The sequence below is a fragment of the Hyunsoonleella aestuarii genome (assembly GCF_006148925.1).
Taxonomy (GTDB): Bacteria; Bacteroidota; Bacteroidia; order Flavobacteriales; family Flavobacteriaceae; genus Algibacter_D; species Algibacter_D aestuarii.
Map to the genome: position 1 here is coordinate 57,672 of NZ_VAWB01000003.1, position 115,343 is coordinate 173,014.

Below are 115,343 nucleotides of genomic sequence, written 5' to 3' on the forward strand. Positions count from 1 at the left end.
CGTTTACTGAATTTAATTATGATTTCAACGGTAATGGATATCTTACTGATAGCAAGGGTAATGAAGAACATGAACGTATGTTATTTGGTGAAATTGTAAAACCTGGTGGAGTTAAACAATTTGCCGCTCTCCCTGGAACTTTGAAAATTGCTGTATATTATGGGAATGTAGCTAATTTAACCTTTATCTCAGATTTTGTATTAGATACTCATCCACTTGGTGAAATTACAGTCAATAATCTAATTACTTTATTATTTGTTAAAACAAAGGGGGAATGGAAAATGGTGCACGAACATCATTCTCCTTTAAAGATTTTACCATCCACTGGGATTAAACCGAGCAACATTCTTTCGGACTTTGACCCGAGTTCAGCTTCAAATGCACAACTAGAGGTCTATGCAACTTTTGGAGCCATTGGAGCAACTATAATGGCAAATTCTGGAACAGGAGCCGAAAACATGGATGAACTTATCTCTTTCCATGCCTATGGTCCAAAGTTTACCGAATTTAACTACGATGCCGAAGGTAATGGATTTCTTACTGATAGTGAGGGTAATGAAGAACATGAACGTGCACTTTTTGGTAATTACACGGTTGAGAAGTTTGCCTATATAGAAAATACTTTAAATATTGCTTTATATCATAGGAATGTAGCTAATGTAACTTTTATATCAGATTTTGAAGTGAAGGGAATTGGTACAATTAATAATCTTATTACTTTGCTATTTGTTAAAACAAAAGGTGAATGGAAAATGGTTCATGAACATCATTCACCATTAACAAAATAGAACACCAATTATTTCCTTAATAATAAATTTAAACGCGAGCTATTAGCTTGCGTTTTATCTATTTTATTTTTTTAAAAAAATAACTTACATTAAAATTAAAGCACCAAACACTTGGTTAAGGTATCTTCGTATATGGCCTCATACTGAGGTACAATAGTATGTAAATCGAATTTTAGAGATTCGTTCCTTGCATTGTCTTTAAATACTTTCAAGCGAGCATCATCCTTTAAAATGTGTAATGCATTTTTAGTCATATCTTCAATGTCACCTACATTACTCAAATAGCCCGAAACACCTTGTTTATTCACTTCTGGAATTCCTCCTGTATTACTTGATATCACTGGAACACCCGATGCCATGGCTTCAAGTGCTGCTAAACCAAAACTTTCGGTTTGTGAAGGCAATAAAAACAAATCACTAAAACATAATATTTTATCTATTTCATTACTTCTTCCAAAGAAAATGACCTTATCTAATATGCCTAATTTCTGGCATTGCAGTTCTATATTTTCTTTTTCTGGACCTTCCCCTATAAACATAAGTTTAGCAGGTATCTCCTTTTGAATATTATGGAATACGCTAATAACATCTTGCACCCGTTTAACAGGTCGCAAATTACTAATATGAGTAATTATTTTTTCATTATCATTTGCCATCATCCCTCGCTGACAATCTGTAAAACTATGATTGTACTTATCTAAATCAATAAAATTAGGCACAACATGAATGTCGTTTTTAATATCAAATAAACGCAAGGTATCGTCCTTTAAGCTTTTAGACACCGCAGTAACAGCATCCGATTTATTTATACTAAACGTAACGGCAGGTTTATAAAAAGGATGGCTGCCAACAAGAGTTATATCTGTTCCATGTAATGTCGTTACAATTGGCACATAAATTCCTTCTTCTTGTAACATCTTTTTAGCCATATAAGCGGCATAGGCATGTGGAATGGCGTAATGTACATGAAGAATTTCAATCTTGTGAAGCTTTACCATATCTACCAACTTACTCGATAGTGCCAATTCATAAGGCTGATAATGGAACAACGGGTATTCTGGCACATTCACTTCATGATAGTGTACGTTGTGACTCACTAACTCCAATCTAACAGGTTGATTATAAGTAATAAAATGAATCTCGTGACCACGTTTAGATAATTCCAAACCAAGTTCTGTCGCCACAACACCACTTCCGCCAAATGTAGGATAACAAACTATTCCTATTTTCATATTTTAAATTTAAGTACTTTAATCTTCAATCGCTTCGTAAATTAGGCGTTGTATTTCGGTTCTAATATTTTCCTTTAATAACAAATTCTTTCCAGCCTTAGGGTAAGTTCTATTTGCAAGGAATACATAAACAATTTTTTCTTCGGGGTCTGCCCAAGCATAGGTTCCTGTAAAACCTGAATGACCAAAACTTGTCATAGAAATACATCCACATGTTGGACCCTCGTCTCCTAACTGAGGTTTATCAAATCCAATTCCTCTTCTATTATCCTTTTCACAATAATAGCATGTGTTAAACTTGTTCATTGTTTCTGTTCTAAAATAGCGCTTACCGCCATAAAAACCTTTCTGCAAAAACATTTGCATAATTTTAGCCACGTCATTAGAATTACTGAATACACCTGCGTGACCGCCTACTCCATTTTGCATTGCAGCTCCCATATCATGAACAAATCCATGCACCTTCTGAAATCTATAATAGTCATCAATCTCAGTAGGGATAATTTTTTTACTACTAATTTTATAATACGGATTATACATGGTATTATTAGCTCCTAGAGACTCATAAAAGTGGTTTTGCACCAATTCATCTAGTGTTCTGTCGTAATGATGTTCAATAAATTTCTTTAAAATGTAATATGGAAAATCACTATACCTATATCGAAGTCTATTCAATAGTTCCGATTCCTTTATAATTTCTTGAATAGAATCTTGATAGTCAGACCTTAAAAATAAATCTTTAGTAACTTCAATGTTGAATTTACTACTTCTTTCTTTACTATAATACTTATCACTTGGACGCTTTGTTACCGAATCTAAAGTCTTATAATAAAAAGGCTCCCAAGGTCTTAATCTAGCATAATGAGACAGCATTTGCTTAATAGTTATATTCGCTTTATTCGATCCTTCATACTCTGGTAAAATTTCAGGCAGCTTGTTATCGAGAGACACAAGACCTTGCTCTTCCAACTCCATTAATAGTGGTAAGGTTGCTATTATCTTGGTTAATGAAGCAACGTCGTATAAATCGTCACTGGTAACCCTTTCTTTTCCTTCATAGGTATGCTTACCAAAATTTTTGTTATATATGACTTTGCCTTTTCTTGCAACCAATAACTGAATTCCCGGAGTCATTTTACCTTGTACAGCAACATTGGCAATCGAATCTATTTTTTTTAATTTTTTAGAATTTATACCTACTTGTTCTGGTAGTCCATAACTCAAACGATTAATAGCTGTATTTTCAATACCATCCCCAACATTAAAAAAAGGTCCAGTTGAAACAGGTAAAAACCCTTTGGAAGGTATCGCTCCAAAAATAAGTTGAGCCGACTTCTGCTGAGCAATTTCACTATTTTGATAGCTAACTACAATGCTTTCAATGTCTGCTAAATTCTTTAAATCGAGTAGTGCGTATGGTTTAACAAATATATCTAGTACAACTTTGTGAGTTTTGGAAATTTCATAAATCCATTCCAGTTCTTCATCTTTAAACTTATAACCTTTCCATGGATTGTCATTCGAGCGGTGCAATCCTATAACCAAAGTATTATACGGTTGTAGTTTCTTTGTTAATTCATCAAAGTTATCAGATGTAATCTCATGAATTTTAGTGTATTTTTTTAACTCCTTGAAAAACGCAGAACCGCTATCATCTCCTAATTCAACATAGGCGATATGCTTGGTTTCTAATTGACGAAAAGGGATTAGCTCATCCTTGTTCTTTACAACCGTAATAGAATTTTCAATAAGATCTTCATAAAGCAAATCATCTTCTAATCTATTTAAATCTTCATGTAAATTGTATAAACCTATAGGTTCATAGTTATTTAAACCGACTTTATACTTTGCTTGAAGTATTTTTTTAACCGAATGTTCTAATCGTATTGCAGAGACTTCTCCTTTATTTATAGCCTCTAAAATCTTTGAAACTCCAATACCAACATCTTCCGACATAAGCATAACGTCGTTTCCAGCTTTAAACGCCGCTAAATCAATATCTCCTGTTTCACTGAAATCAGCAGCCCCTTTCATAGTTAAAGCATCGGTAAAAATAAGCCCTTTAAAGCCTAATTTTTCTTTTAAAATACCAGTAACAATATGTTTCGATAAAGAAGAAGGATAGCCATCCCTAGGTTCTAAACTAGGCACATTAAGATGCGCTACCATAACACTTGAAAGCCCTTCTTTAATTAATTTCTTATACGGATACAATTCAATAGAATCGATTCGCTTTTCACTGAAATTAATGGTTGGCAGCGTATGATGGGAATCTTGCTCTGTATCTCCATGCCCAGGAAAATGCTTCGCATTAGCCATTACACCAGCATCTTGCATCCCTTTCATAAATGCAGACGCCTTTTCGGTTACATTATCACGATCTTCTCCAAAAGAGCGATTACCTATTATGGGATTATTGGGATTTGTATTGATATCGACAACAGGTGCAAAATTAAAATGAACCCCTAAACGCTTGCAATGCTCACCAATATGTTGTCCCGCCTTTTCAACAAGCTTATTGTCTTTAATAGCTCCAAGTGTCATATTCCAAGGAAAAGCATAGGTAGAATCTAATCGCATACTTAAACCCCATTCTGCATCCATACCAATAAGCAAAGGTGTTTTGGACAGGTGTTGCATCTCATTATTAAGTTCTGCTTGCCTTAATGGACCTCCATTAGAATAAATGATACCACCAATGTGATGGTCCCTTATTAATTTAATTAAGGCGTTTTTTGATTTGGAGTCTTGGTTAGACATCACTTGAACCATGTATAGCTGTCCTATACGTTCCTTTAATGTCATAGCATTATAAACGCTATCAACCCATTTTTGTTGAGCTTCCCTATCATTTGTTAATAATGGATTTGTATTACTTTGACTAAAAACAGTAATACCTGCTACAAAGACAAAGCTTAATAAAAAGAATTGGCGCATAAAATAAGAGTCATTATCGATTAGTGTAACCTTATAACACTAATAATCATGCCAAAATAAGACAATTAGCATGAAGATAAAAAGACTTTAAGATAGATTTATAAAGAAGCTTATAAACAATATTAAAACAATTAAATACTACTCTATTAGGTCAATATGTCTATCGTGGTAACCCAATAAATATAATACACCATCTAGTCCTATACTTGATATAGAGCTTTGCGCATTATCCTTAACAGTAGGTTTTGCATGAAACGCTATTCCTAACCCAGCCAAGTTCAACATGGGTAAATCATTAGCACCATCACCAACTGCAATGGTTTGGCTTATATCTATACCTTCTTTCTGAGCTATCTCTTTTAAATATTCTGCCTTTTTCTGGCCATCAACTATTTCACCCAAATAACCGCCAGTTAACAAACCATCTTTAATCTCCAATTGATTGGCATGTACATAGTCTATACCTAATTCCTTTTGAAGGTAATGACCAAAATATGTAAAGCCTCCGGAAAGAATAGCTGTTTTAAAGCCATAGCTTTTTAGGGTATCAATGAGTCGTCTTGCACCTTTAGTAATTGGCAAATTAATGGCGACATTATGAAGCACCTCTTCTCTTAATCCTTTTAAAAGCCGCATTCTCCTCTTAAAACTTTCATTAAAATCTATTTCACCCTGCATTGCCGATTCGGTTATCGCTTTAACCTCATCACCTACTCCTGCTAGTTCCGCCAATTCATCTATAACCTCGGTTTGAATAAGTGTAGAGTCCATATCGAAACAAACCAAACGTCTATTTCTTCTAAAAATATTATCTTCTTGAAAGGCAATATCAACGTCTAAATCATGACTAATCTGCATGAATTTTTCGGTAAATTCAGATTTGTTTTCAATCTTTCCTCTTATAGATAATTGAATTGATGCTCTTGGATATTCTTCTTCTTTAACTAAAGACAAACGCCCAGTTAATCTTTTTATAGAATCGATATTTAAATTCTTTTCTGAAATAATCTTGGTAACTTCAGAAATTTGTTCTGCGGCAAGTTTTTCGCCTAAAATAGTAACAATGTAACGATCTTTACCTTGAAGTCCCACCCAATGCTCGTAATCATCTAGAGAAATCGGCGTAAACTTAGCTTTAATACCAAGTTCATAAGCCTTAAATAATAAATCCTTTAAAACGGCGGCTGACTTTTTCCCTTTGGCAATTTCGAATAGAATACCTAAAGACAATGTGTCGTGAATATTTGCTTGACCTATATCCAATACTTTTGCGCCATATTCTGCTAAAACACCAGTTAAACTAGAAGTTAATCCTGGTTTATCTTGTCCTGAAATATTTAATAAGAAAATATCATTAGCCATAATTGCTTATTTACTTTTGGAAGCCGTAAAAATCATTATTCTTGATGAGATATGAAAGTTTTTAAGAAGATATTCTAAAATCAAAATATGTGCTATTTAATAAACCTACTATGCCAACTTTCGCTTGCAGGAACCTCCCAGTTTTCTTTAAATTCAGCAACATTAGCCACCAAATTATTAAACACAATAGTATTTTTTGAAATAGCTTTATCCTTTGCCATCTTTCTGAAATCCATTAATGTCTTATAAGCTACAAATTCTCCTTGTTTGTAAGACACATTCATTTTATCCATTAAATCGACGTTATAATCTTTTTCTAATTGCTGAATAAAATGAACAGAAGAATCAATTGAACAACCTGTAGCTTTATTTAAGTTTTGATTTAAGCCAATTACTATAAAACGCTTATATTTAATTTTATAGCCAGATAATAAATCACTACCATGTGCTGTCCAGTTTTCAATAAATGTATCAAGTTTTAATTTAATTTCTTCGAGTTCTTGATCCGTAAAAGAACGATTGGCTTGATATATCCAAACACGTGATTCATCCGTTAAAGTATTAAAATCTACTAGCATATTTTTTAGATATTCGCGAATATATGGGAATTAATAGAATTATAAATCTTGAGCATTAGCAATAAGTTCTGCCACATCCATAACAGCAACATCATTTTCTTTTTCTTTCGCTTTAACACCATCTGTCATCATGGTATTACAAAAAGGACAACCTGCCGCGATTATTTCTGGTTTAATATCTAAAGCTTGCTCTGTACGCTCCACATTAACATCTTTATCTCCCTTTTCTGGTTCTTTAAACATTTGAGCCCCTCCTGCACCACAACATAATCCATTTCGTCTGCAGTTTTTCATTTCTACTAGTTCTGCTTCAAGTTTTTTAATAAGCTCTCTCGGTGCTTCATAAACATTATTTGCTCTACCTAAGTAGCAAGGATCGTGAAATGTAATACGCTTACCTTTAAATTGCCCCCCTTGAACAGTTAAACGTCCATCATCTAATAAGCTTTTAAGAAATTGAGTATGATGCATTACTTCATAATTTCCACCCAAACCTGGATATTCATTTTTAATTGTATTAAAACAATGTGGACAAGCTGTAACTATTTTTTTTACTTCGTAAGCATTAAGCACTTCAATATTTGTAACTGCCTGCATTTGAAACAAAAATTCATTTCCTGAACGTTTCGCAGGGTCTCCAGTACAGCTTTCTTCTGTTCCTAAAACTGCAAATTCAACATTTGCCTTATTCAATAATTTAACGAAAGCTTTTGTGATTTTTTTCGCTCTATCATCAAAACTACCTGCGCAACCTACCCAAAATAAAACTTCGGGTTGTTTACCTTGAGCCATGAATTCTGCCATAGTAGGCACTTTAAGTACTTCGCTCATAATTTTGAGTTTATTCGTTTTTCCAATTTAATCGGTCCATTTGGTTGTAAGGCCATGGTGCACCATTGTTTTCTATGTTGGTCATCATATTGTTTAGTTCTGATGGCGCAGCCGATTGCTCCATTACCAAATAACGACGCATTTCTAATATAATTGATAGAGGATCTATGCTCACCGGACAAGTTTCGACACAAGCATTACAAGAAGTACATGCCCATAACTCTTCTTTTGTAATATAATCATCCAACAACTGTTTACCATCTTCTTTAAATTCGCCATTATTTGCATCAATATTCTTACCCACTTCTTCCATACGATCCCTAGTATCCATCATAATCTTTCTAGGTGATAATTTTTTACCAGTTTGATTAGCAGGACATTCACTTGTGCATCGGCCACATTCTGTACAGGTATAGGCATTTAGGAGTTGTAACCAATTTAGATCTTGCACATCACTGGCACCAAATTTAGCTGGCACTTCATCCTCAGCGTCTTCTGCTGGTACTGCAAAGGGATCTGCATCTGGATCCATCATCATCTTAACTTCATTAGTAACAGAATCCAAATTATTAAAAGCTCCCTTAGGTTTTAAACTACCATAATACGTATTTGGAAACGCTAAAAGTATATGTAAATGCTTTGAGAAGTATAAGTAATTTAAAAATATTAAAATACCAACTATGTGCAACCACCATGCACTTCTCTCAATAATATGAAGTGTTCCTTCTGAAGCACTTCCAAATAATGGCACTATATTTTGACTTACAATATTACCAGAATTTAGAGCCTGAAAATGAACATCAGTTGCATTCATAACCAGAAAAAGGGTCATGAGTACCATTTCAAAATATAGAATGATATTTCCATCATTTTTAGGCCAGTTCGTCATTTCACTTTTCCAAAACCTAGCTAGCTTTATAACATTTCGCCTTATCCAAAAAATAATTACCGAAACAAATACTAAACAAGCAAGCACTTCAAATGCTCCAATTAAAAACCCATAAACCCCAAGCGGAAGAAGTTTTAAACCAATTCTATGTGTTCCAAATAAACCATCTAATATGATCTCTAGAACTTCAATATTAATTATTATGAAGCCGATATAAACTACTACATGCAAAACACCAGCTATTGGCCGGCGCACCATTTTGCTTTGCCCAAGAGCAATCATTACCATATTTCGCCAACGTTCCGATTTATTATCGTTTACATCAACAGCTTGACCTAGGTTAATATTTCGGATAAGTCTTTTTACATTTCGTGTAAAATAACCAACTCCTAAAAGAAGTATTAAAGCAAAAAGTATGTTAGATAAATATTCCATAAAACTACTTAGATTATTCTTCGTTGTAAGGAATCTCTTTTTTAGAAAGTATTCTGAAATAGCGCTTTGGATGAAGTTTTATGTCGCGTAACAACTCTTCCATTTCTTTGGAAACATCTTTTAGATTATTATAAAGTGCCTCATCACTAAGGAGTTTGCCCATTGAACCTTTCCCTTCCTCGAGGCCTGAAAGTATTTTGTCGAAATTTTGAAGTGTAGACTCTAGGTTATTAATTGTTTTCTCCAGGTTACTGTTAGAAATTGAATTGGTGATTTTTGATAAATCTGAAGTCATCTCTTTCGCATTAATCAAAACACTATCAATATTAGACTGGTTATTTGTTATAACTTGATTTAAAGATGTTGACGTGTTTTTAAAAGAGTCTATTGTTTCATTCAAACCAGCTATACTCGATTTTAAATTATTCTTGGTGTTTTCATCAAAAACATCATTAAGATTAACTAAAAGTGAATCGGCACTAACCATCATGGTTTCAATTTTTTCTTGTAATGGTGTTAATCGCTGATTTACCAATTCGCTAAGTCCTGCCTTTACAGAACCCCCTAAAGTAGAATCGCTTAGAGCATTTTCTGCATTATCAAATGCCGGAACAATAGCAATGGCTTTACCTCCAATTAATCCAGCTTCATACAATTCTGCTTTACTGTTTTTAGAAAACTGAAAATCATTATCCACTAATAACTTTACTATAAGTTTGCCCGAACCATCTTCTTTGAAATAAATATCACTAACCTTTCCTACAACATTACCACTAATTGTAACAGGAGATGAAAGGGCTAAACCTTCTACGTTATCGTACTCCGTATAAAACGTACGAGAAGCGTCTAATAAATTTTGTCCTTTTAAATAATTGAATCCGAAAATGAAAAGTAATATCCCTGCAATTACGAGGATAGAGGTTTTGACTTCTTTTGATAACTTCAAAATAAATTTCTTTAGATAAACAAATTTAAGATAAATTTAAAAAGAATGAATTTAATTAGCAGTTGTTTTTAATGCTTCAGCTAAAGCTATCTTATTCCCATTCTTAAAAGCTACAATAAAACTACTTGAATACCCCTTATTTTTGGCGTTTTTCTCTAAAATTTTAGTTTCCTCGTAACTTGACGATTCACCATAAAAATACTTATAAAGACTACCCTCTTTTAATCTAGAAATATTATTCAACCCCTTAAAATTATAAGGTTTTAAATCTAAAGCTTTTGAACTTGCTGCTATTTGAATTTTATAAATAATATCAGGCCGCTCTGATTTAATGTTTAAAGAATTTGATTCATCAATATTAACAAAAACATCATCGCTAAGATTACCTGTTACAGACGATTTATATTCAAGAATCGCATCCTTAATGGCTATTGACATCTGTCTTTGTCCTTTACTAGAATTTAAATAGGCACCTTCTTTCTTATTTGTTAAAAATCCTAATTCAATTAAAACACTAGGCATTACAGTTTGGTGTAAAACAATAAATCCAGCTTGTTTTACATTTCTGTTTTTACGCTTTAACTTATTTGCAAAATTATTTTGAATTAAACTTGCAAGCTCTATGCTTTGATCTAAATACTCCTCTTGAGCTAATGTTAATCCCAAAACAGATTTTGGTGAATTAGGATCAAATCCATCATAGTTTTTTTCATAATCGCTTTCAAGAAAAATAACAGAGTTCTCTTTTTTAGCAACTTCAAAATTAGTTTCATTTCTATGAGTTCCTAATACAAAAGTTCCGGCGCCATAAGCTTGTGTATGATGTGAATCGCAATGAATTGAAACAAATAAATCGGCTTTCATTTTATTAGCAATTTTCCCTCTAACAAATAAATCAACAAAAACATCTGTTTTACGTGTGTAAACAACTTCAATATCTGGATTCTTTTCCAGTTCTTTTCCAACTTCCAAAGCTATTTTTAAAGCAATATCCTTTTCTCTATAACCATTCCCTAAGTTCCCAGGGTCTTTACCTCCATGACCCGCATCTAAAACTATTATAAATTTTTCGTTTTGATCCTTAGCATTAGGAACATCAAAAGATAAAAACGTTAATACTATTATAATAAATACGAAACGTAATAAGTTAATCGTTTTCATGTGTTAGATACTATTTTTTTTAATCACTTACCTTTAATTACAAATGAATAAAATTTATCAACCATAATTAACGTCGAAAAACTTGGTTTATTATTCAATCAAGTTGAGCACAGGCTTAATTTTAAAATTTTAATTAATAATAAATTAATCCCAGAAAAATATATGTAATTTTGGCTTTTCAAAAACCGAGCCATACTTTTACAAAAATACATTAAAAGCGTTGCACACAAACAAGTTTAAAATACTTTTTGCCTTAAGTTTTACCGTGTTTATTAACATGTTTGGCTTCTCTCAAGACATACCAAATAAGCCAAATGTTATAAGACCAAATATAAATGAAAAAGATAGTTTGGTTGTTTCGAGAGATAGCATTATTAATATTCAAGAATTCACTGAACAAATTCAAGATTCTACGGTTTCTGATTCTATTAAGCCTAAAAAGAGTTTACTTGAGTTTATTGTAAAATACAAAGCTAAAGATTATACCTCTTTTAATAAGAAAGAGCAAAAACTATATTTATTCAATGAAGCCGAAATTGATTATGGTGATATGAATATAAAAGCTGGAAATATAACTATTGATTATAGTAAAAATGAAGTTTATGCCAAGGGTATTAAAGATAGTACTGGCTATACGCAATCGCCAATATTTAATCAAGCTGGAAATGTTGTTGAACCAGACTCTATTTTATTCAATACCGAAACCGAAAAAGCACTTATCTATAATTCTGTTTCAGAACAAGGCGAAGGAACGGTTATTGCTAGTATCACTAAAAGAGAAAATGATTCTGTTTACTTTATCAAAAATGCAAAATATACGACTGCTGAAGACTTAGAAGACCCTGAATACTATATTAAACTTAGAAAGGCTAAGGTGGTTCCAGGAAAGAAAATAGTTACCGGTCTTGCAAATCTTTTTATTTATGATGTACCAACACCAATAGGATTACCATTTGGATTCTTTCCTCAGACTGAAAAGAAAACGTCGGGAATAATTATTCCTAGTTTTGGAGAACAAAATGACCGTGGTTATTTTTTGCAAAATGGTGGTTATTATTTTGCTATAAGCGATTACTTTGATTTAGCAGTTTTTGGCGATTACTATACCAATGGAAGTTATGGATTGCGCGCAGAAAACACCTATGCGGTGCGCTATAAGTTTAGAGGTAACCTTGGGTTTAGGTATGAAAACCTGATTACAAGTGAACGCGGGTTTCCAGATTATGCCAAAAATACTATTTATAACTTACGTTGGTCACATAGTCAAGATAATAAGGCAAATCCAAACTCTCGATTTTCGGCTTCTGTTAATTTAGGTAGTAGTACATATTACCGATCTTCTTTAAACCAAATAAATACTGGTAATTTTTTAAATAATACGCTGGCGTCATCAGTATCATATTCTAAAACATTTCAAGGCGAGCCTCAAGTTAATTTTAGTGTTACGGCAACGCATTCACAGAATACGCAAACCGAACAAATTAATATGACTTTGCCAACCTTTCAAGGTAGTGTTGGTAGAATATTTCCTTTTGGATCTAAAACAGGAAGTAATAAAGGTATTATACAAAATATAAATCTTCAATATAATTTGAGGGGGGAAAATAGAATTCAAACTTCAGATTCATTGTTTTTCAAAAAGGAAATGTTTGATGACGCCAAAGCTGGTTTTCAGCATACTATACCTATTAGCACAAATTTCAAAGTTTTCAAACATTTTAGTTTGACTGCTAATACTAATTATAATGAAGTGTGGACTTTTAAAACCATTGACAAAACTTACGATCAAGAAAGACAAGAAATTGTTACAGATACTATTAACGGTTTTGATTCTTTTAGAACCTACAACTTCAGTACTAGCCTAGGTACAACCATTTATGGTATGTATACTTTTGAAAAGGAAGGTCAAGATAAAAGAATAAAGGCCATCAGGCACGTTATGCGTCCTTCTATAAGTTATAATATCAATCCTGCTTTTGACAGATATTATGATACTGTTGAAGTTGTTAACGCAGACGGACAAACCGAAGGCGAAGTTGAATTTACAAGGTTTGAACAAAGTATATTTGGAAGACCTAGTAATACCTTTTCTAGTTCCATGGGTATTTCGGTTTCAAATAATCTAGAGGCTAAAGTAAGAGATAGGGATAGTACAGCCACAGAGCCTAAAAAAATTATTTTGCTTAATAACTTAAATTTTTCAACATCCTATAATTTTGCAGGTGATTCACTCCAATGGAGTCCTGTTAGAATGACTGGTGGCACTCAATTCTTTGATAATAAAATGAGTGTCAACTTTGGTGCTACACTCGACCCCTATGCACTTGACAATAATAACCAACGAATAGATAAATTCAACATAGACAATGGTGGAAGTCTATTTAGGCTAACAAGTGCTAACTTGACTATGAGTTATTCTTTATCAAGTAAAGGAAGCAAAGACAAAAGTGATAATCAAAGAAACAACAGACCTGAAGACGTGCTCCCCAAAAATTTAGATTTTGCCAATCAACAAATTGGACGTGACGGACAGGATGATGATGAAGAAGAAAAACCAAGTGAATTATATAATTATAAAGTACCTTGGAGTTTACGCTTGGCCTATGCTGTTAATTACAATAATACGAGAAGGCAGAACGAAATTTCATCACATTCTCTTATGTTTTCTGGTGATGTCGAACTTTCCCCAAAATGGTCTGTTGGTGCCTCATCTGGTTATGATTTAAAGGATAATGGTTTTACCTTTACACAACTAAGATTTGAACGCGACTTATTGAGTTGGCGAATGAGTTTTAGTTGGGTTCCTTTTAGCGCTAGAAGTTCTTGGAATTTCTTTATTGGAATAAAATCAAGTATCCTGCAAGATTTAAAATACGAACAAAGAAGGCAGCCAGACCAGCAGCTTTAATATTAATTAATATGAAAAAAATAATAAACACTTGTAACGCACCCGCACCAATTGGTCCTTATAACCAAGCAGTTTTAGTTAATAACACATTGTATACTTCTGGTCAAATTGCCATAAATCCAGTTACTGGAAATCTGGTTATTGATAATATTAAAAATGAAACTACACAAGTCATGGAAAACCTAAAAGCCGTTTTAGAAGCAGCTGATTTAGATTTTTCTAATGTAATAAAATCTTCAATTTTTATAAGTAATATGGATAATTTCTCTTCAATTAATGAAGTATATGGCAACTACTTTAATGATACTTATGCTCCCGCACGAGAAACCGTTCAAGTTGCTCGATTACCAAAAGATGTAAACGTTGAAATCAGTGTTATAGCCATCTCTTAATTACGCAATTTAGACTCATCAATTAAAGCCATAATTTTTCTTTTTTTACCCAATCAAAAAAGTTAGTTTTATAGGACTATTATTTAAATACTTTAATATGCGCATTGAATATGATATAAAATTAGGGTTTAAAGATGTTATGATACGCCCAAAACGATCTACCTTAAAAAGTAGATCGCAAGTAAATTTGGTACGTGAGTTTAAATTTTTACATAGCCCAATAACATGGAAAGGCATTCCTATTATGGCAGCTAATATGGATACTGTTGGCACGTTTGAAATGGCAAAAGCACTTTCTAAAAATGGATTGTTTACAGCTATTCACAAGCATTATTCTATAGAAGAATGGAATTTATTTTTAGCTAGTCAATCAGATGATATATTAGATTATATAGCTGTTAGTACGGGTATTGGAAAAGAGGATTCTAAAAAGTTAGGAATTATATTTGAATCAAATCCTGCATTAAAATTTATATGCATAGATGTCGCCAACGGCTATTCTGAATACTTTGCAGAGTTTGTTAAGCGTACTCGTGATCAATATCCAAATAAGGTCATTATTGCTGGCAATGTAGTAACGGGTGAAATGGTAGAAGAACTTTTACTATCGGGAGCCGATATTGTCAAAGTTGGTATTGGTCCTGGTTCGGTTTGCACTACAAGGGTTAAAACAGGTGTTGGCTATCCACAACTTTCGGCAATAATTGAATGTTCTGATGCCGCTCATGGATTAGGCGGACAAATCGTTAGTGATGGAGGTTGTTCTTCACCAGGAGATATCGCTAAAGCTTTTGGAGCAGGAGCCGATTTTGTGATGCTTGGAGGTATGCTTTCTGGACATGATGAAAGTGGCGGTGAAATTATCGAACATAACGGATTACCCTATAGAAAGTTTTATGGTATGAGTTCTGCGACCGCTATGGAAAAACATGTTGGTGGTGTTGCAGATTACCGCGCTAGTGAAGGAAAAACTGTTGAAGTGCCTTATAAGGGTGAAGTAGAATCAACTATTCAGGATATTTTAGGTGGATTGCGAAGTACATGCACCTATGTTGGTGCTGCGAGACTTAAAGAGCTTACAAAACGAACTACATTTATCCGTGTTGCAGAACAAGAAAATAAGATCTATTCTGAATAATGCATATAAGAAAAGGGATATGACTTTGTAGAATTGTCATACCCCTTTTTCAACCAACCAAACTAACTAACTAAACTAACTAATAATTTTCTTTTTCTTTTTCAATTGATTGTATATCATTTATGGTATTAAAACAGCATCCAAAACATGGATTACGCCATTGGTAGCTTGTACGTTTAAAAGACTAGGATCTAAACTTGCTGTTCCCATGCTTGATGTTGTTATTCCTAATCCAGATAAGTCGAATGAACCTCCAAGTGTATTTACTGACCCATCAGATAAATCACTTGAATATATGCGCCCTTCTGCAACATGGTATAATAAAATACTTGTTAACAGTGCAATATCTTCCTCCGTATCGAAGTCATCTAAAGAGTCATAATCTTCAGATTCATCTAAGAAATTTAAAAAGGCTTGATTTGTAGGCGCAAATACTGTTAGTTGCTCATAAGGCCCATCACCTGATAGTACACCAGCTAAACCTGCTTTAGTTGCCGCCGCAATCAATACTGAAAACTCAGGAGCAAAACTAGAAGCTGTACCTACTAAATTCATAGTTGGTGGCATTAATACCTTATTAATGCCATGTATTACACCGTTGGTAGCTTGAACATTAGCAGCAATCACGTCTGCATCATTAATCATAACACCTGAAGCTAAATCTACCTGAACCGCAGCTCCATTTAAAGTTGGAACAAAACCATCACTTAACTGGTTACTAAAAACATAACCATTTACAACATGATATAATAATATCTGCTTTAGTAAATCAACAGGAATATCATCTAGACTATTAAAATCTTCAGATGCCTCTAATAAATCTATAAACGCCTGGTTTGTTGGAGCAAACACTGTAAATGGTCCTCCAGTAGTTAATGTACCTCCAAGGCCTGCTTTTGCAACAGCATCGTATAAGATTGAAAAATTGTCATTAGTATCTGCGATTCCAGCAATACTCATAGTTGGTGGAAATAAAACATTATCTATAACATGTACTACACCATTTCTAGCTTTTAAATCGGCCATAGTAACATTAGCATTATTAACTAATACGCCATTATCTATATTTATTATTACTTCTGCTCCATTTGCAGTTCCTACAGGGCCGTTTTCTAATTGAAAACTATACACTGGCATCCCAACAACATGGTACAATAAGATTTCAGCTAAATTATCAACCGTTGTTATATTTTTTGTAGTTAAACCTAACTCAGCAAAGGCTTTGTCAGTAGGTGCAAAAACAGTTAAACGGTTTCTTGATACCGTACTTGCTAATTTTGTTCTAGCTAAAGCTTTGCTTAAAACTTCGAATGTTGGCTCGTAGTCTGAAGACTTGCTATTCGAACTTTTAGATGTTGCTCCGCCTTGATTGAAAGATTCTAATAGCTCTACTATAGAAGGTCCTTCCGCTTCGATTTCTACAACTTCTGTATCTTCATTACTACAAGAATAGGTAAATAAAACAAGAGCAAAAACAAGAATAGGTAAGTTAAAATGATTTGGGCGTCTGGTTTTAAATAACTGTGTCTTCATTACATTTTGTTTAACTTTTATTAATATTTGTCAAACATAATTAATTTTGTTTAATTTTTTCGTATTTTAATTAAACAAAAAGACGAAGTGTGTAAAAAAACCGTTCAATGGTAATTTTGAACCATTTATAAATAATTGATTTGAAGTATTCGACATTATTCTTCCAAACACTTCCTCTTAATTTCTCGCTAGTTTTGAAAAGGGCCATGTTATAGCAAGTCACATTTTTATCCGTTTTTCTAAAGCCAAAAGATGTAATAGGTTATTGTTTCTATCTTTTAATGGATATATATCTAAGTGGCAATTATAGGCGTCTCCATTCTTTTTGTAATTAATTATTGAAGTCTTAAATGGTCTGCCTTTCGCAAGGTTAGCTCTTATTGATTCTAACGAAGCTTGTGTGGTATTCTTACCTTGTAAAAAACTAGGATGTTTACCTTCAGCATAATTGGCTGGATACCCTATCATTTTAGTAAAACCTTTATTAACCCATTCAATCTGTTGCTGTTTATTCGTTAATATGATTGCTTCAAAATCGTTATTGGTAATTAATTCTTCAATGTTAAAAACCCATCCAAATTCTTTCTTATAGGTATTTAAAACCTCAATTTCTTGCTGCTTATTGAAATGTTTTGCTTGGTTTACCAAAAACATTCCATAAATATCCCAACATTTTAAGGGTGCTTGTTTGATTGTCATAGCTTCATTTTTTAAAGTGCAGTACGAATGAAGCCAATTTGGTGTAAATAATATACACTAATATATTGCAATAATATATCTTGACCTGGCTTCAAATCGCGAAAGCACATGGTTAATATTTAAAGGCAAGTATCTGGCTTGTAATTTGCATTACTTACAGTTGCGCGACAGCTCGTGACTTTAACACGATTCCTTAATATTTAGCGAAGAGCTAAACCTTTATAATAGATTAAAAGATATTGCTTTAAAATCTTAACAGCAAATTCTATAAGTCTCTGGAGTACCTTTTTTCCATATCTTCCCTGGTTTCGGGCTCTTTATTGGTGCCTAATTGGTCATTAAGCATTTTTCCAATTGTTGGAAAGTTATCTTTATTAATTTGTGCAGATATATCCCATAGTTTAGAGCGCATAAAGGCCTTGGCACAATGCAGAAATGATTCTTCTACCGTAACATGAATGCATGCTATGGGTGGGTTTTGTTCTTCTGAAAACAACTTTAAATATGTAGGATCTGAAGAAAGATAAGCACTACCATTAATGCGCAAAGTTTCGTTAATTCCAGGAATTAAAAACAGCAATCCAATGCGACCTGTTTCGATAATATTAGAAATACTATCAACTCTGTTATTACCTTTTGCATCCGGAATTATTAGTGTATTATCATCTAAAATCTTAACAAAACCCGTACTTCCTCCTCTGGGAGAAGCGTCTTGCTTACCTGCTTCACTAGAACTAGACATGACTAAAAATGGAGACGTTTCAATAAAGTTTATTGCATGTTTTTCAAGTTTTGTTAAAACTTTGTCTTTAGCTCTTCCCTTAGGGTACCCGTATAATTTGCGAAGTTGTTCTTGACTGATAATTTTCATTTTCTAAAATTACTAGAAAATTATTGAATTAATTTTCTGATTATTTCCTTTACTGGAAGTATGGCCTTAGTATGCTCAATACTTGGTCCCGCAACCCAAACCGTTTTATAGGTCGCTTTAGTTGCTGCATTTTTGGTGGCATTCATACCTATTGAAAAGCGAATCATTTTTACCCATTTTTTGAGCTTCTTATTTTTGTTTAAAATAGATTCTAACCAAGTTTGTTTAGTTCCGATTTTTTGAACGTATGGTGTGTTAATAACAGTACATGGCGTACCAGAGATTCGTTCTGTCATTACAATGTCTTTTGCACCATAATCTACGCAGGCTTGTTTATATTCTTCGGTTACATTAGCTTCAAGAGAGGCAATAAAGGGACTCCCTACCGAAACTCCTTCTGCTCCAAAACTAAGCATTTCATCAATATCGGCTTTACAACCTACACCGCCTGCCGAAATAACAGGTATACTACATTTAGAACTTAACTCTTTTAATAAATCTTCTGGAGATAGACTCCCTCTATGTCCACCAGCTTCATTATTAACTGCGATAATAGCGTCTGCACCTAGGGCTTCAACTTTTTGAGCAAATTTAAGATCGACCACATCACAAAAGACTTTAATACCCACTTTATGTGCTTGTTTTATAGTTTCTTCGGGGCTTCCTAATGAAGTAATAATAAAATCACAGCCTTCCTCACAGATAACTTCTAATTGGCCTTTATATTTTACGTTGGATTTATTCACAATTAAATTAAATCCAAAAGATCCGCCTTCTGGTTTTGCTGCATTTAATTCACGTAATGCCACGCGAAGTTCATCTAAAGTTCTATAGTTTAAAGCTGGGATACAACCGGCGATACCCCCATACATGGCCTCTTTAACCATTGAAACATTTGAAACCAAAAACATTGGAGCTTGTATAATTGGGTGTTTTATTTTAAGAAGTTCTGTTAGTTTTGTTATCATCGTTAAAAATTGGTTTCAACAAATATAACAAATATAACAAACTATTATGCGTGCATAATAACTAACAAATAAAATTACAAACACTTTATAAATTAAATGTATGAATAACCAATCCTGAAAAGTCTATATAAGATCATTTCTGTATGCCATTTAATTCCATATGCATTAACTAATAGTAACTTTCATAAAAACTAAAAATGATGATGTAACCCTCTAGAACTGATAGATATCATTGTGAGCATGTTATAAAAATCATATTTTATTCTTATTAATCTTAAAACCTTAATATCATGAAAAAATCAATTTTAAGTCTAATTATTTTTTGTTTGACATTTGGGGTGTATTCTCAAATTGAGAATCAACTCCCTGAAGTCGTAATAACAGCGGTGAATTATAAATATCTAAATGCTGTTGAAAATGAAGAAATCGACCTATCTGTACAAATGCTGCAAGAACAAGTAGCTATGTACGATTTAAAAAATTCAGAACTCTATGGTGATGAATATGAAACTTATACCGTATCCTTTTTTATTCCTGATGGAAAAATATTAGCTGCATATGACAAGAATGGTAAGATTATAAGAACGATTGAAAAATTTAAAAATATAAAATTACCTAAAAGTGTTAGAGAGGCTGTTTATAAAAGATTTCCTAATTGGTCTTTAGAAAAAGATGTTTATCTAGTAAATTATCATAGTAAGAATGAAAAAGTTTCTAAGGAATATAAAGTAAAACTTAAAAACGGTGAGAAAACTATGAGAGTAAAATTAACAGAGGATGGTAATTTTATGTAATTTTTAAAAATTTTAAATAATAATCTTAAAAAGTGCAATTATTGATTTGATTGCACTTTCTTTAATTATATATTAAAGACTATCTCTCATTAATAAAGCGATAATAGCCACATTTTAAATACGCACCTTCTGGAAATGAAATAGGATGATCTGAATCATGCTGTGTTGTTAAGACAAGCTGGAAACGTCTATTTGAAGAAGCTAAACTTTGATAATTAATCTCTAAAAAATCATCAGCTAAGACTCTAGATGAACAAGAAGCTAAAACCAATAATCCGTTTTTGGCGGTCAATCTGCATCCCAATTCGGCCAGTTGAGTATACTTCTTTTTAGCTAATTCTATTTCTGAAGCTTGTTTTGCAAAACTTGGTGGATCTATAACAACAATATCGAAGGTCACCTTTCTTTTGATTAATTTGTTGAGCACTTCAAAAGCGTCACCTGCTATGGTTTTATGGATTCCTTTATAAATATTTAACTTTCCATTTTGAATAGCTATTTCTAGAGCTTGTTTACTTATGTCTAAACTTGTCACTTCTTTAGCACCGTTTGCTAAAGCATGAACTGAGAATCCACCAGCATAAGAAAAAATATCTAGTACTGTTTTGCCTTTACTCAACTCGCCAACTTGCTTTCTATTGGCTCGATGATCTAAAAAATATCCTGTTTTATGACCTTTTATAACATTCGCTGAAAAATTAATACCATGTTCAACAAATTCTACAACTTCTTTTTCAAGAGTTCCATAAACGACCTCGCCATTTTTAAGTTGGTGTGCTTTTGAATTTTCTAAACCTCTACTTAATCTAATAACTACCGCTTCTGCTTTAGAGGTTTGTTGCAAACTAGGAATAATTATTTCTATATAAGGTAACCATATTTCTGAATAAATCTTAACGACTAAAACAGATGCATATACATCGGCTATTAATCCGGGAAACCCATCGTTTTCTCCAAAAATTAGACGATAACTATTAGTATTGGTTTTTAATAAGTAATTTCTTTTTTCAAAAGCTTCTTTTATTTTTCTTTGAAAGAATACTGCATTAATTTCAACTTTTTCATTGCCTGAGTGCAGCATCTTAATGCGAATTGGTGAATTTCCATCATATAATCCCAGCCCAACAACGCGATTTTTATTCTTACTGAAAACAATGGCTAAGTCTCCTGTCTTGGCATCATCGTTAATCTTTGCGATGTTATTTGAAAACACCCAGGGATGTCCTTTCACAACAAATTGCTCACCTTTAGCATTTAGTTTTACTGCTAAGCGTTTGGGTTGGTAATTTGATTTTATTTTTGATGAAAAGGTCATACATTATATTTAGTGCAAAAGTAACTGTTTGAAACAAAAAAGCGCATCCAAATTAATGAATGCGCTTTAATTGAAGATCTTGATCCAAATTAAGCAATGGCATCTTGTTTTTTAACAGCTAAAGCATAAATTACTAAACCAAAACCAATTTTGTTAATGGCATCAGCAATATTATAAACTACGTCTACACTTCCTGAACCTAATATGCTAGAGTACCAACCATCTGTACCCAACATATAGCCTAATGGATAAATTGCCCAACCCACTAATACAAACCAGCATAATATTTTGTGAGCTTTTAAAATTTCTCCACCAGCAGCTACTGCTAATTTTTTAGCTCCACCTATCCAGATTTCATATACAATGACAAAATAAGCTAATCCTGATATTCCTCCCCAAAGCGCTGCACTTGCAGGATATACCGCCTCACCGAAGTATCCAGTAACTAACATAACTACAGACAAGCCAATCATTTTCCACATTAAAGAAGGTTTGGCTCCAGCAACCTTTAAAATTAAATAAAACTCTACACACATTAATGGTACAGTTAGAATCCAATCAACATATCTAAAAAATGTTGGTGACTCCATATTAGCAGCCCAATAATCTCTCATATAGAAATAATGAACTGCTGCAATAAACGTAATTAGTCCAGAAACTAATACCGAAGTTCTCCATTTTTTATCAAATTGACTAAGTGATAAAAAGAAAAAGGCTGATGCCGCCATCATTGCCATACAGCCAACAAAGAAGGTGAAACCAATATAGTCTGTTGGATCCATTTTAGACGTAATGTCCGATAATAACACTAAATTTTTCATAATAATTATTTTGATGATTATTTTTTGTTTAAACAAATATAATAAAAGTTAAACAAAATAAATGTATTTTTGCTAAATATTTAACTTTAAATAGATTATATTCATAATTTTATATGACTAAAATTTATAATTTATCAATTGTGTTAAGTTTTTTAGGATTATGGATATCTTCTATGGTCTCAGGAAAACTCGAAATTATTTTTGGGTTTATTTTAATTTTTTCGTTTGGTATTTTACATGGTTCGAATGATATCTTACTTATTAATTCGATTACTACCAAAAAAGAAAAATATTCTTTTTTTAAAGTTTTGGTTACTTATTTGCTCACTGTTCTATCTGCTGTTATTATATTCTATTTTTTTCCATTAGTTGGTTTAATTTTATTTATTATGTTGAGCGCTTATCATTTTGGAGAACAACATTGGGAAGGTAAATTGTCAAATATTTCGAAAATAGTAAAAGACATATATTATCTTATTTACGGGTTGTTATTACTGCACCTATTATTTATATTAAATACTGACGATGTTATTGAAGTTGTTTTTTCTATATCAGGCTATACTATATCTAAGGACCTTATTATTTATTCTTTTGCATTTAATTGCTTCGTTTTTATTTCTTTAACCACATTCTTTTTTTTAAAATTTTCCTCTTTCCAAAAAACTATAATTATAGAATTATTTCTATTATTAATCTTTGCAATAATTTTTAAAGTGTCAACTTTAATATGGGGATTCACAATCTATTTTGTCTTCTGGCATAGTATTCCATCACTTTTTGAACAAGTAACTTTTATTTATGGAGCTTTCAATAAGAAAAATGTAAGCAGTTACTGTTTAAAGGCAATTCCTTATTGGCTCTTATCTTTAATAGGAATATTAATTGTATATTTTATTTTCAAAGAAGAAAAGATATTTTATGCTATTTTCTTTTCTTTCATAGCTGCAGTTACTTTTCCTCATGCATTAATAATAAACAAAATGTTTATAAATAAAAAAACACAACCAAAATAATGGTTGTGTTTTTTTTAATTTTAATTAATAAGTAAAGAATAGAACTTACTTCACTTCCTCAAAATCAACATCTTCAACGTCACTACCTTCAGCCTGTCCGTTTTGACTAGCATCTGGTCCAGGTTGTGCATCACCACCTGCTTGTTGGGCTTCAGCTTGTGCTTTGTACATTTCTTCAGAAGCAACTTTCCAAGCTTCGTTTATTTTGTCTAAAGCTGGAGTAATAACTGCTAAGTCTTTAGACTCATAAGCTTTCTTCAACTCTTCTAAAGCTTCCTCGATTGGTTTCTTTTTATCATCAGATAATTTATCACCAAACTCTTCTAATTGTTTTTCCGTTTGGAAAATCATAGAATCTGCTTCATTCAATTTTTGAGCTTGTTCAGCTGCAGCTTTATCTGCTTCAGCATTTGCTTCAGCATCAGCTTTCATTTTCTCGATTTCTTCTTCAGTTAAACCAGAAGATGCTTCAATTCTAATATCTTGTTTTTTACCTGTTGCTTTATCTTCTGCAGATACTTTAATAATACCATTAGCATCAATATCAAACGTAACCTCAATTTGCGGTGTACCACGTCTTGCTGGTGGAATACCATCCAAATGGAAACGTCCAATAGTTTTGTTATCTGCCGCCATAGCGCGTTCACCTTGCAATACGTGAATCTCAACAGATGGTTGATTATCAGCAGCTGTAGAAAATACTTGCGATTTCTTAGTAGGAATGGTAGTATTCGCCTCAATAAGCTTTGTAAATACGTTACCCATAGTTTCAATACCAAGAGATAACGGTGTTACATCAAGTAATAATACATCTTTAACATCACCAGTTAATACACCTCCCTGGATTCCTGCCCCTAAAGAAACAACTTCGTCTGGGTTAACACCTTTACTTGGTGCCTTTCCAAAGAATTTCTCAACAGCAGTCTGTACTGCAGGGATACGCGTAGAACCACCTACTAAAATAACTTCATCAATATCACTTTTACTTAAACCAGCAGCTTTTAAAGCAGAATTACATGGCTCAATAGTACGTTTTACTAAATCGTCGATTAATTGTTCGAATTTAGAACGTGTTAAAGTGCGCACTAAGTGTTTTGGTCCACTTGCAGTAGCCGTTATATATGGTAAGTTAATCTCTGTTTGTGCAGAAGATGATAACTCAATTTTAGCTTTTTCAGCAGCTTCTTTTAAACGTTGAAGTGACATAGGATCTTGTCTTAAATCCATAGACTCTTCAGCCTTAAACTCATCAGCTAACCAGTTAATGATTTTTTCATCAACATCGTCACCACCTAAGTGTGTATCTCCATCTGTAGATAATACTTCAAATACACCGTCGCCCAATTCAAGAATAGATACATCATGTGTACCACCACCAAAGTCAAAAACAACTATCTTTTGGTCCGTACCTTTTTTATCCATACCGTAAGCTAAAGCAGCAGCGGTAGGCTCATTAATAATTCTTTCTACTTTTAAACCTGCAATTTCTCCAGCTTCTTTAGTAGCTTGACGTTGAGAATCGTTAAAGTAAGCTGGAACAGTAATTACTGCACGACTTACATCAGCTCCTAAATAATCTTCAGCTGTTTTCTTCATTTTTTGAAGAATCATAGCAGATAATTCTTGAGGCGTGTATAATCTACCCTCTATATCAACTCTAGGCGTGTCATTATCACCTTTAACTACTTTATATGGTACACGTTCTGCTTCGTTTTTAGACTCAGAATATTTATTACCCATAAAACGTTTAATAGAATAAACCGTTTTAGTTGGGTTTGTTACCGCTTGTCTTTTTGCAGGGTCACCAACTTTAATCTCTCCTCCCTCTACAAATGCAATTACCGATGGCGTAGTACGCTTACCTTCTGCGTTTGGGATTACAACAGGTTCGTTACCTTCCATCACAGAAACGCAAGAGTTGGTTGTTCCTAAATCGATTCCAATAATTTTACTCATAATATTTTATTTATTGTGTTGAATGTTCATTTTATAATTCGATTTGTATAGGTCAATCATTATGCCAATGCATAAAGTATGACACAGTGTCACATTTTAATAACAACATGTACCATAACAAACTATTATGAAAGCTATTTTCTTTCCAATGGCAACTTTGTATGCATAAAAAAACAATCTATATTTGCTCAACTATAACGTTTGCGTAATTATGGAATGTATCTCCGTTTTCGATATGCTTAAAATTGGGGTTGGTCCTTCAAGCTCACATACGCTCGGCCCTTGGCGGGCTGCAGAACGTTGGATAAAGGAATTAAAACAATCTGGTAAATTTGATAAGGTTGAATCTATTACAGTAGATTTATATGGTTCATTATCCCTTACTGGTAAAGGGCATGCCACAGACTATGCGGTTATGCTTGGATTAAGCGGTTGCGATCCTGAGTCTATTCCAACTAACGACATTAAAACTGTTGTGTCTTCAATAAAAACAAAAAAAGAATTAAATTTTAACAACGAGAAAAACCTCCCATTTGATTCAACAACTCAAATTATTTTCAATAGAAAGTTTCTACCATTTCATTCAAATGGCATGCGATTTTCTGCAACCATTAATGGTAGAAAATCTAAATCTTTCTATTATTCCATTGGTGGCGGTTTCGTAGTAAAGGAAGAATTAAAAAACTCCAAAAGAAATTTCGAAATTAAATGCTCTTTTCCCTATCCGATTGAAAAGGGAACCGAATTACTCCAATTCTGTAAAATACTAAACAAACCCATTTCTGATGTGGTTTTAGAAAATGAAAAATCCATTCGTTCTGAAAATGATATCGATTTTGAATTAAAACGGATTTGGGACACTATGTTGGAGTGTATGTACACAGGCTGCCATACTGAAGGTAATTTACCAGGAGGTTTGAATGTTCGACGTCGTGCGTTTGATTTGCATAAGTCTTTGCAAGGTGATAATTCTTATAATAATCGTTTAGAATGGATCTATGCCATTAGAAATACTGAAGTTAAATTTAGACAGATTATAAAATGGGTTAGCTGCTTTGCACTTGCAGTAAATGAAGTAAATGCGTCTTTAGGACGTGTCGTAACGGCACCTACTAATGGAAGTGCTGGTGTTATTCCTTCTGTTTTAATGTATTACTTAGTTATTGAAAACCATGATGGCAATTTTGAAGATATTAAACGATTTTTATTAGTTGCTGGCGAAATTGGAAGTATCTTTAAAAAAGGAGCTACTATAAGCGCAGCTATGGGAGGTTGTCAAGCCGAAATAGGCGTGTCTGCTGCCATGGCCGCAGGTGCGTTATGTGAATTATTGGGCGGATCACCTGAACAGGTTTTGGTGGCTGCTGAAATTGCAATGGAACACCATTTAGGACTTACGTGTGACCCTATTGGAGGCTTAGTTCAAATACCTTGTATTGAACGTAATGCCATGGGGGCTATTAAAGCTATTAATGCTGCAGAACTAGCTTTAGACACCAATCCAGAACATGTTAAAGTACCATTGGATAAGGTGGTTTCAACAATGTGGGAAACGGCGCAGGATATGAGTACTAAATACAAAGAAACCAGTGAAGGTGGTTTAGCCGTAGGTGTTCATCTAACAGATTGTTAACTACTCCGCATTGCATGAAGATTTTCTTCGGGTATCAATTAAATAAATGATTTTCCATTGGTCTCCATCTTTAAACAACTGAAAGGAATTAACGCCACAGTGGCTAAAATTATCATTAAACCAAAATTCGTATGGTGTCCAAGCATTTGCCATATTGCCATCAATCTGGATACTATAATCTAACAAACGTTCATCCCATTTTTGATTATCCGGTCTGTTAGCAATAGCTTCAATTAATTTAGTAGGTTCGTCGGTGATTAAAACATCTTTTCCTTCTTTACTTTTATAGGCAGTTTGCATGAGGATTTTATCCATCATTACAGTTTTCATTAATGCTGTATCTCCTTTATGAAAACCTTCAAAAAAAGTATCAACAGCAGCTTTTACTTTAATTTGTTCATCCATTTGTGCTTCAATTGTAGTTGTTATTAATAAAACCAAAAATGCTATTACGCGAGTCATAATAAATTATATTTTGAACTAATTTATACTATATCATTCAATAGAACTGTGGCTTAAAGAAAAGTTTAACACTATACTTTTTAATTTATTACTTTTACAACCTATCACATATAAACTTATTTAAATGTCTGTTTCTAAAAAAGAATATAAACGAGTTACTGTAAAAAGTTTGGTGGACATGAAAGCCAATGGCGAAAAAATATCTATGCTAACAGCATACGATTATACCATGGCAAAAATTGTAGATGGTGCTGGTACAGATGTTATTTTAGTTGGTGATTCTGCCAGTAATGTTATGGCTGGTCATGAAACAACCTTACCCATAACATTGGACCAAATGATTTATCATGCATCTTCAGTAGTTCGTGCAGTCTATAGGGCTTTAATTGTTGTAGACTTGCCTTTTGGAAGTTACCAAAGTGACCCTAAAGAAGCTTTGCGCTCTGCAATTAGAATTATGAAAGAAAGTGGTGCACATTCGGTTAAACTAGAAGGCGGAAGGGAAATTAAGGAATCTATAAAACGAATTTTAAATGCTGGTATCCCCGTGATGGGACACTTGGGTCTAACACCTCAATCAATTTACAAATTTGGAACTTATACCGTTCGTGCGAAAGAAGAGCAAGAAGCTAAAGACTTAATTGAAGATGCTAAAATGTTGGAGCGTATAGGATGCTTTGCAATAGTTCTTGAAAAAATCCCTGCTAAACTTGCAAAACAGGTTGCTGAAAGTGTAAGTATTCCAATTATAGGTATTGGCGCTGGTAACGGAGTAGATGGTCAAGTTCTGGTTCTTCATGATATGTTAGGAATGACACACGAATTTAACCCACGATTCTTAAGACGTTATTTAAGTCTATATGAAGAAATGACTAATGCTATATCACAATATGTTGATGACGTAAAGTCGCAAGATTTCCCTAATGAAAGTGAACAGTACTAGGTGATAATTGATCCAACTCAATTTTATTTTTTAAAAATTGGCCAATAAAATACTTTCGAATAAGCAGAACCTTCAAGTTTTATACGAAGATAATCACATCATAATAGTAAACAAACGTGCAGGTGATATTGTTCAAGGTGATAAAACTGGAGATAAGCCTTTAAGTGATATTGTAAAAGAATATATTAAAGATAAATACAACAAACCTGGTAATGTTTATCTTGGAACAGTACATAGATTAGACAGACCAACATCCGGAATTGTAATTTTTGCTAAAACGAGTAAAGTACTGCCAAGATTGAATAAATTATTCTTATCCAAAGAAATAAAAAAAACGTATTGGGCAGTGGTTAAAAACCAACCACACAAAAATGAGGACACTTTAGTGCACTGGCTTAAAAAGAACCCAAAAAACAATAAGTCATATACCCATTTAAAAGAAGTAAAAGAAAGTAAAAAGGCTATTTTACATTACAAACTTCTCAAAAAGTTAGAAAATTATTTCTTTTTAGAAATAAATTTGGAGACAGGAAGACATCACCAGATTAGATCCCAATTATCCTCTGTTGGATTACCTATTAAAGGTGACTTAAAATATGGTTTTGACCGTAGTAATAAAGATGCTAGTATTCATTTACATGCCAGATTTATTGAATTTGTTCACCCTGTTAAAAAAGAACCTATTTCAATTCAAGCGCCACTTCCAAACGATGCTGTTTGGATGGCTTGCTTAAAATAATTGTATCCTATCGAATTGAATAAAATAAATGACATAATTAAGTTTCAGCGAGAAGCTTTTAAAACTCAAAAGACTAATGATATTATATCAAGATTAAGTCTTTTAAAAAAACTAAAAGCAGAAATTCTTGAGAATGAACAAGCTATTTATGACGCCTTAAACAAAGATTTTAAAAAGCCTTCGTTTGAAACCTACTTAAGCGAATTGGGTTTGGTTATTTCTGAATTAAATTTGGTTTTGAAAAATTTAAAAAAGTGGGCTAAACCAGAGCGCGTAAAATCTTCTTTTCTAACCTTTCCTTCAAAAGATTTCATTTATAAAGAGCCTTATGGTCATATTTTGATAATCGCCCCATGGAACTACCCTTTCCTATTGGCTATGGAACCGCTAATAATGGCCATAGCAGCAGGAAACACCGTGGTTTTAAAACCTAGTGAATTAACCATAAATACTTCTGAAATAATTACGAGAATAGTTAACAAAGTATTTGATAGAAGTATTGCTTTTTCATTTCAGGGTGGTATCGAAACGTCTAAACAACTATTAAACCATAGGTGGGATTATATTTTCTTTACAGGTAGTACAAAAGTGGGTAAAATAGTTGCAAAAGCAGCAGCAAAAAACTTGACACCTATAACCTTAGAACTTGGAGGTAAATCACCATGTATTATTGATGATACCATTAATCTAAAACTTGTTGCTAGAAGATTGGTATGGGGGAAATTTTTAAATGCTGGTCAAACCTGCATTGCAGCAGATTATGTTATTGTAAAAAGCAATAAGAAAAAGGAGCTTATAACTGCCTTAAAAAGAGAAATTAAACGACGATACGGTAATAATCCTAAAGATTCTGAAGATCTAGCAAGAATAATTAATGAAGAAAACACATTGCGTCTAATACATTTAATAGAGGATTCCAAAGTGGTTTATGGAGGTGAAGTTGATATTCTTCAAAATTATATTGCACCTACTTTAGTTGACAATCCCAAATTATCCGACAGCATTATGAACGAAGAAATATTTGGTCCTGTCTTGCCCATTCTTACTTATAATTCAGAAAATGATATTGACGTCATTTTAAATCATAACGAAAAACCCTTATCGCTTTATATTTTTTCTAGAGATAAACCTTTTACAGAACGTATCATTAAAAGATTCAGTTTTGGTGGTGGTGTTATCAATGATTTATTAATTCACTTCGGGAATCCTAAACTTCCATTTGGAGGGGTTGGCTCCAGTGGCATGGGGAAATATCATGGCAAACACGGTTTTGATACTTTTACCCATTTAAAATCTATAATGAATCGAGGAATTAAAATAGACCCGTCTTTTAGATATCCGCCTTATATAGGGAAATTAAATTTTCTGAAAAAAATTTTTAAATACTTGGGGTAATCAGCCAGTAATTGGGTATTTTAATGAAAGTGTAACACCTTCATTGACTACCGAACTAAGATGAAAATCTGCGTTTATTAAAGTTGCCCTACTTTTCATATTTATTAGTCCCGACCCTTTTTCAATTTTACTTTCATCAAAACCTTTACCATCGTCCTTAGCAGTAATCGTTAAGTCTTTTGTATCATAATCAAGTGTAATATTCACAGTATTAGCTTCGGAATACTTGACGGAATTCGATAAAAACTCTTGAAGGATTCTAAATAGAATAATTTCATGTTTTTTATTCTTAAATGGAACAACTTCACCTGTAATATAAAGGTCGGCCATGGTGAATTTTAATTTTTTTAGTCGGTTAAGTTCATTGGTGATAGCTTTTTCAAAACCAATATTCAAAATAACATCGTTATTTAAAGTCTTAGAAAGCGCCCTAACTTCTTTTAAACTATTACTTAATGCTTCCGATGTGTCTTCAAATTTCTCCTTAACGTCATCAGCAACTTGCATTTTCAATATGCTTAACTGCATATTGGCAAACGATAATAGCTGACCGATATTATCATGCAATTCCCAACCTACATTTTTTAAGGTTTGCTCTTGAGTTTCGGTTTGTGCGCGAGCAATTTCTTCTTCAAAAGCTTGCTGCTGTCTAACTTTATCGAGTATTAATTTATTCTTCCTCTTTAAAAAAACAATAAAAAAAATAACCACCAACGACGTAACGATAAACAAAACAGCAATCATGTAAACTAACATATAACGCTCTGATGCTGTACTGGCTATTGGTTCTCCTGTTTGTAGCATTTAAACTAATTGCTCTAAAGTTTTCTGTCTATGAATTTTCCCTGAAGTGGTTTCTATAAATTTAGAAATAGTATAAACTTTTTTTGGTTTTTCATATTTATCTAAAACATCAAAGATATCTGAGTTAATATTGTTCTCTTCTGTTTCTACTACCATAACGACCTTATCTCCAAGTGTATCGTCTGGTATGGATGAAATAAAAAACTGTTCAGTTATTTTACTTCTAAGTTTCATTTCAATTTGCTCTGGATATAATTTTACACCTCCAGAATTAATGATGTTATCGTATCTGCCAATCCATTCAAAATTTGTTTCTGAATGAATTTTGACTAGGTCGTTTGTAACTACCTTATGGTTTGAAATTTTAGGAGCATCAATTATTAAGCAGCTTCGGTTATCTGTTGAAACCTTAATTCCAGGTAAAGTCTGAAAATAATTATTAGAATCGCTATCACATAAATTATTCAATTTTCTTACTGCAATATGCGAAACTGTTTCGGTCATACCAAATGTCTCATAAACATGAGGTTTCTTATCTTTTATCAGTTCAATTATTTCATCAGAAACTCTACCACCGCCAACAATTACAATTTTTATTTGCTTTAAAAACTTTGCGAAATTTTTAAGCTGCATAGGAGTAAATGCGCAAAAGTGATATTTTTTATCATAGTCGATGTATGGTAATAAAGATGGTTCAACCATATCAAGTTCCAAGCCTAGAACAATGGCTCGAACAATCATCATTTTACCCGCAATAAAATTTGATGGTAAGCAGTGCAATACCTTATCCCCCGGTTCTAATTTAAAAAAATCTCCTGTTGCAATCGAAGAATAGACCATTGCCATTTTTTTAATCTTTATTTTTTTTGGCTTTCCAGTCGAACCGGACGTCTGAACCATCACAAAATCTTTATCGTCTAACCAATCTAGCAAGAAGTTACCTAATTCTTGTTGGTAAGGTTCACCTTCTTTTACGTAGCTGTATGCTACTTCCATTAAGTTTTCTCTAGAGTAATGATGGCCATTTAACTGAAATCTATTATGAACTTTTTTAAAGTTGGGTATCATACTTTCTTAATCTTCTAAAATTTTATAATCGTCTTCAGGCGGTTCTATAACAGGACCAAATAACTTATCCTTCCAATTGGTCCATTTATATTTCTTTGCCAAAATAAATAACAATATTGGGAAAATAATGAATACAGGAACAAAAATTTCTCCAAGCCCCATCATCTCGGGGTCACTCATATCCTTAAAGATAGAATGGGTCTGAAATGCTGTCCAATCGGCAGTAACCAATAATGCCGTAAATAAGTTGTTCGCAGCATGAAAACCTAATGCTAATTCTAGACCTTCATCCATTAAAGTCATAATACCTAAAAACAATCCAGTACCGATGTAGTAAACCATGATGACATAACCGAGTTTATCAACTTCTGGATTGGCTATATGTAATAAACCAAAAACAAATGAGGTTATGATTAAAGGAATCCATCGGTTTTTAACTAGTACCCCTATACCCTGCATTAAATAACCTCTAAATAAATATTCTTCAAAACTAGTTTGTAATGGAACCAATAAAACCGCAACTAGACATAAAATTAGGAACGGAACTAATTTAAAGTTGAAGACATAATCTTCTGGAGTTAAAAAATAATCGGCAATTACTAAACTACTTGATAGTACCCCCCAAAGAATAAACACAAACCAAAATCTACTCCAATCAATGCGCTTTCTTGTAGTAGTTAGATGTCTTATTGATTGGTTGTGCAAATATTTCACAACTAAAAAAAGCCCTAAAAGCCCAAAAGCAAATGATAATAACATTAAAAATAGATTTAAGTTAGGCTCTAAAAGTGTCATCATTTTGGTTTGATCTAATCCAACTAAACCATCACCATTTTTGTATGCTTGGTAAAAAACTGCAGCGGTAAAAGGCAATTGACCAATTATAACGGCAATAACAACAATAAAAACTCCCACTAAATAACGCCACCAATCATGTAAAATATTAAATGCTTGAGCTATATACATTTTCTTCCTAAATTAAGTACTGTTAATAATTTGATGCAACATTTATTCAACATTGCAACTTTTCTATGTTCCAACTATTAGTTCTATTATATTTTAAAGTTCCACTTTCAACTTCTAAGGGCGAAACAAAATTATTAGTAAATAGACTACCTGTTCCCAATCCTTGGGTCATATTACTTTCCTTTTTATAGGTGAATTGAGCAATAGCACTAAGGCCAATATTACTTTCTAGAGCGCTCGTTATCCACCAAGGAATTTTTCCGCTTTCCGCCAATTCAATCCATTCTTCACTTCCACTAAATCCGCCCACTAAACTCGGCTTCAAAATAATATATTGCGGATTTATGGTTTGTAGTAGTTCTTTCTTTTTTGTTACAGAAAAAACACCTATTAATTCTTCATCTAATGCAATAGGTAATGGTGTCTTACTGCATAAAGTCGCCATTTCGTCAATTTGACCTTGTTTGATAGGTTGTTCAACGGAATGCAGTTCAAAACCTGAAAGTATCTTTAGCTTCTCTAAAGCTTCATCATATGAAAACGCACCGTTCGCATCAACCCGTAATTCGATATCTTTTGAGCAAAATTCTTTTCTAATTGCTTTTAAAAGACCTATTTCAGTTCCAAAATCTAATGCTCCAATTTTCATTTTTATACAGTTGAAACCTGCTTCAATCTTTTCTTTGATTTGTAACTTCATAAAAGATTCTTCTCCCATCCAAATTAAACCATTAATAGGGATAGCGTCTTCTCCTCTGGTAAATTTTGAAGGAAATAACTCGAATGCATTCTGGCTTTTTAACGATTTGAAAGCCATTTCGATACCAAATTGTATACTTGGATATTCTGCTAGCTGCACTAATAAAGCATTTAAGCCAATATCAATATTATTGCATACCCAATTTAATTTATCTTCGTAATCTGGTTTATCATCAATTGAAAGTCCTCTAAACAATCCACATTCACCTATTCCTTGCTTATCTGGAGCATTCAAAATGAGAAAATAAGTTTCCTTTGTTACTAAAATACCGCGGGAAGTGCCACTTGCTTGTTTAAAATTAAGAATGTATCTCTTATATGATGCTTTAACCATTTATACCTCAATACTTTCACCTATATCTAAAAGCAATAATTTTTTTAAATTTATATCAAACTTACCTATAGATTTTGATTTATCTATTTCAATGTAGCCAAAAGTATCATAGTGATATCCTAAAACCTTGTCACAATCTAAAAATCCAGTTGCTATTAGTGCATCGTCTACACCCATAGTAAAATTGTCACCAATAGGTAAAATCGCCAAATCTAAATCGAAAGATTTACGAATTAATTTCATATCGTAGGTTAGTGCTGTATCACCTGCAATATAAATTGTTTTACCATTGGCATTTAAAACAAATCCTCCTGGTTGTCCACCATAACTCCCATCTGGAAAAGAAGATGTATGAATCGCATTAACATATTTAACTAAACCGAATTCAAATTCCCATTGTCCACCATGGTTCATTGGGTGTCCTTTAATACCAAGCTTTTCATAGTATGACACAATTTCGAAGTTAGAAATAACAGTAGCTCCTGTTCGTTTAGAAATGGCTTCAACATCTGCTATATGATCTTGATGCGCATGTGTAACTAAAATATAATCTGCTTTTAAGGTATTTATATCTATTGCAGACGCCTTTGGATTTGGAGAAATAAATGGGTCTACCAAAAGGTTAAAATCTCCTATTTCTATCCCTAAACTGGCATGACCATAAAATGTGATTTTCATAATGTTATTTTTACTCGAAAGGTACTTGTTTTACTCTAAAATTAAAAATTAAACTAAATACCCTACTCCCATTAAAACAGACATAAAAAAGGTAGTTAGGGCCAGTTTCTTTAATTCCGGATCTAAATCCTTTAATTCTTTAATTCTAAAAACTTTTATTAGATGAATGGTTAAAGGAATATAAGCCATCATAAATACTAAACTTAAGGGAGATATATAATATAATAATCCAAACAGTGCCGAAAGAATTATAGCCGAAATAATTAAAAACCCATGATAGATTTTCACCTTCCTAAACCCTAACTTAACCGCCAAAGTTACTTTTCTAACTTTTTCATCAGATTTCATATCACGCATATTATTCAAATTTAAAACACCTGTACTTAGAAGTCCAATTGATATTGCTGGAAGAAAAACCACATGATTAATTTCCTTGGCATAAAGCACATAGCATCCCATTACACTCAATAAGCCAAAAAAGATAAACACAAAAACATCACCTAAAGCACGATATCCATAAGGATTGTTACCCATAGTGTATTTTATTGCTGCAATAATAGAAACGATTCCTAGTACAAAAAATAATGCTGTGAGGTAAAAATGTCTAACACCAAAAGCTGAAAAAACAAGAAAAAATGCTAATACAATTGAAATTAGTATGTTAATTCTAATAGCATTAAACATCTCTTCAGGAGATATTTTACCGCTTTGTATAGCTCGTTCTGGCCCTATACGGTCATCATTGTCTGTTTTATTAACACCATCTCCATAATCATTCGCTAAATTAGAAAGTATCTGCAAACTTAAAGTTGTTAATATAGCTAGAACAAAAACTTTCCAATCAAAATGACCATCATATTTTGCGATACAAGATGCCAGTATAATTCCAGAAATAGATAACGGTAAAGTTCTTAACCGCATCGTGGATATCCATAATAATACATTCTTCATATTAAGGAATCCACTTTTTATTAAAGTTAGGTTTTCTTTTCTCTAAAAAGGCATTTCTTCCCTCAATCGCTTCGTCCGTCATATAAGCAAGTCTAGTAGCTTCTCCAGCAAAGACTTGCTGTCCTACCATACCATCATCTGTTAAATTCATGGCAAACTTCAGCATTTTTATTGAGGTTGGAGACTTCGCTAATATTTCTTGTGCCCAGTCATAGGCAGTATCTTCTAATTCATCATGAGGTATAACTGCATTTACCATCCCCATTACAAAGGCCTCTTGCGCAGAATAATTTCGGCCTAAGAAGAATATTTCTCTTGCTTTTTTCTGGCCAACCATTTTCGCTAAATAAGCAGAACCATAGCCACCATCAAAGCTAGTAACATCTGCGTCGGTTTGTTTAAAAATTGCATGCTCTTTACTTGCAAGGGTTAAATCGCACACAACATGCAAACTATGACCTCCTCCAACTGCCCATCCAGGTACCACAGCTATGACAGCCTTTGGCATAAAACGTATTAATCGTTGCACTTCAAGTATATTTAAGCGGTGATAACCATCCTCTCCTACATACCCTTGATGTCCTCTAGCTTTTTGATCGCCTCCACTACAAAATGAATAAACTCCATCTTTAGTTGAAGGGCCTTCAGCCGATAGTAAAACCACGCCTATATTAACATCTTCATTGGCATCATAAAATGCATCGTATAATTCGCTCGTTGTTTTTGGTCGAAAAGCATTTCTAACATTTGGTCTGTTAAATGCTATACGAGCTACGCCTCCACTCTTTTTATAGGTAATATCTTGGTATTCCTTAGCAGTTACCCAATTAGGTTTCTCCATTATACTTATTTTAGTCAAAAATAAATTTTATTTCATTAAAACGCTTGTCTACCATGAAAAATAATATTTCGCTAGTTTTTTTCTTTTTGCTAACATTTTTGTGTTTTTCTCAACACTATGAATTTGAAACAGTTATAGACTTAGAAGCCACAGATGTCATTAGTCAAGGTAAAACAGGGACTTGTTGGAGCTTCTCTGCCTCTTCATTTTTAGAAAGCGAAATTATGCGTATTTCAGGTAAAAAAATTGATCTATCCGAGATGTATAACGTGAGGCACACATATCCTAAAAAGGCATGGAATTATGTGATGCGCCAAGGCAAAACACAATTTAGCGAAGGTGGTTTAGCGCACGATGTGATAAACAGTATTAGAGAATTTGGCCTTGTTCCAAACGACGTTTATTCTGGACTAAAAAATGAAAATGAAAACCATAATCACTCTGAGCTTGTGAGCGAATTAAATAAAGTATTAGATGAATATATTGCAGACTCTAAAGATTATAAAACTGATTGGAAGGAGGATATTGAAACTATATTAAATAATCACCTAGGCGAAAATGTTAGTGCGTTTAATTATGAAGGCATTAATTATACACCACTATCCTTTTTAGAATTTACAAATATTAATCCTAACGATTATATTTCTATTACATCTTTCAATCATGTTCCATACCACTCAGAATTTATATTAAACATACCAGATAACTTTTCTAATGGTAAATTCCTGAATGTTCCATTAGATGAATTAGTTAGTATCACTAATACAGCTTTAAAAAATGGTTTTTCAATAGAATTAGACTGTGATGTAAGTGAAAAAACATTTTCATCTAAATACGGTATTGCCGTGATACCTGAAAATGAATTAGAAAGTACCGAGGCTTTAAAAACAATCATGAAAGAAAAATCAATTACGCAAGAACTTAGGCAGCAAGAATTTGAAAACTATAATACTACGGACGACCATTTAATGCATATTACAGGACTTTTAAAAGACCAAAACGGAGTACTGTTTTATAAGGTTAAAAATTCATGGGGTAAAAATTCTGAGCGTGTTGGTAATGATGGTTACATCTACATGAGTGAAGCCTACTTTAAGTTAAAGACAATTTCGATTATGGTCCATAAAGATCCTCTAAATTATATTTTATATAAAAAAACCTCTTGGAATTGAATTATTCACAATTGTTCAAAAATACTTACAACTGAGTATATCATATAAGCTTATAGTAAATTATCTTTATTTAGAAATTATTTTACAAATATTTGCGCTTTGTCTAATAAAATTGTATTTTGTCGATGTTTTAATCCCAAATGCCTATGTTATTAACAATTACTATTTGTCTTACTGGATTAGTTTTTATTAATTTAATACTTCTTAAATTTAGCTGTAGTAAAACTAATAATCCTCTTAAACAGACTAAAAAACCTATTGTTTTTAAACCATCTACCACCGAATTGGTTCCAAACAGGCTTGCTCCAACAGGGAGTTAGTCTTGCTAAAATGTTTGTTACCAAACCAAAAGCCTCTATTAGCGCTTAAAGGAGAAGGATGTCCAGATTCTAGTATCTGATGTTTTGAAGAATCAATAAGTCTAGCTTTTTTTTTAGCAATTCCGCCCCATAAAAGAAAAATCACATGTTCTTTTTGTTTACTTACAGTTTGAATAACCGAATCTGTGAATGTTTCCCAACCCTTTTTCTGATGACTGCCCGCTTCATGTGCTCTTACAGATAAGGTTGCATTTAGCAATAATACCCCTTGATTAGCCCAACGTAATAAATCTCCACTCTTTGGATAAGGAATACCCAAATCATTTTCAATTTCTTTAAATATATTGATTAAAGAGGGTGGATGAGAAACACCTTGATTTACTGAAAAACATAAACCATTGGCTTGTCCAAAACCATGATAAGGATCTTGACCAATGATTACGACTTTTACTTGGTTAAAAGGACACGTATTAAAAGCATTAAAAATCTGCTTTCCAGGCGGAAAACATTTATTCTTGGCATACTCCAACTTAACAAAATTTGCAAGTTGCTCGAAATAAGGCTTTGAAAATTCTTCTTTTAAAAAAGGCTTCCAACTTTCATGAATATTTAAATTCATAAATGTTAATTTAAAATTTTAACCATTAATTCCTTAAGTAAATCACCCTGAGAAGCAGAGTTTGAGCCTACTCCCTTCCCTTTTACGTCAAATTCACGCAAGATAGAAACTACATTACTAACCTTCCGCATAGGATAGTTTTTCGCAGCTTGAATGTATTCACTAACAAAATAAGGATTAATCTTCAACGCTGAAGCTACGCTTCTTGGAGATTTATCTGATAGTCCATGAAAGTGAAGTAATTGGGAAAAGAAATTAAACAATAATGATACCGTAACCACCATAGGATTATCCTTTGGGTTTTCAGAAAAATACTTTACTATTTGGTAAGCCTTAAATGAATTTCTATCTCCAATAGCCTTGCGCAACTCAAAATTATTAAAGTCCTTACTAATTCCAATATTTTCTTCAATTAACTCAGGAGTTATTTGACTTCCCTCTGGCAAAATAATTTGAAGCTTTTCAAGTTCATTATTAATCTTACTTAAATCTGTTCCTAAAAATTCAACTAGCATTTGAGCCGCTTTTGGAGAAATGGTATATTTTTTTGGTGACAACACTCGACGAATCCAATCAGCAACTTGATTTTCATAAAGTTTTTTACTTTCATAAACAATCCCTACTTTCTTTATAGATTTATATAGGCCCTTACGTTTATCAATTTTCTTATACTTATAATTAATCACTAAAACAGTCGTAGGCTGAGGATTATTTGCGTACGAAGCCAATTTCTCAATAGTACGAGAGAGATCTTGTGCTTCTTTTACAATTACAACCTGATATTCGGCCATCATGGGGTAACGCTTAGCGTTACCAATAATATCTTCAACCGTTACGTCTCGTCCATATAAAACCATCTGATTAAATCCGCGTTCTTCCTCAGATAAAACATTTTCCTCAATAAAACTAGAAATTTTATCGATGTAGTAAGATTCTTCACCCATTAAGAAATAAATAGGTTTTAAATTTCTGTTTTTAATATCAATTACTAATTGCTTTACTTCATCCAAATGTTCTAAATTTTATATCGATATGAGTTAAAGTTGAATTGTTTAAAGAAAATAAATCAAGAACAAACTCTTAATATTTTCTATTGAAAACCACTCGAAGTGACATTATAATTCTAAATTTGTGTAGTGCAAAAACTTAATTTCCCTACATATCAGTTTCGATTCAAAAATAGCGAAAATAAAGTTTCTATTTTTGATGAAATTCGTAAAAAATTTGTGATTCTTCAACCTGAAGAATGGGTGCGTCAACATTGTCTTAAATATTTAATTTATGAAAAAAGATTCCCTAAATCACTTATAAATGTTGAAAAAGAATTAATTATTAATTCGTTACGCAAACGTTATGACATTATTGTTTATAATTCTGATGGTAGCATTAATCTAATTGTGGAATGCAAGTCGCCTTGCATAGAGATAAATCAAAATGTGTTTGACCAGATTGCTAGATACAACTCTAAATTAAGAGCTAATTATTTAATGATAACCAATGGAATAAATCATTATTATTGTCAAATGGATTATGAAAATGAACGCTATCAGTTTTTAAAAGATATTCCAGCTTATATAAAATGAAAGTAGCCGTAGTCATATTAAACTGGAATGGTAAAAATTTATTAGAACAATTTTTACCTTCAGTTATTGAATACTCTAAAGAGGCTTCGATCTATGTTGCGGATAATAACTCCACAGACGAATCCATTACTTTTCTAGAAACAAATTATCCATCAATTAAAATTATAAGAAATAAGTCTAATGGTGGTTATGCAAAAGGTTATAATGATGCTTTACAATATATTGAGACAGATATTTGCTGTTTATTAAATAGCGATGTGCAAGTCACCAAAGACTGGTTAAAACCCGTTTTAAAAACATTTGAAGAGTATAAAGATACTGTAATTGTTCAACCAAAAATTTTAGACTTTAATAAGAAAGACTGTTTTGAATATGCTGGAGCTGCAGGTGGCTTTATAGATAAGTATGGTTACCCGTATTGTAGAGGAAGAATTTTTAATACGCTCGAGGAAGATAATGGACAGTATAATGATACCACAGATATTTTTTGGGCTTCGGGAGCTTGTTTATTTATTAGAAGTTCCGTTTTTAACGAGCTAGACGGTTTTGACGAAACCTTCTTTGCTCACATGGAAGAAATCGATCTTTGTTGGCGCGCAAAAAACTTAGGGTATGAAATAACTTATGTTGGGTCATCTAACGTTTTTCATGTTGGTGGTGCCACTTTAAATGAAAGTAATCCTAAAAAGACTTATTTAAATTTTAGAAATAGCTTATTCATGTTAACAAAGAATGCCAATGGCAATATACTTATCACAATAATTTCAAGATTAATATTGGACGGATTTGCAGGAATGAAATTTTTGTTGGAGTTAAAATTTATTCATTTCTTAGCAGTCATTAAAGCACATTTAAGCTTCTACATGAATTTAAAAAGATTACTAAACCAAAGACGAAAATTTACAAACAAGATTAATTATTATCAAATAAAGTCTATTGCAGTTGCATATTTCTTAAAGAAAAAAACTGATTATGTCAGTTTATAAATAGTTAGTAAAAGTTTTGTTAACAATGCTTCAATAAACGGTTTTTTATATACTTTTGTCGAAGTTTAAACACAAATATTAATCCGAAAATAATTATGAAAAAAGTTTTATTACTCAGCTTATCGTCAATATTGCTATTAAGTTCATGTGTTTCTAAAAAAGAATTTCTTGCATTAGAAGAAAAACAGAAAGAAACACAAGATTTACTTAACTCTGCAACAGTAAAATTAAATTCTTGTTTAGAAGATAGAGCTTCAGCCACGGCAAGAGCTAAGGCTTTAGAAGAGCAAGTAGCAGACTTACGCAAGAGTAATGATAACCTTCAAATACTTTCTGCAAAAGGTGCTAGTAATGTTGAAAAAACATTGGAAAGTATCAAAGAAAAGGATTTAAAGATTACACGTTTACAAGATGCTCTTACTAAGAAAGACAGTGTGACGTTAGCACTTGTTACAAGTTTAAAACGAGAAGTTGGAATTAACGATCCGGATATTGAAGTAAATGTCGAAAAAGGAGTAGTATTTATTTCGATTGCAGATAAATTACTATTTAAAAGCGGTAGCTATATCGTAACAAGTAGAGCTCAAGAAATTTTAGCCAAAGTTGCTAAAGTAATTAATAGCAAACCAGATTTTGAAGCCATGGTTGAAGGTCATACAGATAATGTGTCTTACAGAAAAGAACCATTATTAGACAACTGGGATTTAAGTGTTAAGCGATCTACTTCAATAATTAGAGTTTTACAAGAACTAGGTGTAAACCCAAAACAACTTATTGCTGCTGGTCGAGCAGAATATGTCCCATTAGTTGATAACGATACTGCAGAAAACAGAGCGAAAAACAGACGTACTCGTATTGTTGTACTTCCTAAAATCGATCAGTTTTATGATATGATTGAAAAAGAAATGAAAAATTTATCTGCTGGGAATTAATAAAGCTATTGAATAAAAATTAAAAAACCCAACTTTAAAAAGTTGGGTTTTTTAATAATATCAATTTTATATTTACTATGATAAATCAAATCTATCTAGGTCCATTACTTTAGCCCATGCAGCCACAAAATCGTTAATAAATCGTTCCTCTCCATCATTCGCTCCATAGACCTCACAAACAGCTCGTAATTCTGTATTAGAACCAAAAATTAAATCAGCTCGGGTTGCAGAAAATTTCATAGCTCCAGTCAATCGGTCTCTTCCAATGAACTCCTTATCCTCAGAGTTTACAGCCTTCCAAGTAATTGAAAAATCTAAAAGATTGGAAAAGAATTCGTTTGTTAGATTTCCAACATTGTCCGTAAATACACCATGTTTAGAACCATCAAAATTAGCCCCTAAAACTCTTAATCCACCAACAAGAACAGTCATTTCCGGAATAGAAAGTGTTAATAAATTAGCTTTATCTACTAATAAATCTTCGGCAGCAACTTCTAATTTAGGATTGATATAATTTCTAAATCCATCCGCCAAAGGCATTAAATGGTTAAATGAATCTATATCGGTATGTTCTTGACTTGCATCTCCTCGCCCTTGTGAAAAAGGAACGTTTACATGGTAACCCGCATTGCTTGCAGCCTCTTCTACTCCAGTATTTCCAGCAAGAACGATCAAATCTCCCATAGAAACCGATCCACTAAACTCATTTTGAATACCTTCCAAAACATTTAAAACTTTATCTAGTTCTTCAGGGTTGTTAATTTCCCAGCTTCTTTGTGGTTCTAATCGAATTCTAGCTCCATTAGCACCACCTCGTTTATCTGAACCCCTAAATGTTGAAGCTGATGCCCAAGCTGTTTTCACCATTTCTGATATGGATAAACCAGATGCTAATATCATTTTCTTTAAAGTTTGGATGTCACTGTCACTCAAAGAATAATTAACTTTCGGTATTGGGTCTTGCCAAATTAACTCCTCATTTGGTACCTCCGGACCTAAATAACGATCAATAGGTCCCATGTCACGATGGGTCAATTTAAACCATGCTCTTGCGAAGGCATCTTCAAATGCTGCATGATCCTTATGAAAGTGTTTAGATATTTCTAAAAATCCAGGATCTTTCTTCAACGCCATATCTGCAGTAGACATCATTAAAGCTTGTTTACCATTAGCGTCACCAGCTTTAGGAGCCATTCTAGCATTTGAAGCAGAAGTAGGTGTCCACTGATGAGCACCTGCTGGACTCTTTGTCAATTCCCAATCATAATTTAACAATACATCAAAATAATCATGATCCCATTGTGTTGGGTTTGGTGTCCAGGGTCCTTCTAAACCACTTGTTATCGTATCATCTAAAACACCAGATCCAAATGTATTCTTCCATCCTGTACTCATTTCCTCTATTGAAGCTCCATGCGGTTCAGCACCAACATATTTTTCTGGATCGGCTGCACCATGTGCTTTACCAAATGTATGACCTCCCGCAACTAGAGCTACCGTTTCTTCATCATTCATAGCCATTCTACCAAAAGTAATTCGAATATCATGAGCAGACTTTAATGGGTCTGGTACACCATTTGGTCCCTCTGGGTTTACATAAATTAATCCCATATGTACGGCACCTAAATGTCCCTCTAAGTCACCATCACTTGTGTCATAGCGTTCATCATTTCCTAACCATTGATTTTCACTACCCCAATATACATCTTGTTCTGGTTCCCATACATCCTCACGACCACCAGCAAAACCAAAAGTTTTGAATCCCATTGATTCAAGAGCACAATTTCCAGCAAGTATCATTAAATCTGCCCAAGAAATTTTATTGCCATATTTCTTTTTAATAGGCCATAACAATAAACGAGCTTTATCCAAATTCCCATTATCTGGCCAACTATTCAATGGAGCAAATCGATGTGTTCCCGTACCAGCGCCACCTCTGCCATCGCCAACACGGTAGGTCCCTGCACTATGCCAAGCCATACGAATCATGAAGCCACCATAATGACCATAATCAGCAGGCCACCAATCTTGCGAATCCGTCATAACATCAATTACGTCCTGCTTTAAAGCAGTAAAATCAATACTATTAAATGCTTCAGCGTAATTAAAATCACTACCCATTGGGTCATTCTTTGATGCATTTTGGCGTAAAATATTTAGTTTTAACTCATTTGGCCACCAATCTCTATTGGAAGTACCTCCCCCAGCAGGTTTCTTTTGAGCTCCACTCATAAAAGGACACTTATTTATATCCCCATTATCTTTATTTCCCATTTATAAAATTGTTTTAATTTGTTACCCTCTAAAGTTACTAATTACTTCTCAAAACTGTAAAATTTAATATTTTAATAAATTATATTTTAATTGATAAAACTTATTGAATATAAAAACTGTTATAGATTGCTGAAATGAAAAGATGTTTTTAAAAATATCGTTTTTTAAGAATTTATATATGCTTACTTTTAAGCTTTAATTAAAAATAAAAAAAATGGCTACAATAACCTTAGGGGGAAATCCTGTTGATACTATTGGTGACCTTCCTGAAATTGGATCACAACTTCAAGACTTTGAATTAACTGCAATTGATCTTTCTACTAAAACTCTTGAAGATTTTAAGGGACATAATTTAATTTTAAACATTTTTCCAAGTGTCAACACAGGAGTTTGCTCCGCTTCAGTTAGAAATTTTAATAAGGCGGCAGGCAAATTAGAAAACACGAAAGTATTATGTATTTCTCGAGACTTACCATTTGCACAAGAGCAATTTTGCGCAGCTGAAGGATTGGAAAATGTTATAATGTTATCTGACTATAAAACAGGGCAATTCGGTAAAAATTATGGTTTAATTATGCTTAACGGCATTTTTGACGCACTACTTTCTAGAAGTGTTATAATTGCAGATAATACTGGAACGGTAATTTATACAGAGCAAGTTCCAGAAATTGGTCAAGAACCAAATTATGAAACGGCTCTAAGCGCACTATAATTTTTTATCATGCCTAAAAAAGAATCTTTCTTCTTTAATCGAATTAAGAGTGTTGGTTTCGCCTTTAGAGGCGCTGTTTTGCTTTTAAAAACTGAAGCCAGTATTAAAATTCAATTTGTAATTGCATTAGTTATAACTGGAGCAGGATTCTTTTTTAATATATCGTTTAGTGAATGGATTATTCAAATATTAGCTATTGGTTTAGTTATGAGCATTGAGGGCATTAATACTGCTATTGAGGAAATTGCTAATTTTATCCATCCAGAGCATCATAACAAAATTGGCATCATAAAAGATATTTCAGCAGGAGCAGTATTTATAGCGGCATTATTTGCGAGCATAATTGGCTTAATTATTTATCTTCCAAAGATTTTTTAAAATACTATACGTTTAGGATAAACGTTAGTAATTTGTATTTTTGCTCAAACCAACATGTCATTAATGGCAAAGAAAAAAACCAAGACTAAAAAAACACCAAAGAAAAAACTTAAAATGCCAAGTTTTAAGTTAAATAGCCAGCAAAAGCTCATATTTGGAAGTTTTTTGGTTTTATTTGGAATTCTATTATTTATAGCTTTTATCTCTTTCCTTTTTACTGGGAAAACAGATCAAAGTGCTATTTCAGATTTTTTATCTAGAGAAACCAAAACTGAGAACTGGCTTAGCAAAACAGGAGCTTGGTTAAGTGACTTATTGATTCAACGTGGTTTTGGAATTTCATCATTTATATTTTCAGGACTTATATTTTTATCAGGGGTTTATGTATTGATGGACATAAACAAGTCTAAATTAAGAATCCATTGGTTTTGGGGTACTTTAATTGTTATCTGGTTATCAACTTTGCTGGGTTTCTTCGGTGATAGAAATGACATTCTCGGTGGAACTATTGGTTTTGAAGTGAATACATTTCTTCAAGATTTCATTGGCAAAATTGGCACTATTGTATTATTACTTTTTGGACTAATTACCTATTTAGCGATAAGATTCAAACTAAATGCTCAAAGTTTTATAAACTTGTTTAAATCGGCTAAAACAGATTTTAAAAGTGAATTTAATTCTGATTCTGAAGATGAATTTGTTGTAACCATAGACAATAATTTATCTGAAGAAGCAGAAGCTATTAAAACCGCTTTTGAAATTCCTAAAGAAGAAGATGAATATAAAGTTACAACTTCTAAAAAAGCGACAATTCCTTCTAAAGAGCTTGAGGTTGAGGTACATAAAGAAGAGGATGAGATTGAAATGAAAATTGAAACTGTACAAGACGAACTCTCTGAAACTGACAATTTATCGAATAAACTTGTAGAAGATTTTGGCTTGTACGACCCAACGCTTGAATTAGGAAATTATCGGTTCCCTCCTATTGATTTATTAAAGAAGTACGATACAGAAGGCATTACGATTAATCAAGAAGAATTAGAAGAAAACAAGAATAAAATTGTAGAGACGCTTAGCAACTACAAGATTGGTATTGCGAGTATTAAAGCTACCATAGGACCAACCGTTACGTTATATGAAATAGTTCCCGAAGCTGGTGTAAGAATTTCAAAGATTAAAAACTTGGAAGACGATATTGCGCTTTCGCTTTCTGCACTAGGTATTCGAATTATTGCTCCAATACCTGGAAAAGGAACAATAGGTATTGAAGTTCCAAATAAAAACGCTACAATTGTGTCTATGCGTTCGGTTATTTCATCAAAGAAATTCCAGGGGTCAGAAATGCAACTACCCATTGCACTTGGTAAAACAATTAGTAATGAAACCTTTGTAGTAGATCTAGCGAAAATGCCACACTTACTAATGGCAGGTGCTACGGGTCAAGGTAAATCTGTTGGCCTGAATGCTGTTTTAACATCACTGTTATACAAAAAACATCCTGCTGAAGTAAAATTTATTTTAGTTGATCCTAAAAAAGTCGAGTTAACACTATTTAATAAAATTGAGCGTCACTATTTAGCTAAATTACCAGACAGCGAAGAAGCTATAATTACAGATAATACTAAGGTTATAAACACATTGAATTCTCTGTGTATAGAAATGGACAACCGCTATGAGCTTCTAAAAAATGCAATGTGTAGAAACATTGCTGAATATAATGCTAAATTTAAAGCTCGTAAACTCAACCCTAATGATGGACATCAATTCTTACCTTACATTGTTCTTGTAGTAGATGAGTTTGCAGACCTTATAATGACTGCTGGCAAGGAAGTTGAAACTCCAATAGCTCGATTAGCCCAATTGGCACGGGCCATTGGTATTCATTTAATAATTGCCACACAGCGTCCTTCTGTAAACGTAATAACCGGAATTATTAAAGCTAATTTCCCAGCTCGAATTGCATTTAGAGTAACTTCAAAAATTGATTCTCGAACCATTCTTGATGGATCTGGAGCAGATCAATTAATTGGTCGAGGAGATATGTTATTTACTCAAGGAAATGATGTAATAAGAGTGCAGTGTGCTTTTGTTGATACCCCCGAAGTTGAAAAAATTACAGACTATATTGGATCGCAAAAAGCTTACCCAGATGCTTACCTATTACCAGAGTATGTAGGCGAAGAAAGTGGCACAAGTCTTGATATAGATATTTCAGATAGAGATAAATTGTTTAAAGACGCAGCTATTGTTATCGTTACAGCTCAACAAGGTTCTGCTTCTTTATTGCAGCGTAAATTAAAATTAGGATACAACAGAGCTGGTCGACTGATAGATCAATTGGAAGCTGCTGGTATCGTTGGACCTTTCGAAGGCAGTAAAGCAAGACAAGTTTTAGTAACCGACTTAGCAGCTTTAGACAATCTTTTAGAAAATGAAATTTAACTAAAATGAAAAAAATTATTACTATATTAATTATCACCATAACTTTTGGAAGTTTCGCACAAGACACTAATAAAGGGAAAGCATTATTAAAAGAAGTTTCAGAAAAAGTAAAAAGCTACGATAATATTGCGATTGATTTTAAGTATGTTTTAGAAAACATTGCTGAAAACATCAAGCAAGAAACTCGTGGGGATGTTGTTATGCAAGGTGATAAATATGTTTTAAACATATTAGGAGTTACACGAATTTATGACGGACAAACCATGTATAATATTAGTCCTGAAGATGAAGAAGTGACAATCTCTTCAGACAATGAAGAAGATGACAGCATTACCCCAAGTAAAATGCTGTCTTTTTATGAAGATGGCTATTCATATAGTTTAGATATTGAGCAAAATGTAAAAGGAAGAAAAATTCAATACGTTAAACTTATTCCTATAGATTCTAATTCAGAAATAAAACATATTCTTTTAGGTGTTGATGCCAATACAAAGCATATATTTAATTTGATTCAGATTGGTAAAAACGGAACAAAAACAACCCTTACCGTTAATTCTTTCAAAACGAACGAAACATTATCAAAAACCTTATTTACCTTTGATGCAAATAAATACAGTGATTACTACATCAATAAACTAGATTGAAAATACTAGACCGTTACATACTAACCTCATATCTCAAAACTTTTATCAGCGTGTTTTTAATTCTCATGCTGATTTTTGTATTACAGACTATTTGGCTTTATATAAAAGAGCTTGCAGGAAAAGATCTAGACTTAGGTGTTGTATTCAAGTTTTTATTCTATATGATGCCAAAGCTTATTCCTTTGGTACTTCCGCTCACAATTCTCTTAGCATCCATTATGGTATTTGGGAATTTTGCTGAAAATTATGAGTTTGCCGCTATGAAATCGACGGGAATTTCTTTACAACGAGCCATGTCGGGACTAAGCGTTTTTATAGTAATACTGGGCTTTACAACATTTTTATTTTCTAATAATGTTATTCCCTGGGCAGAATATAACTCTTACAACCTAAGAAAAAATATTGCAAAGCTTAAACCTGCAATGCTTTTGGCAAAAGGACAGTTCAATCCAGTTGGTAATTACAACATTAAGTTTACCGATAAAAGTGGTGAGCGCGGTCAATATCTCCACGATGTTATTATTCATATCAAGGCAAGAGATGGTAAAACGAATGCCACTACAATAAAAGCGAAAAATGGTGAACTTGTTGGGAAAGAAAGTTCTAATGTACTGAAATTAATATTATTTGACGGTAATTATTATAATGATATTTTACCTAAAAAGTCTGCAGCACGTAAAAAGAAACCATTTGCAAAAAGTACTTTTGAAAAGTATATTATAAATATTGATTTGTCAAAATTGAATGATGTTGATATTGATGAAAAATCATATTCCGATAAATATAATATGCTTAATTTAAGTGGTTTAGACAAAGCTATAGATTCCCTTTCAGTTAAACACCAAACGGATTATGAATCTTTTGCATCAACACTCTACCAAAGATCTAACATTAATACACTTGCAAAAAAGCTTTTTTCAGGAAAAGAAAATGATACAGAACAAGAAGAAGTTAAACTTATTGTGCAAGATTCATTATATAGCAGTGATATTCTAGAATTGTTTGAAACTAAAAGCAAATTACAAATAGTAAACATTGCATTAAATTCTTTTAACAGCACGAATCAAATAATATCTTCCAAAGAAGCCACAACAAAGGCTTTTAAAAGTAATTATAAACGACATATTATATCGTTCCATGAAAAATTAGCACTGGGTTTTGCATGTGTTATTTTATTTTTTGTTGGAGCTCCTCTTGGTGCATTAATTAGGAAAGGCGGTATTGGACTCCCAATGGTAATCGCTATACTTTTATTTTTAACCTATCATTTTATTGGCATTTTTGCTACTAATAGTGCAAAAAACGGAAATTTCAGTCCAATTTTAGCTAGCTGGTTTTCAACATTGGTAATGCTACCGTTAGGTGTATTCTTAACGAGACGTGCTACTGCCGATAGAAGTCTATTTGACATTGGTAACATTCTAGAGCCAATAAAGAAGGTTTTTAAGATTAAAGAAAAGGAAAGTATTGATTACAACTTTCTATCTTCATACAAAAATGAAGAACTTATTGATGTCATAAATCGTTATGAAATCTTAGGTCATGATGAAAACACAAGGTTTGAAGCGCTGAAAGTTTTAGAAAAAAGGACGATTTCTATTTCTGAATTAAGAGAAAATGGTCTATCCATAAATACAGATTTTGATACTTCCAAAACAATAGCCAAAAATTATAGAGAACATTCTATTTTTGCCAATACATTATTTTGGATTGGCACTGTTTTGATGGTTCTATTCTTTGTTTTTAGAAACAACAAATTACCCTCGTTGGCTTCGGCATCTATTGAACTTAGTATTTCAATGCTATTGTTATATGGCATCTATTATGTTAAGTCTATGCTTAACATGAGTAAGTTCTATAAACATATTAAAAGAAAACCGCCTCATCTTGTATTTTTGATTTTAGGGTTTCCATTTTACATGATAGCTTTCTTTTTCCTTAATGTGAAAATAAAAGAAGACTTGAAATTAAATTGCTTAGATAGTTTAAAATAACAATATCTTTGTATTATGATTATTGAAAAAACCATGACAACTACAACAACTTCATTTAAACTTGACTCCATACATGACGCCATTGACGATATTAGAAATGGTAAGGTTATCATTGTTGTAGATGATGAAAATCGTGAAAATGAAGGTGATTTTGTCGCTGCAGCCGATAAAGTAACACCAGAGATGATAAACTTTATGGCAAAGCATGGTCGTGGATTAATATGCGCTCCTCTTACAGAAACTCGATGCAAAGAACTGGAATTAAATATGATGGTTCGCAATAATACCGACCCGATGGAAACTGCGTTTACAGTCTCGGTAGATTTAAGAGGGAATGGTGTTACAACAGGTATATCTGCGAGTGATAGAGCTAAAACAATTATAGCATTAATAGATGCACAAACTAAGCCATTTGAATTAGCACGTCCAGGACATATATTTCCTTTAGTTGCTAAAGAAGGTGGTGTCTTAAGACGAACTGGTCACACAGAAGCCGCCATTGACTTTGCAAGGTTAGCTGGACTAGAACCAGCTGGCGTTATTGTAGAGATTATGAACGAAGATGGTTCCATGGCTCGCTTACCAGAGCTTATGAAAGTTGCAGAGAACCTAGATTTAAAAATTGTTTCTATTGAAGATTTAGTGGCTTACAGAATGCAACATGACTCTTTAATTGAGAAAAAAGAGGATTTTGAAATTGAAACCCGTTTTGGTAGCTTTAGATTGCGTGCTTATAAGCAAACCACAAACAATCAAGTTCATATTGCACTTACAAAAGGGCAATGGAAGGATAATGAAAAAGTACTTACTCGCATAAATTCTACTTTAATAAACAACGATATTCTAGGAACTTTAACCAATAATGTGGATTCTCAATTGAATGACATGTTTAATGTAATAAATAAGGAAGGGAAAGGTGCCATTATTTTTATTAACCAGGAGTCACAATCTATGAATATTATTAAGCGCCTATCTTATTTAAAAGAAAACCAAACTGCAAATAAAATTACAAAAGCACCTCGTGTTAACATGGATTCGCGCGATTTTGGAATTGGAGCCCAAATATTACACGATCTAAATATTCATAAACTTCGATTAATCTCAAATACAGAACAGACTAAACGCGTTGGTTTAATTGGTTATGGTCTAGAGATTGTTGAGTATGTAAATTATTAATTTACAATTACTTTTTTAACTATTCTAGAACCATTCGAATAAATATTAAGTAAATATAATCCTGAACTAAAATCATCTAATTTTATTGATTTTACATCCTGTGATTTGCGAAGTATAAATTTGCCAAAAGAATCGTAAAACTCAATATAGTCTATATTAATATTTGTTTTTATATTAATTTCATTTCGAGTTGGATTAGGAAATACATGAAAGTTATTGGCTTTAACTTTATCGATACTTAACGGTGCCTCTTGATAGACTCTTACATAATCAATAACCATAGAGCTGTCATTAAAATCATTAAAATCTGGGGTACCCGCAAAACCACCAACTGCTACATTTAATAATAAATATTGATCCAAATCAAACACCCAAGTACCGCCATTGGCTTCCATTTGTGTTTTAGTGACTGAGTAATTAGGGGTATCATCGATAAGAAATACAATTTTATTTGGTGACCAATTAACAGAATAGATATGGTAATCGTTCACCACATCTGTCAATCCAAAAGTTTCAGTAAATGGATTGCCACCAGATCTTCCTGGTACGTGAATAGCACTTGATGTTGTGTTATCAGGATGAAGACCATGCTCCATGATATCGATTTCACCACAAGCAGGCCAACCTGTATTTGTAACCCCAGATTGATACCAATAACCTCCAACCTCTGCTATATTAGTCCCTAAAGTCCATATTGCTGGCCATGAAGCTGTACGTGCTGGTAATTTAGCCCTAACATCTACCCTACCATAAGTAAAAGAAAATTTCGAATTTAGGCGGGCCGATGTAAATTGTAGTGCAGCTGCTCCAGGTTGAGCAGACGGTGTATAATCTTCACGCTTTAATACAATATTTAATTCGCCATTCTGTAAATAAGAATTATCAATCCTGTCTGTATAGTGTTGCTTCTCTCCATTAAACCAAGTATTTGCCTTAAGATTAACATCATAAAAAGGTGCATATGTTTGGTGAAACCAATTGGTAGAATTTATAGCTACTGCAGTTGAGCCTGAATCGAAATTATCTTCCCAAACTAAATCATCATAAATTACATCTATTGCATGAGGGTCTGTCGCTATATTACCATCATTAATATCATCTATTCTAAACGTTCCCGGTACACTACTTCCATCATCAATTCTTATGGTAAGTCTACTATATTGACCGAAACCACCTACTGTCGCAAAATCAAAGGTTAAATCTGACCAATCGTTTTGATTTGAAGGGGCTGTAACAGTTACTTCAACATCAGGATTGGTTCCATTTTCTAATTTAACAACTACATTATGCGCATCTGCATCAAAAGCATAAAACCTTAGTGTGATTTCATCCTCTACATCCAAATCTATAGGTCTGCTTAAATCTATATAATTTCCTTGCTCTAATGCTGAGTTATTCTTAGCAAACTCACCTTCTTCTTGAGCAACAAGTAAAGAGAATGAACTACCTCCCCAACTCGAAAACACATGTGAACTTTCAGAAAAATCTATTGGTGTCTGTTGAGCTAAAGTCGTTAAAGATATTATTAAAGAAAAGAGTAGACTGTAACGTTTTGGCATAATATTCTTTTTCACCAAAAATAAACCTACATAATAAAACTAAAGGAATTTTAACCCATACAAAAACAATACAATACTTAATTATCTTAGTATTTCCTTAATTATTTCTGCCATTTTATTAGCTCTTAACTGGACTTCTTCTTCAGTCCAAGACAACTTAATAAGACAAGATATATTTCTACCAATGTAGTAATCGGATTGATTGAAGTTTTTCTCCTTGAGGTATTCTAATCCTTTTTTCACTTCTTGAGAAATTGGATGAAGTAACTTTAAATTTTTCAAATGATCCCACTTACGTATATAATGCCAACTATTATCATAATAGTTCCAACAAGCATCTATATCTCCTTTTTTAAATCCTTCCATAACTCTTCTGGAGGTTTCTAAATCTGGTAAAAAGAAATTTAAAAAGGCGCAACTCTCCAAACCTCCTTCTGGTACTGTTCTAAATGTAACTTCCGGAATATCTGCCAAAGCATTTCTGATAATGGAAAAATTTCTTTTCTGAATGTCTAAAAATTCAGGTAAGCGTTTTACCTGCGCTAGTCCTACTGCGGCATGTAATTCTGAAATTCTAAAATTATATCCTAAAAACGGATGAGATTCTGCGCCCCTATCATTTCCAATATGATCATGACCATGATCGCTGTAATGGTCTGCATTAGAATAATACTTTTCATTGTTCGTTATAACTGCTCCTCCTTCTCCGCAAGTAATTGTTTTTACAAAATCGAAAGAAAAACACCCTAAATCGCCAATACTTCCCAAAGGCTTCCCTTGATAAGTCCCTCCAATAGCTTGACAAGCATCTTCAACTAGCAAAATATTATGCTTTTTAGCAATTGTAACTAAGGCATCCATATTTGCCATACTACCGCACATTTGAACAACCATAATAGCCTTAGTTTTAGAAGTAATAGCTTTTTCAACCGCTTTTGGGTCTAAACCGAGTGTATCGTCAATATCTACAAGAATAGGAATAGCACCTAACATCATTATAGCCTCAAAACTTGCCACAAAAGTAAAAGTTGGCATAATAACTTCATCGCCTGCTCCAATTCCAGCTGATGCCAAAGCGACGGACACAGCTGCCGTTCCGCTGGAAACCAATTGAACATGTTTAGTTCGAAAACTTTTCTCCAATTCAGCTTCTAATTCCTTGGCTTTCCAATGACCATTTCGCATACCATCAAAACCATAGCGCATGAGTACACCATTGTCCAATACATCGTTTACTTCTTTTCTTTCTTTATCTCCAAATAACTCAAATCCCGGCATAATATATTTTTTGTTTGTACAATTCCAATCTATCTCAACAACTAATAGTTTATAACTCTATAACAGCCTCTTCTAGAGGTTTTCTAACTTTTTTAAACTCAGAAAATATATCATCATCGGCTCGATATCCAATAGGTAACAATAATACAGATTTCAAACCTTTTTTATCTAGTTCTAGAATTTCATCGTATTTAGCAGGGTTAAAACCTTCCATAGGACAAGCATCAATTGTTTCTATTGCACAAACTGTCATTAAATTACCCAAAGCTATGTAGGCCTGATTTTTGGACCATTGCAAACGTTCTTGCAACGACATTTTTCCCATCATCTTTATAAGATCTTTTCTGTAAGGGTCTAAAATAGTATCTGGGGTATTTCTTATCTGCTTAATATTGTTATAATAAGTATCTACATCTTCTTGAACTATATTTTTTTGTATACAAATTATTAGTAAATGTGAAGCTTCAAATATTTGTTTTTGATTAAATGTATGCTTAACTAAAGATTCTCTAACTTCTTTATTTTCAACAATAAGCAACTTTATTGTTTGTAAACCAAAGGAGGTTGCAGTTAAATTAAAAGCTTTTTTTAAAGTGAGTAGTTTATCCTGAGGAAGCTTTTTACTTGAATTAAATTTTTTAGTGGCATAACGCCATTCTAACTTTTCGATAATATCCATAATTCGTTTCAAAATTTATGCAAAAATAACATATGTATTATCTATTCACGCATTTTAACCTCGTAATTAATTCAATTGATGAAGAATGAAAAAATATAACCAAAAATTAGAGTTTTTATTTGAAAGAAATAAAAAAGGGTTCTATATTTGCACCCGCATTCAGGGAATACCTGATGAGGCGCTCAAGGAGAAATGGCAGAGTGGTCGAATGCGGCAGTCTTGAAAACTGTTGAGGGTCACACCTCCGGGGGTTCGAATCCCTCTTTCTCCGCACAATAAAATCGTAACTATATTGTTTATCAATTAGTTACGATTTTTTATTTAATTATTACCCCCACATTATCCCCACAATCAATATTATTTTCTCTGTTCTACTAAATTATAATTTATCAGATAAGGAAAATGGTTTTAAGGATTTTTTGGTTTTAATTATTGTACGATTTATGTACGATTAACTAATTTTTAAAGAGAAATGTATTAAAATAATATCGTTTAAATAATAATTATATTTTTACTTCCATAAACTCTTTAATACTGCAAACAAATGGTATTGCAGAGGCTCTACCTAATTTATAATTTTTTAATTCTCTAAAATTCCATGATAAATTTATAAATTCTTTATCAGTACATTTTTCTAACTTGACAACAAAGTAGCTTTTTTGACTTGGATTAGGATATTTCAAACGTATCAGTGTATTTTTTCTCGTTACTCGGTATTCAGTTTTTTTAATTTTATACAACTTATTTGATGATTTATCACCCTTCATATGTAGTAATAAATATTTCGCTTTTAATGTTTCCTGAGTTAACTTTAAAGCTCCTCTATTACTATTCATTCTAAAATTATATAATAAGTTTTTATTTATCCAATCCAGATGATCCTGAGATTTACAGTACCCTACCAAAAGAAAAGTGTTTTCAGGTATTAAGGCTCTGTTTAAATTGTATGCTTCTGGTAAAGGTTCCTTGATAATGCTATCTAGTCTTGGAGGGTTTTTATATACATCATAAGTCCTGAATGCAATTTTTTCTCTCTGTGAAGCACGATTAACGAAGTGTTCTATAATTTCTAATATGAAAGATTTAAGTTCACCAATTCCACTATTTTTTTTTGATGGTCGAACTGGAAATGCACCTAATCCAGGTATAATCTCGTGAAACCCTTTACTGTTTATTGATTTATCTCCTGGGTATAAAATATAAGCACCACCAGTTCTTCTAATGGCATCTTTATAAGCATGCATTTTGATTAAATCTGCATTTTTATAAATTCCTTTCTTGTTTTCAGTTTTTTCTTCGTCTAAATCTTTATCTGAATTCTGTCCAATAAAATCGGTCAGATTAGCTATTTTGTATTTAGCATCGAAGTGCACATGCACTATTAATTCCTGTTTCTCAGCTTCTCTTTCTGATATACCAAATGGCCAGAATGATAGCGTGTAATCAGGACGTAAGGTTGTTGTCCAGCTTCCTGAATCAGGATAAGTTTTTCTGCCACTAAATGATCGGTTATAATTAAATTTGATATTTAATTTTCTGCTATTTGATTCGTAAACACCCTTTAAAGCTGTAAATCTCCCTTGTTTTAATCTCAGATTTAGGCCGTTATCAGATTCTTCTATCAACTCAGAAATATCTTTAGGATCTATTTTAAAGAGTTCTTGAAATAAGTCTAATAGTTTAAAGAAAAGCCAATATTCATAGAGTGTAGCAATATCCTTTTTGCCCGCTCCATAAACATCTTCACCACCTTGCCAAATTAATTTAGCAGCCAACTCAAACATTAACCAAGTTCTTAATACCTCTCTATAGCCTTCTTTACGCTGAAGAATAGGACTATTAAGTTTTAAAGTAGTGGGTCTTGAAATTTCTTTAAAAATAGAATGGTGTAATTGAGATTCTAACTCTCGAATTAACATTACAGATTCCTTATCAAGTTTGGATCCCTTTGCGGAGGCCTTATTGATATCTGAACAAAACTTTAAAAATGTTTCTAAGGCATGTTTAACAAAACGGTTTTCTGGGGTATCAACAGAATCCGTTTTTCGAATACTGGTTATTCTTTCAGGAAGGGATTTTAAACCATAGCTTTCTAAATAATGACCGTGAGGCAAATTCGTTCTTTTCCCACCTTTAACTAGCTCTTTTACATTATTATTAGAAAATCTTCTTACACTTCTAACATCTTTTTGCTCATGCATTTCAGTCCATTTAGTTACTGGCGCTGTCACAATTTTATGAACAGCATCTCTAAACTCTTCTGAACTAATTATGGATTTAATAAAAGCAAACTTTTGGTAATGAGTTTGGTTAGGTTTTGAATAATCTACGTCAAATTGATGAGACACCGGTGAATTGGATTGTAAAAGCAGATCTGTGCATTTCTCTGTGATGAGTTCAAGCATATCCCTATAATCATCACGATATCCTGATTTAACGGATTGTACTTCTAAATCAATTGATTTGCACTTTTCTAAACTCTCCTTTTTTAGTAGGGGAATTTCTAAAGTACCAACAAAAATATTTGGTGAGATTGTACCTATATTAGATTTACGTTTATGCTGTTGAATTATATTCTCACCAATATCTCCAAGCATAAATTGATCGTCACTAATCTCATAATCATAGTAACACCCTTCAATTAATTGAAAACGAGCTTCGTTATTTTCATTAGCTGAATTAATGCCGTCAAATAAGGTTCCTTGTCTTTTGGAACTGATCCAAAGTGCCAAGCCTTCTTGCACGGTATCTAGGTTAATTTCTATTTCAGCTAATTCTTTCATTTCCTATGCTTCAGCAAAGCTTGTAAAACCATTATCTATAGCGCCTTTATACATCCTTGCTATTTTTTCTAAAGATAATGGGTATAACACATTATTATTTGTATAATTAAAATCAACTTTTTCAAAAACATCTTTGATCACTTTTATGTCGCCATTTACACAAAAGTTTCCTAAAGTTTCCAAAATCGGTGCAAGTTTTCTTCTAGAGCCATGAAGTTTTGGAAGTAACTTCTGCATAATAGCAATATCTATCTTTTCAGGAGTTGTCAGTTTATTGTCTAAAACATCTAACTGATTAATAAGTCTCAGGATTTCAGTTGCACTTCTATACCCAAATTCAGCTCCACTTTTTTGCAATTCACCAAAGAAGTTAATTAGTGCCTTATTTATATCATCTATGTCTGTTGTTGTAAATGATTTGTTTCCGGATAACTTAATGAAATCCTGAGCCATATTCGCTCCTTCACTTAAGAAAGCACTCATATTAAGATTTTTAGCAGAGCCCAGGAAACCTGCCATTTCATCGTTATTTATGCGAAACTCAATAGTGTTAGCTCTGTCTAAAACCTTCGGGCTGAACATGTTGGTTGTTTCATCTATGTTTACTGTACCAATTATAAATAAGTTTTCAGGCACCTTAAGTTTTGATGGAACTCCATTTTCCACAGTGCCTTCAGCATATAAAGGAACCTCTTCTTTTGATTCCATTACACTTAAAAAATCGGCAAAATACCGCTCTACATGACTCAAATTCATTTCATCTAAAATCAGGAAATGAGGTAACTCAGGATTTGAGTTGGCTTGTATTATTAAGTCTATAACACCACTGTCAGGCTTTACATACTCTTCGGGCTTCAAGGCATTTGGATATCCAAGCAATGGTTCACGATTGGTCCAGTCTGCACCAACCGGGATCATGCAATATTGACTATCTTCCTGACATATCCATTGGACAAATGCCTGGGCCAGTTTTGTTTTTCCTGAACCTGAAAGACCTGTTAATATGACGAATGGTTTAGTCATCAGAGAGCTAGCAAATCGAGTAATGAGTTTATCTGAATAGACTAAACCTGCATTTTTACAAGCATTTTGAAAATTTTTTATATCAAAATCTATTTGTATTATTTTGGTGCTCTCTAGAATTTTATCAGAGAAAAAGTATTTTCCGTTTTGTTCATAAATGGAATATTTAGGATAATATTTTTCTATTAAGATTTTAAAATTATCAAGATCTAATCTACTATCCTTTCCACTAGTCCATTCAGTAGAAAGATAATAGTTTTCATTGTTCCAGAAGAAAAGAATATCTTCAAAAAACCTTGGTTTTCCATCATTAAATGTTAGTTCGTCTTTTGATAATACATTCTCAGAAGTTTTAAAAATGGAACTCAAGCTAACATCATCAGCCTTTATAGAAGTATAGTTTACGTCGGTATTTTTTCTAAAAAAGGGTTTAATTTTATCCAACTCATCTAATTCATCAAGATACTTAAGGACTTGAAACACAAAACGACCAGTATATTTTTCTTCAATATAAATTTTAGTTTCATTCTGTAATTCATCAGATAGAGCAGTTTCACTTACAAATTGATTGAACAGCTTAGAAGTAATTGAATCAAACTCTTCTTTAGTTATTTCTTTAATAACACCTTCTTCATCAATACTATAACCAATTGATTTTTCAATTTCAAATACTTTTTTCAGCCGAATTTCATCATTGGTTTTATCTGTTATATTAAACTGGTAATAGATCTTATCGTCCACATATGCTAATAATACATCACCTATCGAAATAGCTGAATCAGATATTACTGATTCGCTTGTAGAAATGGCAAATTCAAATTCTTTACCAGCTCTTACATTTGAAAATATTCTGGATAATTGATTAATTGCTAATATGTAAAACTTATTGTCTGTAGCCATTTCGCTTATATTATTGTTGTTTTCTTCTTTTATGTTTAGGTCATCATCCTCATCTTCACGGAGCTCTTTAATTATGTTTTGTTTTTCCTTCTCCTGTTTTGATTCAAGAAGATCCTTATATCTTATATCATTGCGTAGTGCTAATCTTAGCAAATAATAGTAGCAACTGAAATGAAGCAATTTTGGATCATCAAGAAAATCTATATTCCTGTAATACTCACAAAAAGCATCATAGTTTCCATATTCAACATCAAAACACCATTCGGCAATAACCTGCCATGCGGCATAATAAAGCGGATAATTGGTCTTTTCCTGACAGTTTTTTATATTAGAAAAAACATAAACTAATTTCCATTCGAAAGATTTATCAAAAAAAGCTGAATGTAAACCAGAATTTGATTTAAACTCACTCCATGATTTTGATTTTACACAGTTATTAAAGAATTTATGGATTTGTAACTCTTTGTTTTTCGACGCCTGGTTTGCTGAGTCATTGAAGTCTAACTTAAGAGTAAAAGTAGGTGCGTTAGGATTGATTTTGGCTCCATGTTTTATATTATTCATCTGATCTGCCATACCTCTGTTGTGAGGTGAAGTAGATTTGAGTAAATAGTTTATTCGTGATGTGAAATTATTTAGTCTATCTATATCGTCCTCGGTAAACAAATAACCTTCCTGAATAGATTTAACGACAAACTTAAATGACTCTAATTGGTGCGAATCCAGATTGGTAATATATTCTTCTCTTTCTAATCTTCCTTCAATATTCAGATCATTAGAATATTTAGTATCAATTTTTAGTTTTTCTTCATATTCCTTTTCGAATCTTGATTTAAGCTCTGAATAAGTATAATTTGAAAGCTCACTAAATATACCTTTAAGAATTTTTCTGTCCTTTTTTTTCATTCAATTTCAATTATAATTTCATTGAATATTCCTGCCATACAACTACCTTTTTTAAAATTTTATTTGATGTTGAATATGATAGCTCCAGATATTCGTTGTTTTTTAAATCGTTTAAAATGTCCTGGTCATTAAATGAAATAGAGTAAAAGTCCGTTGCAACTGGTGAATCAGATCTTTTTTTTGCAGATTCTTTAAATTCTATTTCAAAAACGCCGTTTCTCCCATTGTAATTAACTTCTGTCTGGTATTTATCAGATTTCAGCAAACTGTTCAAACGATCTAAATTCAGCACTTCAAACCCTCTGCTGTTTTTTTGAAATATGATAGTGTTCTCCTTTGTGTTTATGTTAATAAAAAATTCTGTTTTTGGCCCATTGTCACGTCTTTCAAAAATAATTTCATCACCAGCATTAACATCGTTAGTTCGGTAAAAATCACCTAATCCATTAATTCTAAACTCTCTTCCAGTTGTTATATGGACGCTATCGACAATTCTTCCATTCTTTAAATTTATAAATATTGGTTTATGATTGCTAGCATCAAAAATATTTTCAATGTTTTCAGCTTTTTTGGAAACAAGCACGTAACATTCGTGAGTTCCCCCCTTGCCAATTTCAGTATTGTTTAATGACTTTATAAACTGTTGAACCCTCATTTTTCTAGTCTTTCTTTTATATCATTAATTCTAAAAGGATTAGGTTTTCTTTTATGAATCATCGCATGGCAATTTGGACAAACTGGAATTAGATCATTGATTGGATCTACTTTGTATGATTTTCCAATTTCTGAAATTGGGACTAAATGATGTACATGTATAAATCCTTTTCCAATATCCCCATACTTATCTTCAAAATCAAATTCACATGCGGCACATATAGCACCATAGTAATCAATACATTCATTACGAGCTTTAATGCTTCTTTCAAATTTGTTCACCAAGACACTCTTTAAGTAACCTTCCGGATAACCTTTAGCATTATCTTCATTGACTTCGTCTGGTAATGAATAATCTTGCGAATAATATGTTGAAATTCCATTTCTTAATAAGTCAATTTCATAAAAAGTGTTCCCATCAATAACTTTTTTTTCAATTTTAACTTCATCACCTGGTAATGCACCTCTTTCTGCATAAAATAGGCCCATTTCATAAAGTCTCACTTCACCGTTAGATACTGCATTGTCATATCTAAAAGTATATTGTTCTATGGATACTTTATCTATATGATTAATCCTTACTGGAGATGTTTTGCCATAGAATTTAATGTAATCTACTTTACTCTTAAATGTTAAATACCTATCATTCATTTTTTTTGCTCCAACTTCAGAAGGCGATAATATTTTCTTAAACGATGATTGACTCATATTTGTTGGTCTTAAATATATTTTTTAATCACTTTAGCGATACCTCTAGCCATAACTGGTGGCACTGCATTCCCAATTTGCATATAGGTTTTTAAGTAAGCTCCTAAAAACACATAATCATCAGGGAAAGATTGTATTCTGGCAGCCTCTCTAGGCGTAATACTTCTAACTTGCCTTGGATGAATATGAGAATGACAATCCATTTTTAAATGGGCTGTAATCGTTCTTGATGGCTTATCTTCAACTAATTTAAAATATTTATCCTTAAAAATGTGATTACGATGTTTATATGGCATTATGTGTTTTATCTTTTCACTAGTGCCATCTTCGCCTTGCTCCAATGTACCATAAATCTCATAATTAATATCATTTGCATATCTGGCTTTGTGATTAAACACATAATCAATTTTTCTTCCTTCGTTTATTAACTTTAAATAAGGATTTTCATTACCATTAAATAGATTTACATCTACTTTTTTGCCAGTAATTTCATCATCAACCTCTGTCATGTTTTTTATACGAGGAGAATCAAGCGGTTTAATAAACTCAATCGCATCTCTTAAAACATGATTTTTATTTTTTTGATTGTTTTTGTCAATTTCTTCAAAAAGATCTATTGGAGTGATTTTCCTCTTTTTAGAAATATCATTTCTAATTGCAATAAAAATTAGGCGTTGTCTTTTTTGTGCAACCCCAAAATCATCAGATATTAGTACTTTACAAGCAACAGAATATGATAAAATTTTATTGGTTTTTTCTATTTTAATATTTTGGTAATCTTCAATTACTTGTTCTGCATAAGGTAACATTCCTTTGACATTTTCCATAACCACAAATTTTGGAGCAATTTTGGTTACTGCCTTTAAGAAATACTTGTAAAGTTCATTTCTCGGATCATCAATAATTCTTTGTTGATTTGCAGAGCTAAACCCCTGACATGGGGGCCCTCCAATTACAACATCTATATCACTATTAACATAATCTTCTATATGATCAACAATATTTCGAATATCATCTAAAATCACTCTATTATCTGGTACTTCAGGATGATTATATTTAAAGGTTTCGATACAAACATCTTCATAATCGTTTGCTAAATCTACTTTATATCCTTCCTGACTAAAGCCTAGACTTAGACCACCAGCTCCACAGAAAAAATCAATAGTCCTTGGGCCAGCCTTCTTTTTGGATTTTTCTTGAATAATCTTCCTTTTACTAGGATCTAAATTGTTTAATAAATCTCCGATCAGTTTTTGATACTTAAGGTTATAGTTGACTGCTGTTATGAACTCCATAAAAAGAGGTGCATTTAGAACTTTTAGTAATTGCTTTTGCTCATCTTCCGAATATGATTCAATAATTTCTAGCTCCTTTAGTCTTTTTATTGTGTCTCTCGATACATCAGAATTTAATGAAGAGTCAACGAGGTTATTCTTTTGAGCAAAAACATTAATAAGCCTAATAAACAGATTAACTTTTTCAATGAAAAACTTCTTTTCTTTAGTATTTTCTATTTTGTATATATACTGAAACATATTATGATTTTGCTAAAACTTTTTTAATACTCTTTGCAATTGCCTCTGCCATTAATGGTGGAACAGCATTCCCAATTTGCTTGTACTGTTGTGTTCTTGAGCCTTCAAAAACAAAATCATCAGGAAAAGATTGCAATCTAGCGGCCTCTCTAGCGGTTAAAGTTCTTTCTTGTTTATGATCAGGATGTATAAATTGATTTCCGTCTTTATATAAATGAGCAATAATTGTACGAGCAGGTTTATCCCAAAATTGAACAACGTAACTATTATTAAAAACTCTTTGTTTTAAATGGTTTAGGGAAGGTTTCTTTTCAAGCATCTCCATAAATGTCCATTTGTTTTTACTCATTGCCTTATACCTATTTCTATCTTGTTCATTATGAGTTCTTGAGACATGATCTAATAAAACGGTGTCATTTTTGGATCTTATCTTAGTCAAATAATCATTCCATGAACTAATACTGTGCTCAATTATTTTTTCACCTTCACCTGGTTTTATAGCAGGAAGGTCTGAAATAGCATCCTTTACAGAGACATATTTCTTCTTATTCTTTATTTCTGCACCAATAGAATCTGGATTGTAATGAGTTTTTATTATGCCTTTGTAAATTACTGCTGGATCAATTTCAATATCCTTCCTTACACCAATTAAAATGACTCTTTTCCTTACTTGTGGAACACCGTAATCACAAGAGTTTAAAACCATTTTACTTGGATCGTTAATAAGTTTATAATCCTTACCAAGTTTTTTAAGAATGATATTAACTGTTTTCTCTTTTCCAAGTTTTGCGGTTAACAAACCCGTTACATTTTCAAAGACAAAAATTTTAGGTTTGAAATGATTTAATATCTTTTCATAGCTTTCAAAAAGATAATTTCTTGGGTCATTTTGCATACCGTTCTCATCTTTGGCTCTGCCCAATGAAGAGAAGCTCTGACATGGAGGGCCTCCGATTAATACATCGACTGACTTATTGGATATTTCAAATTCAATTTGATCAATTATATCATTATCTGTTATATCTTTTTCAAGAACACTTATTTTATCTTCTGGGTATCCGTAATATTTCATTCTATTACGAAGACTTTCACAAGCCCAATGATCATATTCAACATGGGTTAATCCTTGGAACCCTTGCTTATAAAAACCTTCACTTAAACCACCACAACCTGCAAATAGGTCTATAAATGTATGTTTCTTACTCATTTTCTACTAATAATTCTTTAGGGCTGATGTTTAATATTTCAGCAATTTTGTATAGATCTTCTAAACTTGGCTGTCTTCTATTTTGGACATAGGAATTGACCATATTGTAACTTTTTCCTAGTTTTTCAGCAAGCCAAGTTTGCTTAATGCCTTTCTCTTCTAAAACTTCTTTAATCCGATTCATCACATAATATATTCTATTTATCAAAAATATAATGATATTTAAACATCTCATAATATGAAATAAATATTTATTAACAATTTATACTATTGATGTCAAACTAAATTTAAAAACTATTCTATTTATATTTTTATGATTATTTAATATCTGTTCATCCACCATTTTGAAGTTTGCTTTGATAGCTTGCCATCTTCTTTCAGTTCTTTTAACATTTTGCTAAGTCTTTTCTGGTCTTCTTTAATTTTTATTTCCTGTAACCATTTTTCCAATTCAAGAATCTTTCCTTCTCGATTACAATATCCGCATCCCCATTCGTCATGTAAAGTAGAAACCATTATTTGGTGATTACCGCCACATGGACATTTAGCAACCCAACTATTAGGATTATAACCGGTAGGTCTTGGATTTAATTTGCGGTCTCTTAAATAATCAATTAGAGGTGTTTGATATGCCTTTGCTTGTTCTATAATGGCGAGTTTTTCATCTTTCATTACATTAATGATGCTATCGAACTCTTGTTTTGTAAAAACCACACTATTTTGAAATATAGGAAATCCTATGAAAGGTAAATGTGCTTCAATGTTCTCTTTAACAATAAAGATGATATTCTCTTTTAAGTTGTCATGTCTTAACTTGTATTGAGCACACAACTCCAGTTCGCTCTTATCCATTTTGTAGGCAAGTTGTATGTAATTATCTTCAGTTACTCTGTAAAAATATTTAAAGTCGATATCACCCATTATTTCAAGGGTATCCATGAGATACTGAAACTCATCAATAAGATTTTTGATGTCTCCGAAATCCTGTTTGGAACTCATTATAACACCTTCTTCTTTAGTGAATACTGTTTTCATTATTTATATATCTAGTAATTAGAAAATACATCCAACAGTATTTTAGATTCTCTGCTATTCAGGTTCTTGAGCTTTAACTCAATTTCTTCTTTTGTTGTTTTTGTATCTATAGTAAAACCCAAAGGGTTTGATTTATATATATAAACTATGTAATATTTACACTTTTGAAGTTCCTTAATATGCTCTTTCCAATTATTTAAGAATTGAATAGATGTTTGCTCAAGTGTTTTTTTAGTTAGCCATTGATCATTTATATTAATCTCTAACACCAAAGTGTCATTTTTAACAGTTAATAGCTGAGAGCCTACTCCAGCAAACATTCGATATAGCTTATCGACAGAATGTAGATGCTCTGAATTGATTTCTGATACTTCTTGTTTTGATAAATTGAAACTCATAATGCATAGTTTTAAAGGTTATATGCATCAGGGTGATAATATAAATTGTGGATGTTCATTTATTTTGACTGAACTGTCCGTATACTAAACCACCGTGGCTTTTGTGCTCGGTTGGTACGCTATATTGCGTTCCTGATACTATTACAAAGATATAATAATATTTATTATTCTTTTAAAATACTTTCTGTCCTTAAAAAATATTGCTCGATCGACACATAAAACCTAATCGAAATAATTATAGAACATAACTTTTTAAGTTACATTTAATAAATTAAATTATACGATTAGGCTTTGATATGCAAGCAGTATGCAGAGTGAATTTTCTCAGTGGTTTTATGTTTATAGAGCCAAAACCGTCTCAGAAAATGTTCTATTTCCATAGAACCAAAAGATACAGCATAATGCTCTTTCTAACTTATATTGTTAGAATGTCAAAATAGTAAGTGTGATAGGTTTTACCATCTATATAAAACACAATCCTACCTTCGTTAGTAATTTTTAATTCTTCACAAGAAACAATTTGGTTCATATTTAAATCACCAATATCTTGTAGCACCAACAATTTAAAAGGCGTATGTAGCTTTATAATTCTATTTTGACCATTAACCACATAAATGATGTGTGGTGAGCAATATTTCAAAAGCTCAATCAGATCTTTATTGCTCATTTTTAATAAAATAAATTAGGTTTACTGCACTATATCGTGATCCTGAAGGAAGTAGTTGTCCTTTTTGTTCTTGATTGCTGCGCCTAGATGGTTTACAAATTCATAAGTGTTACAATTTCTACACAGAAAGTTGTCTATGTAATTGCTCTTAGAACTCTCTGTGAATAGGTTGTACAGGTTCCAGAGAGTGATATATCCGTCATTATCGGCACTGAAATGTGGATCATCAATATAGTTCTTAACAATCGTGTTGATTTGAGAATCTGTAGTCTTCAGTTCAAATAACTGCTGCTTCTGCTGTTTGTCCAAATGATGATAAAGTTTCATCTTACCAATAAGATGCGCAAACTGTTCTTGATTAATAGTGTATTCCTGTAACTCTTGCATAGTTTCAAGCTGATTTTCCTGATTATAGGTAAGAAAAAGCTCCCTTGTTTTTGATTTAAGCTCCTCCACACTACTCACTCTCAGATCATCTTTCAATCCATCAGTGGCGATACAGAGATTACAGCACACCATATTTTTAAAGCCTATAAAGATTTTAAATTTCTCTATGCTTTTCTTGGAGAACAGGTTCTGCTCAGAATAGGATCTAACACCACCAACGGTGAGATTAAGCTTCTGGTTATTGATATACGTATGTATATGGGGTATCTCAACCATAAAGGCCATACGTTCATAATAAATAGTTTTCTCGTGTTCTAATAGCTCTTTGGCAGGTTTACCTATTGCAGAAGGAATACGTCCTTTAATGATGTGAGAGGTCCTAATATTGGCCATCATCACGGTTCGTTCGGGAAATAGCTCTTGTGCTATCTCACGCACCGCACCTATAAACTCAAAATGTGGAATGGTACTCTCATTATCTTTTGCAAATATAGGAATCGTACAATCCTGTCTTAAATGTGAAAGCGTAACCTGTTGTGTGTTTGCTTCTATAAACTTATTGTTGTTAGAAATAGATGATGACTCTACCTCATGATTACTGACCACTTGTTGTGTTACTGTTGTCAATTCCATTATTTTGTATTGTTTTTGTGTTAATGATTTGTTTGTTGTCTACAATCTGAGAAGTGTTTTCGATTTCAGATTTTCTCGCCATGATAAGCGAATGAATTTCCTGTTTCAGGCTTCTATGTTTTTGATAAAGATGCCTTAAGCCTTCTAACGTATTAGTAGCATTTATCTCTTGCTTTACATCCTCCAGAGATACACCTTGATTGCACCAAGCTTTTAATTTTTTACCTGTAGCAGAGTTTATTATAAATTCAGGTTTTCCATGGAAAAGATTAGTCCGGTCCTTACTGACTTTACACAAATGATTTTCGTTTATGAGCTCAAAGTTTACGGATAACTCGTATTCAAAGCCCTCACTGGTTATCTCTTTTGTACCGTGCTTCACCACTTTAGATTTACCATTAGAACCAACATCTAATGAATAATCTGTTTTACGCCTAGTGGTAGTGATGATATGACACTTAGATCGTAGAATAGCATCTATGAAATTCTGGTGCCTAGGCTTCACCTTAGCCCAGTCTTGGAATCGACCACCTAGCTTTTCATGGATCTGTAAACAGCCACCTTCACCTTGCCATTCATGAGTTATGGAATCTATAATAATCAGATCCATATTAGCCTTTTCGCAAGTTTGAATAGCTTCTATATACCGTTCTGGGCTATATGGAGGAAATAGATTTAGTACGTTGAAATTTCCTAAATCTGAATATAGGCTGGCTGATGAATTCTCTGTATCTATAACAGCTATTTTAGACCAATCACTGGTCATTCCGTAGGCCAATTGCAAGGCAGAATAGGTCTTACCAAATCCTGATGCTCCTGATATGCCCAAACGTAGTTTTACGTTGTTGCGTTGTGTTTGTTGTAATTGCATAATGTTTGTTTTTTGGTTATATATAATTGTTGTTTGTAGAAATAAAAAAAGAGCTTATCACAGATGATGTGATAAACTCTTCTAACTAGAATTAATCGACTTAGACTTAATCCGCAGTTTGCATAATATCTGCTATCGATACCACTTGTTCTTCTAAATCTAGTGCTGGGTCATAGTATTCCCAACGGTGCGATAATTCAATAATCTCACCAGTTTCTTCAATGGTGTATTCATAAGGATCTGTAGGCACCTTCCTTATTGAGCCTTCAAACGTTGTACCTATAAGGGATGAAGCAGTTTCTTCATCGAAGGTGGTAGCAACAAATGCTGTTTTGGCTGTCAAATACACTCTGCCTGTTTGTTTACTCTTAACAGGAACAGCTCCAGATTGAACGATTAAGCCATAAAATTCTTCGTCTTTAGAATTTGTAGCCTTCTTAATTTCTTTTACAGTTACACTCATAATTATATGATTTTAGTTAACGCAGTTTTATTAAAGGGGGATAACCCCACACCTGCTAAATATGGGTGGGGTTAGGGCTAGAAGGGGACTTCTGTTTTTAATATATAAAGTGTGAAAAAAAAATAGAAAAAATTTTTTCTGTGTAATATTGAAATGGGAGCCTAGGTTATTGTTAACGGATGGTATTTATTTTGTAAATCAGATGCTCTATCCAGCTGAGCTATGAGATTTGTTGAGTTTTTAAGCTCCAGAGAGGGATTGTGCAAACAGTGTGCAAACCTTTACCTAATTAATTTTTATTACTTAATGAAATCAAGATCAAATTGAGCTATTCTTGTTGATGCTTGTCGCAATAATAAGATGAAATTTACAAGCATTTTTAATCTCTTTTTATAATCTTAATAATTTTGGTTAAATCATTAATAGTAACCTCAACAAAATAAACGCCTTGATTTAAGCCGATAAAATCTAATTTTTCAATTTTGGTATTCGGGCTTTTAGTAATAATACGCTGTCCAAAGATGTTATAAACAGTAAGATGGTCAATTAATTTTTGAGACTTTATTATGAGATTCTTATTTACTGGATTGGGAAAATATTGAAATTCAGTAGAGTTGAAAGACTCAGTAGATAGGCTTTCGTTTACGACAATTATAAAGTTACCTTCTGCACGTTAAATATAATTTTTATAGTGCTCTTCAATAAATGATGGCATCCATCCAAGGATTTCCATAATTGAATATGCATTGGCGATAAAAGGAATTTTAACTAAGTCCTCTTCAGATAGATGTGAATAACCATTGGTTGATTCTTTTATTTTTCTAAATGCCCCTTTTATGTCTTTTGGTATGTCTTTATTAAGTTTTTCTGAATTTCCATTACGGTCCTTTACAAGTCTATCTTCCATAAAAATTGTACACCATTCTTGATTAGGACGACCATTAGAGAAACAGAAATTTGGTATACATGGAAAAGGGTCGTTTAAAGCAAGGTAAATGGACTCCAGGAAATCTCGTTGGACATTTATATTTTTCTTGCGATAATCGCTATTGCGCAGATTGTTTACTATTTCAATAAACAATCCTTTAGATTTACTGTTCAGAATACCCTTTTCAAAGCATTTAAAAGCTTCGGGGAATTCCATTTTTACTTTCATCTCTTCAGATTTGGAGGCTGCAACTTTAATTGCTTGATATAGTTTTTTATTGTCAGACCCTTTTACAAAAAAATCACCATAGGACTCTCTAAACATAGCACTGTCTAAATAATCTGGCTGACCGGTAAAAATAAATGATGGCAAATATTGTGTTTGATTAATTTCAATTAATCGATCACGTGATGCCCTTAGGCCAGTTAAGTCAGCTTTTTTTGATTCTTTATTAAGTTTAACTTTAGCATCCAATATTACGGCGTGAAAGTTATTAGATTCAGATTCAAGGATTTCCATACCTTCTTGATGTGAGGCTGCCGGTATAATATCTATATCAAAATGTTCTGCTTCACCTATGAGGTCCTTTTGTTTCTCCCATTCATCATCAATCCATAATACTTGTAGTCTTATTTGGCTATCCATCATTAAACTTCATTTAAATTGTTAGCATTGTCATTTGATAAAAATTCTTTAAAATCATCTAAAAGCGTACGCTGAGGGAAATGTAAAATATATTTAACAGAAAACTCATCATTTTCATCAGAAACCAATTCAAAATAGGCATTGTGTTTTTCCAAAATATCCTTTATATCAGTACCCCCTGTGCCAGTCCCGCTACTTAAAGTTGATTTTTCACCCCTTGTAATCAGGTCCTCATAATTGAATCTTTCTGGAAAAGGTTCTCCATTGTTTGATATTTCAAGGATGAATTCCCCTTTTTCTTTATTATTTAAAATTGATGTTCTTATAGCGTATGTTTTATTGTTATCGACAAAACCATGATCTACAGCATTGCAAACGATGTTTGAAAATACCTTGAAAAAATCTTCTTTGTTTATTTCTATAAACTGATCTAAATAACCAAGGTCTGAGGCAAATGCATCGTGGTCTATAAAAACTTTTTCAAATTTAAATTTCTTGGGGTTTTTAAATCTCCTTTGTGCTTCTTTTACTAATTTTTCTAATTTTATGATATCTGATTCAGAGCCATTGTCCTTATTTTCAAAGGAATCCAATAGCCTTGCCATAGAATTGATGGTATCATCAAGACTATTAAAATGTTCTCCTAAGGTCTGGTTCAAATTTTTACTATAGATCGTTTCCAAGTTTATACCCTGATCCCCATATTTTTTTATAAATACACTTGTCCCTCCTACATTGGTTTTCAAAGCATTTAAATATTGCCTCATTGTATGGAGAAAAGATTTTATATTTCTTTTAGACTCTTCTTTTACACCTAAAACCTCTTCTTTAAGTTTTAACTCCCTCTCAATACTCTGTAAAAATGCGGCTTTCGCACCTTGAACCTTTGCCTTTTGCTCTTGAAGGCTAGGCAGCTCTATTTTTATTTTTAAAATATCTTGCTTGCTAATGTAAGAAATGGCGGTACCGGTTCTAAAAGCTTTAATTTGATCTAAAACATATTCTGTGTTGAGCTCCAATATGAGGTATTCAATTAATATTTTGCTTTGATCAACTTCCAATACCATTATATCACTTGGAACAAAAACCGATACATCATTATTATTGGAATCCAGAAATGTGGGTTTTATATTCTCACCTATTTTCGATAGAAACAGAGCAGGACCCTCAAATTCCCTGGCAGATCTCGGTATTTCACTCTTCTCTATTTGAAGTGGATCTAAACTGTAATCAAAAGGATCATTCTTTAAATCCTTAATTCTAACAACAACTGCTTTCCTAATAGCCTCTTTATCTCCGTTTTCCCTTTCTAATCTTCTGCCTGCAGGAAATTTTTGTTGAACCACTTCAGACAGATTAACACCATCTAACTTGCTTAAAAAATATCTTTTGACATTTAAATTATAATCGTTTTCACGGATTTCATCAGGACTTACAAATCGGAGAGAATCACCGGGATTTTCCTGATTCAGTCTTTCCAAAAGTCCTTCTGAATCCAAAATCTTGTTTCTTCCTTCAATAGTTGCAAATTCAGTGGCATCTACAAGCCTTACTTGACTTCTATTTTTTCTATTAAGTGAGACAACCACTAAACAAAAAGGTATTCCTGTATTTTTTAACAGTCCTCCAGGGAAGTGAATAATTGTATCCAATTGGTTACTTTCAACCAATCGTTTTCTCAAATCAGCTTCTGGCCCTCCTCTAAATAGTATTCCGACGGGAGCCACACATAAAACACTGCCCCGATCTTCAATTACTATATCCAAACCCTTTTCTATAACAAACTGTTCTACGGATATTTTTTTTAAATTAATGTTATGCCCTAGATAAAAGGAGTCCACTTTCATTCCAAACGGTGGGTTGGATATTACAATGTCATACTTATCCTCAGTATTTGGAACGGGCCAGTTTTTAATAGGATCCTTTAAATTAAAATCATGGTTAAAAGTTTCATATTCTTCCTCACTGCGTAACCATAATAATCGAAGCTTTCCCAATAGCCATGCTTTCGGAATTATCTCCTGGCCATGATAATAAATACCGCTAATTCTAGGACACAAAGAAGCCATTCCCGCAAATGGATTAAAAACAAAATCGCCACCAGTATGTGGTTTATAGCTTTCGGCAATCTGATTGACAAACCAACTTATTTCATAAGGCAAAGGGTTTAGTTCTGTTGATTTGCCCTGGTAACCTATAAGTTTATATAACAAATCATCAAAAATATCCGGAATAATTCCTAAGACACTACCAAAGTCGATTCTACCCAAAGTCTGAAATACATCAAATAAAACATCAACGGGAATAGCATTCAAAATTGTCTCATAATGTTCATACAGTTCATTGTACTGATCATTAGACTTTAATACACCTTTTAAAAAACCGTTTGGATTATTGAAACTTGTAAGTTCCTCTTCGAGGATCAGTCCGTCATAATAAGCAGACAACAAATACAAATAGACATGAAGATTATCCGATGAAATCACGCCCCTGAGGATATTAAATCCCTGCCAGAGTTGGTTGGTTACCGTCTCAACCTCAGATGGGTCTGCAAGATTATAATAAGTGCTATATTTCATTGACTACTAGAAATTGCTTTGTTAAATTCATTTACAAATTAAAATTACATCTATGCGCTCTATCTGCATTAATCATAATTATCTAGAGAATCAAGCAATGATTGTTTGATTCTTAACTTAAAATTTTCCGGACCAGTAACCTTTAATCCTTTACCATAACTTAATATTAAACTTTCCAGTTCTTTATTAGGAATCACTTTAATACTGAACTTATAGCCTTCTCCACACTCCCTCAATGGGGTTTGAGATTCGTGAAGTGGTTTAGTTTGGATATAGGGAGCTATTTCTTGCTTGGCAAGTAATTCAATTTTCAATGTTTCTTCATTAAGAGGAACCGTTACACCCACTATATCAGAAAAATAATCATCGAAATCAACCTCAAGGTTGGGAATAAAAGGCATATTCACATGCACTATGTCTATTATTCTGTCCAGTGCCAAATTGGTTATATTCTCGTAATTTGGGTTTTTACCAAACAAAAACCACCTATTATTATATTGTCTTAAATAATAAGGGTGTAAAATAATATTCAAAGGATTGGGATTATTAAAGGACTGGTATTTGATATTGAGTACTGTATTATAAATCAACGCATTAAAGAGTTCTGACAGAAACTCTATGCCTTTCAAATATTCGTTGGAATCAAAACCGAGTACCTGTTCCTCGTTGTTGGACAGACCGAAGCTTTGATTTATCTTCGGAATCAGTTCCTCTATCCACTTAAACTGTGGCAAGCCTTTAAATCTATTTAAAACGGAGATGGCAGATTTTAAATAATTGGCCTCCATTTCATTAATAGATTGATTTTTTATTGAAAAATTCGAATCCTCATAACTGTAAAATACTTGTCTTCCGGACTTTTCCTTTTTAAGTTCTACGGACCAGCCTTGCTCTGACTGCATGAATCTTATATCATCGTACAACTGTCTTTTTTTAATTCCCTCCGCATCCGGATCCAGATCTCTTAAAGCCTTATTACATTCCTCCAGCAAATCATTTATTCCATAACGCCTTCCAGGATTGCTGAAACATTTGTCAAGTGTATGATATCGGATGATTGCGTTTTTTGTAATGGACATAAAAGTAAGAATAACCTTAAAATTACAAATTTTTATGCAGTCATAATGCACATAAGAATTTTAAATTTATTCAAAATTAAACATGCTCTCGCTTTTAACCAAAGCTCTAGTTACATAACGCGGTATAGTAAATCACAAAAACTGGATGAATTTGTTCCGGATAAGAAGGGAAAGCTATATTACTACGATCATTATTCCTTTTAAATTCACTAAAAAGGTAAATCATCAAAATCAATCACACTATTAGGGTTGTCTTTTATTACTCGGGTTTTAGATAATCTGTCGTGTATTCCGAAAGTAGAAACATAAAATGAAATAGGATCAATTGGTATTAGTCTAGACAATGTTCTTATTAGTATTTCTATTTTATTTGGTTTGAGTTCATTATGTGTTACAACCTTTGTTTTAGTTATAAATTTTGCAAGAGTTTTTTGATACTTATACTCCGTAAAACCATAATACCCTAAAAACGTAATTAAATATATTATAAAACTTAGAATATCATTGTTTTCAGGGATTATTAACTTAAATAACGCTTCAACGGTACCCGCAATCATTCCCCACAATATTATATCTATTAGGAAATTATACATTCTGATATTAAGAGGAACATAATCAAAACCTACCATATATTTATCAATGATTATTTCTTCCTTTGCCATTAATATTTCAACGATATCATCATCAGATATCTTTCTTTTTTCTAATTCAGCTTCAGCGGCTTACAGGGCTAACTGTTTATACTCATGTCTTTCAACTGTTAATATCTTAACAAGCTCTCTATCTGTTCGTTCAGACATCACTTTACTAAATTCATTTTCCATTTAATCTGATATGTTGGTATTAATAAATAAGATTAAAAATTATAATGTGCTTTTAAGGTGTTGCTCGAACCATACGAAATACTAGAATAATTTTCAAAAGCGGAAATATTATTGGAAGAAAAATGGCTGAAAGTATGTATTTGATAAAATCAAAAAGGGAACTTTCTTTACTAAGTAAGACTGCAGAAGAAAGATATTTAAACCTGTTTTCTGACAGACCACAATTAATAAAACATGTTCCATTAAAATATATTGCGTCATATATTGGTGTTACTCCACAGGCTTTAAGCAGAATAAGGAAACGCATTACTTAACTTGAGTTCATTATTTTTATTTACACTTTTATGACCTTTGTGTTTCAATAATTTAGAAATATGAAACCTTTAATTATACTTTTATCAAGTTTTGTAATTTCTTTGTTTGTCATCAAAATTATAAACAAAGAATATGATTTTACACTATCAGGAAGAATTGCAATGTCAATAATGCTAATATTTACAGCAATAGGACATTTTGCATTTACTAAAGGGATGTCTATGATGATACCTAAATTTATTCCTTATAAAGAGATATTTGTTCATCTAACAGGAATATTTGAAATTTTACTTGCAATAAGTCTTCTTATTCCTCGATTTAAATATATATCTGGTTGGGCACTTATTATTTTTCTTATACTTATGCTTCCAGCTAATATTTATGCTTCAATGAATAATGTAAACTATCAAAAAGGAACATTTGACGGAAATGGCTTAGCATATTTATGCTTTAGGATTCCTCTACAATTTCTGTTTATAGTCTGGACTTACTGGAGTGCCATCCGAATTCATTAAAGGAAAAAGCCATTGACCACAATCGTTTATAAAAAATACTGGTTTAATTGTTAGCCTGAAATATTTCTATATTTAATTAAGTATATTGAAGCATGAAAAGAGATGTTGTATTTAATTATAAAATGAGTAGAATGCGCTAACCCAAGGAACCAATCATAGCCGAAAACGTGGGCAATAATTTTCACAAATGCTTAAAAAACAAGAAACTTAATCAAACTAAACTTTAATTGAACCACAAAGAATCACATACATTAATACTTAATAACATAGCAAGGTTTATTGATTTAACGGAGTTGGAAAAGCAAAAATACCTCTCATTACTCACTAAAATAAAAGTCAAAAAAAAGGCGTTTTTAATGCAAGCAGGTGATGTTACTAAGTACGAGTATTTTGTAACAAAAGGATGCTTAAAAGTTTATACCATAGATGAAGATGGAGTGCCTCATATATCAATGTTTGCTGTAGAGGATTATTGGACAGGTGATATCGCAAGCTTTATGACTAAAGAATCTACACCTTATTTCATTAAGGCAACGGAAGATTCAGAATTATTAGGAATTTCGTGGACTAACTATGAATTACTTTTTCAAGAGATACCAAAATTTGAAAGGTTTTATCGTATTCTATATCAAAGGTCATTAATTAGTTATATAAGACGCTCAAATCAAGGTATTTCATTAACGGCAGAGGAAAGGTATATCGAATTCAAAAAGAAATACCCAAATATTGTTAATAGAGTTACTCAAAAAGACTTAGCAGGTTACATTGGGATTACACCAGAATTTATGAGTAAAATTATTTCGAAAGTCAACAGAATGTAAAAATCTTAAACTAGTTCATTTTTTTTCATGTGCTCCTGTCGGAATTTTGAAGCATGAAAAAGATGATAATCATTACATCGTTTTTAACAATTGGATTTGCAAACTATTTGCAAGCACAATTAACACAAGTAGAACTGTTTTCTGGCTTAGACAAAACAGATTTTACGTTTTTCTCAAGTTATACTATTAATGAGAGTCAGACGCTAAGCGTTAACACTCTAGCTTTTCTTCAAAAATTCAAAGATGATGACAATAAGACCTTTGATGAGATTGGTGTACAGCCAACACTATTCTATAATATTAATAAGAATATAGCAATTGGCCCTTCTTTATACTACAACAGTTTTGCCGGTTATTCAGAACGTTTATCAGTAAAGTTTACCATAAAAAATTCACGTGTATTATTTGTAGTTATTCCTACAGTTGCCCATTCTGAGAAAACGGAGGCCAGTTATGTAGAGATGATGACACAATTTCAGATAAATAGACCGATAAAAGATAAAGTATCTCTTTGGCTCAATGGACAGTTATTGACCGTCTGGGATGAGTTTAAAAAACATTCCAGAAGTGCTCAGCAATTGCGAATAGGTGTTTCATTTAATGGACATCAAATTGGTATTGGCTTAGACTTTGACCAATATGGACCAAACCCTATAAAAAAATCATCCTTTGGCATGTATTACCGAAAAACCCTATAAACAATTTTAAATCTTAAACATTATGAAAAATTTAGTAAAACAACTTTTAAAAACAAATCCAAATGTTGGATTAAGTATCGCACGCTGGACGCTCGGATTAGTAATATTTCCTCATGGTGCACAAAAATTATTAGGACTCTTTGGTGGATATGGTTATTCCGCAACCATGGAATCATTAACTACCCAAATGGAATTGCCTATTATCGTAGCCTTCTCGGTAATCATGATTGAGTTTTTTGGATCTATATCATTAGTTCTTGGATTATTATCAAGATTTTGGGCAATAGCAATTGTTGGCATGTTTACGGGCATCATTATTACTACACAGATAGAACATGGCTTTTTTATGAACTGGTTTGGAAATCAAGCAGGTGAAGGTTATGAATATTCTATTCTAATTATAGGTCTTGCTTTAAGTATAGTAGTTAATGGAAGCGGAAAATGGTCCATAGATAGTTTAATCTCAAAAAAATAACAAAGATGAAAAAAATAATCACAATTGCAGGAAGTAATAGTCAAAACTCTATTAACAGCAGCTTACTGTCCTACACAACTCAATTAATAGAAAATGTAGAAATTATTTCTATTGATTTAAACGATTACGTTTTACCCATTTATGGGGTCGATTTTGAAGACGAAAATGGTATACCTACTGCCATTAAAAGACTAGACGAGTTATTTGATAAGGCTGATGGATTTGTAATATCTCTTGCAGAACATAATGGGTCTTATACAGCGGTATTTAAAAATATAATAGATTGGTTATCTCGTGTAAACATGAAAATATGGAGAGAAAAACCAATGCTTTTAATGGCAGCTTCACCAGGCGGCAGAGGTGGTACAACTCTCTTACAGTCTGCAAAAGCCTATTTCCCTTTCCTAGGAGCTAAATTAGCTTCAGATTTCTCTTTACCAAATTTCTACGATAATTTTTCAGAAGAAGGGATTTCTAATGCTAAATTAAGAGACGAATTACGAAGCAAAGTAGGTCTTTTTCAACAGCATTTAAATAATAAGTTCAAAAATTAAAATTTTTTATTTTTATATCTTATCTTTCTTACACGTATGAAATACTTTTCTATAAATCTATATCTCAAGATGCTTAATTGTGCGATAGCTGAAGGCATGTCTAAAAATGATTTTATGGAATTGCCAACATCCATAGATGAAGCAGAACATTTACAGGTTATTGCTGCAGAGGAATTTTTGGATTTACATGAATTATTAGACGATAAACTTGGTCCTGGATTTGGGGTTCGTGTAGGTCAACAAATGCTTATTGAGGATTATGGTGTTTTAGGACTTTCATGGCGCACCTGCTCAAGGGTAGGTGAAATTTTTGAAAGGAGTGAACGCTACTTCAAATTATTATCCAACACCTTTGTATGGCAAATTCAAAAAGAAGAAAATGTCTCTCATGTTATTCTCAATAGGGAAGCGTATAGAAGAGGTATGGAACTATCCACAGAAGCAAGTTTGTCTGCAACAGTTGTTGTATTACAAGCAATGTCTGAAAAGAATATTTCACCAACTCAAGTCAGTTTTAAGCACAAGTCACCAACAGACTTAACCAGCTTCAATATAGCTTTTAATTGTCCTATATTATTCAACCAACCACGATATGCGATAAGCTATAAAACAGAAGATCTTCATTTAAGAACAGCCAAAGCTGATGCCAGCATCAATAGCTATCTCTTGCAACAAGTCGATGAAAAAACTAAAGGCATTAAAATCCCAGGCACAAAATTTGTGCGCGATGTCGAATCTCTAATTAAAGACGCACTACCTACTGGAATTCCAAGTATTTATAATATTGCAGACCTTACTGCTATGAGTAACCGAACGCTAACGAGAAGACTTTCTGAAGCAGGTGTTACATATCGTGACTTAATTAAAAAGACTCAAGAAAACATCGCAAAAGATATGCTGCGCAATACTACACAAAGCGTAGGAGACATTGCATTCTTAACAGGTTTTTCAGAGCAAAGTGCATTCAATCGGGCTTTTAAGAAATGGACAACCCAAACACCTTCAGAATTTAGAAAATCCGTTTGAAGTTAGCCTTTTGGCGTAAAATGTCAAAAGGTTGTCTATAAGTGTCAAAAATCCCTTTTTAACACTTTGCATCTTTGTATCATCAAATTAATTAACTCAATTTAATGATGGTAACCATAGTCAAACTTTTAATAGTAATTATTACAACGCTTTCAGTTAATTCAATGGATACTTATAAATCAATTAAAGCGAATACTGAAAAAACTGAATTTTATGTATCAAGTTATTTAATTAAAAACCCTCGCGAAAATGCTTTTCAAATTTTAGACAACAAATGCAACGTTTGTCATCATAAGAGGAACAAAAGAGACGTATTTACTCTTCAAAACATGGATACTTGGGCCAATGATATTGAAAAGCAAGTTTTTATAAAGAAACGTATGCCTAAAGGCAAAATCATAACACTCACTTCTAATGAGTATCAAGAATTATTAACCTGGATATCATCCACTAAAACGTCAACAAATGGAATTTAAACTAAAATTTATGGTGTTAATACTTAGCATCTTATTTACTGGTCTTACAGCTGGCTTGTGTTTTACTTGGTCTAACGCAGTTACACCGGGAATTGGTCGACTAGACAGCCTAACCTTCTTAAAATCTTTTCAATCAATGAATAGAGTAATAATTAATGGCCAATTTATTATTGTATTTTTTGCACCAGTCATTCTACTCTTTCTTAACACTTATTTATTTAAGGGTAACAACACTAGTTTTTGGCTATTTCTAATTGCCGCAATACTCTTCTTTGTTGGAATAGGTTTGGTAACCATTTTCGGAAACGTTCCTTTAAACGAGGTTTTAGACAAATCGAACCTAGAAGCACTTTCTACAGTCGAATTGCAAGAGCTTCGAAACAAATTTGAGCAACCCTGGAACCGATGGCATAGTATAAGAACTCTCTCATCCTTTAGTGCTTTTGTGCTCTTAATTATAGGCATGCTTTACATCAAATAAGAACATTAATAAGTTTAAAAACGAACAATCATGAAACAATTAAGAGCTATAGGTATTGGCATTATTATCTGGATTCTTGGAGTAAGTATTTACACAGTCTCCTACTACATTCCAATCTTAGAAGACCAAGAACTACAGGCAAATATCGTATTGTCTTTAGGAATACTACCTATAGTATGGTTTGGGGCAAAACTATACTACAGAAAGAAGAGCACTATAAAAGGATACTGGTTAGGTTTAGCTTTCTTTTTAACCGCAGCAGTTTTAGATGCCCTGATTACGGTTCCCTATTTAATAGTTCCCAATGGAGGAACGTATTATGATTTCTTTACTGCTTTTGGTTTTTGGCTTATCGGAATAGAATTTATAATAATGACCACTGTGCATTGGTACACTAAGGTTCAAAGCAAAAGAAATGTCACATCTTATTTATAAATACAACATCAAAACGTTTCAAATAATTCAAAACAATTAATAATAAATTAAAATCAAATAAAAATGAAAACAGAAAACATTTTAGTAATCGGAGGAACTGGTAAAACTGGTCGCCGAGTTGCAGAAAACTTAACACAATTAGGTCACAACGTGCGTGTTGTAGGTAGAAAATCAAACCCTGCTTTTGATTGGGAAAATCCAGAAACCTATGATGAGTCTTTGAAAGATATGGACAGAGCCTACATCGTATATTATCCTGATTTAGCAGTACCTGGCTCTAGAGATGCTATTACAACACTTACCAAAAAAGCATTAGAGGCTGGTTTAGAAAAAGTAGTATTACTTTCTGGTAAAGGGGAAACTGAAGCTGAAGCCTGTGAGGATATTGTAGCGAATTCTGGATTAAACTACACTTTAGTTAGAGCGTCATGGTTTAATCAAAATTTTAGTGAAGGTGCGTTTTTAGATTTTATATTAGATGGTGTGGTAGCACTACCAATGCCAGACGCTGAAATTCCATTTGTGGACGCAAATGACATTGCAGATGTAGTATCTAAAGTATTAATTGAAGATTCATATAATGGACAAACCATTACCGTTACAGGACCTCAAAAAAGAACCTTTAAGGAAGTCGTTGAAATTATGGCAGAATCTATTGATAAACACATTCAATTTGTGCCAATTTCTATTGACGAATTCAAGGAAGGTATGAAAGAAGCAGGACTACCTGATTCTTATGTTTGGCTATTTGGGTATTTATTCCAAGAAGTATTAGGGAATCCGGATAATCAAGAAGTCTCTGATGATATAGCTAAAGTGTTAGGGAGACCTGCAAAAGATTTTGAAGCTTTTGCCAAGAAGACTGCTGCCACTGGTATTTGGAATCAAAGTGTATCCACAACATTATAAAATAAATGTAAAAAACAAAAATGCAACAGGATCTTTAAGTCAATTAATGATTCAATTATTGGTCCTGTTGTTAATTACAAAAAGGAATACTTATGAAAACAAGCAAAGCATACAATATAAAATTCAAGCATCTTAAACTAGGTGTAATTTTGGGAGCAGGAATTGGACTTTGCACTGGAATCTTGACCAATAGTATTGCAGTTAGTTTGTCTTTAGGAGCGGGAGTTGGTTTAAACTTTGGTGTTGCCCTTGGAACTGGTGTTAAAAAAGAAAATGAGAATTAGGAATTGAAAACACAAAGTGATAATTAAACAATTACCAACACCATGTGTAATTAATAACGGTTTGAGTAATAACTGGTATCTTCAATTTAACGTACCAATAAATAAAGATAAAATAAATGAATGATACGATACTACGAAAAAAGTTTTCGGAGATTCCAAAAACAATTTAATAATTAAAAACAGTAAATAAACACAATGAAACGATTATTGAAATATGTTTTACTAACTTTTGCATTAGTTATAGTTTGGACAACTATTATTTTTTTCTCTACTGACAGAGGCTGGTGGTACACGCCGTTTACTCAATATCAGAAACCGATTCATTTTATCACCTCGGTTCAAAAGGAACTTCAAAGCGAGTACGTTGGAAATATGGCAATTGCAGTATTTCAGAATGGAAGATTAGTCAAAGAATCTTTTCATACTAATGCAAAAATAGTTGACAAAAACACTGTATTTCAAGTTGCTTCTTTATCCAAATTTGTTACCGCAATTGGAGTAATGTGCCTCGTACAAGAAGAAAAAATAGACTTAGATGTACCTGTAAGTACTTACTTAACAAGATGGCAATTACCCATAAGTTCTTTTAACAATAATGAAGTAACTGTACGAAGATTACTAAGCCATACAGCAGGTTTGACAGACGGACTTGGTTATGCAGGTTTTAAAAATATCAAAAATGTACAGTCATTAGAATCATCACTTAGCAGAGCAAAAGATGCTGATCCAAATAAAGATGGTAGAACAAGAGTAGGAATTTTACCAGGAAGTGAATGGCGTTACTCGGGAGGTGGTTTTACATTATTACAACTTATTGTAGAAGAAGTAAGCGGTCAATCGTTTGACACCTATATGCGAACTGAAATTTTTGAACCATTAATGATGCAATCTTCATTCTATCAATGGAATGAAAAGTTTCGAGATAGACTGTGTGATTTTTATAATGCAGATGGTTCAAAAGCAAGTCATTTTTATTATACAGCACAAGCTGCAACTTCACTGTACACAACTTTGGCAGATTTAGAAAAGCTTTTTCATCTTTTTAATAGCGAATCTAATATTAAGAAACCCTTATCATCAAAGTTTCAAAGAATGATGTGGCAAGTTGAAGCAAGTAAACTTGGTACCCCAATTTATGGATTAGGTACGTTTCTTTTTACTGAAACTGAAAAATCACATTTCATAATTGGTCATGATGGTCAAAGTAACCCCCCTATCAATACAGCCTTTCGTTTCGATACAAAAACTAAAGACGGTATTATTATTTTAACTACGGGGAATCCAGACTTTGCCACCCGTATTGCTAGCGACTGGGTGTTTTTGAAGACTGGAAAAATTGACGCACTTCTTTTCGTATTACAACAAAACAAAATGGTAAAAAGCATAATCTTTGGAAATATCACAATCATTATATTAATCATTTTGATAGCGTTTTCACGAATGTATAAACATGCTGATACTAATCGAATCAAAAATGGTTAATTCTAAGTTTGACAAATGAAAAAGGGTTTCTCAAATTTGCGATTCTGCAATAGTTTTCAAACTTTATTTGACTACACCCAGCTCTTTTCCAACTTTCACAAATGCAGCAATTGCTTTTTCAAGATGTGCTTTTTCATGACTGGCCGAAATCTGCACGCGAATTCTTGCTTTTCCTCTCGGCACCACAGGAAAGAAAAAACCAATAACATAGATTCCTTCTTCCAGAAGCTTCTTAGCAAACTCTTGAGCTAAGGTAGCTTCATAAAGCATAATAGGCACTATGGGATGGGTTCCGGGAACAATATCGAAACCTGCTAATGTCATTTCATCTCTAAAAAACTTAGTGTTGTTCTCTAATTTATCCCTTAAATGTGTTGAATTTGTTAACATATCCAATACCTTAATTGTCGCGCCTACTATTGCTGGAGCAACTGTATTTGAAAACAAATAGGGTCTAGAATGCTGTCTTAGTATATCAACAATTTCTTTTCTTGCTGCGGTAAACCCTCCAGATGCACCTCCTAAAGCCTTTCCATAAGTTCCCGTAATAATATCTATCCGTTCCATAACATTATGATACTCATGAGAACCTCTTCCCGTTTTACCTAAAAAACCAGTGGAATGACATTCATCTATCATAACCATAGCTCCATACTTATCGGCTAAATCACAAATCTTGTCTAGCTGAGCGATAGTACCATCCATTGAAAAAGAACCATCTGTTACAATTAGTTTTCTTCTCGAAGATTCTGCTTGCTTTAATTGCTCTTCTAAATCGGTCATATTGTTATGCTTGAACCTAAAACGCTTGGCCTTACATAGACGGATACCATCAATAATTGAAGCATGGTTCAATTCATCAGAAATAACGGCATCTTCAGCAGAAAGAAGTGGCTCGAAAAGTCCACCATTGGCATCAAACGCCGCTGCGTATAGAATACAATCTTCCATTCCTAAAAAAGTCGCGGTTTTTCTCTCCAACTCCTTATGAATATCTTGGGTTCCACAAATAAATCGCACAGACGAAAGTCCAAATCCGTGAGTCTTGATCGCCTCAATTCCAGCTTGAATCACTTCTGGATGTGAAGAAAGGCCTAGGTAATTGTTCGCACAAAAATTCAATACTTCATCTTGAGAAGTTGTACTAATAACTGCGCCTTGTTTTGAAGTTATTACGCGTTCATTTTTGTAAAGACCGCTTTCTTTAATGTTTTCAATATCTTTTAATAAATCTTCTTTTACTGTACCGTACATCTCTTAATTATTAACAAATTGTTTCAATTTTAAATTATCTATCATGACTTTGGTCATTTCCTCCAAACCAAATTTAGGTTTCCAACCCCAATCAAGTCTTGCTTCATTATCATCGATAGTCAATGGCCAAGAATCAGCAATCTTCTGTCTGAAATCTGGTTTATAGCTTATGCTAAAATTAGGGTAAAACTTTTGAACGGCAGTAGCTAGTTCCTTTGGGCTAAAACTTAAACCTGCTAAATTATATGACGTCCGAACAGAAATATTTTGACCTGGCGCATCCATAAGATTGATGGTGGCATCAATAACATCATCCATATATATCATAGGTAAAATTGTATCAGCGTCCAGGAAACATTCAAAATCTTCATTTTTAATGGCTTTATGGAACATGTCTACGGCATAATCGGTTGTGCCTCCACCGGGTAACGATTGATATCCTATAACTCCAGGATATCTAAGGGAACGTACATCTAACCCATATTTTTCAAAATAGTAATTGGCCCAATTTTCTCCAGCAACTTTACTCATGCCATAAACTGTTGTTGGCGTTAAATTTGAAAATTGAGGAGTTTTTAATCTCTGAACATTAGGCCCAAAGACTGCTATAGAACTAGGATAGAACACTTTTTTTACATTTTGAAGCCTTGAAACTTCTAAAACATTAAAAAAAGTTTTCATGTTTATATCCCAAGTATTTAAAGGATAAGTCTCCCCTTTAGCTGACAAAACGGCGACTAAATGATAGATTTCTGTAACCTTATACTTAACCACAAGCTTTTGCATAGCCTCAAAATCGGTGGCATCAAGAATTTCAAAATGACCGTTAAAGTTGGCATCAAACTTTAAATCTGTCGCAATAACATTATCGAACCCCCACTTTTCTTGTAATCGCTCACGCAGGACTAAACCCAATTGTCCACCTGCTCCAGTTATAAGTATTTTTTCCTCTAACATACCATTAAGATAAAGTACAAAATTACTTAATTAGTAATTATATAAGCATTTTTAGCTATAATACAGACACAAATAAGAATTAATACCTTTAAATTGTTATTTTAAAAGATTTATTATCTTTAATGACTCTAAAAAATATTAATTCTCAGTAATTTTTCCCGATGACAGAAAAAATAGATTCAGTCGATTTAAAAATTTTAAAGATTCTTCAAGAAGATGCAAAAAAAACAACTAAAGAGGTTGCCAACATATTAAACTTAACAGCTTCTCCAGTATATGAACGGATAAGACGATTGGAAAAAAAGGGTTACATAAAAAAGTACGTTGCCCTTTTAGATAAAAAGTTAACCAACAATCCTATTACCGCTTTATGCATGGTCTCTTTAAGATACCATAACGAAGGATTTATTGATACTTTCGATAAGCAAATAAGAGCGTTGCCAGAAGTTCAAGAATGTTACCACATGGCTGGAAAAGTAGATTTCTTTTTAAAAATAAATGTGCAAAGTCTAGATGCTTATCATGAGTTCGTAAGATTGAAACTATCAAAAATCGATAATATAGGTGTATTAGAAAGTTATTTCGTATTAAAGGAAATATTCCACACCACAGAATATCATCTTGAATCATAAAATATATCTTGTTGCATAGAATTAATTAATAAAGTATACTAATTCATACTTTCAAAAGTTATATTTTTAGCCTTTAAATTCAAGTCATAAAATGAAACGTAGTCTTTACTTTCTATTCCTAATATTCTTTTTAATCTTTTGGAGTTCTTGCAGAAAGGATTTCGATTTTTCCCCAAGCACTGGTTCGCTAGAATTTTCCAGAGATACTGTTTATTTAGATACGGTATTTACCAATATTGGTTCGAGCACATACAACTTAAAGGTTTATAATAGAAGTGACGATGATATATTAATCCCGTCGGTTAGATTATCACAAGGACAAACTTCTGAATATAGATTAAATGTTGATGGTATGGCGGGAAAAGAGTTTAATGACATTTCCATATTAGCGAAGGATAGTATTTTTATTTTCGTGGAGACAACCATAGACATCAATAATTTCCCTAATCCCGTTGGCAGTTATTTGTATACAGATAAAATTGAATTTGATTCTGGAGGAAATCAACAAAACGTGGAATTAGTAACACTTGTTAAGGATGCTGTTTTTATTTACCCCAATAGAGATAATACTACTAAAGTTGTTGAAACTTTAACACTCAACATAGGAGGTGAACTTGTTGAAACAGATTTACAGGGTCGGGAATTACTACCTAGCGAACTCACCTTTACCAATGAAAAACCCTATGTTATTTATGGCTTTGCAACGGTGCCTACTAACGAAACATTAACTGTAGAAGCTGGAGCAAGAATACATTTTCATGATAATTCTGGACTTATCGTTTCCAACGGAGCATCATTACAGGTAAATGGAAGTTATAGCGCCGATCAAGAATTGCTTGAAAATGAAGTGATTTTTGAAGGCGATAGATTAGAACCTAATTTCTCCGATGTTCCTGGACAGTGGGGAACGATATGGTTACTTGAAGGCAGTATTAATAATACCATTAACTACGCTACCATTAAAAATGCCTTAGTTGGTATATTGTGCGATGGCAATCCTAGTGAAGTAAATGATAAACTTTCTATATCTAATTCTCAAATATATAACTCGGGCAGCTTTGGTATTCTTGGAAGAAACACCTCGATAACTGGAGAAAATGTGGTTATTAATAATGCTGGTCAGTCTTCGTTTGCAGGTACGTTTGGAGGTAAATATAATTTCACACATTCTACAATTGCCAATTATTGGTCTAATGGATTTAGGCAACTTCCTTCTGTATTACTTAACAATTTTGTATTAGATGAAGACAACAACGCTACCATTACAGATTTACAAGAAGCTAATTTTAATAATTGTATCATCTACGGAAACGATAATCCTGAAATTTTGCTAGATGAAATTGAAGATGAGGCTGTTGTTTTCAACTTTAAATTCACTAATTGTTTAATTCGATTTGAAGACAACAACGATAATTTCACAGGACCTAATTACGATTTAACCGACACCAATCGTTACGATGGCAATATTTTTAATGAAGATCCAAACTTTAAAGATCCCAGCTTAAACCAGCTTATTATTGGAGACGAATCTGCTGCTATAAATAAGGGCTTGGGGACGTTCGCAACACAAGTCCCTGTTGATATTTTAAATGTAAATAGAACCGCTTCACCCGATTTAGGTGCTTACCAACATATTACCTTTCCAGAAAATGATTAAATAAAAAACTCCCGAAATATTTAGGGAGTTTTTTATTACTATTTTTATAATTGTAGTCTTAGACAAAGAGAGGCTTATCCTTCATCATTGCATTCACTTTTGCTTTAACAGATTCTAAAGTAGATTCATCTTCAAAATTTATAATAACTTCATCTACCAATTCAACAATAGCTTCCATATCTGCTTCTTTAAGACCTCTTGTGGTTACAGCAGAAACACCTAAACGGATACCAGAAGTAACAAATGGCGACTTATCATCAAATGGAACCATGTTTTTGTTTACTGTTATGTCCGCTTTTACTAAAGCTTGTTCTGCATCTTTTCCAGACACATTTTTATTTCGTAAATCAATAAGCATGCAGTGGTTATCTGTTCCACCCGAGATAATATGATAATCTTTAGCAACTAAAGCATTAGCCATGGCATTGGCATTTTGCTTTACTTGTAATTGATAATGCAAAAAATCATCGGTTAATGCCTCTCCAAAAGCAATAGCTTTTGCAGCAATAATATGCTCTAGAGGACCTCCTTGATTTCCAGGAAAAACAGCAGAATCTAATAAAGAAGACATCTTACGTAGATTTCCATTTTTCAATTTAATACCAAATGGATTCTCAAAATCCTGTCCCATCATAATCATCCCGCCTCTTGGACCTCTCAACGTTTTATGAGTGGTAGTCGTCACAATATGACAATGAGGAAGTGGATCGTTTAAAATACCCTTAGCAATTAAACCTGCTGGATGTGATATGTCTGCCATTAAAATAGCCCCAACACTATCTGCGATAACTCTAAATCGTTTAAAATCTATATCACGAGAATACGCAGAGGCACCAGCTATAATTAACTTGGGCTTTTCAGCAGTTGCAATCTCTTGTATTTTATCATAATTTAAAACACCAGTCTCCTGCTCTACTCCGTAAAAAACAGGATTATATAATTTACCAGAAAAATTTACTGGAGAACCATGGGTTAAATGACCACCATGCGACAAATCGAATCCTAAAATTTTATCTCCAGGTTTCAAACACGCATGATAAACGGCTGTATTTGCCTGACTTCCAGAATGAGGTTGCACGTTCACATAGCTAGCACCAAACAACGCCTTTGCTCTATCAATAGCGATTTGCTCTACTTCATCAACAACTTCGCAACCACCATAATATCGCTTACCAGGATAACCTTCAGCATATTTATTGGTTAAAACAGAACCTGCGGCTTCCATAACCTGATTACTTACAAAGTTTTCGGATGCAATAAGTTCAATACCATGAAGTTGGCGTTCTTTTTCAGCTTGGATAAGTTCAAAAATTTGTTCGTCGCGTTGCATAAAATTAAATTCTGATTAAATATTCGGCAAAAATAGCAAATAGATTAGTTAAAAACATCAAAAAACATTTATTTACCCTCAAGTTTTAAACCATTTTATTAACGTTTACGGTTAACTTAAATTTTATTCATTTATTTGAAATAAAATAAAAAAAATGTGTAGGTTTGATAAGAATATAACAACCATTAACTCAGTTTAAGCTATGCCTTTATCAGCTAACAATCCAGATAGAACATCGTGGTTACACGTCAGTAAAAATTCAGATTTTCCTATTCAAAATATTCCTTTTGGCGTATTTCTTACTCGTGATGATATTATTACAATTGGAACGCGCATCGGAGATACTGCAATCGATTTGGGGGCACTGCATCAATTAGGATATTTTGATGGTATCCCGCTTACTGATGATATTTTCCTTCAAGATACGCTTAATGATTTCATCGCCGATGGTAGAAAAACTTGGCGATTAGTAAGGAATCGTATAGCTGAAATTTTTGATGCTGAAAACGACAATTTAAAGAACAACAAGCAGCATAAGGAAATTGTACTCTTTAGGTTGGACGAGATTGAAATGCAATTACCAGTTCAAATAGGTGATTACACTGACTTTTATTCAAGTATCGAACACGCTACAAATGTTGGCACGATGTTTAGAGATCCAGATAATGCACTGTTGCCAAATTGGTTGCATATTCCGGTTGGATACCATGGAAGAAGTTCTTCTATAATTCCATCTGGAATTCCTATACATAGACCGCAAGGACAAACGTTGCCTAACGGAGCTTCAGAACCTGTTTTTGGACCAAGTAGACTGGTTGATTTTGAATTAGAAATGGCCTTTATTACAACAGATGCTAACGATTTAGGAGAGCCTATTCCCATTGAAGAGGCTGAAGAATACATTTTTGGCTTGGTTGTTTTTAATGATTGGAGTGCCCGTGATATTCAAAAATGGGAATACGTACCTCTTGGACCGTTTTTAGCTAAGAACTTTGCTTCTAGTATCTCACCTTGGATTGTTACGCTAGATGCCCTTGAACCTTATCGCGTTGATGGACCAAAGCCTATAAAACCTCAATTGGACTACTTAAAGTATAAAGGTAAAAAGAGTTTTGATATTAATCTCGAGGTTGCGATACAGCCTAAAGGCGCAAAAGAAACAGTGGTTAGTAAGTCTAATTTTAAACATATGTATTGGAATATGGCACAGCAGCTAACCCACCATACGGTTAATGGCTGCCCAATTAACTCTGGAGATATGATGGGTAGCGGAACCATTTCTGGGCCTACTCCTGATTCTTATGGTTCCATGCTTGAACTTACTTGGCGTGGCGAAAAACCAATTAAAATGAAAGATGGTAGTGAACGTAAATTTATTAATGACCACGATACAGTAATCATGCGAGGTTATTGTGAAAAGGACGGCACGCGTATTGGGTTTGGAGAAGTTTCTACAAAACTACTCCCAATTTATACTAAAAAATAAGATTTAACATACGAAATTGTTAATTTATTGTATTTCATCGGGTTAATTAGCTTTTAATCTATTTATTGTTTATTTTGGCACCATGTTTGAAACCATGAGTGACATAACCCTAATTTACAACCGATGAAAAAATTTCTACTCTTATCATTTTTTGTTATCTCATTACTAGCTTGTAATACAAGAAAGCAAGTCGAGAAAGCTGTAAGCTATGGCAATTACGATCAAGCCATATCAACTGCTATTAAAAAACTTAGCACTAATAAAAATGCAAAACGTAAGCAGAACTATGTTCTTATGCTCAGAGATGCTTACATAAAGGCTACCCAGAGGGATTTGGAAACTATAGAGCATTTAAAAAAAGATAGTAATCCTGAAATGTTTCGAGACATATTTGAGCTTTATGTTAATTTAGATTCTAGACAAGAATCAATTAAACCACTCTTACCCCTAGCGGTTGCTGGTAAAGAAATTACTTTAAACTTTAATAATTACAGTAGTGAAATTGTTGTAGCTAGAGATAATGTATCTAATTATATATATGAAAAAAGCATTGATTTGCTAGAATCTGATAACAAATTAACTATAAGGGAAGCCTACAATGAATTGCGTTATTTAGATAACATCAACCCTAACTACGAAGATACTAGAGACTTATTAGAAGAAGCTCATCAACGCGGTATGGACTACGTCATTGTCTCAATAAATAATGATACACAACAAGTAATTCCTGCAAGATTGGAAGAAGAATTGCTGAATTTTGACACGTACGGTCTTAACAAATTCTGGAGTACTTATCATGCTAATAAAAACCCTAAATTGAAATATGACTTTGCCATGCAATTAAATTTGAGGGGAATCAATATTTCTCCAGAAAGAATTAAAGAAAGAGAGATTATTAGAGAACGTGAAATTGTGGATGGTTGGGAATATAAACTAGACAGAAATGGAAACGTTTTAAAAGATAGTCTTGGTAACGATATTAAACTAGATAAGATTATAAATGTACGATGTATAGTTAAAGAAGTTACCCAGTTTAAGACATCTCAAGTAGTTGGAAATGTTGTTTACTTAGACTTACAATCTAACCAAGTTCTTGATACCTTCCCAATTGATAGCAATTTTGTGTTTGAAAATATTTTTGTTAGAATTCGAGGAGACAAACGGGCCTTAATTAAAGAAGACAGATTACTATTAAATAATAGAAGAGTGCCTTTCCCTAGCAACGAACAAATGGTGTTTGATACCGGTGAAGATTTAAAACTCCGGCTGAAACAAATAATAAATTCCTACTCCATAACGAGATAAAACGAAAACTCCTAATAGTAATTATTAGGAGTTTTTTTTATAGACCATTCTAATAATTAACTTTATATAGTAATTAAAATAATACATTAGAACATTCTGTTAAAACACCTGACTCACAGTGATTTATAAATAGAAAAATTGAATTAATTATTTTTTACTATTTTCATTGTCCTTTAATTAATTCATAATCCCTATGAAATCACTATTAATAGCATTTATTAGTATAGGATTTTGCGCGCCTATGCTAAGTCAATCTTCGGACGAGCATCTAAGATTGCAAGTACTAAATTACAACATGAAGGAACAAAATTTTATCTTCGGTGAATGGAAGAAGGAAAACGGTTCTGAAACGCATTTAAACTACCTCGGTGAAATTGAAACCAGCAACAACGAAAGCTTCAAAATTATGACGTCTTGTTGGATTTGGGGTATTACCCGAAAAGTTACTAACCTTATTTTGGTATATGATAAAAACAACAATCTTTTAGGAAATTATTATCTAAACACTAAATGCCAACTACCAAATGAAATAGTAGATAATAAACTCATTTTTAAACCGTCAGAATGCACTGAATGTGATAATGCCATTACCAAGGTAGATTTTTATGAAGGTATACCAAAAAACTTCTATTTAGGTTGTAAACGCGGTCAAGGAAATATCTATTCATTCTATTTGAGTTATTAATGAACATTCAAAACTTTACCAATTGATCCATTTTGACCAGGAACTAACTCATAAACATAATCTGGCTTGATAAATTCTTCCTTTCTATGGGATACATAAATAATAGCGGTATCACTTTCTTTAGCTATTTTATTTATCAAGTTTGTGAATAATTTAAGATCAGAGTCATCTAAACCGTTAGTTGGTTCATCTAGTATAAGTAATGCTGGTTGTTTAACCATAGCTCTGGCAATTAACACCAAGCGTTTATGACCTTCAGATAAAAACCGGAAACTTTTATTTTTTACTTTATCCATATTTAAAAGAAGTAACCATTGATGTGCTAGTAATATCTGTCTATCTGAAGGCTTTTTATATAAGCCAACGGAATCTAAAAATCCTGAAATAATCATGTTTTCAACAGTATCAGAACGTTTGAAACTACGTGATAGTTCAGATGAAAAGTAACCAATATGTTCTTTAATATCCCATATACTTTCGCCACTTCCCTTTTTCATTCCAAAAATGGTGATGTCTTGCGAATATGCTTTGGGATTATCGCCAGAAATAAGTGTTAAAAGTGTGCTCTTTCCAGAACCATTGGGACCAATTAGTTGCCAGAATTCACCAGGTTTAATTTCCCAACTTATACTATTAACAATAGGCCTCTCAAGATAGCTTACAAAAACTTTATTGAATCGAACTAAAGATTTGAACTGGATTTTGTTTTTTTTATAAAATTGAGGTAGTGTTTTTATAAAATGGTGTGGAACGTCTTTATCAAATTCTAAAATTGATTGTACAGGGATAAGTTTGTTTTCAGGTAGTTTATAAACCGTTTCAATAAAAGGAAGAATATCTCTCCCTCTATTAACGATCTGAATAATCCGATGTTTAGAACTTAATTCACAAAATGTATTTAAAATCTCTTTTTGTGAATTAATGTCCAGACTATCTAAAACATTATCAGCAATAATATAATCTGGGTTTTGAGCAATAATATAATTTAAAAGCGCTTTTCTTCGTTCGCCCTGTGAAGAGTTTTTTAAACTATTTCTAGTTTCGGTAGAAATATAAAATTCACCATGACGAAGCTCTTCTTCAATAAACTTGCTTAAAGTTATTTCTGAAAATACTGCAGAAACTAAACCCTTAATTTCATTAATATAGTTACCTGAAATGATATCCTTAACAAGTTGCTTTTTATTTTCATCATTAGAAATATAAAACGCTACATGTTTAGACACAACTGAATAATGATATATTAATTCTTAGAGGTCTTGGGTATGAAAACCTACCAAACCATCAATTGGTCTTCGTTCAAAATTACCGACTGTAAAACCCATTTCTTCTGCAACAGCCTTTATTTCTTCTTGTGCAAAAAAGGCAATAGACCCAGCAAAGTGTACTGGAACTGTTTTTAATTCTTCTTTGTATTGCAAAATCATATTTCTGGCAAATACGCGAATACCTTCTTTAATAAGATTAACGGTGTACTCGGAATCTTTGTGTAAAAACATAAACTCTGCAAAATTAGCTAAATAAGCATTTGGACTTGGTTGTTTGTAAAGATTGTATTTAATGAAGTCCGAATCCATATTGTATTTAGCCCCAAAAGCAATTTTTACATTTTCAGGCATGTGGTTAAAATAATAGTCACGAATCAATTGTTTACCATAATAATTACCCGACGCATCGTCCATAAGAATATAGCCTAATGAGTTCACTCGCTGATGTAAGGTTTTGCCATCGTAATAACTACAATTTGACCCCGTTCCCATAATGCAAACTACAGCAGCCTCTTCTGGATGATTAATAGTTGCATAAACAGCTGCAAGAGTATCTTCATTAACAGAGACTTCGGCATTTGGAAAAATTTCTTCCAGAACTTCCTTTAAAAGCATTCTAGGATTTTCTGTACCACAACCTGCTCCGTAAAAAAACACATGGGTAACTGCATTACTGTTCTCGCTTAACTCTTTACTTTTTTTAATAGTTTTAGATAGTTTTTTTTCACTAAGTATAGCTGGGTTAAGACCCTTAGTCCTAATCTTTTCCATTAATCTATTTCCGTTATTATCTACGGCCAACCAATCTGACTTTGTAGAACCACTATCAACAATTAAAATCATAAGTTTAAAGCTAAAAAAACTCCACAGATTACTGTGCTTATTACACAATAACTCTGCGGAGTTATTATTAATAAAATTTAATATTATTTTACTGAAGCAATGTGTTGCGCTAAATCAACTAATTTAGTTGAGTAACCAAACTCATTGTCATACCAAGATACTAATTTAAAGAAATTATCATTTAAAGCGATACTTGCTCCTGCATCAAAAACGCTAGTTTGTGTTTCTGAAACAAAATCTTGAGAAACAACACCTTCTTCCGTGTATCCTAATACACCTGCCATTGGCCCTTCAGAAGCTGATTTTAAAGCTGCTTTAACTTCATCCCATGATGCTGCTTTTTCAGTTCTAACTGTTAAATCAACAACAGATACATCTGGAGTTGGAACTCTAAAAGCCATACCTGTAAGCTTTCCATTTAATTCAGGAATTACTTTACCTACTGCTTTTGCAGCACCAGTTGAAGAAGGTATAATATTTGCTATAGCACTTCTACCACCTCTCCAGTCTTTTCTTGAAGGACCATCAACTGTCATTTGAGTTGCTGTTGTAGCGTGAACTGTTGTCATTAAACCTTCAACAATTCCGAAATTATCATCAATAACTTTTGCTAATGGCGCTAAACAGTTAGTTGTACAAGATGCATTCGATACAATGGTATCGCTAGCTGTAATTTTATCATGGTTTACACCCATTACAAACATTGGAGCATCTGCAGATGGAGCAGAAATAGCTACCTTCTTAGCACCAGCCTTAATGTGCGCTTGTGCTTTATCTAAAGTTGTAAATATACCTGTACAGTCTAATACAACCTCTGCACCAACGGCATCCCATTTTAACTCTTCTGGGTTACGTTCTGCTGTAATTCTAATTTCATTTCCGTTAACTACTAGGTTACCATCAGCAATTTCAACCGTACCATTAAATCTACCATGTACAGAATCATATTTCAATAAATAAGCTAAGTGATCAACATCTAATAAATCGTTGATTCCTACTATTTCGATATCAGGTCGAGAAGCTGCTACTCTAAAAGCAATTCTACCTATTCTACCAAATCCGTTAATTCCAATTTTTAATTTTGACATAATCGTGTTTATAAATGTTAAGTGCTCATGATATCTGAGACACGCAATAATTCTAAATTTATTTTTGATTTACCCTTAATAGCATTATCTAAAGGTGTTAACTCCATCTTATTATTTAATAACCCAACCATAAAGTTAGATTTTCCTTCTAATAAAGACTCGACTGCTTTAACTCCCATTCTGCTAGCTAGAACTCTATCGAAACAAGAGGGCGCACCCCCACGCTGCATATGACCTAAAACAGACACACGAACATCATAGCCTTCCATGTTCTCATCTACATATTCTTTTAATTCGAAAATGTTTTTGCCTATTTTATCACCTTCGGCAACAACGACAATACTTGAAGATTTTCCAGATTTCCGAGACCTTTTTAATGATTCAACAAGTCGATCTAAACCTAAATCTTCCTCAGGTATTAAAATCTCTTCAGCTCCGCCTGCAATACCTACGTTTAAGGCAATGTGTCCAACATCGCGGCCCATAACTTCAATAAAAAATAATCTGTTATGCGAACTCGCCGTATCTCGTATTTTATCGATAGCTTCGACAACTGTGTTCTGCGCAGTATCAAACCCTAAAGTGTGAGAAGTACCAAAAATATCATTATCAATAGTTCCAGGAATTCCCATTACGGGAAAACCGAATTCTTGATTAAATATCATAGCACCTGTAAAAGTACCATCACCCCCTATAGCAACTAAACCTCCTACTCCTGCAGCAACTAATTGATCGTAAGCTTTTTTTCTTCCTTCTTTTGTTCTAAACTCTTTTGAACGTGCAGATTTTAATATAGTTCCCCCTTTGTTTATTATTCCTCTTACGCTACGCGCATCCATTTTTACAAAGTCTCCTTCCATTAAACCTTCATAGCCTCTATAAATACCAACACACTCAATATTATGATATGCACAAGTTCTAACAACCGAACGAACCGCAGCATTCATACCTGGAGAATCCCCTCCTGATGTAAATACTCCTATTTTTTTTATCGCTTTTGGCATAAATTTTTATAATTTGGAACGTAAAATTACTAAACAAAACGCACATATCTATAGCATTTATAGTAATTTAATGCTTATGTTGACACTATAACGTTTTAGTTAATAAAAAAAGTGATTGCTCTCAATTTGAATTCAAAATTGTTATAAGAGAAGCAATTTTTAGTTATTAGAAGATGGTTTTATACTTATGAAATCAGGCAGAGGTTCTTCCTTTTTTACTTGTGTTTCTGTTTCTACAAGATCTTCGCTTTCCTTTGACTTTTTAAAGAGCCCTTGAATTAACTCTTTAAAAGTATCAAAATCAATATTATAAGCAATACCTACACCTTGGGTATAACCTATTTCTTCACCAAAATTACGTATGCTATTTTCTCGATTAAAAACCTTCGCGGTTAATGTTCCTTCATCATTAAGGAGGAAGTCTATTTCAACATCTCCAGCAATAACAGTTTCGGTTGCTCCTGCCCCTCCAACTGGTACTCCTACTTTTCCATTAATAAGTACACGGTCGCTAATTTGGGTTCTCAAGGTTACTCCAAAACGATCATTTGTTTGATAATCTGGACGATTTTGTCCCGCTTCATAATTCAAGCCTAAACTAAATTTACTATCTCCACTTGAAAAAATACCATTAATAATACCGTTCAATCTTTCTGCTATCGTCCCAGAAAAATTTAATTCATTTAGTCCTCTAGAAAAGGATCCCGTGGATAGTAAATATAATGCCTGATTCTGTCTATCGTCTTGAGATTCTAGTCTATACTGAAGCTCGGATTTTATTGTGGAATTTACGTTTGGAAACACAAATGTAAAGTCTGGATCTGGCTGTTCTAAATCACCAATAATACTAATATTAAGTTCAACTGGAATACTTCTATTTATGGGATTATCCAGTAATGGCGATGGATTAGCTTGGGTTTTATATATAGCCAACATATTTAATTGTGCTTTTAACGGATCTCCCTCCCAAGATATAGTTCCTCCTGGCTGCACCACAAACTCCTTTTGTATTAGACCTCCATATGCGAAATTATAAACACCCTCAAAAACAGAAAAGTCACCCCACATATTAAATTTCCCATTAGTATTTATTTCTACTAAAAGTCCTCCTCGACCATTACCCTTTAATGCATGACCTGTATTTTTGTCTATAATAATTTCTAAATCGGCATCTTCAGTTACATCCAAATCAAAATCTAACTCTAATCCCTTTATTTCATTAAAGATAACCTCTTCTCCAGCTCTACGTGCTTGTTTTTCTTTTTTTGTGACAAAGTGAATAAAAGAATTATCTCCAAAAGACTCCGTATCGTTTAATGGAATTTTAAAAACGGTTCCTTCCTTAGTTTCTCCAACAACACTAATTGTTAATTGTTCTGTTGGCCCCTTGATTGATGCTTTACCACCAATAAAACCAGTACCAAAATAAAGAGACTCTTCCTGTTCTTCGGTGTCCAATACTAGTAACCTTGGGGTATCAATATTTAGGTCTAAACGCCATTTAGATAAATTTACATGACTGAGTAATCCATTTAGTTCTCCCTGAGAATTATGACGTGTGTCGGTCAGTTTTAAATCTTTAAAGACGAAACTTTGATCTCTTAAATCTACAAGGGCATTATCATTAAACTGATAGTCGACATTTAAATATGGAATTCTAAAACCAGATTCGTTTAATTTCAACTCGCCATCTATATCTGGTTTCTTTAAATTACCATGGACTCTAGCGGTACCAGATACTTTTCCTCGAATATCTGATAGTACATCTTCAAGAAGTGGGTTTAATGGCACTAAATTAAACCTATCGAAACCAAGGTCTACATCAATATTCGATAGTCTACCAACCACACTAATATCTCCCTTTGCACTAAACGATTTAGATATATCATCTTTTATAAATACATCTACATTGTAATTAGTTAAATCTTCATTACCTGTAATAGTAGCATCGAAGGAACCAAGAGGAAAATCATTGATTTCAAAATCATCTATAACTACTGTAGAATTTGGTAAATAGCTACCATTTTTTTGAAGAATATCAAGTTTTCCATTTACATTTCCTCCTAATGACAAGCTATCAATATCTGGTGTGATTTTTGATAAATCTATATTGGTGAAATTGAGTTTTAAATCCTTTTGAGTTTTACCGTTAATAAACCCAGATAATTTTATTTCTTCATTATTATGGTTAATTCGAAGTTTATCAATATTAAATTTAGACAAGTCTTTGTTAAAAGCAATCTTATTAAACTTATCATCAACCTCATTTATAGCCCAATTATAGTCTTTTATGACAACATCAGATTTTTTAAAGCCTATTACAGATTCATTATCTTCATTAATTGTATGGTAAAAACTTAAATTATAATTATCCTTATTTCGTTTGCCTCCTTTAAACTCTGAACGCATAAACAGCGTGTCATTAATGGTTGCATTAATTAGGCTAAATCTGGACACATCATAGTAATCTGTCTTTATACTATCAACCTCAACATAGGTGTTAAACAATGGGTTACTATTATCTACCTGAAGTTCAATATTCTGAATAAAATTATTATTAAGTTTAATTTTAGGGGATTTAAACGTAAGTCTAAACTCTTTCTCATCACTTTCTACACTTCCTCTAACAAAGGTGTTTGCACCTAGCTCGATATCTGGCATAAAAACTTCTAGTATTTTGTTATAAATTCTGAAATTGAAATCAATCTTCTGATTTTCTTTTACTTTATGGGGAATATAATTAGCGTAAATATTGCCTAGAGAGTTTTCAAATAACTTTTTCAAATCGTTAAAAGAGAAACGCCCACTCATAGAACCTTGAATAATATCTGGAGAGCTTATATCGATATATCTAATATCCCTATTGAAACGGGATTCAATATTGAATTCTTTAAAGAAATAAGTATTGTGTTCATTCTTATATGTCGTGTTAGTTAAGGCTATTTTACCAACAGCATCATCAAAACTACTACCATCGACATTCATTTTTAACGAGCTATCAAAAAGTGAAATACTGTCGTTTAATATAAAATTAAGAGCTCTTAAATTTGCATAATCAATTTTAGACTGGAAATCGTATTTCTTTATATTTTCAGAAAAGTCTACCAACCCGTTAAAATTCATTACTAAATTCTTATCATTAGCAATGAAGTTTCCATCAAAAATTCGGTTTTTAACCGTGCCTCCTACTTTTATATTATGATAATCATAATTGTTATAATTTATTGAGAAAACATCACCATTAACTGCAGTATTTATAGTTTCGGCCACAAAACCGTTTCCGTCAACATTTATATCGATTGATGCCAAACCAAAATTTGGGTCTTCTATAAACGTCCCAAAATCGAAGTCTTCAAACATCAATTTACCCTTATAGCTGGCATTATCTATATTATTTATTTTAGTAATTTCGAGATTTGATTTTACAAACCCTAAATCTGTATCTATCTCAATATCTGCGTTAACTGTAGATGCCGTAACATAGGAGGTTCCAATAATTTTGAACTCTCCTAGTCTATCAAAAGAAGACGGAATAGCAGAACCCAAAACATTTGGCAATAAGGACTTTAAATCGTTGTATGTAGATGACAGATTGCGAAACCTGCCATCCATAACAAAATTATTTGGTTCTTTATTGAAAAGGTTCTTAAAGTTGATATCTCCATAAATCTTTGTATTTCTGCTAGTATTCAACCTCAAATTAGACGTTTTAAGATCATTTAAAGTACCGCTTAAATCAACATCAAACCTTGCTTTTTGCCCTACTCCAAATTCGTTATATATAGTATTTAGCTCATCTAATAGTACATTGGAATCTCTAAAACTAGCAGAGACCATAACTTTATCTGTAAAGAACTGTAGATCTTCGCGCTTGTATGAGAATTTTAAATCACCTTTTAAAACAGAATTTGGTGTGTTAATTTGAAGATTTTCAAATGTCATGTCTTTTAAAGTATACTTAAAATCAGTCATCATATTCTTCAATTCTATACCTCTTGCAGCTCTTAACCCTAAAGTATTAATTCGCGTGCTTACATCACTTCCCTTAATTAAAAAATTAGTAGCATTAATATTTAGATCTTCAAAATCCAATACTGTAACTTTTTCTCTATTTTCATCAAGCAATCTAAAATGTCCATCATAAATGGATACGTCACTTGAAGACAGTAAGAAAGACCCATCACCCTTGCTAGGGTTATCGCCTTCCAATTTAGCCACGAATATATCTAGGTTGGTGTCCTTCTCGCCTTGGTAGGTTTTAATATTAAAAACCAAATTCATGATATCAATATCACCAAAGATCAATTTACCTTGATAAAGATTCCTAAAACTTAATATTGATGTATTAAATTCTGCTATATTAATTAGTGTATCTTTTTTATAATCTTCAACATAAATATTTTTAAGCTCGATATCTCCATTAAACTGCAAGCCAACCTTATCAATATTAATGTTGGTTCCAAAATCTTCGTTCAAGCGTTTGGTAGCATAATTACCTAAACTTGTTTGAACAGCAGGAATTGAGAAGATAAGCACCAAAATGATGAATAAAAGCAACAGGATAGCTGCAATTTTGTATGCTATTTTTAGAACTCTTTTGATGGTGCTAAAGTTATAATTTTATTAAGAATAAACTACATTTGCATATACGGAATATTGAATAAAGCAGACGTTTTCTCATATTCAAAATTAACAATTATTGTGCCTAATATTTATTAATGTCTTCACAAAATATTTATATTCTTGGAATCGAGTCATCATGCGATGATACAGCCGCTTCTGTAATACACAACGGTAAAATTTTGAGCAATGTTGTTGCTAGCCAAAAAATTCACGAAGACTATGGTGGTATAGTGCCCGAATTAGCATCTCGCGCGCACCAGCAAAACATTGTTCCTGTAGTTCATGAAGCTCTTAAAGTTGCCAATATATCCAAAGATCAACTTCATGCCATAGCTTTTACTAGTGGTCCTGGTTTAATGGGCTCTCTACTAGTAGGCACCTCTTTTGCAAAGTCCCTAGCTTTTGGACTTAATATTCCTTTGATAAATGTAAATCACATGAAAGCTCACATTCTTGCTCATTTTATTGAGGAAGATGGTTTTATAAAACCCCCATTTCCATTTTTGGCACTGACCATTTCTGGTGGACATACACAGATAGTGACAGTAAAAAACCATTTTGATATGACTGTTATTGGAGAAACTATAGATGATGCTGTCGGTGAGGCCTTTGATAAAAGCGGTAAAATATTGGGGTTAGGGTATCCTGCGGGTCCAGAGATAGACAAGCGTGCGAAATTAGGAAATCCCAAAGCTTTTAAATTTACAAAACCAAAAGTAGATGGATTAAACTTTAGCTTTTCAGGATTAAAAACGGCTATTCTTTATTTTGTGCAACGCGAAACTAAAGCTAACCCTAAGTTTGTTGAAGAAAATATTAATGATATCTGCGCTTCAATTCAGTATACTATAAAGGGTATTTTAATTGATAAGTTAAAATTAGCCTCAAAAGAAACAGGTATAAATCATATTGCTATTGGTGGCGGCGTATCGGCTAATTCTGGAATAAGACAAGCACTGAAAGATGGTGAGAGAAAATTTGGATGGAAAACATACATTCCAAAATTTGAGTTCACTACTGATAATGCTGCTATGATTGCTATAGTTGGTTATTTAAAATACCTTGAAGGATATTTTGCTGAGCAGAATATTACAGCCTCTGCTAGATTAAAAATCTAGCTTCAATTTAAGTTATGAACAACCATATCTTAAAAACTTAGTTTGAAATCATTTTAGGGTTACATTATTAAATATAAATTTGGGTTTGAATTATAAACCCATGATAATGCTTAAAAACACCCTACTCTACTTATTTATTTTTATTACGCCTTTGGTTGTTGCCCAAAATTCTATCGAAAAAGATTTAGATAGTGTTAACTCTTTTGAAAAGGCTAAAGCCTATTTAAAAACCAAGACGTTTAAAAAGCATAAATTCATTGTATTTAATGAAGAAAAACATAAAACCACATTAGCTAAAGATCTTTTAAAACTAGGTTTAGGAGCAACCAAAACTTATGAAAACGACTATGAAAAAACAGTCTATAAAGTAGTTGACAAAGTTACGATTCCATCATACAGAGCTTCTTATATTTATTTAGATGGCTCGAAATACACGATTGATGAAATTAAAATTATGCAACAAAATATCATAAGAAAATATAAAGATGGTGCAAGTTTCGATTTTCTTGCTAAGCAATATTCAATGGATGCCAATGCGCGTCGAGGTGGTGATACCGGTTGGTTTTCAAAAGGGAAAATGCATCCGGAATTTGAAAGAAACATTACAACTATAAATGAGAATTCCTTAGACGATATTTATGCGGTTGACATACCATCTAAAAATTGGCATTATGTTGTATTAAATACTTATAAGCCTAAAGAAATTTCAGAAATTAGAGTTCTTAAAATAGTTGACGATATTGAATAATGCAATTATTCTATAACCCTGAAATAAATGAAGACGTCAATCAATTCTCTTTTAATAGAGAAGAGAGCAAACATATAATTAAGGTACTTCGTAAGACTAAGGGTGATTACTTGCATATTACTAATGGAAAGGGTTGGTTGTTTCAGGCAGAAATTGAATTAAATGATATTAAAAAATGCTTAGTTAACATCATCTCTAAATCTAAACAATCTAAGCGTGATTACAGTTTACACCTTGCAGTTGCACCTACAAAAATGAACGACCGCTACGAGTGGTTTCTAGAAAAAGCTACCGAAATTGGTATTGATAGTATCACACCTATTATTTGCGAGCATAGTGAACGAAAGGTTATAAAACCAGAACGTTTTGAAAGAATTCTTCAATCGGCTATGAAACAATCTTTGAACTGTTATTTGCCTGAACTTAAGGCAACCGTTCCTTTTAAAGCGTATATAGAACAACAATTTAAAGGCGATTTATTTATTGCTCATTGTGAGGAAACCCAAAGAAAATCTCTGAAAAACGAATTGAAACCAAAAAATGATGTAACCATATTAATTGGTCCTGAAGGTGACTTTAGTGTTAAAGAAATTGAAATGGCTTTAGATAATAAGTTTATTCCTGTAACTTTGGGTGAAACGAGATTACGAACTGAAACTGCTGCTATAGTGGCTTGTCACTCGGTGGCTTTTGTAAATGAAATTTAATTGATATTGTTGGATGAAACTAATTTGCTGTATTTTTTTCATAGGTTTTATGATGATGTCTTTTGCGCAGGATGTGGCGGTTTTAAAATACAGCGGTGGTGGCGATTGGTACAGTAATCCAACCGCATTACCTAACCTTGTTAAATATTGCAACAATAATATTAATACACGAATTAATACCTCAGTACAAACTGTAGAGGTTGGTAGTTCCGATATTTTTGAATTTCCATTTATACACATGACGGGTCACGGTAATGTTTTTTTTAATGAAGATGACGCCGAAAACCTAAGAAACTACCTTATCTCAGGTGGATTTTTACACATAGACGATAACTATGGTATGGAACCGTTTATTACAAAAGAATTAAAAAAGGTGTTTCCAAATAAAGAACTCATTGAACTACCAAATAACCACCCCATTTTTAGCAGTGTTTATCCTTTTAATGCAGGTCTTCCCAAAATACATGAACACGACGGTAAGGCTCCGAAAGCATTTGGTATCTTTAATGAAGATAGACTCATTCTTTTATTTACATTCGAAAGTGATCTTGGTGATGGTTGGGAGGATGAAGCCGTTCACAACGATCCTTCAGAAGCAAGAGAAAAAGCTTTAAAAATGGGTGCTAATATTATTAAGTATGCCTTTGAAAATTAATATTTCAATCAATTAAACCATAGGATATAGCCTATGCAACTCACACATTACACTACCAATTTCAAAAAACAAAAGTTTCCCATTATTCTGGTTTGCGATAATGTTTCTAATGCACCAAATATTGGAAGCTTATTTCGAACTGCTGATACTTTTGGAATTGAAAGATTAATTCTTTGTGGTGAGAATATCGCATTAGGTCGAAAAATGACCAAGACATCTAGAAATACTGAGAAGGTTGTTACATACGAAATTTATAAATCTGCTGGAAAGGTTATTAATGACTTCAAACAAAAAGGGTATCAAATTTTTTCTTTAGAAATTACAGATTCTAGTATACCAATTGATGAGTTTAAATTTTCTTCTGAAAAACCTCTATGTCTAGTTCTTGGTGATGAGAATTTCGGAGTGTCAGAGCACATCTTGGAAGTTTCAGATGCTACTATTCATATTAACATGTTTGGACAAAACTCCAGCATGAATGTGGTACAAGCCGCAACAATTGCACTTTATGAGATTACTAAACAGTTTAGGCCTTTATTTTTTTAATCATTTGATAATCGTCCATAATAAAACCATTACCAATATCGGTTACTAACGGACCTTCATTTACAAAACCCATTTTTTCGTAGGCCTTTATAGAATTTATGTTATTAATGTTTACTGTTAACCTAATGTTTTCTAAATTATAATAGCTAGCCTTTTCTTCAACAAACATCATAGAAGACTTACCTATTTTTTTTCTTCGATATGAGCTTAAAACATAAATTTTGCTTAAAAAAAGAGCTTTTTCTTCCTTTTTAATGGAAATATAGCCAACAGGCGTTTCATTATAATAGATTAGAAAATATTCGAAACCTGACGCTACCTGTTCTTTAATAGCCTCTGCCGACTGAAATTTATCAAGCATATAATCTATTTGAGGTTTTCCAACAATAGGAATATAATGTTCTCTCCAAATACTGTCTGCTAATTGAGAAATGATTTCAAAATGAATAGATGAGTGTGCTTTTTTAAATTCGGTCATCACACTAAATTACATAATCAAAAATCATAAAAAAATGGAATATAGCTCCAGCCAAAACAAATATATGCCAAATTACATGGTTAAATGGAATCCGCTCAAAAATGTAAAAAACAATTCCTAAAGTATATGCTAACCCTCCTGCAAATAGAAACAAAATTCCATTTGGATGCATGGTTTCAGAAAGATTAGAGAAATCGAAAACAATAAGCCATCCCATAACTAGATAAAGTAAGGTTGAAAAAACTTCAAACCTTCCAGTAAAAAATAATTTTAAAATTACTCCAAAAACTGCAATACCCCAAACAACATAAAATAAAGACCAACCTAAACTTTGTTCTAAAGAAATTAACAAGACAGGGGTATAAGTCCCTGCAATAAGCAAATAAATACTGATGTGGTCAATTATTCTAAAATAATGCTTGCGTCTCTCCCTTTTAACACAATGATAAAACGTAGAAGCACTAAAAAGAATAATTATTGAGAGGCCATAAACAATAATACTAAACTCGCTCCAATCAGTTTTGTTTGCATTATTAGTTATCAGCAGTATTAGACCAACAAAACCAAATATAGCACCTACTCCATGCGTTAGAGCATTGAGCTTTTCTTCAAATGGTGTTTGTACCCGCATCTAATTTTCTGTTTTAGAATAAAGCCATTTATCGGTTAAATCGTAAAAATCAAAATCAAGAGCTGATTTTTGTCGTTCTAACCGTCCACTTTGGAAATTACGCTGAAGTATGTCTTCAATTAAATAATCTTCCTTGTCATTAATGGGGTCGAATTCGCGCTTCAAAGAAATATCAAACATGCTTGCTGTAGTATTATACCAAAACGCACGCCAACCACTGCGCAATTCTTTAACTAATTCGAAGGTTGTACGACCTGTTTGTCTATGAATTAGCTTAACTAGTATTTGACCCTCTGTTCTAGTTAGCTTCTTTAATTCATCTGAAAACTCACCTTCAATATACTTTTGAATCATTTTAGTATATCGCTTTTTATCACGTCTTCTCGTCATAGATTCCAGTCTTGTATTTAAAGAGTCTAACCTATCAGCCGCCATTTTTGCATAAGGATATACTTTTACGGTTTTCCTTCTTAGAATTAAATAACGAATTCTATCTTTTTTACTATTAAACTTAAGCTTATGTAACAGCTTCACTTCATCCAAATCGATTACAACTCTTGGCACAGAGTCGCCTTCAATAATTAAATACTCTGCAGCGGTTGAGTCCTGCTCGACGTCATTAATTTGAGCAAGCATGATGGCAGGAATAAAAAGTAATATATATTTAAGAAAATTCATTTAAAATTTACTGGAAGATTTAGGATGATAAAATTACTAATTTACTAAATGATAACTCTTAATTTTAGTTGAATATTATTTGAATTCCCGTTTTAAGGTTAATGACATTTTCAAACAAAGTCCCGACGCAAGCATGCGTGAATTCTGTCTTGCAAAAAATAAAACTCACCAATAAAATTTTATTAATGAGCTCAAAATTTAATAAAGACTAACTGTGTTAAAACCGCCTTCTATTATCATCCGATTTGGTATCAATAAGTTTATTATAAGGATCAATACCTACCTCAACTGGTTCTTTATCAACTATTATACTTAGTTTATTATTTATAGAAGTTATTTTATGTTTCTTCAAATATAATTCTATTTCCTTTGTTTCTTCATCAACTTTTTCTTCAGCAAAAACACCAATATCAACATAATCGGCAAGAGGCACAGATAATAGAGGCTTTCTCATAGATTCTGTTTGGTAAGATAAGGTGTCTCCTTCTTTTTCACCATAATATTTTTTCCCTTTATCATCATTTCTATATTTACCAACTTCAAATTCTATATCCACCTGATATTTACCGCTATCAAGTTTTTTAGAGTCAACCTTAACTATCCTGTTATTGTATAATGTAATGGTCTCGAACATATCCTTTATAGTATATTTTAATGAATCTGGAGTTACTTTCCTTATAAAATCAATCATTTCTATTGACGTTGTATAAGGCGGCTCTTGAAACTTAACTTTTTCGACATATTTTTTTAGCGCATTATTTAAAACATCTTCTCCTATGTAATCGCTCAGAGCGTAAAAAACTAAGGATCCTTTTTGATATCTAATGTATGGTTGACCATCGTTATACATTAACGATTTTTCACGTTTTCTTTCAAAGGTTCTTCGCGTTAAATAATCGTCTAAAGCCTTTTTTAGAAACTTTCTCATCTTGCTTTTACCATGCTCATGTTCAAGAACTTTAAGTGATACGTATTCTGATAAACTTTCAGACATCATTGTAGCTCCCAAAACATCGGCACCTATTACTTGATGTGCCCACCATTGGTGCGCAACTTCATGGACTGTTATTGCAAATGGATAATCGACACCACCATCTTCACTCTCATCAACATCCGCAATAAATCCAACTCCTTCAGAAAATGGAATCGTATTAGGAAATGACTGTGCAAAACTACCTGAAGTTCTAGGGAATTCAATAATTCTAGCTTGTCTATGTTGGTAAGGGCTAAAATTTTTAGAATTATATTCTAACGACGCTTTCATTCCTTCCATCATACGCTCCAAATTATAATCATGAGGTTCATGATAATAAATTTCCAAATTAACATCGTTCCATTTATCCTTTTTAACTTTATAACTAGCAGAATTAAAAGCATAAAAATTTAAAATTTTACTGTCCATTTTATAGTGAAAATATCGTCTGCCACTATCGATCCATTCTTTCTGCAAATAACCTGGTGCGATTGCAATCTGATCATCTGATGTACTAACCGTAGCCTCAAAATCTATCCAATCTGAATCTTTTGATATATAAGTATTACCTAGTGCTGTTGAATCTGAAGGATGTGGTTTTAACTTATTTTCAGGTAATCCGTATTTTTTCCTAGTTTCATCATCAGATAGCTCTCCTGCTGTGCTATAGCCAAGAGAAGGAAACACTTGAAAATTATTAATGAATGTTCCGTTTTCTATTACTGGTGAATTTTTACGGAGAAGTGTATTCGGCTTATTCCAAACTTCGAAATCTAATTTTAAAGTATCCCCAGGTTGCAATCCTTTTCGAAGTTTATAAATATCGAAATTATATAGGGTATCTTCAGAAACAAGGGAGTTAGCTTCATTAAATTCAAACGTACTTGGGTAATCATTATGATTTAAAAAAATACTATCAATAACCTTATTCGTTTTATTCACCATTACATAGGTTCCGCTTCCCTTAAAGTTTAATTCTTTAGGAAAAATATTCATTTCAGCTTTGACCGAAACAACCCTTGGTTGTACAGCATTTTCATACTTTTTGTATTTCTTTTCATATTCCACACGTTGCTTCTCTCTATCCTTATTTGTAGTATATACATTTTTAATATTGTTAGTGTAATATATGCCATAACCTATAGTTAAAAACGTAATTAAAACTGCTGCAAAAGCTAATCTCGTACCTCCAGTAAAGCGTGATTTAAAAATTGAAAGGCGCTCTTTAAATGAATGCGGTAATCCACGAACCCAAAACAGTCCAGACAATATTAATAACCCAACACCCGCTATAAACCAATACAGTTTGTAAATAAAATACTTTGGTAACGTATTACCATAACCGTTCATATCTGAATAGCTAAAAGACGCTCCACGATTATATTTAAAAACACTTTGCTCTATTAGTGATGAAAATATTAGTGGAAACCCAATTAAAATAACTATTAGTATAAAAAGACCTAAATAAGGATTTTTTACCAAAGTTTGAATAAACAAAGCCAACATAGCCCAAATAGCAAACTGAATGAAACGCAGTATATACAATTCTTTAATATAATGCCCAAGTTCAAAATCGAAAAAGCCTTTATAAATTTGAAATATTAAACCAGAAACTAATATTACTGTTAAAAGCAATATTATCATTTTTAAAAGCGCTATATATTTAGATAATAATAGGCTCCAATTAGGAATAGGTGTTGTATCTACCAATTGGTTTACGTTCGCTATTTTACCACGATGAACCAACATGCCTGCATATAAGAAAATTGAAATTATTATTGATATACTAAAAGCAGATCCTTTGGAAAGCATTTTCCAAGTCATTGGTAATGTTTCAGTACCAAATAGATTACCAACTTCTGATATCGAAATTATCATGATTATAAGACCAACAATCACAATACTGATAAATGGCCAACTTTTAATGATATATTTAAAATCGACTATAGACAGTCGCCAAGTAGCTTTTAGGTTTTGAACAAATGAATAATTAAAAGAAACTTTTGGTAAATTAATTTTTGTAATGCCACCAAAGTTCGATTTTATAGCTCTAACACCTTTATTCTTTTTAAAATTAAGCGTTACAGCATTCTGACTAAACGTAAAGAATTTAAATACTAAACCAAAAATTAAAGCCGCTATAGTAAACCATAGAAGTCTATTATAAATAACAACTCCTTTTATGGGTAAGGGTAATTCATTTTGCTCTGCAACCGTCCAATAACGCGTGTAGTAATTTGAAGCACCAGCGCCAAAAGGATCTAAAATAGCTGCTAAGAATCGTGTATCTGGATCGGATAATAAATTTTCTAAAAGACCCTGACCAAAAATGAGTAATACAACAACAATAAAACCTGCAGCAATGTTTCTAGTAAAAGTTACAGTTGCGAAAACAATTGCTCCAAATAAAATAACGTTGGGAAGTATATATACAAAATATGGGATGATATAAGAACTTATATCCAAAGCTCCTACCAAATCACTATTTGTTCCGGGTAATCTAAACCCTATTATCATACCAATAGCAATAAGCATTACGATAAAAGTAACTACAGTTATTGCACTTAGAAATTTAGCAAATAAATAATTTGCTTTTGTAAAAGGATAGGAATATAAGATAGTGTGCATCTCGCTTTTAAAATCCCTATAAATTGAAACACCTACTATGGAAGGAAATAAAAAGAATATAAATATTGTTAAAGCATTAAATAGGCCTGAAATTCCTATAGGAGAATTTACAATTAAAGATGACCCCGTGGTTACAGTTAAAAAATCAAAAATCCCTGCTGAAGATGCCGATAAAAATAAAGACAAAAGGAAAAAGATAGCTGCATAAATATAAAATGCAGGTTTTTTGAGCCAATAATTTAATTCGTATTTGTATATATTTATGAACATGATAGTCTGTTTAATTAGATGATTAAATAAAAATTAAATGCTTATCAATTCTTCTTGTCTTAAAGCCATAAAATAAACATCATCCAATTGGGGTTTTGCTTTAATAAAATCCTCTGCTGGTATTTCTAACCCATGTACACGAATATTTAAAGTATTATCCTGGTTGTAATTCGAGGAAAGCACATTATATGTTGCTTCCACATCTTCTAATTCGTCTCTTTGAATCACCTTTGTCCAGATTTGATTTTCAATTTCGGCAGTAGCTTCAATAGGTGTTGTGTGCTTCAAAATACGTCCACCATTTAATATTGCCATTTCATTACACAACTCCTTAACATCTTCAACAATATGTGTAGAAAAAATGACGGTACAGTTTGTGCCTACCTCACGAAGTACATTTAAAAATCGATTACGCTCTGCTGGGTCTAAACCTGCTGTAGGTTCATCAACTATAATCAGTTTTGGATTATTTAATAATAATTGGGCAATACCAAAACGTTGCTTCATACCACCAGAATAACCAGAAACATTTTTATTTTTAACATCATATAAATTGGTAATTTCTAGAACCTCATTAACTATTTTATCCCTATCATTTCTAGAAGCAATCCCTTTAAGGGTTGCAAAATAATGCAGTAGTGCTTCCGCTGACATTTTGGGATAAACACCAAAAGATTGAGGTAAATAACCTAGTACCTTTCGTAAGGACATCTTATCTTCTAAAACATTAATATCGCCAAAAGTAATGGTTCCTTTGTCTGCACTTTGCAATGTAGCAATGGTTCTCATTAAGGATGACTTCCCTGCTCCATTCGGTCCAAGTAACCCAAACATTCCTGTTCCAATTTCTAGACTCAGATTATCTATTGCCTTAACTCCGTTTTTATACGTTTTTGTTAAATCTTTAATGACTAACTTCATAGTTGAATGGTTTATCTTATTGAATTATTCAATTAGTATTGCAAAAGCCGTTTTTGTTACAAAATATTATTTGTAATATGATATAAAAATCATGAAATCTCTTATTTTTACAAAAACACGAAATTCAAAAACTTTCTTTTAAATTAATTAATCATTTTCATTGCAATGGCAAACAAAAGCATACTGAATAAAAAATCATTAGATTTTCTTGAAAAATACCTTAACAATGCCGCACCTACAGGTTATGAATGGGATGGCCAAAAATTGTGGATGGATTATTTACGCCCTTACGTAGATGAATTTATTACAGACACCTATGGAACTGCTGTGGGCGTTATAAATCCAACTGCAAAATATAAAGTTGTTATTGAGGGGCATGCAGATGAAATATCGTGGTATGTAAATTACATTTCAGATAATGGTCTTATTTATGTGATTAGAAATGGAGGTAGCGATCATCAAATTGCACCAAGTAAAATAGTCGATATTCACACAAAGAATGGAATTGTAAAGGGAGTTTTTGGATGGCCAGCTATCCATACTCGAAACAGGGCTAAAGAAGAGCCTCCAAAACCAGATAACATATTTATAGATTGTGGATGTTCTAACAAAGAAGAAGTTGAAAAAAAAGGTATCCATGTTGGTTGTGTTATTACATATCCAGATGAATTTCATATCCTAAACAATGATAAACTTGTATGTCGTGCATTAGATAATCGTATGGGAGGATTTATGATTGCTGAAGTCGCAAGATTGCTTAAAGAAAACAATAATGAGTTACCTTTTGGACTATATATTACCAACGCTGTTCAGGAAGAAATTGGACTGCGCGGAGCACAAATGATAACAGAAACTATAAAACCTAATGTTGCGATAGTTACAGATGTTACTCACGATACCACAACTCCAATGATTGAAAAGAAAAAAGAAGGTCATATAGAAATTGGTAAAGGACCAGTTGTAGCTTATGCTCCAGCGGTACAACAAAAATTAAGAGATTTGATTACTGAAACTGCTGAAGCCAAGGAGATTCCTTTTCAACGTTCCGCATTATCGAGAGCAACTGGAACAGACACGGATGCTTTTGCATACAGCAATGGAGGAGTTGCCTCTGCGTTAATATCTTTACCACTGAGATACATGCATACAACTGTTGAAATGGTTCATAAAGATGATGTAGAGAATGTAATTAAATTAATTTATGAGTCCTTGCTTAACATAAAAGACGGAGAAACATTTAGTTATTTCAAATAAATATTAAGCCTCTGCAATGAGGCTTTTTTTATTATGGATGAATTTCTAGACATTGTCGATAAAAATGGTATTCCTACGGGTAAATCAGAATTAAAAACTGTAATCCATCAAAAAGGTTATTATCACAATACCGCTCATATTTGGTTTTACACAACAGACGGTAAAATACTTCTGTCTCAGCGATCTGTTAAAAAAACCATTTGTCCCTTAATGTGGGATGTTTCGGTTGCTGGCCATATAGATACTGGAGAAAGTATTATAGAAGGAGCAATTAGAGAAACTCAGGAAGAAATAGGTTTGAGTATTGTAAAGTCCGATTTACTCAAAATTGGTGTTTTCAAATGCTTTCAATCTTACGATAACGGGATCAAAGACAACGAATTTCATAACACATACATCTCAAAATTAAATACCACACTCGATCAATTAAATCCTCAAGAGGAAGAAGTGCAAGCTCTAAAACTGGTTTCTTTTAAAGAGTTTGAAACATTAATTAAGAGATTAGGTGCTAACGACAATCATTTCGTTCCTTCAAATAAATCGTATTACGAATTTATTCTTAAAGAAATCAGACATAATCTGGGATATTAATTTTTGTTAATTAAGGGATAAACTTTTCTGATAAGTTTGATTCTATTTACCTGTCAATTCCAACTGATAAAAATCCTTATATTTACTAATAACAATCAAGTTAATTATGGGCAAACCTTTTAAAGTACGTGTTAACAATAACATCGAATTAGATATTAACGCTCATGAATTCTCCGAGCTAGACACCATAAAAATTACAAACTCACAATATCATATTCTAAAGAACAATAAACCATACAAAGTAGAAATTATAAATGCCAATTTGAACAATAAAGAATATGAAGTAAAGATAAACAATAGGACACACAAGATAAAGATTTACAGTGAGTTAGAATTACTTATAAAAGCAATGGGGTTTTCAGCTGGAGCTTCAAAGAAAATTGATTCTATTAAGGCTCCTATGCCTGGATTAATTCTAGAGATAAACGT

106 protein-coding genes, 1 tRNA gene, 1 pseudogene and 1 riboswitch (2 of these 109 cut by a window edge) are annotated in these 115,343 nt (G+C 32.7%); of the genes and pseudogenes, 48 read left to right on the forward strand and 60 right to left on the reverse strand.

What is annotated here, in order from left to right:
* On the forward strand, positions 1-788 hold the 3' portion of the coding sequence (locus FEF17_RS14330; RefSeq protein ID WP_170181008.1) for a nuclear transport factor 2 family protein. 283 nt of this gene lie to the left of the window's left edge; 788 of the gene's 1,071 nt are visible here — the last part of the coding sequence; its start codon lies off the left edge, out of view; it ends in the stop codon at positions 786-788.
* 95 nt (positions 789-883) lie between these two features.
* On the opposite strand, the gene bshA is transcribed toward FEF17_RS14330, so the two are convergent.
* From bshA to FEF17_RS12620, 8 genes are all read right to left on the reverse strand, one after another.
* Positions 884-2,020: an N-acetyl-alpha-D-glucosaminyl L-malate synthase BshA gene (gene bshA, locus FEF17_RS12585; protein ID WP_139002770.1), complete on the reverse strand. Its 1,137-nt coding sequence runs from the start codon at positions 2,018-2,020 to the stop codon at positions 884-886.
* Positions 2,021-2,038: 18 nt separating this feature from the next.
* Positions 2,039-4,957 carry a serine hydrolase domain-containing protein gene (locus FEF17_RS12590; RefSeq protein ID WP_139002771.1) on the reverse strand — a complete coding sequence of 973 codons (2,919 nt, stop codon included), beginning with the start codon at positions 4,955-4,957 and terminating at the stop codon, positions 2,039-2,041.
* A gap of 138 nt (positions 4,958-5,095) precedes the next feature.
* Entirely contained in the window at positions 5,096-6,319 is a 1,224-nt protein-coding gene (gene serB, locus FEF17_RS12595; RefSeq protein ID WP_139002772.1) for a phosphoserine phosphatase SerB, read from the reverse strand.
* 92 nt (positions 6,320-6,411) lie between these two features.
* Positions 6,412-6,897, reverse strand: a complete 486-nt coding sequence (locus FEF17_RS12600; protein ID WP_139002773.1) for an ABC transporter ATPase — start codon at positions 6,895-6,897, stop codon at positions 6,412-6,414.
* A 39-nt stretch (positions 6,898-6,936) separates the two neighbouring features.
* Entirely contained in the window at positions 6,937-7,728 is a 792-nt protein-coding gene (locus tag FEF17_RS12605; protein ID WP_139002774.1) for a (Fe-S)-binding protein, read from the reverse strand.
* Positions 7,729-7,738: 10 nt separating this feature from the next.
* Positions 7,739-9,052, reverse strand: a complete 1,314-nt coding sequence (locus FEF17_RS12610) for a 4Fe-4S dicluster domain-containing protein (RefSeq protein ID WP_139002775.1) — start codon at positions 9,050-9,052, stop codon at positions 7,739-7,741.
* 13 nt (positions 9,053-9,065) lie between these two features.
* Positions 9,066-9,998 (reverse strand): MlaD family protein, encoded by a 933-nt coding sequence (locus FEF17_RS12615; RefSeq protein ID WP_139002776.1) that lies wholly within the window; start codon positions 9,996-9,998, stop codon positions 9,066-9,068.
* A gap of 51 nt (positions 9,999-10,049) precedes the next feature.
* Positions 10,050-11,159 (reverse strand): N-acetylmuramoyl-L-alanine amidase family protein, encoded by a 1,110-nt coding sequence (locus FEF17_RS12620; RefSeq protein ID WP_139002777.1) that lies wholly within the window; start codon positions 11,157-11,159, stop codon positions 10,050-10,052.
* 277 nt (positions 11,160-11,436) lie between these two features.
* On the opposite strand from FEF17_RS12620, the gene FEF17_RS12625 reads away from it, so the two are divergent.
* From FEF17_RS12625 to FEF17_RS12635, 3 genes are all read left to right on the forward strand, one after another.
* Positions 11,437-14,067 carry a putative LPS assembly protein LptD gene (locus FEF17_RS12625; RefSeq protein WP_139003039.1) on the forward strand — a complete coding sequence of 877 codons (2,631 nt, stop codon included), beginning with the start codon at positions 11,437-11,439 and terminating at the stop codon, positions 14,065-14,067.
* Positions 14,068-14,078: 11 nt separating this feature from the next.
* Entirely contained in the window at positions 14,079-14,459 is a 381-nt protein-coding gene (locus FEF17_RS12630) for a RidA family protein (protein ID WP_139002778.1), read from the forward strand.
* A 97-nt stretch (positions 14,460-14,556) separates the two neighbouring features.
* Positions 14,557-15,597 (forward strand): GMP reductase, encoded by a 1,041-nt coding sequence (locus FEF17_RS12635; RefSeq protein ID WP_139002779.1) that lies wholly within the window; start codon positions 14,557-14,559, stop codon positions 15,595-15,597.
* Positions 15,598-15,717: 120 nt separating this feature from the next.
* Here FEF17_RS12635 and FEF17_RS12640 read toward each other — a convergent pair whose 3' ends face one another.
* From FEF17_RS12640 to FEF17_RS12655, 4 genes are all read right to left on the reverse strand, one after another.
* A complete protein-coding gene (locus FEF17_RS12640; RefSeq protein WP_139002780.1) occupies positions 15,718-17,130 on the reverse strand; it encodes a fasciclin domain-containing protein in 1,413 nt (470 codons plus the stop codon).
* Between the two features lie 219 nt (positions 17,131-17,349).
* On the reverse strand, positions 17,350-17,829 hold the full coding sequence (locus FEF17_RS12645) for a PAS domain-containing protein (protein ID WP_139002781.1): 480 nt from the start codon (positions 17,827-17,829) through the stop codon (positions 17,350-17,352).
* 265 nt (positions 17,830-18,094) lie between these two features.
* Entirely contained in the window at positions 18,095-18,700 is a 606-nt protein-coding gene (locus FEF17_RS12650; RefSeq protein WP_139002782.1) for a pyridoxamine 5'-phosphate oxidase family protein, read from the reverse strand.
* Between the two features lie 20 nt (positions 18,701-18,720).
* The gene (locus tag FEF17_RS12655; protein ID WP_139002783.1) at positions 18,721-19,668 is read right to left on the reverse strand and encodes an NAD(P)H-dependent flavin oxidoreductase; all 948 of its coding nucleotides are present in this window, start codon (positions 19,666-19,668) and stop codon (positions 18,721-18,723) included.
* Positions 19,669-19,958: 290 nt separating this feature from the next.
* On the opposite strand from FEF17_RS12655, the gene FEF17_RS12660 reads away from it, so the two are divergent.
* Positions 19,959-20,462, forward strand: coding sequence for a nicotinate-nucleotide adenylyltransferase (locus tag FEF17_RS12660; RefSeq protein ID WP_139002784.1), 504 nt, complete (start codon positions 19,959-19,961; stop codon positions 20,460-20,462).
* A gap of 79 nt (positions 20,463-20,541) precedes the next feature.
* Here the strand turns inward: FEF17_RS12660 and FEF17_RS12665 are convergent, their stop codons facing one another.
* Both FEF17_RS12665 and FEF17_RS12670 read right to left on the reverse strand, forming a co-directional pair.
* Complete coding sequence (locus tag FEF17_RS12665) at positions 20,542-21,777, reverse strand: class I SAM-dependent rRNA methyltransferase (protein ID WP_139002785.1); 1,236 nt, start codon at positions 21,775-21,777, stop codon at positions 20,542-20,544.
* An 89-nt stretch (positions 21,778-21,866) separates the two neighbouring features.
* Entirely contained in the window at positions 21,867-22,598 is a 732-nt protein-coding gene (locus tag FEF17_RS12670; RefSeq protein WP_139002786.1) for a bacteriorhodopsin-like, read from the reverse strand.
* Positions 22,599-22,771: 173 nt separating this feature from the next.
* On the opposite strand from FEF17_RS12670, the gene FEF17_RS12675 reads away from it, so the two are divergent.
* Positions 22,772-23,611, forward strand: coding sequence for a Brp/Blh family beta-carotene 15,15'-dioxygenase (locus FEF17_RS12675; RefSeq protein ID WP_246046861.1), 840 nt, complete (start codon positions 22,772-22,774; stop codon positions 23,609-23,611).
* A gap of 45 nt (positions 23,612-23,656) precedes the next feature.
* Here the strand turns inward: FEF17_RS12675 and dnaK are convergent, their stop codons facing one another.
* Positions 23,657-25,567, reverse strand: coding sequence for a molecular chaperone DnaK (gene dnaK / locus FEF17_RS12680; protein WP_139002788.1), 1,911 nt, complete (start codon positions 25,565-25,567; stop codon positions 23,657-23,659).
* Positions 25,568-25,778: 211 nt separating this feature from the next.
* Between dnaK and FEF17_RS12685 the strand changes: the two genes are divergently transcribed.
* Positions 25,779-27,200 carry an L-serine ammonia-lyase gene (locus FEF17_RS12685; RefSeq protein WP_139002789.1) on the forward strand — a complete coding sequence of 474 codons (1,422 nt, stop codon included), beginning with the start codon at positions 25,779-25,781 and terminating at the stop codon, positions 27,198-27,200.
* On the opposite strand, the gene FEF17_RS12690 is transcribed toward FEF17_RS12685, so the two are convergent.
* A complete protein-coding gene (locus FEF17_RS12690) occupies positions 27,201-27,662 on the reverse strand; it encodes a nuclear transport factor 2 family protein (protein WP_139002790.1) in 462 nt (153 codons plus the stop codon).
* 124 nt (positions 27,663-27,786) lie between these two features.
* Here FEF17_RS12690 and panB point away from each other — a divergent pair, with 124 nt between their 5' ends.
* From panB to FEF17_RS12705, 3 genes are read left to right on the forward strand one after another with little or no spacing between them, the layout of a single operon-like run.
* Complete coding sequence (panB, locus tag FEF17_RS12695) at positions 27,787-28,605, forward strand: 3-methyl-2-oxobutanoate hydroxymethyltransferase (RefSeq protein ID WP_139002791.1); 819 nt, start codon at positions 27,787-27,789, stop codon at positions 28,603-28,605.
* A gap of 37 nt (positions 28,606-28,642) precedes the next feature.
* Positions 28,643-29,344: an RluA family pseudouridine synthase gene (locus FEF17_RS12700; protein WP_139002792.1), complete on the forward strand. Its 702-nt coding sequence runs from the start codon at positions 28,643-28,645 to the stop codon at positions 29,342-29,344.
* A 15-nt stretch (positions 29,345-29,359) separates the two neighbouring features.
* The gene (locus tag FEF17_RS12705) at positions 29,360-30,739 is read left to right on the forward strand and encodes an aldehyde dehydrogenase (RefSeq protein WP_139002793.1); all 1,380 of its coding nucleotides are present in this window, start codon (positions 29,360-29,362) and stop codon (positions 30,737-30,739) included.
* Here FEF17_RS12705 and FEF17_RS12710 read toward each other — a convergent pair whose 3' ends face one another.
* The 7 genes from FEF17_RS12710 to FEF17_RS12740 are packed head-to-tail and all read right to left on the reverse strand — an operon-like array spanning position 30,740 to position 37,140.
* Positions 30,740-31,543 (reverse strand): sensor histidine kinase, encoded by an 804-nt coding sequence (locus FEF17_RS12710; RefSeq protein ID WP_139002794.1) that lies wholly within the window; start codon positions 31,541-31,543, stop codon positions 30,740-30,742.
* Positions 31,544-32,611 (reverse strand): AMP-binding protein, encoded by a 1,068-nt coding sequence (locus tag FEF17_RS12715; protein ID WP_139002795.1) that lies wholly within the window; start codon positions 32,609-32,611, stop codon positions 31,544-31,546.
* Between the two features lie 6 nt (positions 32,612-32,617).
* Positions 32,618-33,577 (reverse strand): CPBP family intramembrane glutamic endopeptidase, encoded by a 960-nt coding sequence (locus FEF17_RS12720; protein ID WP_139002796.1) that lies wholly within the window; start codon positions 33,575-33,577, stop codon positions 32,618-32,620.
* A 46-nt stretch (positions 33,578-33,623) separates the two neighbouring features.
* Positions 33,624-34,670 carry an o-succinylbenzoate synthase gene (locus FEF17_RS12725; protein ID WP_139002797.1) on the reverse strand — a complete coding sequence of 349 codons (1,047 nt, stop codon included), beginning with the start codon at positions 34,668-34,670 and terminating at the stop codon, positions 33,624-33,626.
* On the reverse strand, positions 34,671-35,348 hold the full coding sequence (locus FEF17_RS12730) for a metal-dependent hydrolase (RefSeq protein ID WP_139002798.1): 678 nt from the start codon (positions 35,346-35,348) through the stop codon (positions 34,671-34,673).
* A 48-nt stretch (positions 35,349-35,396) separates the two neighbouring features.
* Positions 35,397-36,299, reverse strand: coding sequence for a 1,4-dihydroxy-2-naphthoate octaprenyltransferase (gene menA, locus FEF17_RS12735; protein ID WP_139002799.1), 903 nt, complete (start codon positions 36,297-36,299; stop codon positions 35,397-35,399).
* 1 nt (position 36,300) lies between these two features.
* On the reverse strand, positions 36,301-37,140 hold the full coding sequence (locus tag FEF17_RS12740) for a 1,4-dihydroxy-2-naphthoyl-CoA synthase (protein ID WP_139002800.1): 840 nt from the start codon (positions 37,138-37,140) through the stop codon (positions 36,301-36,303).
* A 53-nt stretch (positions 37,141-37,193) separates the two neighbouring features.
* Here FEF17_RS12740 and FEF17_RS12745 point away from each other — a divergent pair, with 53 nt between their 5' ends.
* The gene (locus tag FEF17_RS12745) at positions 37,194-38,312 is read left to right on the forward strand and encodes a C1 family peptidase (protein WP_139002801.1); all 1,119 of its coding nucleotides are present in this window, start codon (positions 37,194-37,196) and stop codon (positions 38,310-38,312) included.
* A 273-nt stretch (positions 38,313-38,585) separates the two neighbouring features.
* Here the strand turns inward: FEF17_RS12745 and ung are convergent, their stop codons facing one another.
* Both ung and holA read right to left on the reverse strand, forming a co-directional pair.
* Entirely contained in the window at positions 38,586-39,251 is a 666-nt protein-coding gene (ung, locus tag FEF17_RS12750) for a uracil-DNA glycosylase (RefSeq protein ID WP_139002802.1), read from the reverse strand.
* A 5-nt stretch (positions 39,252-39,256) separates the two neighbouring features.
* Positions 39,257-40,261, reverse strand: a complete 1,005-nt coding sequence (gene holA, locus FEF17_RS12755; protein WP_139002803.1) for a DNA polymerase III subunit delta — start codon at positions 40,259-40,261, stop codon at positions 39,257-39,259.
* A 126-nt stretch (positions 40,262-40,387) separates the two neighbouring features.
* Here holA and FEF17_RS12760 point away from each other — a divergent pair, with 126 nt between their 5' ends.
* The 3 genes from FEF17_RS12760 (at position 40,388) to FEF17_RS12770 (ending at position 42,752) form a co-directional block, all read left to right on the forward strand.
* Positions 40,388-40,834 carry a type I restriction enzyme HsdR N-terminal domain-containing protein gene (locus FEF17_RS12760; RefSeq protein ID WP_139002804.1) on the forward strand — a complete coding sequence of 149 codons (447 nt, stop codon included), beginning with the start codon at positions 40,388-40,390 and terminating at the stop codon, positions 40,832-40,834.
* Complete coding sequence (locus tag FEF17_RS12765) at positions 40,831-41,820, forward strand: glycosyltransferase family 2 protein (RefSeq protein WP_139002805.1); 990 nt, start codon at positions 40,831-40,833, stop codon at positions 41,818-41,820. The genes FEF17_RS12760 and FEF17_RS12765 overlap by 4 nt, the downstream gene beginning before the upstream one ends.
* Before the next feature lie 95 nt (positions 41,821-41,915).
* Positions 41,916-42,752 (forward strand): OmpA/MotB family protein, encoded by an 837-nt coding sequence (locus tag FEF17_RS12770; RefSeq protein WP_139002806.1) that lies wholly within the window; start codon positions 41,916-41,918, stop codon positions 42,750-42,752.
* Between the two features lie 75 nt (positions 42,753-42,827).
* On the opposite strand, the gene katG is transcribed toward FEF17_RS12770, so the two are convergent.
* Complete coding sequence (gene katG, locus FEF17_RS12775) at positions 42,828-45,026, reverse strand: catalase/peroxidase HPI (protein ID WP_139002807.1); 2,199 nt, start codon at positions 45,024-45,026, stop codon at positions 42,828-42,830.
* 214 nt (positions 45,027-45,240) lie between these two features.
* Between katG and tpx the strand changes: the two genes are divergently transcribed.
* The 6 genes from tpx to ribB all read left to right on the forward strand — a co-directional run bounded on the left by tpx (position 45,241) and on the right by ribB (position 52,372).
* Positions 45,241-45,738: a thiol peroxidase gene (gene tpx / locus FEF17_RS12780; protein WP_139002808.1), complete on the forward strand. Its 498-nt coding sequence runs from the start codon at positions 45,241-45,243 to the stop codon at positions 45,736-45,738.
* Positions 45,739-45,747: 9 nt separating this feature from the next.
* Positions 45,748-46,116: a diacylglycerol kinase gene (locus FEF17_RS12785; RefSeq protein WP_139002809.1), complete on the forward strand. Its 369-nt coding sequence runs from the start codon at positions 45,748-45,750 to the stop codon at positions 46,114-46,116.
* A gap of 63 nt (positions 46,117-46,179) precedes the next feature.
* Complete coding sequence (locus FEF17_RS12790; protein WP_139002810.1) at positions 46,180-48,558, forward strand: DNA translocase FtsK; 2,379 nt, start codon at positions 46,180-46,182, stop codon at positions 48,556-48,558.
* A gap of 5 nt (positions 48,559-48,563) precedes the next feature.
* Positions 48,564-49,202, forward strand: a complete 639-nt coding sequence (gene lolA1, locus FEF17_RS12795) for an outer membrane lipoprotein periplasmic chaperone LolA1 (protein WP_139002811.1) — start codon at positions 48,564-48,566, stop codon at positions 49,200-49,202.
* The gene (locus FEF17_RS12800) at positions 49,199-51,196 is read left to right on the forward strand and encodes an LptF/LptG family permease (RefSeq protein ID WP_139002812.1); all 1,998 of its coding nucleotides are present in this window, start codon (positions 49,199-49,201) and stop codon (positions 51,194-51,196) included. Before lolA1 ends, FEF17_RS12800 begins: the two co-directional genes overlap by 4 nt.
* A 33-nt stretch (positions 51,197-51,229) precedes the next feature.
* The gene (gene ribB / locus FEF17_RS12805; protein WP_139003040.1) at positions 51,230-52,372 is read left to right on the forward strand and encodes a 3,4-dihydroxy-2-butanone-4-phosphate synthase; all 1,143 of its coding nucleotides are present in this window, start codon (positions 51,230-51,232) and stop codon (positions 52,370-52,372) included.
* Here ribB and FEF17_RS12810 read toward each other — a convergent pair.
* The 3 genes from FEF17_RS12810 to FEF17_RS12820 all read right to left on the reverse strand — a co-directional run bounded on the left by FEF17_RS12810 (position 52,369) and on the right by FEF17_RS12820 (position 55,888).
* Positions 52,369-53,931: a glycoside hydrolase family 16 protein gene (locus FEF17_RS12810; RefSeq protein WP_139002813.1), complete on the reverse strand. Its 1,563-nt coding sequence runs from the start codon at positions 53,929-53,931 to the stop codon at positions 52,369-52,371. The two genes, ribB and FEF17_RS12810, sit on opposite strands and share 4 nt — an antisense overlap.
* Before the next feature lie 81 nt (positions 53,932-54,012).
* Complete coding sequence (locus tag FEF17_RS12815; RefSeq protein ID WP_139002814.1) at positions 54,013-55,209, reverse strand: DegT/DnrJ/EryC1/StrS family aminotransferase; 1,197 nt, start codon at positions 55,207-55,209, stop codon at positions 54,013-54,015.
* A 49-nt stretch (positions 55,210-55,258) separates the two neighbouring features.
* Positions 55,259-55,888 (reverse strand): NAD(P)H-dependent oxidoreductase, encoded by a 630-nt coding sequence (locus FEF17_RS12820; RefSeq protein WP_139002815.1) that lies wholly within the window; start codon positions 55,886-55,888, stop codon positions 55,259-55,261.
* 186 nt (positions 55,889-56,074) lie between these two features.
* Here FEF17_RS12820 and FEF17_RS12825 point away from each other — a divergent pair.
* Positions 56,075-56,159: transfer RNA gene (locus tag FEF17_RS12825), tRNA-Ser, on the forward strand.
* 232 nt (positions 56,160-56,391) lie between these two features.
* On the opposite strand, the gene FEF17_RS12830 is transcribed toward FEF17_RS12825, so the two are convergent.
* The 18 genes from FEF17_RS12830 to FEF17_RS12915 form a co-directional block, all read right to left on the reverse strand.
* Entirely contained in the window at positions 56,392-58,671 is a 2,280-nt protein-coding gene (locus FEF17_RS12830) for a DUF2357 domain-containing protein (protein ID WP_139002816.1), read from the reverse strand.
* 3 nt (positions 58,672-58,674) lie between these two features.
* Positions 58,675-61,500, reverse strand: coding sequence for an McrB family protein (locus tag FEF17_RS12835; RefSeq protein WP_139002817.1), 2,826 nt, complete (start codon positions 61,498-61,500; stop codon positions 58,675-58,677).
* Positions 61,501-61,510: 10 nt separating this feature from the next.
* A complete protein-coding gene (locus tag FEF17_RS12840) occupies positions 61,511-62,155 on the reverse strand; it encodes a hypothetical protein (RefSeq protein ID WP_139002818.1) in 645 nt (214 codons plus the stop codon).
* Positions 62,152-62,862: an HNH endonuclease gene (locus FEF17_RS12845; RefSeq protein ID WP_139002819.1), complete on the reverse strand. Its 711-nt coding sequence runs from the start codon at positions 62,860-62,862 to the stop codon at positions 62,152-62,154. Before FEF17_RS12845 ends, FEF17_RS12840 begins: the two co-directional genes overlap by 4 nt.
* 11 nt (positions 62,863-62,873) lie before the next feature.
* Positions 62,874-64,397: a DNA cytosine methyltransferase gene (locus tag FEF17_RS12850; RefSeq protein ID WP_139002820.1), complete on the reverse strand. Its 1,524-nt coding sequence runs from the start codon at positions 64,395-64,397 to the stop codon at positions 62,874-62,876.
* 1 nt (position 64,398) lies between these two features.
* The gene (locus FEF17_RS12855; protein WP_139002821.1) at positions 64,399-65,604 is read right to left on the reverse strand and encodes a DNA cytosine methyltransferase; all 1,206 of its coding nucleotides are present in this window, start codon (positions 65,602-65,604) and stop codon (positions 64,399-64,401) included.
* Complete coding sequence (locus tag FEF17_RS12860) at positions 65,597-65,788, reverse strand: helix-turn-helix domain-containing protein (protein WP_211342485.1); 192 nt, start codon at positions 65,786-65,788, stop codon at positions 65,597-65,599. Before FEF17_RS12860 ends, FEF17_RS12855 begins: the two co-directional genes overlap by 8 nt.
* A gap of 137 nt (positions 65,789-65,925) precedes the next feature.
* Positions 65,926-66,639, reverse strand: a complete 714-nt coding sequence (locus FEF17_RS12865; RefSeq protein WP_139002822.1) for a hypothetical protein — start codon at positions 66,637-66,639, stop codon at positions 65,926-65,928.
* An 11-nt stretch (positions 66,640-66,650) separates the two neighbouring features.
* The gene (locus tag FEF17_RS12870) at positions 66,651-67,037 is read right to left on the reverse strand and encodes a hypothetical protein (RefSeq protein WP_139002823.1); all 387 of its coding nucleotides are present in this window, start codon (positions 67,035-67,037) and stop codon (positions 66,651-66,653) included.
* 50 nt (positions 67,038-67,087) lie between these two features.
* Positions 67,088-67,181, reverse strand: a riboswitch (SAM-I-IV-variant riboswitch).
* A gap of 271 nt (positions 67,182-67,452) precedes the next feature.
* A complete protein-coding gene (locus tag FEF17_RS12875; RefSeq protein ID WP_139002824.1) occupies positions 67,453-67,704 on the reverse strand; it encodes a hypothetical protein in 252 nt (83 codons plus the stop codon).
* A 21-nt stretch (positions 67,705-67,725) separates the two neighbouring features.
* Positions 67,726-68,724 (reverse strand): DUF3871 family protein, encoded by a 999-nt coding sequence (locus tag FEF17_RS12880; protein WP_139002825.1) that lies wholly within the window; start codon positions 68,722-68,724, stop codon positions 67,726-67,728.
* Complete coding sequence (locus FEF17_RS12885) at positions 68,687-69,553, reverse strand: AAA family ATPase (protein ID WP_246046849.1); 867 nt, start codon at positions 69,551-69,553, stop codon at positions 68,687-68,689. Before FEF17_RS12885 ends, FEF17_RS12880 begins: the two co-directional genes overlap by 38 nt.
* Positions 69,554-69,701: 148 nt before the next feature.
* Entirely contained in the window at positions 69,702-70,058 is a 357-nt protein-coding gene (locus FEF17_RS12890) for a hypothetical protein (RefSeq protein WP_139002827.1), read from the reverse strand.
* Positions 70,059-70,437: 379 nt separating this feature from the next.
* Positions 70,438-70,713 (reverse strand): T9SS type A sorting domain-containing protein, encoded by a 276-nt coding sequence (locus tag FEF17_RS14525; protein WP_139003042.1) that lies wholly within the window; start codon positions 70,711-70,713, stop codon positions 70,438-70,440.
* Between the two features lie 18 nt (positions 70,714-70,731).
* Positions 70,732-71,634, reverse strand: a complete 903-nt coding sequence (locus FEF17_RS12900) for a hypothetical protein (protein WP_139002828.1) — start codon at positions 71,632-71,634, stop codon at positions 70,732-70,734.
* On the reverse strand, positions 71,634-74,210 hold the full coding sequence (locus FEF17_RS12905) for an N-6 DNA methylase (protein ID WP_139002829.1): 2,577 nt from the start codon (positions 74,208-74,210) through the stop codon (positions 71,634-71,636). Before FEF17_RS12905 ends, FEF17_RS12900 begins: the two co-directional genes overlap by 1 nt.
* Before the next feature lie 68 nt (positions 74,211-74,278).
* Positions 74,279-75,340 (reverse strand): helix-turn-helix transcriptional regulator, encoded by a 1,062-nt coding sequence (locus FEF17_RS12910; RefSeq protein ID WP_246046850.1) that lies wholly within the window; start codon positions 75,338-75,340, stop codon positions 74,279-74,281.
* A 158-nt stretch (positions 75,341-75,498) separates the two neighbouring features.
* Positions 75,499-75,951 (reverse strand): RDD family protein, encoded by a 453-nt coding sequence (locus tag FEF17_RS12915; protein WP_139002830.1) that lies wholly within the window; start codon positions 75,949-75,951, stop codon positions 75,499-75,501.
* Between the two features lie 263 nt (positions 75,952-76,214).
* Between FEF17_RS12915 and FEF17_RS14445 the strand changes: the two are divergent.
* The 13 genes and pseudogenes from FEF17_RS14445 to FEF17_RS12980 form a co-directional block, all read left to right on the forward strand.
* Positions 76,215-76,427, forward strand: a pseudogene (locus tag FEF17_RS14445) (Crp/Fnr family transcriptional regulator); the annotation flags it as partial.
* Positions 76,428-76,598: 171 nt separating this feature from the next.
* On the forward strand, positions 76,599-76,943 hold the full coding sequence (locus FEF17_RS12925; RefSeq protein WP_344737200.1) for a DoxX family protein: 345 nt from the start codon (positions 76,599-76,601) through the stop codon (positions 76,941-76,943).
* Between the two features lie 227 nt (positions 76,944-77,170).
* Positions 77,171-77,764: a Crp/Fnr family transcriptional regulator gene (locus FEF17_RS12930; RefSeq protein ID WP_139002832.1), complete on the forward strand. Its 594-nt coding sequence runs from the start codon at positions 77,171-77,173 to the stop codon at positions 77,762-77,764.
* 53 nt (positions 77,765-77,817) lie between these two features.
* A complete protein-coding gene (locus FEF17_RS12935) occupies positions 77,818-78,462 on the forward strand; it encodes a hypothetical protein (RefSeq protein WP_139002833.1) in 645 nt (214 codons plus the stop codon).
* Positions 78,463-78,484: 22 nt separating this feature from the next.
* Positions 78,485-78,937 (forward strand): DoxX family protein, encoded by a 453-nt coding sequence (locus FEF17_RS12940; RefSeq protein ID WP_139002834.1) that lies wholly within the window; start codon positions 78,485-78,487, stop codon positions 78,935-78,937.
* A gap of 5 nt (positions 78,938-78,942) precedes the next feature.
* Positions 78,943-79,491, forward strand: coding sequence for an NADPH-dependent FMN reductase (locus FEF17_RS12945; protein WP_139002835.1), 549 nt, complete (start codon positions 78,943-78,945; stop codon positions 79,489-79,491).
* A 69-nt stretch (positions 79,492-79,560) separates the two neighbouring features.
* Positions 79,561-80,517, forward strand: a complete 957-nt coding sequence (locus FEF17_RS12950; RefSeq protein ID WP_170181009.1) for an AraC family transcriptional regulator — start codon at positions 79,561-79,563, stop codon at positions 80,515-80,517.
* 104 nt (positions 80,518-80,621) lie between these two features.
* On the forward strand, positions 80,622-80,993 hold the full coding sequence (locus FEF17_RS12955; RefSeq protein WP_139002837.1) for a hypothetical protein: 372 nt from the start codon (positions 80,622-80,624) through the stop codon (positions 80,991-80,993).
* Entirely contained in the window at positions 80,983-81,474 is a 492-nt protein-coding gene (locus FEF17_RS12960) for an anthrone oxygenase family protein (protein WP_139002838.1), read from the forward strand. Before FEF17_RS12955 ends, FEF17_RS12960 begins: the two co-directional genes overlap by 11 nt.
* A 30-nt stretch (positions 81,475-81,504) precedes the next feature.
* A complete protein-coding gene (locus FEF17_RS12965; RefSeq protein ID WP_139002839.1) occupies positions 81,505-81,909 on the forward strand; it encodes a DUF5367 family protein in 405 nt (134 codons plus the stop codon).
* Between the two features lie 63 nt (positions 81,910-81,972).
* A complete protein-coding gene (locus FEF17_RS12970) occupies positions 81,973-82,818 on the forward strand; it encodes an NmrA family NAD(P)-binding protein (protein ID WP_139002840.1) in 846 nt (281 codons plus the stop codon).
* A 92-nt stretch (positions 82,819-82,910) separates the two neighbouring features.
* On the forward strand, positions 82,911-83,102 hold the full coding sequence (locus FEF17_RS12975; protein ID WP_139002841.1) for a hypothetical protein: 192 nt from the start codon (positions 82,911-82,913) through the stop codon (positions 83,100-83,102).
* A 195-nt stretch (positions 83,103-83,297) separates the two neighbouring features.
* A complete protein-coding gene (locus FEF17_RS12980) occupies positions 83,298-84,584 on the forward strand; it encodes a serine hydrolase domain-containing protein (protein ID WP_246046851.1) in 1,287 nt (428 codons plus the stop codon).
* Between the two features lie 63 nt (positions 84,585-84,647).
* Here the strand turns inward: FEF17_RS12980 and kbl are convergent, their stop codons facing one another.
* Together kbl and FEF17_RS12990 are read right to left on the reverse strand one after the other, a co-directional pair.
* Positions 84,648-85,838, reverse strand: coding sequence for a glycine C-acetyltransferase (kbl, locus tag FEF17_RS12985; protein ID WP_139002843.1), 1,191 nt, complete (start codon positions 85,836-85,838; stop codon positions 84,648-84,650).
* A 3-nt stretch (positions 85,839-85,841) separates the two neighbouring features.
* Positions 85,842-86,795 (reverse strand): NAD-dependent epimerase/dehydratase family protein, encoded by a 954-nt coding sequence (locus tag FEF17_RS12990; RefSeq protein WP_139002844.1) that lies wholly within the window; start codon positions 86,793-86,795, stop codon positions 85,842-85,844.
* Between the two features lie 161 nt (positions 86,796-86,956).
* Here FEF17_RS12990 and FEF17_RS12995 point away from each other — a divergent pair, with 161 nt between their 5' ends.
* Positions 86,957-87,427, forward strand: coding sequence for an Lrp/AsnC family transcriptional regulator (locus FEF17_RS12995; protein WP_139002845.1), 471 nt, complete (start codon positions 86,957-86,959; stop codon positions 87,425-87,427).
* Positions 87,428-87,518: 91 nt separating this feature from the next.
* Positions 87,519-89,084: a hypothetical protein gene (locus FEF17_RS13000; protein WP_139002846.1), complete on the forward strand. Its 1,566-nt coding sequence runs from the start codon at positions 87,519-87,521 to the stop codon at positions 89,082-89,084.
* A gap of 58 nt (positions 89,085-89,142) precedes the next feature.
* Here the strand turns inward: FEF17_RS13000 and glyA are convergent, their stop codons facing one another.
* Positions 89,143-90,414 (reverse strand): serine hydroxymethyltransferase, encoded by a 1,272-nt coding sequence (gene glyA / locus FEF17_RS13005; protein WP_139002847.1) that lies wholly within the window; start codon positions 90,412-90,414, stop codon positions 89,143-89,145.
* Between the two features lie 202 nt (positions 90,415-90,616).
* Here glyA and fahA point away from each other — a divergent pair, with 202 nt between their 5' ends.
* The 3 genes from fahA (at position 90,617) to FEF17_RS13020 (ending at position 93,890) form a co-directional block, all read left to right on the forward strand.
* Entirely contained in the window at positions 90,617-91,900 is a 1,284-nt protein-coding gene (gene fahA / locus FEF17_RS13010) for a fumarylacetoacetase (RefSeq protein WP_139002848.1), read from the forward strand.
* A gap of 123 nt (positions 91,901-92,023) precedes the next feature.
* Positions 92,024-93,205, forward strand: a complete 1,182-nt coding sequence (locus FEF17_RS13015; protein ID WP_139002849.1) for a hypothetical protein — start codon at positions 92,024-92,026, stop codon at positions 93,203-93,205.
* A gap of 193 nt (positions 93,206-93,398) precedes the next feature.
* Positions 93,399-93,890: a hypothetical protein gene (locus FEF17_RS13020; protein WP_139002850.1), complete on the forward strand. Its 492-nt coding sequence runs from the start codon at positions 93,399-93,401 to the stop codon at positions 93,888-93,890.
* Here the strand turns inward: FEF17_RS13020 and FEF17_RS13025 are convergent.
* The 5 genes from FEF17_RS13025 to FEF17_RS13045 form a co-directional block, all read right to left on the reverse strand.
* Positions 93,887-95,116: an ATP-binding cassette domain-containing protein gene (locus FEF17_RS13025; RefSeq protein ID WP_170181010.1), complete on the reverse strand. Its 1,230-nt coding sequence runs from the start codon at positions 95,114-95,116 to the stop codon at positions 93,887-93,889. The genes FEF17_RS13020 and FEF17_RS13025 overlap by 4 nt on opposite strands.
* Before the next feature lie 24 nt (positions 95,117-95,140).
* Positions 95,141-96,001: an N-acetylglucosamine kinase gene (locus tag FEF17_RS13030; protein WP_139002852.1), complete on the reverse strand. Its 861-nt coding sequence runs from the start codon at positions 95,999-96,001 to the stop codon at positions 95,141-95,143.
* Positions 96,002-96,084: 83 nt separating this feature from the next.
* Positions 96,085-97,089: a type I glyceraldehyde-3-phosphate dehydrogenase gene (gap, locus tag FEF17_RS13035; RefSeq protein ID WP_139002853.1), complete on the reverse strand. Its 1,005-nt coding sequence runs from the start codon at positions 97,087-97,089 to the stop codon at positions 96,085-96,087.
* A 17-nt stretch (positions 97,090-97,106) separates the two neighbouring features.
* On the reverse strand, positions 97,107-98,093 hold the full coding sequence (gene pfkA / locus FEF17_RS13040; RefSeq protein WP_139002854.1) for a 6-phosphofructokinase: 987 nt from the start codon (positions 98,091-98,093) through the stop codon (positions 97,107-97,109).
* A 159-nt stretch (positions 98,094-98,252) separates the two neighbouring features.
* The gene (locus FEF17_RS13045) at positions 98,253-102,650 is read right to left on the reverse strand and encodes a translocation/assembly module TamB domain-containing protein (protein ID WP_139002855.1); all 4,398 of its coding nucleotides are present in this window, start codon (positions 102,648-102,650) and stop codon (positions 98,253-98,255) included.
* A 161-nt stretch (positions 102,651-102,811) separates the two neighbouring features.
* On the opposite strand from FEF17_RS13045, the gene tsaD reads away from it, so the two are divergent.
* The 5 genes from tsaD (at position 102,812) to FEF17_RS13070 (ending at position 106,490) form a co-directional block, all read left to right on the forward strand.
* Positions 102,812-103,834: a tRNA (adenosine(37)-N6)-threonylcarbamoyltransferase complex transferase subunit TsaD gene (tsaD, locus tag FEF17_RS13050; protein WP_139002856.1), complete on the forward strand. Its 1,023-nt coding sequence runs from the start codon at positions 102,812-102,814 to the stop codon at positions 103,832-103,834.
* A gap of 106 nt (positions 103,835-103,940) precedes the next feature.
* A complete protein-coding gene (locus FEF17_RS13055; protein WP_170181011.1) occupies positions 103,941-104,582 on the forward strand; it encodes a peptidylprolyl isomerase in 642 nt (213 codons plus the stop codon).
* Entirely contained in the window at positions 104,582-105,289 is a 708-nt protein-coding gene (locus tag FEF17_RS13060; RefSeq protein ID WP_139002858.1) for a 16S rRNA (uracil(1498)-N(3))-methyltransferase, read from the forward strand. The genes FEF17_RS13055 and FEF17_RS13060 overlap by 1 nt, the downstream gene beginning before the upstream one ends.
* Before the next feature lie 13 nt (positions 105,290-105,302).
* A complete protein-coding gene (locus FEF17_RS13065; RefSeq protein ID WP_139002859.1) occupies positions 105,303-105,944 on the forward strand; it encodes a DUF4159 domain-containing protein in 642 nt (213 codons plus the stop codon).
* Positions 105,945-105,977: 33 nt separating this feature from the next.
* Entirely contained in the window at positions 105,978-106,490 is a 513-nt protein-coding gene (locus FEF17_RS13070; RefSeq protein ID WP_139002860.1) for a TrmH family RNA methyltransferase, read from the forward strand.
* On the opposite strand, the gene FEF17_RS13075 is transcribed toward FEF17_RS13070, so the two are convergent.
* The 4 genes from FEF17_RS13075 to FEF17_RS13090 all read right to left on the reverse strand — a co-directional run bounded on the left by FEF17_RS13075 (position 106,471) and on the right by FEF17_RS13090 (position 111,878).
* Entirely contained in the window at positions 106,471-106,968 is a 498-nt protein-coding gene (locus FEF17_RS13075; protein WP_139002861.1) for a GNAT family N-acetyltransferase, read from the reverse strand. The genes FEF17_RS13070 and FEF17_RS13075 overlap by 20 nt on opposite strands.
* Positions 106,969-106,972: 4 nt before the next feature.
* Positions 106,973-107,599, reverse strand: coding sequence for a PAQR family membrane homeostasis protein TrhA (trhA, locus tag FEF17_RS13080; protein ID WP_139002862.1), 627 nt, complete (start codon positions 107,597-107,599; stop codon positions 106,973-106,975).
* On the reverse strand, positions 107,600-108,277 hold the full coding sequence (locus FEF17_RS13085) for a DUF4294 domain-containing protein (protein WP_139002863.1): 678 nt from the start codon (positions 108,275-108,277) through the stop codon (positions 107,600-107,602).
* A gap of 217 nt (positions 108,278-108,494) precedes the next feature.
* Positions 108,495-111,878, reverse strand: coding sequence for a M1 family aminopeptidase (locus FEF17_RS13090; RefSeq protein ID WP_246046852.1), 3,384 nt, complete (start codon positions 111,876-111,878; stop codon positions 108,495-108,497).
* Between the two features lie 37 nt (positions 111,879-111,915).
* Here FEF17_RS13090 and FEF17_RS14450 point away from each other — a divergent pair, with 37 nt between their 5' ends.
* Positions 111,916-112,086 (forward strand): hypothetical protein, encoded by a 171-nt coding sequence (locus FEF17_RS14450; RefSeq protein WP_246046853.1) that lies wholly within the window; start codon positions 111,916-111,918, stop codon positions 112,084-112,086.
* 95 nt (positions 112,087-112,181) lie between these two features.
* Here FEF17_RS14450 and FEF17_RS13095 read toward each other — a convergent pair whose 3' ends face one another.
* The gene (locus tag FEF17_RS13095) at positions 112,182-113,069 is read right to left on the reverse strand and encodes an ABC transporter ATP-binding protein (protein WP_139002865.1); all 888 of its coding nucleotides are present in this window, start codon (positions 113,067-113,069) and stop codon (positions 112,182-112,184) included.
* Positions 113,070-113,234: 165 nt separating this feature from the next.
* Between FEF17_RS13095 and FEF17_RS13100 the strand changes: the two genes are divergently transcribed.
* The 3 genes from FEF17_RS13100 to FEF17_RS13110 form a co-directional block, all read left to right on the forward strand.
* A complete protein-coding gene (locus FEF17_RS13100; RefSeq protein ID WP_139002866.1) occupies positions 113,235-114,323 on the forward strand; it encodes a M42 family metallopeptidase in 1,089 nt (362 codons plus the stop codon).
* Positions 114,324-114,356: 33 nt separating this feature from the next.
* The gene (locus FEF17_RS13105; RefSeq protein ID WP_139002867.1) at positions 114,357-114,914 is read left to right on the forward strand and encodes an NUDIX hydrolase; all 558 of its coding nucleotides are present in this window, start codon (positions 114,357-114,359) and stop codon (positions 114,912-114,914) included.
* A gap of 106 nt (positions 114,915-115,020) precedes the next feature.
* A protein-coding gene (locus tag FEF17_RS13110; protein WP_139002868.1) for an acyl-CoA carboxylase biotin carboxyl carrier protein subunit crosses the window boundary here: on the forward strand, positions 115,021-115,343 show its 5' portion. It continues 163 nt past the right edge of the window; only the first 323 of its 486 coding nucleotides appear in the window; the start codon lies at positions 115,021-115,023; its stop codon lies beyond the right edge, outside the window.

What these genes read in the sequence shown, in the direction of transcription:
- FEF17_RS13100 (WP_139002866.1), top strand. Translation starts at nt 113,235, where the DNA reads ATGGCAAACAAAAGCATACTGAATAAAAAATCATTAGATTTTCTTGAA.
- FEF17_RS13085 (WP_139002863.1), bottom strand. Translation starts at nt 108,277, where the DNA reads ATGAATTTTCTTAAATATATATTACTTTTTATTCCTGCCATCATGCTT.
- FEF17_RS12630 (WP_139002778.1), top strand. Translation starts at nt 14,079, where the DNA reads ATGAAAAAAATAATAAACACTTGTAACGCACCCGCACCAATTGGTCCT.
- FEF17_RS12675 (WP_246046861.1), top strand. Translation starts at nt 22,772, where the DNA reads ATGGTCTCAGGAAAACTCGAAATTATTTTTGGGTTTATTTTAATTTTT.
- FEF17_RS12905 (WP_139002829.1), bottom strand. Translation starts at nt 74,210, where the DNA reads ATGAAATATAGCACTTATTATAATCTTGCAGACCCATCTGAGGTTGAG.
- FEF17_RS12950 (WP_170181009.1), top strand. Translation starts at nt 79,561, where the DNA reads ATGCTTAATTGTGCGATAGCTGAAGGCATGTCTAAAAATGATTTTATG.
- FEF17_RS12860 (WP_211342485.1), bottom strand. Translation starts at nt 65,788, where the DNA reads ATGAATCGGATTAAAGAAGTTTTAGAAGAGAAAGGCATTAAGCAAACT.
- FEF17_RS12605 (WP_139002774.1), bottom strand. Translation starts at nt 7,728, where the DNA reads ATGAGCGAAGTACTTAAAGTGCCTACTATGGCAGAATTCATGGCTCAA.
- fahA (WP_139002848.1), top strand. Translation starts at nt 90,617, where the DNA reads ATGCCTTTATCAGCTAACAATCCAGATAGAACATCGTGGTTACACGTC.
- katG (WP_139002807.1), bottom strand. Translation starts at nt 45,026, where the DNA reads ATGGGAAATAAAGATAATGGGGATATAAATAAGTGTCCTTTTATGAGT.
- lolA1 (WP_139002811.1), top strand. Translation starts at nt 48,564, where the DNA reads ATGAAAAAAATTATTACTATATTAATTATCACCATAACTTTTGGAAGT.
- FEF17_RS12650 (WP_139002782.1), bottom strand. Translation starts at nt 18,700, where the DNA reads ATGAAAATTATCAGTCAAGAACAACTTCGCAAATTATACGGGTACCCT.
- FEF17_RS12785 (WP_139002809.1), top strand. Translation starts at nt 45,748, where the DNA reads ATGCCTAAAAAAGAATCTTTCTTCTTTAATCGAATTAAGAGTGTTGGT.
- FEF17_RS12715 (WP_139002795.1), bottom strand. Translation starts at nt 32,611, where the DNA reads ATGATACCCAACTTTAAAAAAGTTCATAATAGATTTCAGTTAAATGGC.
- FEF17_RS12940 (WP_139002834.1), top strand. Translation starts at nt 78,485, where the DNA reads ATGAAAAATTTAGTAAAACAACTTTTAAAAACAAATCCAAATGTTGGA.
- menA (WP_139002799.1), bottom strand. Translation starts at nt 36,299, where the DNA reads ATGAAGAATGTATTATTATGGATATCCACGATGCGGTTAAGAACTTTA.
- FEF17_RS12870 (WP_139002823.1), bottom strand. Translation starts at nt 67,037, where the DNA reads ATGAGTTTCAATTTATCAAAACAAGAAGTATCAGAAATCAATTCAGAG.
- FEF17_RS12890 (WP_139002827.1), bottom strand. Translation starts at nt 70,058, where the DNA reads ATGAGTGTAACTGTAAAAGAAATTAAGAAGGCTACAAATTCTAAAGAC.
- FEF17_RS12790 (WP_139002810.1), top strand. Translation starts at nt 46,180, where the DNA reads ATGGCAAAGAAAAAAACCAAGACTAAAAAAACACCAAAGAAAAAACTT.
- FEF17_RS13055 (WP_170181011.1), top strand. Translation starts at nt 103,941, where the DNA reads ATGCTTAAAAACACCCTACTCTACTTATTTATTTTTATTACGCCTTTG.
- serB (WP_139002772.1), bottom strand. Translation starts at nt 6,319, where the DNA reads ATGGCTAATGATATTTTCTTATTAAATATTTCAGGACAAGATAAACCA.
- FEF17_RS12990 (WP_139002844.1), bottom strand. Translation starts at nt 86,795, where the DNA reads ATGTTAGAGGAAAAAATACTTATAACTGGAGCAGGTGGACAATTGGGT.
- FEF17_RS12710 (WP_139002794.1), bottom strand. Translation starts at nt 31,543, where the DNA reads ATGCTACAAACAGGAGAACCAATAGCCAGTACAGCATCAGAGCGTTAT.
- FEF17_RS12635 (WP_139002779.1), top strand. Translation starts at nt 14,557, where the DNA reads ATGCGCATTGAATATGATATAAAATTAGGGTTTAAAGATGTTATGATA.
- FEF17_RS12620 (WP_139002777.1), bottom strand. Translation starts at nt 11,159, where the DNA reads ATGAAAACGATTAACTTATTACGTTTCGTATTTATTATAATAGTATTA.
- FEF17_RS13020 (WP_139002850.1), top strand. Translation starts at nt 93,399, where the DNA reads ATGAAATCACTATTAATAGCATTTATTAGTATAGGATTTTGCGCGCCT.
- ung (WP_139002802.1), bottom strand. Translation starts at nt 39,251, where the DNA reads ATGAATTTAAATATTCATGAAAGTTGGAAGCCTTTTTTAAAAGAAGAA.
- FEF17_RS12850 (WP_139002820.1), bottom strand. Translation starts at nt 64,397, where the DNA reads ATGTTTCAGTATATATACAAAATAGAAAATACTAAAGAAAAGAAGTTT.
- pfkA (WP_139002854.1), bottom strand. Translation starts at nt 98,093, where the DNA reads ATGCCAAAAGCGATAAAAAAAATAGGAGTATTTACATCAGGAGGGGAT.
- FEF17_RS12725 (WP_139002797.1), bottom strand. Translation starts at nt 34,670, where the DNA reads ATGGTTAAAGCATCATATAAGAGATACATTCTTAATTTTAAACAAGCA.
- FEF17_RS12915 (WP_139002830.1), bottom strand. Translation starts at nt 75,951, where the DNA reads ATGGCAAAGGAAGAAATAATCATTGATAAATATATGGTAGGTTTTGAT.
- FEF17_RS12845 (WP_139002819.1), bottom strand. Translation starts at nt 62,862, where the DNA reads ATGAGTCAATCATCGTTTAAGAAAATATTATCGCCTTCTGAAGTTGGA.
- FEF17_RS12840 (WP_139002818.1), bottom strand. Translation starts at nt 62,155, where the DNA reads ATGAGGGTTCAACAGTTTATAAAGTCATTAAACAATACTGAAATTGGC.
- bshA (WP_139002770.1), bottom strand. Translation starts at nt 2,020, where the DNA reads ATGAAAATAGGAATAGTTTGTTATCCTACATTTGGCGGAAGTGGTGTT.
- FEF17_RS12665 (WP_139002785.1), bottom strand. Translation starts at nt 21,777, where the DNA reads ATGACCTTTTCATCAAAAATAAAATCAAATTACCAACCCAAACGCTTA.
- FEF17_RS13105 (WP_139002867.1), top strand. Translation starts at nt 114,357, where the DNA reads ATGGATGAATTTCTAGACATTGTCGATAAAAATGGTATTCCTACGGGT.
- FEF17_RS12770 (WP_139002806.1), top strand. Translation starts at nt 41,916, where the DNA reads ATGAAAAAAGTTTTATTACTCAGCTTATCGTCAATATTGCTATTAAGT.
- FEF17_RS12980 (WP_246046851.1), top strand. Translation starts at nt 83,298, where the DNA reads ATGAAACGATTATTGAAATATGTTTTACTAACTTTTGCATTAGTTATA.
- tpx (WP_139002808.1), top strand. Translation starts at nt 45,241, where the DNA reads ATGGCTACAATAACCTTAGGGGGAAATCCTGTTGATACTATTGGTGAC.
- FEF17_RS12745 (WP_139002801.1), top strand. Translation starts at nt 37,194, where the DNA reads ATGAAAAATAATATTTCGCTAGTTTTTTTCTTTTTGCTAACATTTTTG.
- FEF17_RS12815 (WP_139002814.1), bottom strand. Translation starts at nt 55,209, where the DNA reads ATGCCGGGATTTGAGTTATTTGGAGATAAAGAAAGAAAAGAAGTAAAC.
- FEF17_RS12670 (WP_139002786.1), bottom strand. Translation starts at nt 22,598, where the DNA reads ATGAAAAATTTAGTGTTATTATCGGACATTACGTCTAAAATGGATCCA.
- FEF17_RS13065 (WP_139002859.1), top strand. Translation starts at nt 105,303, where the DNA reads ATGAAACTAATTTGCTGTATTTTTTTCATAGGTTTTATGATGATGTCT.
- FEF17_RS12640 (WP_139002780.1), bottom strand. Translation starts at nt 17,130, where the DNA reads ATGAAGACACAGTTATTTAAAACCAGACGCCCAAATCATTTTAACTTA.
- FEF17_RS13030 (WP_139002852.1), bottom strand. Translation starts at nt 96,001, where the DNA reads ATGATTTTAATTGTTGATAGTGGTTCTACAAAGTCAGATTGGTTGGCC.
- FEF17_RS12855 (WP_139002821.1), bottom strand. Translation starts at nt 65,604, where the DNA reads ATGAGTAAGAAACATACATTTATAGACCTATTTGCAGGTTGTGGTGGT.
- FEF17_RS13015 (WP_139002849.1), top strand. Translation starts at nt 92,024, where the DNA reads ATGAAAAAATTTCTACTCTTATCATTTTTTGTTATCTCATTACTAGCT.
- FEF17_RS12960 (WP_139002838.1), top strand. Translation starts at nt 80,983, where the DNA reads ATGGAATTTAAACTAAAATTTATGGTGTTAATACTTAGCATCTTATTT.
- FEF17_RS12740 (WP_139002800.1), bottom strand. Translation starts at nt 37,140, where the DNA reads ATGGAGAAACCTAATTGGGTAACTGCTAAGGAATACCAAGATATTACC.
- FEF17_RS12625 (WP_139003039.1), top strand. Translation starts at nt 11,437, where the DNA reads ATGTTTGGCTTCTCTCAAGACATACCAAATAAGCCAAATGTTATAAGA.
- FEF17_RS12835 (WP_139002817.1), bottom strand. Translation starts at nt 61,500, where the DNA reads ATGAAAAAAAAGGACAGAAAAATTCTTAAAGGTATATTTAGTGAGCTT.
- FEF17_RS12765 (WP_139002805.1), top strand. Translation starts at nt 40,831, where the DNA reads ATGAAAGTAGCCGTAGTCATATTAAACTGGAATGGTAAAAATTTATTA.
- FEF17_RS12900 (WP_139002828.1), bottom strand. Translation starts at nt 71,634, where the DNA reads ATGATGGATAGCCAAATAAGACTACAAGTATTATGGATTGATGATGAA.
- FEF17_RS12865 (WP_139002822.1), bottom strand. Translation starts at nt 66,639, where the DNA reads ATGAAAACAGTATTCACTAAAGAAGAAGGTGTTATAATGAGTTCCAAA.
- FEF17_RS12610 (WP_139002775.1), bottom strand. Translation starts at nt 9,052, where the DNA reads ATGGAATATTTATCTAACATACTTTTTGCTTTAATACTTCTTTTAGGA.
- FEF17_RS12995 (WP_139002845.1), top strand. Translation starts at nt 86,957, where the DNA reads ATGACAGAAAAAATAGATTCAGTCGATTTAAAAATTTTAAAGATTCTT.
- FEF17_RS12655 (WP_139002783.1), bottom strand. Translation starts at nt 19,668, where the DNA reads ATGATAACAAAACTAACAGAACTTCTTAAAATAAAACACCCAATTATA.
- FEF17_RS12965 (WP_139002839.1), top strand. Translation starts at nt 81,505, where the DNA reads ATGAAACAATTAAGAGCTATAGGTATTGGCATTATTATCTGGATTCTT.
- FEF17_RS13070 (WP_139002860.1), top strand. Translation starts at nt 105,978, where the DNA reads ATGCAACTCACACATTACACTACCAATTTCAAAAAACAAAAGTTTCCC.
- FEF17_RS12810 (WP_139002813.1), bottom strand. Translation starts at nt 53,931, where the DNA reads ATGCCAAAACGTTACAGTCTACTCTTTTCTTTAATAATATCTTTAACG.
- FEF17_RS14450 (WP_246046853.1), top strand. Translation starts at nt 111,916, where the DNA reads ATGGAAGGAAATAAAAAGAATATAAATATTGTTAAAGCATTAAATAGG.
- FEF17_RS13075 (WP_139002861.1), bottom strand. Translation starts at nt 106,968, where the DNA reads ATGACCGAATTTAAAAAAGCACACTCATCTATTCATTTTGAAATCATT.
- FEF17_RS12645 (WP_139002781.1), bottom strand. Translation starts at nt 17,829, where the DNA reads ATGACAATCAAACAAGCACCCTTAAAATGTTGGGATATTTATGGAATG.
- FEF17_RS13090 (WP_246046852.1), bottom strand. Translation starts at nt 111,878, where the DNA reads ATGCACACTATCTTATATTCCTATCCTTTTACAAAAGCAAATTATTTA.
- FEF17_RS12660 (WP_139002784.1), top strand. Translation starts at nt 19,959, where the DNA reads ATGAAAAAATCAATTTTAAGTCTAATTATTTTTTGTTTGACATTTGGG.
- FEF17_RS12820 (WP_139002815.1), bottom strand. Translation starts at nt 55,888, where the DNA reads ATGGATATTATCGAAAAGTTAGAATGGCGTTATGCCACTAAAAAATTT.
- FEF17_RS12935 (WP_139002833.1), top strand. Translation starts at nt 77,818, where the DNA reads ATGAAAAAGATGATAATCATTACATCGTTTTTAACAATTGGATTTGCA.
- FEF17_RS12590 (WP_139002771.1), bottom strand. Translation starts at nt 4,957, where the DNA reads ATGCGCCAATTCTTTTTATTAAGCTTTGTCTTTGTAGCAGGTATTACT.
- FEF17_RS13095 (WP_139002865.1), bottom strand. Translation starts at nt 113,069, where the DNA reads ATGAAGTTAGTCATTAAAGATTTAACAAAAACGTATAAAAACGGAGTT.
- FEF17_RS12690 (WP_139002790.1), bottom strand. Translation starts at nt 27,662, where the DNA reads ATGACTCGCGTAATAGCATTTTTGGTTTTATTAATAACAACTACAATT.
- FEF17_RS12975 (WP_139002841.1), top strand. Translation starts at nt 82,911, where the DNA reads ATGAAAACAAGCAAAGCATACAATATAAAATTCAAGCATCTTAAACTA.
- FEF17_RS13060 (WP_139002858.1), top strand. Translation starts at nt 104,582, where the DNA reads ATGCAATTATTCTATAACCCTGAAATAAATGAAGACGTCAATCAATTC.
- dnaK (WP_139002788.1), bottom strand. Translation starts at nt 25,567, where the DNA reads ATGAGTAAAATTATTGGAATCGATTTAGGAACAACCAACTCTTGCGTT.
- ribB (WP_139003040.1), top strand. Translation starts at nt 51,230, where the DNA reads ATGACAACTACAACAACTTCATTTAAACTTGACTCCATACATGACGCC.
- FEF17_RS12925 (WP_344737200.1), top strand. Translation starts at nt 76,599, where the DNA reads ATGCTAATATTTACAGCAATAGGACATTTTGCATTTACTAAAGGGATG.
- FEF17_RS12880 (WP_139002825.1), bottom strand. Translation starts at nt 68,724, where the DNA reads ATGGAATTGACAACAGTAACACAACAAGTGGTCAGTAATCATGAGGTA.
- FEF17_RS12730 (WP_139002798.1), bottom strand. Translation starts at nt 35,348, where the DNA reads ATGAAAATCACATTTTATGGTCATGCCAGTTTAGGGATAGAAATAGGA.
- glyA (WP_139002847.1), bottom strand. Translation starts at nt 90,414, where the DNA reads ATGCAACGCGACGAACAAATTTTTGAACTTATCCAAGCTGAAAAAGAA.
- tsaD (WP_139002856.1), top strand. Translation starts at nt 102,812, where the DNA reads ATGTCTTCACAAAATATTTATATTCTTGGAATCGAGTCATCATGCGAT.
- FEF17_RS12720 (WP_139002796.1), bottom strand. Translation starts at nt 33,577, where the DNA reads ATGTATATAGCTCAAGCATTTAATATTTTACATGATTGGTGGCGTTAT.
- gap (WP_139002853.1), bottom strand. Translation starts at nt 97,089, where the DNA reads ATGTCAAAATTAAAAATTGGAATTAACGGATTTGGTAGAATAGGTAGA.
- FEF17_RS12830 (WP_139002816.1), bottom strand. Translation starts at nt 58,671, where the DNA reads ATGAAAGAATTAGCTGAAATAGAAATTAACCTAGATACCGTGCAAGAA.
- FEF17_RS12685 (WP_139002789.1), top strand. Translation starts at nt 25,779, where the DNA reads ATGGAATGTATCTCCGTTTTCGATATGCTTAAAATTGGGGTTGGTCCT.
- FEF17_RS12600 (WP_139002773.1), bottom strand. Translation starts at nt 6,897, where the DNA reads ATGCTAGTAGATTTTAATACTTTAACGGATGAATCACGTGTTTGGATA.
- FEF17_RS12970 (WP_139002840.1), top strand. Translation starts at nt 81,973, where the DNA reads ATGAAAACAGAAAACATTTTAGTAATCGGAGGAACTGGTAAAACTGGT.
- FEF17_RS13000 (WP_139002846.1), top strand. Translation starts at nt 87,519, where the DNA reads ATGAAACGTAGTCTTTACTTTCTATTCCTAATATTCTTTTTAATCTTT.
- FEF17_RS12945 (WP_139002835.1), top strand. Translation starts at nt 78,943, where the DNA reads ATGAAAAAAATAATCACAATTGCAGGAAGTAATAGTCAAAACTCTATT.
- panB (WP_139002791.1), top strand. Translation starts at nt 27,787, where the DNA reads ATGTCTGTTTCTAAAAAAGAATATAAACGAGTTACTGTAAAAAGTTTG.
- trhA (WP_139002862.1), bottom strand. Translation starts at nt 107,599, where the DNA reads ATGCGGGTACAAACACCATTTGAAGAAAAGCTCAATGCTCTAACGCAT.
- FEF17_RS12955 (WP_139002837.1), top strand. Translation starts at nt 80,622, where the DNA reads ATGATGGTAACCATAGTCAAACTTTTAATAGTAATTATTACAACGCTT.
- FEF17_RS12875 (WP_139002824.1), bottom strand. Translation starts at nt 67,704, where the DNA reads ATGAGCAATAAAGATCTGATTGAGCTTTTGAAATATTGCTCACCACAC.
- kbl (WP_139002843.1), bottom strand. Translation starts at nt 85,838, where the DNA reads ATGTACGGTACAGTAAAAGAAGATTTATTAAAAGATATTGAAAACATT.